This is a genomic window from Micromonospora sp. NPDC004551 (genome assembly GCF_040609975.1).
Lineage (GTDB): Bacteria > Actinomycetota > Actinomycetes > Mycobacteriales > Micromonosporaceae > Micromonospora.
On record NZ_JBEXLM010000010.1, the window covers coordinates 1 to 115,343 of the forward strand.

Below are 115,343 nucleotides of genomic sequence, written 5' to 3' on the forward strand. Positions count from 1 at the left end.
GGGCCGGGCCGCCCGCTGCCCCCGGGCCGGCGGCCGTCAGGCGGTGGCGCAGCGTTCCCGCAGGGTGACCACGCCAGGGCCGGTGAGCTCGTCGCGGTACACGGCGCGGCCGGCCATCGCCATGGTCAGCGTCAGCGTGCTGCCGCTGACCACTGTGCCGGTCCCGGCGGCAAAGGGCCCGTCCGTCACCGCCAGCCGTAGCCCCTTGATGACGTGGTACCGGGCCCAGTCGTCGGCGAGGGCGGCTCGCTCGGTGTGCGTGAGCGCCTACAGTGCTTGGCGGGGACGGAGCAGCGTCCTCGATCATTACGAGCACCCCACCCATGTCGCCCTGCCCACCGGTCAAGATGGCAGGACAGGCCCTAGCCTGCCCGCGATCGCGAGTCGGGGCTGTCAACCGGTCGTCGTCGCACCCGGCTCGCAGTTGTCCGCGCGAGATAGCCGATCGCCGTGACGGTGAGAGCCGTCAACAGGACCTGCACGGGCCACGGGATCACCCATGCGATCGCCAGGAGCGTGAGGGCGGTGTGATGACGTGAGGTTTCGGGGATGCTGACTTCCCACTCGTAGTTCTCGTCCGGATCCGTGGTGAGTACCTGCCACTGCGTGCTGACGGGCACGCCGCGGACCGGTCCTGAAGCGGGCAGACCCACCCGGTTCCAGTGCCCCACGCACCGGCTGTGCTGCCTCTCCAACCGGTCGTAGGTGACGTAGCAGTGGTCCACTACAACCCGAGTAGGCGCCGGTACGACGCCCGCTGCGTAGGCCATCGCGGCTACGGCTGCGACGAGGCCGATCCACGCGACCGCTCGCCTTACGATGGTGGGGACGAGAGTGACTGGCATGATGCCTCTCTCAGTTCTGGCAGCGATCCCTCGGGAAGATAAGCCTCCCAAGGCCCATCCACAGGTTTCAAGCCTGCTCCTCGTGGGAGCCACGATCGGGAGCCACGGGCCCGTACGCGACCGAACGAGGCCGAACGGATCGGCCGGGTAAGGCCTGGCAGCTACGGCGAGGCGGACGCCATCGAACGCCGTCACGCGGACTTGGCAATCTACGGATCTGTGAGTGTCACGTCTGGCGGTTCTGGGTGGACTGCCGCCAGGATCGGTGCCGGTGTTGTCGGGTGACTCGCTGGGTTTGGCCGCGGAGCTGCGTGCTCTTCTTCTGACTTGTCCTCGGCAGTGCCGGCACCGGCCTGGCCCACCGGGTTGGCTGATAAGAAGCCTGTCCGCGCTGCAACCCGTCACTCCGCACAGATGTGCCGTTCGATGACTCCGCCCAGGCCCGGCGCCGACCCCTGGCCCCATGCCTGGGAAGGAGACCGAGGCTCGAACGTGCCATCGAGGGCTCACCTGCGGAAACGGGTGTAGATCGACTGCCAGGAACCGGACCGGGCCGGCACATCACGCCACGCCGCCCCGGGCCGGATCTTCCACACAATCCCGTTGAGCACCCGCCGGTCATCCGCCCGCGGCCGACCACCAGTCACCGCCGACGGCAGGTACCTCGACAGCGCTTCCCACTCGACCCGCCGTCGGTCCTGCCATTCCTCTCGTAGCGTGGAGACCAGAGCTTGAGGGATGGAGGTTCATGGCTGAGACGAGACGCCAGTTTGATCCGCAGTTCCGGGCGGGTGCGGCCCAGGCCCGGCAGCAGCCGAACAACATGACCGACCTCCTCAAAGGCGTAGCAGAGGTCGACTTCGTACTCGGCCCGAACTGGACGGTCGGCTGGCCGCCGGCGCCGGACGGCACGGAGCCCGCCCCCACGGTGGGGGCGGGCTCCGTGGTGTTGCGTGGTGGTCAGTTCACGGTGCCGATCGAGACGTTGCCCCGCCCGACGACCGCGCCCTGGTCGGTGACCACGAGCAGTTCACCGAAGAGGCGGCGACCCGCGGCCGGCGCCGACTGGGCGGTCACGGAGCCGGTCAGGCTGGCCGTCGCGCCGGTGCCCAGCGTGGCGGTGGTGGCAGCCGCGTCCAGAGTGCCGAGCGCCGAGGCGTAGAACACGTCCCGGTAGTCGTACGACGTGGTGCCGGCGGGCACCGAGTACCCGTCGATGATCACGTCGTAGGTGCCGGCGGCCGGGTTCGTCACCGAGACCGATTCGTCCGAGTCGCCGTCGGCCGAGGACGCCACCCTCACGCCGTTGCGCTGGAGGGTCAGGTCCAGGTCGGCCTTCGGGTCGCTCGGGTTGTTGATGGCCACGTCGAGCCGGGTCGCGCCTGCCGGAACGGTGACCTGGTACGTCTGCCGCTCACCGTCGGCGATCGTCGGCCGGCTGACCGCAGCGCTGCCCAGCGGGCCACCCTTGCCGGTGACCGTGACCGGGCCGAACGCGTTGGTCAGGTTCCAGGTCACCGGGGTGGCCTGGCCGGGGGTGACGCTGGGCAGCTCCACCGTGGCCGGGTCAACCTTCACGCCCTGCACTGCGGCGCTGAGCGTGAACGGGTTCTCCAGCAGCGGCGAGGTGCGCCGCGACTCGACCTCGATCTCCCAGAGGCCCGGCATCGGGTTGGCGTAGTCCCGCTCGTCCGGCTTGCAGGCGGCCGGGCTCGAGAAGTTGCTGTAGCAGCCCAGGCTGGAGGTGCTCTCCACCGGCACGCCGTACGGGTTGAACGCGATGAACCGGGTCTGCGACCCGTCGGCCAGGCCGGACAGGTTGACCTGCAGCGCCGAGGCGCCCGTCGGCACGTTGACGAAGTACGAGGTGAACCCGTTGCGCTCCACCGACCCGGAGGTGGTGAAGCCGTACCCCGGCGCCTTCAGGTCCTGGCCGATGACCAGGGTGTTGAGCACCTCGAAGTCGACGCCCGCCGTGGCCGGGTCGTCCACCCGCATGACGGCGCTGTGCACGCCGTACCCGCCCTTGGTCTCCAGGTGGAGCGTGACCGGCTTGTTCAGCGGCAGCACCAGGCTGTGCTGGTAGTCGCGGAACGTGCCGTCGTTGCCCAGCAGGGTCACGTCATGCCGGACGGGCTTGCTGGAACCCGTGGTCCGGGTGAACGTGACGGCGTACTCCCGGTCCTCGTTGGCGCGCTGGCCGCCCTGGCCGACCGCGCATCGGTTGTAGACGCCGGTTCCGGTGTTCGGGGTGGCCAGGTAGCCGGAGAGGGGCGTGCAGACCGGCGCGGAGACGGTGTAACCACGCTGCTGCAGGTCACGGCCCGCCAGCAGGTCCCAGGCCCCGACGGTGTTGAACGCACCGTTGCCCTGGCCGTGCGCCGGCACGCCGTCGATCCACTTCGCCGAGGAGTAGATCGCGCGACGCAGCTGGGCGGGGGAGACGGTGAACCCGTTCGCCTTGCTGGCCGAGAGCAGCAGCGCCGCCGCGCCGGTGGCCTGCGGGGAGGCCATCGACGTGCCGTTCAGCATCGAGTAGCCCGGCGGCAGCTGGTAGCCGGCCTCGGGCACCGATCCGCCCGGCTGCCACATTGGGGTGGTGGAAATCGCCGAACCCGGGGCGGTGATGGTCGGCTTGAAACCGCCGTCCTCGCGCGGGCCGCGGGAGGAGAAGTTGAACAGCTGGTACGGCGTCCGGGTCTCGGAGCCGTAGTTGGCCCGCCAGGTCTCCTTGCTCACACCGGCGGCGACGCTGACCACGCTGCTGGCCACCGACGGGTCGCCGACGGTGTTGATGCCCGGGCCCGAGTTGCCGGCCGAGATGAACATCTGCACGCCGTAGTCGTTGATCAGCCGGTCGTAGAGCTGCGCGCGGGCGTTGTTGGCGTCGTTGAGCGCCGGCAGGCCACCGATCGACATGTTGATCACGTCGACGTGCCGGTTGACGACCAGCTCGACCATGCCGTCGGTGAGCGCCGCGTAGGTGCAGCCGCCGCCCCAGTTGCAGGCCCGGGCCGAGACCAGCTTGGCGCCGGGGGCGGCGCCGTCGAAGGCGGCGTCGCCGAACATGTCGTTGGCCGCGGTGATGCCGGCGACGTGCGAGCCGTGCTGGGCTTCGACGATGCCGATGTTGACGAAGTCGGCCTTGCCGGGCAGCCCGGCGGGGGTGGTGTCGACGTCCTCGCGGTACTCAACGACGAACGGCGTCCGCTCGGCGATCGCGGTGGCGGGGTTGTCGGTGCCGAAGTGGCCGACGTCGTAGCGCTCCTTGTAGGGGCGCATCACCGCGTCGTCGGTGAAGTCGCGGTTCTGGTTGGTGTCCACCCGGATGTCGTGGGTCTCCGGGTCGTAGAGGATGCCGAACGTGTCGGTCTTGTCGCCGTCCTTGTTGATGTCGCCGCCGGGCTCGTCGTTGGCGGTGATGCTCTCCGAGAACCGGTTGATCCGCCAGGTGCCCTCCGGCGCCGTCCAGGTTGCGCCGGCGTAACTGAAGGCCGGCCCGGTGACCTGCGTCAGCATGGCCCGCCAGGTCCCGTCGCCGTCCAGCAGCGGGTCGGTCGCGGTGAACCAGTCGACGATCTTGCGCTCGCCGGTCGACGTGGTCTGCAGCGCCGGGTTGTCCAGGTCCACACCGGAGTCCATGATGCCGATCGTCACGCCCCGGCCGTCCCACTCGGGGTGGGCCTGCTTGAACGCGACGGCGCCGGTCTCGTTGGTCGGCATGTACGGGTTGGCGGCGGGGGTGTCGGGGCCGGGTGCCGGCGCCGAGGCGGCCTGCGCCGCGCCCTCCGCCGCTCCGGTGAGCGGTTCCGGCTTCGGCAGCGGGATCGACTCGTTCAGGTCGAGCGCGGCCACGCCGGGCAGCTTCGCGGCCCGCAGGACAGCGTCGGTGGGAACGGTGGCGCGGACGTATCCGACCCCGTCCACCTGCTTGGCCACGGTGCCGCCCAGCTTGCGCAGCTCGGCGGCGACGGCGCCGGCCTTGCCCTTGTCGGTGGCGATGATCAGGACCACGGTCTTGTCGCCCTCGGCCCGGGCCTGGGCGAGCAGCTCGTGGTCGTGGGACCCGAGCTTGTCGGACCCGTGGCCCTTTGGCGTGCTGGCTTCGGTCTGCGGGGCCGCGCTGGCGGTGGTGGCGCCGCCGGTCAGCGCGATCGCGCCGACCGCGACGACGGATGCGGCGAACCCGGCCGAGACGCGCCGGGCCCACGTGGGGGGTCTTGTCACGGTGTCTTCCTCCGGCGAGAAAGGAGCCCTTGGGGGTGCAGGGCGAATGAGATGGGGCTTCGGTGCTTGGCGGGCGCCCGTCACCGGCGCGGTGCTTGTGGTGACCTGACTGTGACGCGGACCGAGCAGCCCTGTAACAATGACGCGAATAGTTGCAGGGCGACAACCAATACCTCGGGCATTGCGCTGCGTCGATCGTCCGCCTCGGCTGCCCGGTCGGATGATGTTTGTGACTGATCGGGTCAGTCGGACTTGTCCACATGAGGCTGCGAAAAAACGTCGCAACCGGTCATCGTCGGGGAGTTCCGAGGCCTGGGGCTGCCGGGGTGCCAGCTCCACCTGCGCCCGGGGTGACCAATTCCTGGTCGGAGATGCCCGGCTCGGCGGGCTTGCGCGCGCTGACCAGCACCCGTGCCTCCAGCGACCCGACCGTCGGCGATCACCATGCCCAGGCGAGGCGGCTCCGCTCCCTGATTGACCTATGCTCGCGGTCATGTCCCTGGCGAGTGCGGGCGGTGCGAGCCGCTGGTTCGGGTCGGTGGCGCAGTCGACTGGCGATGCGCAGGTCTTCGTCTTTCCGTATGCCGGTGGCATCGCCGCGTCGTTCATGGAGTGGCAGGCGAAGGCTGACCCGGAGCTGTCGTTGCAGGTCGCGCTGATGCCGGCCAGGGGAACCCGCCTGCACGAGCCGCCCGTCGACGACGTCACGGAGCTGGTGGACCAGCTGACGACGGCGGTCATCGAGCGGGCGTCGGGGCCGTTCCTGCTGTTCGGGCACAGCCTGGGTGCGCTGGTGGCGTTCGAGGTGACCCGGGAGCTGCGCCGCCGGGGCGCGCCCGATCCGCTGGCGCTGCTGGTCAGCGGCGCCGAGGCGCCGCAGACCCGGCTGGTCGGGCGGCGCTATCACGAACTCGACGACACCGGCCTGATCGAGGCGCTGCGAGACTTCGGGGCCACCCCGGCCGGACTGCTGGCGGACCGGGAGATGATGGAGCTCATCCTGCCGGGTATCCGGGCCGACTTCGCCCTGTCCGAACGGTACGCCTACCGCGCCGAGCCACCGCTGGAGTTGCCGGTGCACGTGCTGCTCGGCGACATGGACGAGCACGTGGACCCGGACCGGGCGGCCGGGTGGATCCTGGAATGCGCGGCCCCGCCACGGCGACATGTCTTCGCCGGTGGGCATTTCTTCCTGACTGACTACCAGACGGAAATCCTGGACCTTATGCGCCGCATCGTCGCCAGTCACAACGCTGCGCCGTAATTGTCGACAAAGGAGGCGTAAGGACCCCTGCCCGCTTCAGGCCTTCCATCGTGTCGGTTTTTCGACCTGGCGGGCCGGCGAGACACGGTGTTAAAGTTCGCCATCCGTTCATCAAGGGACGTCGCTGACCAGGCGGCAAACCGTTGCGTGCGCCGAGGTGCACATGAGCTCGTCGTACTTGCCGTCCTTGGTTCTGCGTGACTACCTGCACACGGTGGCGACCGTCCACCCCCAGCTGCGCGAGGTGCTGGATTTCGAGCGCCCGGGCGCGGCTGCGGCGCTGGCGGAGCTGACCGCCACGGTGAGCGAGTTCGACACCGACTCCACCGGCCGGGGCGACTCCTACCGCCGGGCCCAGCGCGACACCCTGGTGCGCTGGACCGGGATGCGGCAACTGCTGGAGCTGGCCACTCCGCCCGGATCCGAGCCGGTCACCCTCATCCTGGACGTGCTCGGCGGCGACGGCACCGTCGCGCGCGCGGCGAGCAGCCAGGCCGCCTGCTTCGAGTCCAAGCTGGCGTTCATCACCGGCGACCTGTCCGGCCACATGGTCGACAAGGCGCTCGCGCACGGCCTGCCCGCCGTACGCCAGGCCGCGCACTTTCTGTTCCTGCGCGACGCCAGCCTGGACGCGGTGCTGCTGGCCTACGGAACGCATCACATCCCGGCACACCAGCGGCCGCTGGCGGTGGCGGAGGCGGCCCGGGTGGTCCGCCCCGGTGGCCGGATCGTGCTGCACGACTTCGACGAGTCGAGCCCGATGGCCGGATTCTTCGGCGAGACGGTGCATTCGCACGCCTCCGGCGGCCACGACTACCGGCATTTCAGCCGAGCCGAACTGACCGACCTGTTCACCCGGGCCGATCTGCCGGTGCGCATCGTCGACCTTTATGACCCGCTGATCGTGCGCGCCGACACCGCAGAATCGGCGTACGCGCGGATACGCGACTATGTCGGCGACATGTACGGGATACGGGAATTTTTCGCGACGCTGAGCGATGACGAAGTGTGGCGGTTGCTGACGCACCACTTCGACCACACCGGCTACCTGGCCGCGCTCGGTGGCCGTGACGACATCCCGGCGCGGCCGGTGCTCTACCGGGCCGACGGGCAGTTCGTCGCCGAGGTGCCCCGGATGGCGATCGTCGCGGTCGCGACAAGGACGGCATGACCCCATGTCCAGCCCGCGCTACCTGATCGATCTGGTGCACCGGCCCTCGGGCGCCGACGCCGACCGGCCCGCGATCGTCGCCCCCGACGGTGAGCTGAGCTACGCACAGCTGTGGGAGCGGATCGGCGCGACGGCCGAACTGCTGCGCCGGGCCGGGATCAGCCCGGGTGACCTGGTCGGCCTCTACCTGCACCGGTCCGCCGACTACGTGACGTCGCTGCTGGCGACGCTCACGGTGGGCGCGGTCGCGGTGCCGATCGATCCCGAGCTGCCCTCCGGCCGGGCCGAGCAGATGCTCGCCTTGGCCGCGCCCCGGCTCGTCCTGTACGCGGACCGGCCCGCGACCGTCGCCGCGCCGGCGGGCACCCGCTGGCGCGATGTGCGTGCCGCCAAGGTGGTGGCGGGGACCGATCCGCTGGATCGCGCGGGCTGGCTGCCGCCGGGGGAGCAGGCCGCGCTGGTGTTGTTCACCTCGGGTTCCACCGGCCAGGCGAAGGGTGTGGTGCTGCACCACGCCGGGCTGGTCAACCGGCTGGCCTGGGGCCACGACTGGTTCGGTTTCGCCGCCGACGACCGGGTGCTGCACAAGGCGTCGATCGGGTTCGACGCGTCGGTGCACGAGATCTTCTCACCGCTCATCGCCGGTGGCACCGTGGTCATCGCGGGGTCGGGCCTGCAATTCGACAGTCTCGGCCTGGTCCGGCTGATCCAGCGGGAAGCTGTCACGACCGCGCATTTCGTGCCGACCATGCTGCGGCACCTGCTCGACGAGCCGGAGCTGCCCGGATGTGTCACCTTGCGGCGGGTGCTGTGCGGCGGTGAGGCGCTGGACATGCAGCTGGTCCGGCGGTTCCGTGCGGCGCTGCCGGCCGGGCTGTTCAACGGCTACGGCCCCAGCGAGACCTCGATCAACGTGTCCTACTGGGACTGCTCCGAGGCGTACGCGGGCAGCATCGCCCCGATCGGCCGGATCATCGACGGGGTGTCGGCGCGGGTACTGGACGAGGAGTTCCGGCCGGTCGCCGACGGCGAGACCGGTGAGCTGTGGATCGGCGGGGTCGCGGTCGGCCTGGGCTACCTGCGCGACGACGAGCGGACGGCACACCGTTTCCGGCCCGATCCGGCGCAACCGGGCGCCCGGCTCTACCGCACCGGTGACCTGGTGCGGGTCGCGCCGGAGGGTTTCCTGGAGTTCCGGGGCCGGGTCGACGACCAGGTCAAGATCCGGGGCATCCGGGTGGAGCCGGGCGAGGTCGCCGCAGTGCTGCGCAAGCATCCCGCCGTGCACGACGCGGTGGTCGTCGCCGTGCCGGACGAGGACGGGCCGCGCCTGGTCGGGTACGTGGTGCCGCAGCCACGGCGGGCCCCGACGATCGGCGGGCTGCCCCGGTTCCGGCTGCCCAACGGCATGGCGATGACGGCGGCGTCGCCGGACGAGGCCGTCTTCCTCTACCGGCAGATCTTCGACCACGCGGAGTATTCCCGGTTCGGCGTACGCCTCGGAGACGGCGCGGTCGTTGTCGACGTGGGCGCCAATATCGGCCTGTTCTCGCTGTGGGCGACCCGGCAGGCACGCGACGTGCACCTGATCGCGGTCGAGCCGAACCCGGACACGCTGCCGTACCTTCGGGCCAACCTCAGCCTCTACGCCGAGTCCGCGACCATCGTGGAGGCCGCGGTCACCGACGTGGCGGGCACGGCCGAGCTGATCTCGTTTCCCGAGCTGAGCTACCTGTCCGGCCTGGGCGCCGACCGGGCCGACTCCGCGTCGGACCTGGTCCGGTCGCATTACCGGCAGGGCGGCGGCGACGCCGACGAGGCCGAGCAGGCCGCGCTGCTGGCCGACGCGCACCGGCGCCTGACCTCGGTGGCGCACGTGGTGCCGACGGTGACCCTGTCCGCGCTGCTGGACCGGTTCGACCTGGACCGGGTCGACCTGCTGAAGGTCAACACCGAGGGCGCCGAGCTGAGTGTGCTGCGCGGCCTGCGCCCGGAGCACTGGCCCCGCATCGGCCAGGTGTGCCTCGAGGTCGAACGCAGCAGCGTGACCGCGCCGCAGGTCCGCGAGCTGCTGTCGGCGGCCGGGTTCGAGGTGCACGAGATCGGTGACTGGAACGTCGGCGCGGACGCCGATGTCAGCTACCTCTACGCGATGCGGCCGCAGGATCAGCCGCCGGCGGCCTCGCCCTGGGACGAGCCCGCCGACCAGCTGCTGACCACCGGGCTGCTCCAGGGATACCTGTCGTCGGTGCTGCCGCCCGCGATGCACCCGGACCAGCTCGTCTTCGTCGACAGCCTGCCCCGCCTGCCCAACGGCAAGGTGGCCCGGCTGGAGCTGCCGCCGCCACCCCGGCGGCACGTGGAATCGACCCCGGAGCGGGGCAGCGCCCTCGCCGACCGGCTGCGCGAGGCGTGGCGGGTCACGCTCGGCGTCGACGCCGTCCATGACGACGACAACTTCCTCGCTCTCGGCGGGCACTCGCTGACCGCGCTGCGGTTGGCGCGCCGGGTACGCGAGATGGCCGACCTGGAGGTGTCCCCGGCGAGCTGCCTGCGCGCCGGGTCCTTCGCCGACTGGTTGACCCGGGTCACGGACGCGAGACGCGATGTCAGCCCCCCTCGGTGACGCGCCGCGGCACGTCGTCGTGGTGGGCGGCGGCCAGCTCGCCCGCTCGCTGTGCGATTCCCTGGCCTCGATGCACACCCCCCGGCGGATGCGCGTGACCGTGCTGGCCCGTAACCTGACCGCCGCCCTCGGCGTGGCCCGGGGCGCGCAGGTTCGCGCCACGGTCGCCGGGACCGGGGTCGACTTCACCGGCGAGCCGTTCACCGCCGAACCGTCCACCGAACCCGGCGGCGGGTACGCCGCCGACGCCGTGTCGATGGCCCGGCTGCGCCCCGACGTGCTGGTCTGCGCCGCGTCGGCCCAGTCGCCGTACGAGCGGGTGCACGCGCCGTCGGCCTGGACGGAGCTGATCGCCGCGGCCGGCTTCGGGGTGACGCTTGCGTTGCAGGCGGAGCTGGTGTCTCGGCTCGCCGCCGCGCTGGCCGGCGGCGCACCGGACGCGGTGCTGGTCAACGGCTGCTTCCCGGACGCGGTCAACCCGCTGTTGGCTGCGCTGGATCTGCCCGTGCTGAGCGGCATCGGCAACGTGGCGACGCTGGCCGCGTGTCTGGACGCCGCGCTGGGCCGTCCCGGGCCGCGGCGGCTGGCTGTGCTCGGCCACCATGCCCACCTCGCCGCGCCCGGCCCGAACAGCACCGGGGACGACACCGCCGAGATACGCGCCTGGCTGGACGGCCTGCCCGTCCCGGACGTCACCGGGCTGTTGGCCGGCTACCGCGCCCTGCCCCGGCCGCAGCTGAACGCGCTGGCCGGACATGCCGCCGCCGCCCTGGTGGCGGGGCTCGTCGCCGACGTGGGTGAGGTCGCGGCGAGCCTGCCCGGGCCGCTGGGGCTGCCGGGCGGCTATCCGGTCCTGATCAGCGGTGGCCAGGCGCAGCTGCGGCTGCCGCCCGAGGTCAGCGCGGCGCAGGCCGTCGCCTGGAACACCGCCGCCGGGCACCGGGACGGCGTCGAGGTCAGCGACGGCCACGTGCGTTATCCGGAGCACGCCCGGGCGGCGCTGTCGGCGTACCAGCCGGAACTGGCCGAAGGCTGGCGCGTGACCGACATGCCAGAGGTCTTCGCCCGGTTCATCGCCCTGCGCGACCATCTGCGAGCGGCGCCACCGACGCCGGCGCATGCCCCTCGTGTGTTGGAGGAATCCCGATGCCTGTGACCGCCCCGACCACACGGAACCTGATCACCGACTATTACGACGTCATCGCCTCGGCCGTGGATCAGTGCGGCGCCGTCCCGGGCGGCCCTGCCGGGACGCCCGGCTTCGCGCCCGGCTTCGACCTGCCCGAGCTGACCCCGGCGATGCGCGAGTACTACGCCGCCGCCACCGCGAGCTGGTCCCCGCTGGGCGAATACGCCGGGCACCACCTCCAGCTGCTCGACCTGACCGCCAACCCGGGCACCCAGACCACCAAGACGTTCGCGTCGATGGTGATCGTCGCCCGCGCGGTGGAATACATCCGCCGCACCGGGACCCGGCTGTGCATCTTCACGCCGACCTCCGGCAACAAGGGGGTCGCCCTGCGCGACGCGGTGGCCCGCGCCTACGCGGCTGGGCTGGTGACGCCGGAGCAGCTGTCCATCGTGGTGCTGGCGCCGCAGTCGACCCGGCACAAGTTCCGCCACGACGCGCTGGCCACCGACCCGCGGTCACGCCAGGTCAACCCGCTGCTGCGCTACACCGGCAGCGACCCGGAAGGGGTGAAGGCGCTCGGCCGCGCGTTCGTCGACGAGTACGCCGCCACCATGCACGACAAGCACGGCGTCACGCTGTGGTACACCCTCGACCTGAGGAACTACCTGGTCGCGGACGCCGCCCGGGCCGCCTTCGAGGCTGACGTGGCCCCGGCCAGCGCTGCCCGCCCCCGCTGGCACGCCCACGCCGTCTCCAGCGCCTTCGGCCTGCTCGGCTACAACCTGGGCCGCGACGTGCTCGAAGCGGCGGGCCACGCCAGCACAGGCGACCGCCCGGGCTTCCTGCTCGTGCAGCACCTCGGCACGCCCGACATGGTGCTCAACCTGCGCCACGGTTCGTTCGACCGGAACAACTGCCCGGCCTACACGCTGGATGAGGGCGTGGGCGCCTGGACGCAGGACAAGGACCCCCACTTCCCGGCCGTCACCGACGACCCGGCCGAGGTGCTCGACCCCACCTTCTACACCCACCGCCCGGTGACCTCCCCGGCGATGAACGCCTTGATCGAGCGGCACGGTGGCGACGGCATCGTCGTGTCGCGGCGCGAGTGCGCCCAGCGCTACCCGGTGGCCCGGGACTGGCTGGCCAACGCCGGGCTCAACCTGCCCGCCGACCCCGAGCAGCTGCGGGAGTGGTCGATCGTGATGGCGCTGACCGGTGTCTGCAACGCCATCGACCGCGGCCTGGTGCCGGCCGGGCACGACATCGTGGTGCACGGCACCGGCAGCTACGCCAACGACTTCACCGTCGCCGCCGCGGACGCCGAGGTGTCCACGGTCGCCGACATCGTGGCCGCCGTCCTGAGTAAATGGTGAGCCCGGCGTACTCCGACCGCCCGCTCGGCCTGTCACCCGAGCGGGCCGCCTGGCTTGCCGCGCAGGCCCACGCCGCCGGGGTCACCCCGGCCGCGGTGGTCCTCACCGCGACCGCCCTGCTGGTACGCCGGTACACCGGCGCCCAGGTCGTGACGCTGCGGCACGGCGACGACCTGGTGGCGCTGGATCTGGCCGCCGACGCCCCGATCCGCGAGCTGTGGCGGTCGGTGCACCCGGCACCGCCGGGTTCCACCGCCGACGCCAGCGTCCGGTTGGGCCCCGCCCTCGGCGACGGCGCCGTGTCGGGACTGCCCGGCGACTACGCCGACGACCTCTGCGCCGACCTGAGCGAGTTTCTGTCCGCCCTGGACCCGGCCGCGTCGTCGGCCGACGTGCTGCCCTCGGCCCGCTACGAGCAACGCCCGGCACCACAACTGGCCCGGCTGCACGGGGGCGACGGCACCGAAGCCGACGGCGTACGCGGTGACACGATCCCGGCCGCGTTCGCATCGGTCGTCGCCGCGCACCCGCAGCGGATGGCGGTGCTGGCCGACGACGCGGCCGCGACCTATCGCGAACTCGGCGCCGCCGTGGCCGCGACCGCCGTTGCCCTGGCCGACCCGGGCACCGGCCCGGCGCCGCCCGCCCCGGTCGGGGTGCTGTGCCGCCACGGCGTCGCCACCATCACCGGCATCCTGGCGGTGCTGGCCTCGGGGTCCGCGTACGTGCCGCTGGACACCGTGTTCCCGGCGGTCCGGCTGGCCGGGATGCTGCGCGACGCCGGGGTGCGGGCCATCGTCACGGACCCCGAGCACGCGCGGCTCGCCGCCACGCTGGCCGCCGAAGCGGGGCTGCCGCAGCTGCCGATCGTGCACCTGCAGCCGGGCGCCGCCCCGGCCGACCTGTCGGTGCTGCGGGGGCACGCGCGGCCGGACGACCCGGCGTACGTGCTCTACACCTCCGGGTCGACCGGAATGCCGAAGGGTGTGGTGCAGAGCCACCGCAACGTGCTGTTCGGCGTACGCAACCACGTGTGCAACTTCGCCATCCGGCCGGACGACCGCACCAGCGTGCTCACCTCGTTCGGCTACGACATGGCGGTCACCGACACGTTCAGCGCCCTGCTGTCCGGCGCCGCCGCCGTCCCCGTCGACGTTCGCGCGCACGGCCTCGGCCACCTGACCGGCGCCCTCGCCGACCGGGGCGTCACGATCTACCACTCCACCCCGACCGTCTACCGATACCTGGTGGCGAGCCTGGGCGAGGGACGGCGGCTGCCGTCCATCCGCGCCGTCGTGCTCGGCGGCGAGGAGGTGACCCGGCACGACGTGACGCTGGCCCGGCGCTCGTTCGCGCCCGGTGTCGTGTTCGTCAACGGGTACGGCACCACCGAGATCAGCTTCGCCGCGCAGCACCACCTGCCGGCGGACGCGCCGCTGGAGCAGGCCGTCGTGCCGATCGGGTATCCGCTGCCGGGCATCGAGGTGGTGCTGGCCGACCCGGCCGGGCGTCCGACCTGCCTGACCGGCGAGGTGATCGTGGGTACCCCGCACGTCGCACTGGGGTACCTGGGCCGGCCGGAGCTCACCGCGGCCCGGTTCATCGAGCACGGCGGGGTGCGGGCGTACCGGACCGGGGACATCGCGCGGCGGCTGCCCGACGGGATGCTGGTCTACCTGAGTCGCAGCGACCGGATGGTGAAGATCCGCGGCTACCGGGTGGAGCTGGGCGAGGTTGAGGCCCACCTGGCCGGGTTGCCCGGGGTGGGCCAGGCGGCCGTGGTGGCCCGGCGCGGCGCGGCCGGCACCGGCGAGCACGAGATCATCGCGTACGCGGTCCCGGCCCTGGGGGCGAGCGTCGAGCCGGGGCGGCTGCGGGAGCAGTTGGTGGCGGTGCTGCCGGACTTCATGGTGCCCCGGGCCGTGGTGACGGTCACGCAGCTGCCGATGGGCCCGACCGGCAAGCTCGACCAGGCCGCCCTGCCCGATCCGGTCGCCGAGGCCGGGCGAACCGTCGTGGGGGTCGGCGGGCCACCGTGCGGGCCGGTCGAGGAGACGATCGCGGCGGGCTGGTGCGCGGCGCTGGGACTGCCCGCCGTGGACCGCCACGTGAGCTTCTTCGAGTTGGGCGGGCATTCGCTCCAGCTCGCCCTGCTGCAGCGGCACCTCGAGGAACGCCTCGACCGGCGGGTGCCGCTGGCCCGGCTGATGGAGTTCCCGACGGTGGCGCAGCTGGCGGCGCACCTGGGGGCGGCGGCGGACGCCGATGGCGTACCGGTGGACGGTCGCCTGGCGGCGGTCAGGCAGCGGATGGCGCGACGCAGGGCCGCGCGCGGCGGTGGCGGCGGGCAGGGGGAGACGTGAGCGAGGACGACCAGATCGCGGTGGTGGGCCTGTCCTGCCGAGTGCCCGGCGCGGACGACGCACCCGCCATGTGGCAGAACCTGCTGGCCGGGGTGGACTCGGTGCGTCGGCTGACCGCCGCCGAGGGCGCGCTCACCGACCCCGACTGGGTGCCGGTGTTCGGGCGGCTCGACGACCTGGACGGTTTCGACGCCGACCTGTTCGGCTATCCCGCCGAGCTGGCGGCGCTGCTCGATCCGCAGCACCGGCTGTTCCTCGAGGTCGCCTGGCGCGCCCTGGAGGACGCCGGAATCGATCCCGACCGTGACCCGGCCCAGGTCGGCGTGTTCGCCGGCTGCGGCCCCAACCGGTACCTGCACCATCACCTGCTGGGCAATCCCGCCCTGAAGCCCGGCTTCGGTGGCCTGGCCGAGGACTGGGACGACGCGCTGACCGGTTCGGGCTGCGACTACCTGCCGACGCGCACCGCGTACGCGTTGGGGCTGGCGGGACCGGCCGTGGCCATCCAGACCGCCTGCTCGACATCGCTGGTCGCGGTGTGCCAGGCGGCGCAGAGCCTGCTCGACTACCGCTGCGACGTGGCGATCGCCGGTGGCGCGGCGGTGGTCTCGACCCGGCAGGCCGGTTACCGCCTGCGGCCGGGCGGCCTGCTGGCCACGGACGGGGTGTGCCGCCCCTACGACGCGGCCGCGACCGGGCAGGTGTTCGGCAACGGCGCCGGTGCGGTGGTGCTCAAGCGCCTCGCCGAGGCGCGAGCCGACGGCGACAACGTCTACGCCGTCCTGCCGGGCTGGGCGGTGAACAACGACGGCGCCGACCGGCCCGGCTTCACCATACCGGGCGTGGCCGGGCAGGCGTCGGTGCTGGCGGAGGCGCTGGCGTCGGTGGGCTGGGACCCGGCCGATGTGGGCTACCTGGAGGGTCACGGCACCGGCACCTCGGTGGGCGACGCGATCGAGGTCGACGCCCTGACTCGGGTACGCCGGCGCAGCCGCGGCCCGCTGCTGCTCGGCTCGGTCAAGGGCAACCTCGGCAACCTGGACGCCGCCGCCGGGGTGATCTCCCTGATCAAGACCGTGTACGCCGTCCATACCGGACAGGTGCCGGGGACGGCACACTTCACCCGCCCGCATGACGATGTCGACCTGGCCGCGGCGGGCGCCGAGGTCAGCGCGCAGGCCCGGCCGTGGACCGGGCACCGCCGGGCCGGGGTGAGCTCGTTCGGCCTCGGCGGCACCAACGCGCACGTGCTGGTGCAGCACGTGCCCGGTGCGGACGACCATGACGAGTCGAACAGCGAGCTCGGACAGGAACGTCACGACCGGATGGTGCTGGGGCTGTCGGCGGGCAGCCCGACGGCGCTGCGGGAGTCGGCCCGACGGCTGGCCGAGCGGCTCGCCGTGGGTGACCTCGCCGTGGCGGACGTGGCGCACACCCTGGCGGTGGGACGGCGGCGGCTGGCCTGCCGGGCCGCCGTCGGATGCGCCGACGCCCAGGAGGCGGTCGGGCGGTTGACCGCGCTCGCGCAGGGCGAACCGGCGGCCCACGACGCCGCCGCGCGCTCCTGGCTGGACGGTGGCGACCTGCCTGCGGTGCGGGGGCGGCGGGTTCGGCTGCCCGGCTATCCGTTCCAGCGGACCCGACACTGGATCGAGGCGACCCGATGAACGGCCCCCACCTGCCCTATCCCGAGCTGTGCCTGCCCGACCTGGTCGCCGGGCACGCCCAGCGGCGCCCCCACGCGCCCGCCGTCGTGCAGGGCGACCTGACCCTGAGCTACCGCGACCTCGTCGGCCGGGCCAGCGCCCTCGCCGCGTCGCTGCGCGCCCACGGCATCGCCCCGGACGACCTCGTCGGTGTCTGCGTGGACCGCCGCCCGGACCTGGTGGTCGCCCTGCTCGGCGTGCAGGCGGCCGGCGCGGGGTATGTCCCGCTCGACCCCGCGCTGCCGCCGCAGCGGTTGCGCGAACTGTCCGCCGAGGCCCGCCTCGAGGTCATCGTCGGTGCGCCCACCGCCGCGCCCGAAGCCTTCGGCGAGGTGACCGTGCTGGGCGTACCAGCCGAAACGGCGCCCTGGCAGCCGACGCCCGCGACGCTGTCCACCACGGCGTACGCGATGTTCACGTCCGGGTCGACCGGGCAGCCCAAGGGCGCGGTGATCGAGCACCGGGCGCTGACCGAGAAGGTCACCAACATCGCGGACTTCTCCAACTACGGCGAGGCGACCCGGTGCCTGGCCTTCGCCTCCATCGGGTTCGACGCGTCCGTGGCCGACCTGCTCGCTCCGCTGGCCGCCGGCGGCACGGTCGTGCTGGCCGGCGACGCCGAGCGGGCCGACCCGACCCGGCTCTACCGGGTGTGCGCCGAACAGGGCGTCGACGTGGTGGTGCTGCCGCCGCCGATCCTGCCGCTGCTGGACCCGACCCGGCTGCCCGGCGTTCGGCTGGTCATGACCGGTGGGGAAGCGACCGGCCCGGAGCAGGTCGGCCGGTGGACCGCGGGAGGCCGCCGGTTCATCAGCGTCTACGGCCCGACCGAGGCGACGGTGTTGGTGTCCTGGTTCGAGGGCAACGGCACCTGGACCCGGCCCATCCCGATCGGCAGGCCCGCCGCCAACCACCGCATCCACCTCGTCGACGACAGCCTGCGCGAGGTCGGCCCCGGTGAGATCGGCGAGGTGCTCGCCGGCGGGCCGGGGCTGGGCCGCGGCTACCTGTTCGACGCCGCGCGCACGGCCGAGCGGTTCATCCCGGATCCGTTCACGGCGCAGCCCGGGCAGCGGCTCTACCGCACCGGTGATCTCGCCCGATGGTTGCCCGACGGGAGCCTGGAATTCCTCGGCCGCGCCGACCGGCAGGTCAAGATCCGGGGACAGCGCGTCGAGCTCGGCGAGGTGGAGGCGGTGCTGCGCCGCCACCCCGAGGTGGGCAACGCCAGCGTCCAGGCGCGCGGCGGCCCCGGCGGCCAGGAACTCGTCGCGTACGTGGCGACCGGCCTGGACGTGGCGGACCTGCGCGCCCACTGCGCGCGGCTGCTGCCGCCCGCGGCCGTCCCGGCGCGGATGTTCACCATGGCCGAGCTGCCGATCACCATCAACGGCAAGATCGACACCGAGCGGCTGGCCGCCCTCGCCGAACCCGCCCCGGCACCGCAGGGCGAGGCACCGGCCACCGACACCGAACGCCTCATCGCGCAGGCCTGGGCGGTGCTGCTGGACGAGCCGGCCCTCGACCGCGACGCCGACTTCTACGACCACGGCGGACACTCCATCACCGCGATGCGGCTGGTCGCCGACCTGCGCAAGCGGCTCGGCCGGAACATCGCGATCGAGGACGTGCTGATCGGGCGTACGCTGCGCGGCATCGCCGCCCGCGCCGACGCCGCCGCCGAAGCCGGCCCGGCCACCGCCTCCCGGGGCCGTCCACCGGCCCTGTCCCCGGCGCAGCAGCGGCTGTGGTTCCTCGACCGCTACTTCCACGCCGCCCCATCGGCCTACAACGTCGCCTTCGCCGAGCGGCTCACCGGCCCCCTCGACATCGCGGCCCTGGCCACGGCCCTCACCGCCGTCGCGGACCGCCAGCAGATCCTGCGCTGGCGCATCCCGGACACCGACGGCGTCCCGTACGCCGTGGCCGACCCGCCCGCGCCGGTGCCGCTGCCCGTGCGGGAACTGGCCCCGGGCACAGACCTCGCCACCCACCTCGCGGCGGGTGCGGCGGCACCGTTCACGCTGGCCACCGACACGCTGTGGCGGGCCGAACTGATCCGCACCGGCGCCGACGAGCACGTGCTGGCCGTCTACGCCCACCACGCCGTGTTCGACGGCTGGTCCCAGTCGCTGTTCTACGCCGACCTCGCCACCGCCTACCGCGCCGCGCTCGGCGACGGGCCGCCGCTGCCGCCACTGCCCGCCACCTACGGCGACTATGTCGCGTGGCGCGCCGACCGCTCCCGGCGACGCGCCCAGCAGGACCTGGACTGGTGGCTGGAGCACCTGACCGGCGTACCCGTCGTGCTGGAGCTGCCCGGAGGACGAGACCGGCCCGCCGAACAGACCTTCACCAGCGCGACCGTGACCACCCGGCTGGACCGGGCCGCGACCGCCGCCCTCACCGACCTCGCCGCCGGGCTCGGCGCGACCCCGGCCGCCGCCGTGCTGGCCGCGTTCGCGCTGGTGCTGACCCGGCGCACCGGCCACCCGGACCTGGTCATCGGCACGCCCACCGTGGACCGGCGAACCGTCGACTTCGAGCAGATGGTCGGGTTCTTCATCGAGATCGCACCGCTGCGGCTGCGTCAGGCCCCCGAGGCGGGCTTCGCCGAGCATGTGCGCGCCGCGCGGGAGGAACTCCTCGCCGCGCTCGCGCACCCGGAAGCGCCGGTGGAACGCCTCGTCGGCGGGTTCGGCCTCGGGGGCCTGCTCGACCGCAGCCCACTGGTGCAGGTGCTGTTCAACATGTACACGTTCGACGAACCGAAGCTGGACCTGGCCGGGCTCGACAGCGAGCCGGTGCCGGTGGCCGCGCCCGGGTCGCCGTTCGATCTCACCCTCTACGGCGTGACCCGGGACGGGCACCTGCGCGTGGAGATCGTCTTCAACCCGGAGGTCTACGGCACCGACCTGATGACGGCCCTGCTCGGCGAGGTCGAGCAACTGCTGCGGGCCGGGACCGCCGATCCGCGGCAACCCGTGTCACAACTGCCCGGCTGGACGGCCATCCCGGCCGGGACGCCGGGCCACGTGACCCGGGCCGCCCGGGTCAAACGGGCCGTGGGCCGGTCGGGCGCGATCACCCAACGCCCCGCCACCGCCACCGAACGCCAGATCGCGTCGGTCTGGTGCAACGTGCTCGGCATACCGGAGGTGGCGGCCACGGACAGCTTCTTCGACATCGGCGGTGGCTCACTGGCCGTCGCCGTCGTGCAGCGGCAACTCAACCGGCTGCTCGGCACGAACCTGCGGCTGGTGGACCTGTTCCGCCATCCGACCGTGCGCACCCTCGCCACGCACCTGGACAGCACCCGCGCGTCGGAGGAATCACCTGCGGAAAGCGCCGAGGACGCGGCCGTGGAACGGGCCGCCCGCCGCGGCGCCGTCCGACTTCAGCGCGCCCGGCGCCGCTGGACCGACGAGCCCGCGGTCGAAGGTGATCCGGCGTGACGCATCTGGTCCCCCTCGGTGACACCGGCTGGTCGGTCTGGCGTGACGTGCTGCTGCGCAGCGCCGGGTTCCCCGCCGACGGCCTGGACCGCTTCGCCGCACCGGACTGCGCCGACGCCGCCGACCGTCACCTCGCCGGTGACCTCGACGCGGCGGCGTTCACGGCCGTGTACGCCGACGCCACCCGGGCGTCGGCGGCGGCGGTGTGCCAGATCGCCGCCGACCCGCTGTTCCGTGAGGCCGTGACCTGGCAGAACCCGGACGTCCTGGTGGCGCTCGACGGGCTGGTCACCGACGGCCCGGACGGGCCACGCAACGTCCGCCGCCGGGGCCGGGAAAACGTCGTCGCCGGGTACTGGCAACGCTATGTCGCCAAGTGCGAAACCATCGGCTTCTTCGGGCCGGTGTGCTGGGGCACCGTCGAACCCGGCCCGGCCACCATCACCACCATGCCCGGCCCCGGCCTGCTCCGCCAACGCGCCGTCCACCTCGAATACTGGGCCCTTTGCGCGTACGCGGACAGGCTGGCGGCGGACCCGCCGGTGCGGGCGTGGCTGGCCCCGACCCTGGCGCCGCACGCCCACCTGGACGGGCGGGTCGTGCACCGGCCCGCCCAACGCCCGACGCCGGTGTCGCTGACCGAGTCGATCGCGCTGGCTTGCTGCGACGGCCGCCGCCCCGCGCGGGAGATCGTCGACGACCTGGTCCGCGACGAGCAGGCCGGCGTACGCCGGGCCGAGGAGGGGTTCCTGCTCCTGGCGCACCTGGCCGAACGGGGCCTGCTGCGCTGGGACTTCGACCTGCCGCAGGGCTTCGCCGCCCAGGCGTGCCTGCGCGAACGGATCGGCGCCATCGGCGACCCGGCGCTGCGGGACAACGCCCTGGCCGGGCTGAACCGGCTGACCGATGCCCGGACCCGGGTCGCTGTCGCCGCCGGTGACCCCACCGCGCTGGCCGACGCGCTGTCGGCACTGGACGCCGAGTTCACCGAGCTGACCGGGTTGCCGCCGCGCCGCCGGGCCGGGCAGAACTACGCCGGGCGGGCGCTGTGCCACGAGGAGACCGCCCGCGACGTGGAGTTCACCGTCGGCACCGGCCTGCTCGACTCCCTGGCCCCGGCACTGGCGTGTGCGTTGCAGGCGGCGCGCTGGCTCACCGCCGAACTGGCCACGGCCTACGCCGACGCGCTGCGCGACCTGTACGCCGAGTTGAGCGGCGACGGACCGGTCCGCCTCGGCGACCTGTGGTTCCTCGCCCAGGGCCCGCTGTTCGGGCCCAGCGAGCGGCCCGTCGACCGGGTCGCGCACGAATTCGCCACCCGCTGGGAACGGGTGCTCGGGCTCGCCGACCTGCCCGCCGACGCCGCGCGGCTGCAGGTCAGCTCGGCCGACCTGGCGCCCCGGGTGGCCGAGCAGTTCCCGGCCACCCGGCCCGGCTGGAGTGCCGGCCGGGTGCACAGCCCGGACCTGCAGATCTTCGCCGAGTCGCCGCAGGCGCTGGCCGACGGCGAGTTCGGGGCGGTGCTCGGTGAGCTGCACGCGGCGTACGCGACGTTCAACGCCGAACTGTTCACGCACTGCCATCCCGACCTGGACCGACTACGGCGCGCGTACGCGGCGGACCTGGGCTCGGGACGGCTGCGCCCGCTCTACCCGGTCGACTTCCCCCGGGTCGGCGGCCGGTTGTCGGCGTCTCTGTTCGGGCCCGGCGACCACCAGCTCGCGTTCGCCGACGCGCCGGGCGCCCGACGGGGTCGGCTCGTGCCGGCCAACGCCGCCCTGGTGTCAGAAGTGGACGGCACCATGGTGGCGACCGGGCCCGACGGCACCCGCTGGCCGCTGGTCGAGGTGTTCTCCGACCTGATCGCGGTGCACGCCGCCGACGCGTTCAAGCTGATGACCGAACGCCCACACAGCCCCCGGATCACCGTGGACAACCTGGTGCTGGCCCGGGAGACCTGGCGCACCACGGTCGGGCAGACCGGCCTGACCAGCACCATCGACCAGGCACAGCGCTACCTCGCGGTACGCCGGTGGCGGGCCGCGCTGGGCCTGCCCGAGCGGGTCTTCATCCGGGTGGCCACCGAGCTCAAACCCACGTACGCCGACCTGAGCAGCCCGCTGTACGCCAACCGGCTCTGCCTGCTGCTGCGGGCGGCACACCGGGCGGGCGGCGACGACGTGCCGGTGACGGTGTCGGAGCTGCTGCCGCAACTGTCACAGGCGTGGCTGCCCGACGGACAGGGCCGCCACTACGTCAGCGAGCTGCGCCTGCACATCCGCGACTCGGCCGAGCCAGAGGAGGCGCCGTGACCGACGAGACAGTGGAGCCGATCGCGATCGTCGGGCTCAGCCTGCGCGTACCAGGGGCGTCGTCGGCGGAGCAGTTCTGGCGCAACCTGGTCGACGGCACCGAGTCGTTCACCCGGTTCAGCCGGGCCGAGCTGCTGGCGCGCGGGGTCAGCGAGGACGAACTCGACGACCCGGCGTACGTGCCGGTGGCGGCCGTGCTCGACCAGTTCGACCATTTCGACGCGGGCCTGTTCGGCATGAGCCCACGCGACGCGGAGCTGGCAGACCCGCAGCAGCGGCTGTTCCTGGAGCACGCGCACGCCGCCCTGATCGACGCGGGCTGCGACCCGACCCGCTACGACGGCGAGATCGGCGTCTACGCGGGCAGCAACGCCGACCTGTACCAGTGGCTCAACGTCCGGCGCAATCCGCAGGCGCTGGCGGACGCGGGGGAGCTGCGGGTGTCGCTGGGCAACAAGCCCGACTACCTGGCCAGCACCGTGTCGTTCCGGCTCAACCTGCGCGGCCCGGCGATGACCGTGCAGACCGCCTGCTCGTCGTCGCTGGTGGCGGTGCACCTGGCCAGCGAGGCGCTGCGCAACGGCGAGTGCGACACGGCGCTCGCGGGCGGGGTGTGCGTGGAGCTGCCACATGCCGTCGGGTATCTCGCCGACGATGGGTACACGTCCGCCGACGGGCACTGCCGCCCGTTCGACGCGCAGGCCAACGGCACCGTCTACGGCAGCGGGGTCGGGGTCGTCGTGCTCAAGCGGCTGTCCGACGCGCTGGCCGAAGGAGACGACATCCGCGCGCTGATCATCGGCAACGCGGTCAACAACGACGGCACCACCAAGGCGAGCTTCACCGCGCCCAGCGTCAGCGGGCAGTTGGAGGTCGTCGTGCAGGCCCTCGCGGTCGCCGGCGTCACCCCACGCTCGGTCAGCTACGTGGAGGCGCACGGCACCGGCACGGTCCTCGGCGACTCGATCGAGATCGCGGCGTTGACGGCGGCCTACGGGCGGCGCACCACCGAGCGGGGCTGGTGTGGGGTCGGCTCGACCAAGGCCAACATCGGCCACCTCAGCGCGGCCGGTGGGGTGATCGGCCTGATCAAGACGGTGCTGTCGATGCAGCACCGGCTCATCCCGCCCAGCATCAACCACGACCGGCCGCACCCGGAGATCGACTTCGAGGCGAGCCCGTTCTACGTGGTGTCGACGCTGACCAAGTGGGAGCCCGAGGAGCAGCGGCCGCTGCGGGCCGGGGTGAGCTCCCTCGGCCTCGGCGGCACCAACGCGCACCTGCTGCTCCAGGAAGCGCCCCCTCCCGCACCCGCCACGGCGCCGCGCCACGGTGAGGGCGAGCTGATCCAGGTGTCCGCCGCGACCCCGGCCGCGCTGGCGGCGGCGTGCGCCCAGGTGGCCACCCGGCTCACCGACCGGCCGGAGTTGGAGCTGCGCGATGTGGCGTACACCTTGCGGGAGGGACGGCCGGTCCATCAGCACCGCGCCGCCGTCGTCGCGGTGGACCGGGCGCAGGCGGCCGCAGCGCTGACCGACCCGAGGCGTCGGGCCGGCGGCGACGCCGCGAGCGTGCCCCGGGTGGGCCTGCTCTTCCCCGGCCAGGGCTCGCAGCACCCCGGCATGGGTGCGCGCCTCGCCGAGACCGAGCCGGAGTTCGCGGCCACCGTGGCCGAATGTGCCGGCATCCTCGGCTGGGACCCGCACGAGCTGATCTTCAGCACGCAGGCCGGCGCCGACCAGCGGCTGACCGAACCCGCGGTGCTGCAACCCGCCCTGTTCACCATCGAATACGCCACCGCGATGCTGTGGCGGCGCTGGGGTGTCACACCCGCCGCCATGATCGGCCACTCCATCGGCGAGCTGGTGGCGGCGACCGTGGCCGGGGTCTTCGACCTGCCCGACGCGCTGCGGCTCGCCGCTGCCCGGGGCCGACTGGTCCAGGCCGCGCCGCAGGGCCGCATGCTCGCCGTGCAGCGCGGCGCCGACGAGATCTCCCCCCTGCTGCCCGCCGGCGTCGCCGTGGCGATCAGCAACGGCCCCAACACCTGCGTGCTGGCCGGCGCATCGGACCCGGTGACCGCATTCGCCGACACGCTGCGCGAACGCGGCGTCAGCTGCACCCTGCTGCGGTCGCCGTACGCGATGCACGTGCCGCTGCTGGACCCGGTGCGCGAGGAGTTCGCGGCGCTGGTGGCGGCGGTGCCGCGCCGGGCGCCGAGCCTGCCGGTGTGGTCGGCCGCGACCGCCGCACCGTTCAGCGACGCGCAGATCACCGATCCGGCGTACTGGGGGGAGCAGCTGTGCCGTCCGGTGCGGTTCGGGGCCACGGTGGCAGCGCTCGCCGCGACGGGCACCGCCGACGAGTGGCTGCTGCTGGAGTGCGGTCCCGGCCGCCAGCTCGCCGGCCTCGCCCGGCTCAACCTGCCGCCGGGGGCCAGGGCACCGCTGCGTACGCTGCCCGCGCCGGGGGAGAAGCTGACCGACCGGCAGACCGCCTACGAGGCGGCGGGCCGGTTGTGGACGGCCGGTGTCCCGGTACGGCTGCCCGCGCCGGACAAACCACGCCGGGTGCCCCTGCCCGGGTACCCGTACCAGCGGACCCGGCACTGGATCGACCCGGCGCCGGTGGCCGCACCAGCCGAACCGGCCCCCGACCGCCGCCACGACGACGGGGTAGTCGAGGTGCCGGTCTGGCACCAACTGCCCGCCACGGCACCCGCCGAGGCGCCCGGTCAGCTGCTGCTCTTCGCCGCCGGTGAGCGGGGCACAGCCCTCGCGGCCCGGCTGCGTGAGCGCGGCACCGACGTCACCGTGGTCCGCCCCGGCGCCGCCTTCGCCGTCCGCCCAGGCGGCTACCAGCTGCGCACGACCAACGCCGCCGACTATCAGCGGCTGCTCGACGAGTGCGCCGACGACGGCCGGGCCGCCCGGATCGTGCACGCCTGGGCGCTGGACGGCGACCCGGCCGGCTCCGATGCGGACGCCGTGTCGGCGGCCCAGGAGCACGGGTACTACGCGCTGCTGACGCTGCTGGACGCGCTGCCGGCCGCCGACGTGGAGCTGGATGTGGTCACCGCCGGCGTGGCCGACGTGACCGGGGCCGACCTGGTGCGCCCGGAACACGCCACGGCGGCCGGGGTGGTGCGCTCGGTCCCGCTGGAACGCCCGCAGCTGCACTGCCACTGGGTCGACGCCGACCCCGGCGACCTCGACGTGGACGCGCTGGTGGACGAACTGCTCGGCGCCGAGCGGGCCGAGACGGTCGCGCTGCGGCTGGGCGGGCGCCGCTGGACCCGCGAGTTCGTTCCGGTCCGGCCGGGTGGGCGTGCCGCCTCCGGGTCGGGCATCCGCGACGGCGGGCGTTACCTGATCACCGGCGGGCTGGGCCGCGTCGGCGGCGCGTTCGCCGCCGAGCTGGCCCGCCGTGGCGCGCAACTGGTGCTGGTGAGCCGCACCGCGCAGCCGCCGCCGGCCGCGATCGAGGCCCTGGCGCGGGCGGGCGCCCGGGTGCGTCACCTCACCGCCGACGTGGCCGACGTGGACGCCATGCGGGCGGTACGCGCCGAAGTCCTGCGTGACCTCGGCGGCCTCGACGGCATCATCCACGCCGCGAAGCTGCCCGACACCGGCCTGTCCGCCGGGTCGCGGCTGGCCGAGGCGGCGGCGGAACTGCGGCCGAAGGTCACCGGCACGCTGGTGCTGCGCGAGGTCTTCGGTGACCTGCCGCTCGACTTCGTGGCGCTGACCTCGTCGGTGACCGCGCTCGCCGGTGGCCTGGGCCGGGCCGACGACACCGCCGCCAACGCGTTCCTCGACGCGTACGCGCGCAGCCCGCACGGCTGGCCGACCCGCCTCGTGTCGCTGGCCTGGGGCGCGTGGCGGGAGGAGGGCGTGCCCGAACACGACGGGTTGCCCCCCGCGGCGGCGGTCGCCGCGGGGCAGCGGGTCCTCGCCGAGGGCCGCACCGGCTCGGTGGCGATCGGCGCCTACACGGTGGCCGCGGTCGCCGGCCACGAACGGCGACTCGCCTCGGCCGCCGCCACGGTGACCTCCACCGTGGCCGCCGCGGACGGCGACCTGACCGCCACCATCGCCCGGATCTGGGGCGACGTCCTCGGCGTCGCCGAGGTCGACCCGCACGACAACTTCTTCCGACTGGGCGGCACCTCGCTGGTGGCGGCGCAGCTGGTGCTGCGCATCCGCCAGGCCGTCGGCGCCCGGCTGTCCATGCGGGTGCTGTTCGATGCGCCGACCGTCGCCGCGATGGCCGCCCGGATCGAGTCGCTGCGCGGCGCACCACCGGCCGCCGACGCGGAGGCACCCATCCCGCGCCTCCGCAGACCGGGGCAGCCGGCATGACCGACTGCACCGCAGCGAAGCAAGGGCCAGGAGGGCATGCCAAGGAGGGCCCGGCATGACCGACTGCACCGCAGCGAAGCAAGGGCCAGGAGGGCATGCGGAGGAGAACCCAGCATGACCGAGTTGCGGCACGACCTCACGGCGGTGGGCGACGTCTACACCGTCCCCGCCTCCTACGCCCAGGAGCGGGTCTGGTTCACCGCCCAGCTCAGCCCCGGGCAGCCGCTGTTCACGATGACCGACGCGGTCACCCTGCCACCCGGCGCGGGGCCGGAGCAGGCGCTCGCCGCGCTGCGGGCGGTCACCGAACGGCACGAGGCCCTGCGCACCACCCTGCGCCTGAGCGACGGCGAGCTCTACCAGGACATCCACCCCGCGGTGCCGATCGAGCTGCCGGTGACCGACCTGTCCGGGCTAACCCAGCCGGACCGGGAACGCGCCCGCGCCGAGATCGTCGCCGAGTACGCCCGCCTCGACCTGTCGATGGACCGCGCGCCGCTGTGGCGGGCGCGGCTGCTGCGGCTCGGCGCGGACACCTGGTGGCTGCTGTTCGCCGGGCACCACGTCATCCTCGACGGCACCTCACTGCTCAACCTGCGTGCCGAGCTGACCGAGCTGTGCGCCGCCGCCGTCGCGGGCCGCACGCCGGACCTGCCCGACCTGCCCATCCAGTACGCCGACTACGCCGCCTGGGAACGCGATCGCCTCGACGGCCCTCGGTGGGGCCAGCTGCGCGACTACTGGCGGGAGACGCTGACCGGCCTGCCCGTCGTGCACACGCTGACCACCGACCGTCCGCGCCCGCCGGCCCGTACGTTCAACGGCGGCGACGTCCGTCGCACCCTGCCCGAAGGCGTGGCGCAGGCGCTACCCGAGCTGTCCCAGCAGGCCGCCGCGACCCCGTTCATGGTGCAGCTGGCGGCCTATGTCGCGCTGCTGCACCGGCTGTCGGGCAGCGACGACATCGTGGTCGGCATGCCGGTGGTGGGCCGCGACCGTGCCGAGTTGGAGCCGCTGCTGGGCATGTTCATGAACATGCTGACGCTGCGGGTCGACGTCTCCGGTGATCCGCCGTTCCTGACCCTGGTCCGCCGGGTGCGCCACGTCGTACTCGATGCGTGGGACCACCAGGACATGCCGTTCCAAAAGCTCGTCGAGGAACTGGCGGTGCGGCGCGACCCCGGCGTGCCGCCGCTGTATCAGGTCACCTTCCACCATCTGCCGACCGGCCGCGGTGAGGCGTTCGGCGGCGCCATGGACGACCTGTCGCTGGAGATCGCCGGCAACGAGCTGCGGCTGGAGTACAACAACGCACTGTTCGAGGCCGCCACCATGGAGGCGTTCGCGGACCGCTACCTGCTGCTGCTCGCGGCCGCCGCCGCGGCGCCGCGGACCAGGGTGGGCGCGCTGCCGATCATGTCGGACGCCGAGCGCGCCCAGGTCGTGACCGGCTGGAACGCCACCGACGCCCCGGTGCGCCAGACCACCCTGGCGGAGCTGTTCGACGACCAGGCCCGGCGTACCCCGGACGCGATCGCGCTGGTCGACGGCGAAACCCGGCTGACCTACGCCGAGTTGTCCGCCGCCGCCGAGCAGGTGGCACGGCGGCTGATCGCGCACGGCGTAGGCCCTGAGTCGATCGTCGCCATCCACGAGCCCCGCTCCCGCCGCCTGGTCGCCGGGCTGCTCGGCATCCACCGGGCCGGTGCGGCCTACCTGCCGTTGGATCCGGACTATCCGGCCCAGCGGCTGGCCTACATGCTCGCCGATGCCGGTGCCGAGGTGCTGCTGGCCGACGAGGCGCCGCAAGGGCTGGCCGTACCGGGCGTCGTGCTGCCGCTGACCGGCCCGGACGAGCCCGACACCGCTGCGGGCACCACCGCCGGGCCGGGCAACGTCGCGTACCTGATCTACACGTCAGGGTCCACCGGGCGACCGAAGGGCGTGATCAACGAGCACGCCGGCATCGTCAACCGGCTCGACTGGATGCAGGACACCTTCGGACTCGGACCCGACGACGCCGTCCTGCACAAGACGCCGATCGGTTTCGACGTGTCGGTCTGGGAGGTGTTCTGGCCGCTCACCGTGGGTGCGCGGCTGGTGCTGGCCCAGCCGGGCGGACACCGCGACCCGGCGTACCTGCGGGATCTAATCGAACGGGAGCGCATCACCACCGTCCACTTCGTCCCGTCGATGCTGGACGCCTTCCTGGCCACGGCCGGTACCGCCGACCTCGCCAGGTGCGGGTCGCTGCGACGGATCGTGTGCAGCGGCGAAGAGCTGCCGCTCGACCTCGCCCGCCGGGCCGTGGCCGCCCTCCCGGCCGCCGCGCTGCACAACCTCTACGGGCCCACCGAGGCCGCGATCGACGTCACCGCCTGGGCGGCTACGCCCACCGCGTTGGCCGGGGTCACCCGGGTGCCGATCGGCAGGCCCATCCGCAACGTCCGCACCTACGTGCTCGACCAGGCTCTGCAGCCGGTGCCGGTCGGCGTCGCCGGGCAGCTCCACCTCGGCGGGGTGCAGGTGGCCCGCGGCTACCTGCACCGCCCCGAACTCACCGCCCGCACGTTCGTCGCCGACCCGTTCCACGGCGCCGGCGGTCGGCTCTACGCCACGGGCGACCTGGCCCGCTGGCGGACCGACGGCACCCTGGAGTTCCTCGGCCGCATCGACGACCAGGTCAAACTGCGGGGCCTGCGGATCGAGCTGGGGGAGATCGCCGCCGTGCTGCGCGAGCAGCCGGGCATCGGCTCCGCCGCCGTCGTCGTACGCGGCGCCACGCCCGCCGAACAGCGCCTGGTGGCGTACGTGACGCTGACAGCAGGCACCGAAAGCCTGGACCAGGCGGCGCTACGGGATGCGCTGAAGCGGCAGCTGCCGGAATACATGGTGCCGTCGGCGTTCGTGCCGCTGGCCGCACTGCCCCTGTCTGCCAACGGAAAGCTCGACACCGCCGCGCTACCCGCGCCCGGGCACGACGACAGCCGCACCGCCGAGCGCCGGCCACCGGTCACCCCGGTCGAGCAGGCCATCGCCGCCGCCTGGCAGGACGTGCTGGGGGTCAGCGACGTCGGGCTCGACGACGACTTCTTCGAACTGGGCGGGCATTCGCTGTTGGCGATACGGATGCTGGCCAGGCTGCGCGACGCGTACGGCGACATCGACGTCGGCGTGATGGACGTGTTCCAGCACCCGACCGTTCAGGGGCTGGCCGCGCTGATCGACGGCCCGGCCGACCGGGAGCGCCGGCGACCGCTGCTCTACGAACTGACCAAGCCGGTCCCGGCGGGGCAGCGGGTGCGCTCCTACGTGTGCGTACCCTACGGTGGCGGGCTGGCCAGCATCTACCAGCCGCTCGCGGACGAACTGCCGCCCGGGCACACGCTGTTCTCGGTGGCAGTCCCCGGCCATGACGTCGGGGTCAGCGACGCGGAGCTGCCCTTCGACGAGCTGGTCGACCGGTGCGTCGCCGAAATCCAGGACCGGGTGGACGGCCCGCTGGTCCTGTACGGCCACTGCGTCGGCGGCGCCCTGCTGACCGGCATCGCCCGGCGGCTGCACGAGCAGGGCCGCCCGATCGACGCGATCTACGCCGGCGGCGTGTTCCCGACGGCCCGGCCGGACAACATGCTCGGCCGCCTGGTCGACTGGGTCGACTCCCGTGGCGCCGACCGGCGTTACGAGACGTTCCTGCGCTCGATCGGCGCCGAGCTGGCAGACCTGGACCAGGCGCAGGTCGACCGGTTCGTCCACCACGTGCGGCGGGAGGCCGCCGAGGCGCAGGAGAAGTTCACCGAGTGGCTGGAGGCCGAGCCCGTCCAGGTGCCCGCGCCGGTGATCTCCGTCGTCGGCACCCACGACATGCTCACCGAGTACTACGAGGAGCGCTACCGCGAGTGGAGCCTGCTCGGCGAATCCACCGCGCTGGTGGTCCTCGACCAGGCCGGGCACTACTTCATCAAGCAGCGGGCCAAGGCGCTCGCCGAGGTGGTCACCCAGACCCATCTGCGCCTGGCCGAGCCCCCCGCCGCGCAGGCCACCGCGGAGCGGCTCGCCGGTGACGGCTGGGAACTGGCCGCCACCAGCGCCGACCCCGTCACCGCCGGCACCGACGTGCAGCCCGGCGTACGCCGGTTCCTGGCGCTCACCGCCAGCCAGCTGATCTCGGCCACCGGCTCGGCGCTGACCCAGTGGGCCGTACCCGTCTGGGTCTACCTGACCACCGGGTCGATGCTGTCGTTCGGCCTGTCCGGGGTGATCGCCTACCTCCCGGCGCTGCTGACGCTGCCGGTCGCCGGCGCCGTCGCGGACCGGTTCGACCGGCGCAAGGTGCTGCTCGCCGCGTGCGCGGCCGCGGTGACCACGGAGGCGCTGCTGGCAACCCTGCTGTGGACCGATCAGCTGGGGTTGGCCGCCGTCTACACCCTGGTCTGTGTGCTCGGCGCGGCGTCGGTGTTCCAACGCATCACCTACCTGGCCGCGATCCCGCAGGTCATGCCGAAGCGCTACCTGGGGCACGCCAACGGCATCGCCCAGCTGGCCGTGGGGCTCAGCTCGCTGGCGGTGCCGCTGCTGGCGGCGGGCCTGCTCGCGGCCATCGACCTGACCGGCATCCTCCTGATCGACATCGTGAGCTACGCGGTCGCGATGAGCGTGCTCGCGGTGGTGAGGTTCCCGAAGCTGCTCGGCCGCCGCCGCAAGGAGCCGTTCCTGGCCGAGCTGACCGGCGGCGCGCGGATGGCGTGGGCGCAGCCGGGGTTCCGGAGCATGCTGGGCTTCTTCTCCCTCTACAACCTCTGCCTGGCCAGCCTGCTGCTGGTGCCGCCGATGGTGCTCGCGTTCGGCACGATGGGCCAGGTCGGCACGGTCGCGTTCGCCGAGGCGCTGGGCGCGGTGCTGGGTGGACTCGTGATCGCGGCCTGGGGTGGGCCGACCAGACGCCGGATGGCCGCCCTGATCGCGATCGCGTTCGGGGTCGCGATCAGCCTGGTGCTCAGCGGCGTACGCCCGAACCTCGTGCTGGTCGCGATCGGCAGCTTCGGCGTGGGACTGGGACTGGGCCTGCACAACGGCATCTACCTGGCGATCATCCAGGTGAAGGTGCCGCAGCGGTTCCACGGCCGGGTGTTGGCGATCATCCAGACGCTGACCTGGGCGACGCTGCCGCTGGGCTTCGCCGTGCTGGTGCCGCTGAGCGGGTCGGTGCTGGAGCCGATGTTCGCCCCGGGCGGCGCACTGGCCGACAGCGTCGGCGCCCTGATCGGGACCGGTCCCGGCCGAGGGCTCGGGTTCGCCTTCGTCGTGTCCGGGCTGGCCTTGGCCGTGGTGTCGCTGGGCGCCTACGGCCGGCGCCGGCTGCGCCTGTTCGACACCGAGACCCCCGACGCTCCGGCGGATGCGACCGAGTGGCTACCGGAATGCGGGCCAGTGCTCCGGCCTTCAGGCCGGGGGTGAAGGCCCGCGCTGGGAGGGCCGCTAGGCCGGAGCAGTGCCTTGACCGGGACGGTTCTGCTGCTCGATGTACTGCTTCACGACGCTCAGCGGTGCCCCGCCGACCGACCCGGCGAAGTACGAGCCCGACCACAGCTTGTTGGCCCGGTAGTAATGATGCACGAGGTCGGGGAACTCCTGCCGCAGCCGCCGTGAGGAGACGCCCTTGAGGCTGTTGACCAGCCGGGCCACCGCGACTTTGGGTGGGAAGTTGACCAGCAGGTGCACGTGGTTGTTCTCGCCGTTGAACTCGACCAGCTCTGCCTCGAAGTCGGTGCACACGTCCCGCATGATCGCCTCCATCCGGGTCAGATGCCGGTCGGCGAACACCTTGTGCCGGAACTTCGTCACGAAAACCAAGTGGACGTGCATTGCGAAAACGCAGTGCCTGCCAGTGCGAATGCCTTGAGATTCGGCCATAGACCAACATGGTACCGTGCGCTGTGTGCAGCTCCGTTACCAGTTCCGCGTGTATCCGACGCCCGGCCAGCAGATCGAGCTGGCTCGGGCGTTCGGGTGCGCGCGGGTGGTGTTCAACGACGGGCTGCGTGCACGGCAGGAAGCCCGCGAGCAAGGCCTGCCGTACGTCTCGGACGCCGAGCTGTCCAAGCGGGTCATCACCCAGGCCAAGGCGAGTCCGGAACGGGCGTGGCTGGGCGAGGTGTCGGCCGTGGTGTTGCAGCAGGCTCTCGCGGACCTGAACACCGCGTACCGCAACTTCTTCGCCTCGATCAATGGCAAGCGCAAGGGCCGCAAGGTGGCCCCGCCCCGGTTCCGGTCCCGCAAGGACAACCGGCAGGCCATCCGGTTCACGAAAAACTCCCGGTTCAAGGTGCTTGACAACGGCCGCCTGCGGCTGCCGAAGATCGGCGACGTGACGGTGCGCTGGTCCCGGTCGCTGCCCTCGGACCCGTCCAGCGTGACGATCATCCGGGACGCGGCCGGGCGACACTTCGCCTCGTTCGTCGTCCAGACCGGGGACGAGCTGCTGCCAGAGCTGGACTCGGAGGTCGGAATCGACCTGGGCCTGACGCACTTCGCGGTCCTCTCGGATGGCACGAAGGTGGCCGCGCCGAAGTTCCTGCGCCGGGCGGCCCGCAAACTCAAGCGGCTGCAACAGGACTTGTCCCGCAAGCAGCGGGGCAGCAGCAACCGCAAGAAGGCCGTCGTGAAGGTCGCCAGGGCACACGTCCGCGTGGCCGACACCCGGCGCGACTGGCAACACAAACTGTCCACGGCGATCATCCGCGAGAACCAAGCGGTGTACGTCGAGGATCTGTGCGTCGCCGGTATCGGCCGGACCCGGCTTGCCAAAAGCGTCCACGACGCCGGGTGGGCCAGCTTCACCGCCTTGCTGGAGTACAAAGCGGCCCGGCACGGACGCACCTTCGGGCGGGTGAACCGATTTTTCCCGTCGACCCGCATGTGCTCCCAGTGTGGCCGAATCAACGACAAGATGGCACTCAACGTCCGAGCGTGGAACTGCCCCTGCGGAGCAGCCCACGACCGAGACGCCAACGCCGCAATCAACGTGCTCGCCGCCGGACAGGCGGAGAGTCGAAACGACCGTGGAGCGCAGGTAAGACCGGGTCCCATCCCGGCACCGCGCCGCGAAGCGGTAACCCACCCGGATGCCGCGCGGTCCACGCGCAGCATGGAGGGAATCTCCGCCCTTTAGGGCGGAGAGGATGTCAACGCACCTGCGCCGGCACCGGGTCGACGATCTGTAGCCGCAGTTCCGAGGCGTACGCCTGGCCGGCCGCGTCGGTCAGCCAGGCGTCGCCCGGGCCGGGCAGCAGCTCGGTGATGGTCAGCCCGACCCCGTCGCCGCCCTTGGCGTGTGCGCCGCGCAGCAGGGTGCACAGCAGCCGGGTGTAGACGCCGCTGGTCAGGTCGATGAAGCTGGGTTTCAGCTCGGTGTCGACCCGGACGAAGATCTGCTCGGGCAGGCCGAGGGCGAGCCTCCAGCGCCGCACCGCGAGGTAGCGTTCCCGCTCGCCCTTCACCGTGTGCAGCCCGGTGTCGCCGACCGTGGTGCGCCAGGTCTCACGGACCAGCACGAGGTCGTCGACGGTGATCCGTGGGGTGTGCCCAGCGTTCCCGGCTAGCTTCCACGTGTCGAACACCTGATGGTCGAACAGCGGCGCGAACACCTCCAGCAGCGGCCACTGCCGCCCGTCGACCGCGTGCACCCGCAGGCTGCCGTCGGCCTCGGGCCGCACGGTGAGGTCGGTGATCGGTACGAGGCGGTCCGGGTCGGCGCCGGGGGCGCTGACGAAGCCGAGCTGCGCGTCGGCCGGTCCGTGCAGCCATTCCGCGATGCGGGCCGTGTGCCGGGGCCAGTCCACCGGAGCCAGCAGCCGCACCCGGCCCTCGGGCAGGTCGGCCCGCATGGCGTCGCGCAACCGGTGCGGTTCCGGGTGCCCGTAGGCGAAGAAGTGCGTGTCGAACGCGGCCAGAGCAATGTGCAGCTCGCCGAGCACGACGGTGAAGTCTCCGCGCAGCAGCGCCGCCTCGTCCGGGGCGCATAGGTGCACGTCGGGGCTGTGAATCCGGGCGGCGGCCCAGCCGGGCGCGGTGGCCGGGAACGCCGCGGCGACCCGCTCGGTCAGCTCGGCGGCGCCGAGCCGCAGCTCCCGGGCGTCGGCGTCGACGTCGGCCAGGCCAAGCACCTTCGCCCAGCGGGCCAGGAAATCCGCGGTGACGGCGGCGCCGGGCGGGTCGGCCCCGAACACGACCGCGTGAGCCAGGAACCACAGGTCGGCCAGGGCAACGTCCGCGGTGGCCGAATCGGCCGACAGGTCGCGGTAGAGGGCCGCCAACGCTTCGGCGTACGCGTCGCCGATCGCCGCCGTCAGCCACCGGGCCGACAGCAGCAGCGGTTCCAGCGGAGCAAGCCGTTCCAGCAGCGGTTCACCGAAGCTGATGTCCAGGTCGCGTACGGTTTCCAGGTGGCACAGTGTGCGCCCGGCGTACACCTCGCCGGGGTGTTGCCGCGCGGCCTGACCGGTCAGCTCGACGAACTTGCGCTCCAGTGCGGACATGGCCGCGGCCAGGGCCTCCGGGCCGTCGGCGGCGGCCACCGCGTCGCGCAACGCGCTGATGGCGGCCAGCTCACCGAGCACCCGTTCGCGGACCAGGTCGTCGCCGATCGCGGCGAGCTGTTCGCGCAGCACCTGCTCGGCGGTGAGGTCGATCGGCAGGTCGAACCCGATGCGCAGCACGCCGCGCTCGGCGAGGTCGTCGAGCTGCGCGTACACGTCGGCGGCGCGGCGGAACCCGCTCGCCGGGTCCGCGACCAGCGCGGAGGCGAGGTCCGCGACGCACGATCGCCGCTGCGCCAGGGTGAGCAGCGCGGCCGCCGCCGCCGGCAGCGCCTGCGGCGCGCGGTGCGGATGCAGCAGCACCCCGTCCCGCAGCGTCAGCTGGGGCGCCAGCCGCACCGGCAGCCAGTCCCGCACGCCCTCCGCGCGGGCGAAGGCCTCGCCGAGCGCGTCCAGCGCCCACCGCTCCAGGAAAACGCGGCGGGTACGCGTCAGAGCCGCACCCGGGCGCACCGTGGCGACGGCACCGGGGCCGCCAAGCTCCGTCCAGCAGATGGGACCGAAGAAACCGATGGTGTCGTTCTTGAGGCAGTACCGCTGCCAGTATTTCGCGATGGCCTCCTCGCGGTGCCGTCGGCGCAGATTACGCGGGGCGTGCGGGCCGTCGCGCCGGATCGCGTCGACCGCGACCAGGACGGCCGGATTCTGCCAGGCCAGCGCCGTGCGGAACGTGTCGTCGCAGGCGATGTCGTAGACGGCCTGGCCGAGGTCCGCCGCGGCGGCGTCGAACGCGGCCGCGAAGGCGTCCGCGCCACAGGCACCGCTGAGATAGCTGTCGGCGGCTGCCGCGAGCGCGGGCGCGGCGAACCGCAGCATCCCGGCCACCGGAAATCCGGCCGACCGTAGCAGCGCTGAGCGCCATACGTGCCACGGGGTTCCGGCCAGCGGCGTGAGATGCTCTCGGGGCATCCGGCAATGGTATGCATCAAGGACCTGCGGTGGGACGGGCGAAAATGAGCTTCGGGCTGGTGTCCTTCGGCGAGGCGCTCGGCGATCCGGTACCGGTGGCGGACGTGGTGGGGCAGTACACCGACGACGTGCACCGGGTCCTCGGGTACGGCTACCGCCAGGTGCACCGCAGCGCGCCGGAGGTCGGCCTGACCGACCTCGCCGAGCGGGCCGCCCGCCAGGCCCTCGACGCCGCCGCGCTCGCCGCCGCGGAGGTGGACCTGCTGGTGCTGGCCGTCACCGACCTCACCGAGTACCTCTACTGGGACGCCGCCGCCGACCTGGCGCACCGGCTCGGGGCGGTCAACGCCGAAGCGGTGCTGCTCACTCAGGCGTGCACGACGGGTGTGCTCAGCTTCGACACGGTCGCGGGCAAGTTCGCCACCCACCCGCGGTACGCCAGCGCCGTGGTGGTGGCCGCGAACCGGACCTGTGAGGCGTACTGGAACCGGATGGACACGCAGCCGATGGTCTTCTCCGACGGCGCGGTCGCCACGGTGGCCCGGCGCGGGCATTCCCGGCTGCGCTGGCTCGCCACGGAGGCCGCCACCGACGGCCGCTACGCCGCCTTCTACCGGCTCGACGTGGGCGGCGCGGCGGAGCCCTTCGGCCTTGGTGCCGAGCCGCCTGCCGCCCGCGACGTGTGGCACGTGATGGAGTTCTTCGACTACGACGCCGAGCAGTTCGAGCAGTTCGCCCGGGACCTCGACGAGCGGGCCGTGCGGGTCACCGAGCGGGCCTGCGAGCGGGCGGAGGTAAAGGTCGCCGACCTGGCGCGCCTGATCCTGGTCAGCGACAACGAGCGGGCCATGGCGTCCCTGGCCGAGGCGCACGGGGTGCCGCTGGCGCGTACCAACCGGGAGTTGGCGGCCGAGCACGGGCATCTCGGTGCGGCGGACCAGCTCTTCGGACTGAGCCGCCTGCTCGCCGCCGGTGAACTGCGCGAGGGCGACCGGGTCGCGCTGATCTCGTTGGGCCGGGGCATGCACTGGGCCTGTACCATCGTCGAGGTGTGAGCGTCGATCGGTTTTGACGGCGCGCCGCCGCTGCCGCCGGATATCCGTTGTGGAGAGGGACACTGGATGGCCAGTCGCCTGGTGCGGCTCGTCGCCGACGTGCTCGCGTTGCCGGTCGATGAGGTCGACGCGCAGACCGGTCCCGCGACCACAGCGGCCTGGGTGAGCTTGCGTCACCTCCAAATCGTCGCGGCGGTCGAGGACACGTACGGGATCGCCATCACGCCACGGGAGATCCGGGCCGTTCGGTCGGTGGCGGACCTGCGCGAGCTTCTCGCGCGGCGAGGCGTCGAGGAATGACCTCCGCCGCGCCGTCTCCGCTCAGCGACGCCGACCTCGACACCGGGCTGTTCATCCGCCGCTTCGAGGAGGAACTGCTGCGCCTGTACGCCGACGGCCACCTCAGCGGCACCACGCACACCTGCCTCGGCCAGGAATACATCCCGGTCGCTCTGGCCCCGCTGCTGGCCGGGGACTTCGTGTTCAGCAACCACCGGGGGCACGGGCACTACCTGGCCCACTGCGCTGACCCGGACGGCCTGCTGGCGGAACTGCTCGGCCGGGAGGGCGGGGTGTGCCGTGGGCACGGTGGCAGCCAGCACCTGCGCCGGGATCGGTTCCTGTCCACCGGCGTGCAGGGGGAGAGCCTGCCCGCCGCGGTCGGCGTGGGGCTGCACCTCAACCGCACCGGGCAGGACGCGATCGTGGTGACCTACATCGGTGACGGCACCTGGGGCGAAGGCGCGGTCTACGAGGCGCTCAACATGGCGCAGTTGTGGCGGGTGCCGCTGCTGGTCGTGGTCGAGCACAACCGGATCGCCCAGTCCACCCCGACCACACAGCAGCTGGCGGGGAGCATCGGTGGCCGGGTCGCCGGGTTCGGGATCACCTTCAGCGAGTCGGATTCGCTGGACCTCAACGAGGTGCGGGCCGCCGCCGCGCCGCACATCGAGCGGGTCCGCGCCACCCGGCAGCCGCACGTGCTGGTGCAGCACACGGTCCGGCTCGGCCCGCACAGCAAGGGCGACGACTCCCGCCCGGCCGACGAGGTTCGCCGGCTGCGCCACCTCGACTGGCTGCAGCGGTACGCGGCCGCGTACCCGCCGCAGTTCGCGGCCGCCGACGCGCGGGCCCGGCAGCGGGTCGCGGAGATCTCGGCCGCGGTGCTGGCCCGGCCCCTGGTGAGCGGAGGCGTGGCGTGACGCGCGCCGAACGCATGAGCCAGAACCTCAACCGCGCCCTGCACGAGTTGTTCGCCGCCAACGAGCGGGCCTGGCTGTTGGGCGAGGATGTCGTCGACCCTTACGGCGGCGCTTTCAAGGTCACCCAGGGTCTGTCGACGGCCTACCCGGAGCGGGTGCTGTCGACGCCGCTGAGCGAGAACGGCATCACCGGCGTCGCGGGTGGCCTGGCGCTCTGCGGTGACACGGTCATCGTCGAGATCATGTTCGGCGACTTCGTCGGCCTCGCCTTCGACCAGATCATCAACTTCCTCACCAAGTCCGTCGCGATGTATGGCGAGCACACCCCGATGCGGGTCCTGATCCGCTGCCCCGTCGGCGGTGGGCGGGGCTACGGCCCGACGCACAGCCAGAGTGTGCAGAAGCACTTCATCGGCATCCCGCACCTCGCGCTCTTCGAGCTGTCGCCACTGCACGACGCGGCCGACGTGCTCGCCGCCGCGCTGCGCCGCGGCGAGCCGTCCATGCTGTTCGAAGACAAGATCCTTTACACCCAGCGCCGGTACGTGGACAACCGCGTCGACGACCGCCTCGCCTTCGAGCTGCTGGGCGCGGACCGCAACTGGGCCCGTGTCCACGATCCGGCTGCCGCCGCCGCACCGACGCTGGTCATCGCACCTGGCGGGGTCGCCAACCGGGCGATCGCCGCCGCCAGGAGTGCCTGGGAGCAGGGACGCAACGTCGAGGTGCTGGTCCCGGCCCGGCTCTACCCCTTCGATGTCGACAGTGTGCTCGGCCTGCTCGACGGCGCGGACGGCGTGATCGTCGCCGAGGAGAGCACGACCGGCGGCACCTGGGGGAGCGAGGTCGCCACCCGGCTCTACGCCGCCGCGTGGCCGCTGCTGCGTCGGCCGATCGAGCTCGTCAACTCGGCCGCCGGCATCATTCCGGCGGCACCGCACCTGGAACGGCCGGTCCTGCTCGGCGCGGACACGATCCTGGAACGCATCATGCACCCCTCCGTCGGCGAACGCCCTGGTACGGCTCCGGCGCCCCGTTCGCCGCTGACCAGGTTGCGCCAGGCGCGGGCGGCGGAGCACGGCGTCGCGGTGAGCCTCCCCAAGCTCAACAACAACGACGACAGCTACGTGCTGCTGGAGTGGCTGGTGCCGGCCGGCGCCACCGTCGAGATCGGACAGGTGATCGCGGAGGTCGAGACCTCCAAGGCGATCGAGGAGCTGACGGCGACGCACGCGGGCGTCCTGCGTCAGGACCTCGCCGCCGGGGTCGACTGCGCACCGGGCTCGACCATCGGTCACATCCTGCCCGCCGGCGCTCACCCTGCTGCGGCGCCCCCGGCCGCTGAACCGTCCGGGGTGACGCAACCGGCGCTGCCGGGGCGGCCGCTGCCACCGTCGCAACGCCGCATCGCCGACGTGGTGGCGGCCTCGCACCGGGAGATCCCGGCCGCCTTCACCGCCGTGCGGGCCGACGTGACCGCCGCCCTCGCGTACGCGCGCCGGGCCGCCGACGAGACCGGCGCCGAGGTCAGCCTGACCGAGGTCGTCATCGCTGCCGTGGCCACGTTGCACGAGCGGTTCCCCGCCCTCTACGCCCAGCTCACCGGGGACGGCCGGGTCATCGACGCGGCACACCCGTCGGTCGGGCTCACCGTGGACGTGGGCACCGGACTGTTCCTGCCGGTGATCCGCGACGCGGCGAAGCTGGACCTGGGCGACCTCGCCGACGCCGTGGTCGAACTGCGGATGAAGGCGCTGCGCAACCGGCTGCGCGAGGACGACATGGCCGGGATGAACTTCCTGGTCGCGCTCAACAACACTCCCGGCGTGAGCTACGCCCAGCCGATCATCCCGCCCGGCGTCACCTGTGCCCTGTCGGTGCCCGACGTGCACCGCGAGGTCATGCTGGGCGCCGGCGGTGAGGTCCGCGAGCGGATGGTGGCGGACCTCGGGCTGGCCTACGACCACCGGCTGGTCAACGGGGCGCAGGCCGGGGCGTACCTGGCCGCGCTCAGCGCCGCCCTGCAACTGTGACCGGGTGGCGCCCCGCACGAGCGTCATCACCGCGCACGCCCGGGCACTCGGGGCCTGTGTCAAAGGACACCGCCGCCGACCTGCCCCCAGCTCACTGATCAGGTCCGCTCACCACCGGTGACGTCGGCCCGTCGCTGCGAGCCGACCGCCTGCAGCGCACGTCGGACGGTGCGACGCGGCAGAAGGATGGCGCCGACCGCGTTAAGGGCCACCCCCCACAGCAGCGCCACGATCACCCACCTCACCCACCCCGCAGCCCCCGCTGATCCGGGGAGCACCTCCTGCAGGACGGCGTACGGGGTGAGCCAGTCGAGGGCAGCGCCCAGCGGCGTAAGCAGTGCGTATGCGCCGAGCGGCAACACGATCGTCGCCAGGCAGGCCCAGACCGGCCGCCCGATCAGCAGCCCCAGCCCAGTGCCGACGAACTGCGCGAGCACCTGCACCAGCACACCCGCCACGGCGATCACGCCGGCGTGCGCCCACGGGTCCCGCGCGGTGGACTCCGATGCGGCCAGGGCGGCAAAGGAGAACGCGTCGCCGGCAAGCCCAGCGGCCACAGCGATCAGCGCCGCGGTGGCGAGGGTCGGCAGTACCCGTGTGGCGGCGGCCCTGCGGAGATCGTTTGCCAGCAGGACACCGATGAATGGCAGCGGGACGGAAATCATCGTGTGCACCTGCTCGGCGACGTTGGCGACAGTGCGCTCGGCGGGTGGAAGTCCGGCCGTGAGCGCCGCAGCGGCAAGAGCCCCGACCCCCGCCGTCGTCCCAAGTAGGACCCGGCGGCCCCGTGTCCCGGCCGCACGCCGGAGCGTGCAGGCGATCGTCTCGGTCACATCTACCTCCCGCGGATCATTCACATCGCTGCCTTGGCATTGATGACAATCGCCGATGAGGATGGGACTCCGCACGAGCCGGAGGATCCGGTCGTTGCCCTACTTTGGTCGGTGTCGCCTTCCAGCCGCGCCGCTTAGGCTGCCGACATGGCCGCCGCGCTGTTCGTGCTGCTCGTGCCGGACCCGGCAAGCGGCCGGGCCGCGGCGCGTAATCGTCTGGCCGACATCGTGGCGGTCGTCATGGCGCTCGGTTACGGCCTGGTGATGATGCCGATCGGTGACGCGACCGCGGCCGGCGCGGCGATTCCGTGGCCGGTCGACGTGCTGCTCGGCGTGGTCTGCGCCAGCGCGTTGATGTTCCGGCGGCGGTGGCCCTTGGCCGTCCTGCTCGCGGTGCTGCCGTTCGGTGCGATCGCGGTGACGGCGACCGGACCGATCCTGGTCGCGCTGTTCACCGCGGCGATCCGCTACCGGGCCCGGCTGCTGTTCGCGCTGGGCGCGGCGCACGTGAACACCGGTGTGATCTACTTTCTGCTTCAGAACGATGCGCCGTTCTCGGTCTGGGTGGACGTCGTGTTCCGCTCGGTGACCGCTGCCGCGGCGATCGGCTGGGGCCAGTTCGTGCGGGCCTACCGGCGGCTCACCGCCGCGCTGCGCTCGCATGCCGCGCGGTTGCAGGCCGAGCAGCAACTGCGCGTCGATCAGGCGCGACTCACCGAACGGGCCCGGATCGCGCGGGAGATGCACGATGTGCTGGCGCACCGGATGTCGCTGATCACTCTGCACGCGGGCGCACTCGAGGTGCGTGCCGACGCGCGACCCGACGAGATCGCGATCGCGGCCGGGGCGATCCGGTCCAGCGCGCACGAGGCATTGGAGGAACTGCGGGCCGTAGTCGGCGTCGCGGATCGGCCGGAGCCGCCGCAGCCCGGCCTCGCCGACGTGCCCGACCTGGTGGCGAGCGCCTGCGAAGCGGGGATGCGGGTCGAGTTCGCCGACGAGGTGGCCGGGGATGAACCGCCGGTGGTGTTGGGGCGGACCGTCTACCGGATCGCGCAGGAGGCGCTGACCAACGCCCGCAAACACGGCAGCGGCGCGAGCGCCGCGATCCGGCTGACCGGCCGGGCCGGTGCGGGATTGCGCATCGTCGTGGTCAACCCACACGGGGATACGAGCGGGCGCGCCGGCCGGCTCGGTGGAATGGGACTGCTCGGCATCCGCGAGCGAGTGGCTCTGGCCGGTGGCCGGGTGAAATGCGGCCCGGAGGGCGGGGAGTACCGGCTCGAGGTCTGGCTGCCGTGGCCGAAATGAGCGGAGGCCGTCCTCCCGCCGGCGCGCCACCCGCTGCCCACAGCCCGCTGTCCGTGCCGTGCTGGCACACTGCGCCGGACGCGGCCGGCGGACTGCCGTCCGCCGGGTCGGACTCCCGCCAGCGCCCGATCCGGCTGGCCATCGTGGACGACGATCCGCTGGTGCGGGCCGGACTCCGGATCCTCGTCGGTGGGTCACCCGACATCGAGGTGGTCGCCGAAGCGGGCGACGGCGCGCAGGCTGTGTCAATGGCTCACGCGCACTGGCCCGACGTGATCCTCATGGACGTCCGGATGCCCCGCGTCGACGGGCTGGCCGCCACCCGCCGCATTCGTTCACGACCGCACGCACCGGAGATCATCGTGCTGACCACATTCAACGCCGACGAGTATGTCCTGGATGCGCTCCGCGGCGGTGCGTGTGGTTTCCTGCTCAAGGACACACCGCCCCGGGAGATCCTCGCCGCGATCCGCACCGTCGCCGACGGGGCGGCGATCCTTTCCCCCGCGGTCGTCCGTCGGCTGATCGATCACATCGCGGACCCGGCTGCGGGGAGCCGCCGGGAACGTGCGCGGGATCGGTTGGCGGCCCTCACCGGACGGGAACGGGACGTGGTGATGCTCGTCGGCGAGGGTCGCTCAAATGCCGAGATCGCCGCCGGGTTGGGCATGAGCGTGCCGACGGTGAAGGGGCACATCTCGCGGCTGCTGACCAAGCTGGAGCTTAACAACCGGGTGCAGATCGCTCTTCTGGTGCACGACGCCGAATTACTGTGAGCGTCAGCCGGCGCTTCCCCCGCTTTCCCGAAACCCGAGCTGACGCACACTGTCGCCCGGGGGAGGAGTGGGGTGTCCAGCCCGCGCCAGGTCCCTGAGCGGACGATATCCGGGCCGTCGGCTGGAAGGGCGCGGCGCGAGCCTGGTTCGTGGCCGCCACGGGCACGGTCGACGTGGCCGCGCTCGCCGGGGCCGGACCGCGATGGCCGGCCCCCGCCGATCAGGTCGTCACCAGGCCGAGCCGACCCCGCCATGCTCACAGTCGGTCGACGGCGTCGGTGAGTCGGGTGGCGAGGTCTCGGATGTGCGTGATGAGTTCGGGTGGTTCGTGGATCTGAAAGCGGAAGCCGAACGACGCGACGTAGATGGCGAGTTCGTCGAGGGAGTTGGATCCGGTGTGCAGGAGGCAGGTGTGCGGGTCCACTGCTTCAAGGACGCCGACGGTCGGCGGGATCCGTTCGGCGGCGGTCGCGGCGGGCACGTGCAGCGTGATCTGAGCCTGGTAGCGGTAGGGGGCGGTGGAGACGCCGTGGGTGAGGTAGCTGGCGAGGTCGACGTCGGGGGCCTGTCGGGGCGCGAAGCGAGGGCCAGTCGGGATGCGGGGGCGGATCCGGTCGACCCGGTAGGTGCGCCAGTCGCGCCGGTCGGTGTCCCAGCCGATCAGATACCAGCGCCGGCCGGTGTGGATCAGCCGGTGAGGTTCGGTTTCGCGGAGCGAGTTGGTGCCGTCGTGGCTGCGGTAGTCGAAGCGGAGCCGGTGATGGTCGCGGCAGACGGCGGCGAGGACGGTCAGCACCTCCGGGTCCACGGTGGGGCCGGCGGCGGGGACCGTGACGGTGACCGAGTGCAGCAGGTTGACCCGGTGGCGTACGCGCGACGGCAGTACCTGTTCGAGCTTGGCCAGCGCACGTAGCGAGGTTTCCTCGATGCCGGTGATCGCACCGCTGGCGGCGCTACGCAGCCCGATGGCGACGGCGACGGCCTCGTCGTCGTCGAGCAGCAGCGGCGGGAGCTTCGTGCCGGCGCCGAGCCGGTAGCCGGCGGCGCCGGGGGTGGCGTGCACCGGGTAGCCGAGGTCGCGCAGTTTCTGGATGTCACGCCGCACGGTCCGCACGTCGACCTCGAGGCGTTGGGCGAGGTCGGCGCCGGTCCAATCGCGGGGAGTCTGCAGCAGCGAGAGCAGACGCAGCAGTCGGGCGGAGGTCTCCAACATCCTGCAAGTCTGTCAGCATGCTAGGGCAGAACCTGTCCTAACCGGCCCATAGCGTGGTGTCCATGAGCGAACAGATCACCCCGTACCGGATCGACATCCCCCAGGACCGCCTCGACGACCTGCGCCAACGACTGGCCAACACGCGTTGGCCGGACCAGGTGCCCGGGGGCGGCTGGGAGGCCGGGGTGCCGCTGGACTACCTGAAAGAGCTGGCCGACTACTGGCAGACCACGTACGACTGGCGCGCCCACGAGGCACGGCTGAACCAGTTTCCCCAGTTCACCACCGTGATCGACGAGCAGATCGTGCATTTCCTGCACGTGCGCTCGCCGGAGCCGGACGCGCTGCCACTCGTGCTCACCCACGGCTGGCCCGGCTCGATCGTGGAGTTCCTGCAGATCATCGGTCCGCTGACCGATCCCGCGCGGCACGGCGGCGACCCCGCCGACGCCTTCCACGTCGTGGCCCCGTCACTGCCCGGCTTCGGCTTCTCCAACCCGCTGGCCTCCCCGGGCTGGAACACCAACCGGGTGGCCCGCGCCTGGGCCGAGCTGATGAACCGCCTCGGCTACCAGCGGTACGGGGCGCAGGGCGGCGACACCGGAGCGATCGTCTCCCCCGAGCTCGGCCGCGTCGATCCTGCTCATGTGCTCGGGGTGCACGTCAACAACCTGGGCACCTTCCCCTCCGGTGATCCGGCCGAACTGGTCGGCCTCACCGAGGCCGACCAGGCACGCCTCGCGCTGATGACGACCTGGGGTCAGGACATGGCCGGATACGCCGTCGTCCAGTCGACCCGGCCGCAGACGATCTCCTACGCCCTCACCGATTCACCCGTCGGCCAGCTGGCGTGGATCGTCGAGAAGTTCAAGGAATGGACCGACCCGAGCGCCGCCCTGCCCGAGGACGCCGTCGACCGCGACCTGATCCTCACCGACGTCTCGGTGTACTGGCTGACCGGCACCGCCGGATCCGCCGCCCGCCTCTACTACGAAGACGCCCGCACCTGGGGCCAGGCCCGGCCACGCTCGGCCGTACCGACCGGGGTGGCGGTTTTCCCCAACGACATCACCATCCGGCCTCTCGCCGAACGCGACCACAACGTAGTGCAGTGGACCGAGTTCGACCGCGGCGGCCACTTCGCCGCCCTGGAAGCACCCGACCTCCTCGTGGCCGACGTGCGCGAGTTCTTCCGCAAGCACCGCTGACGGCAGCCGAGCCGGCCGTCTCGTCGCCCGGACCACCCCTCCGGGCTACGGGACGGCACCTTCCGCGGCCCTCCGAAGCCTGCAACGCCCAACCGAATCCACAACGCCCGGGAGACGTACCCGATGACCCACCTTCCGACGATGGTGCCGCGGCTGTCCTGGCCCGAGGTATGGAGTCGGCGGCTCGACCGGCACGGACTGTCCGCCCCGGCGGCCGGCCAGCCGGCCGACGCCGTTGCCGCCATGTGCGGAGCGCACGCTCAAGTGCTCTCCGCGGCTGAGGTGTCCATCGCGATACGCGTGCCCGGCACCACCCGCAACGACGTTCGAGGCGCGCTGTGGACCGAACGCAGCCTCGTCAAGACGTTCGGGCCGCGCGGCACCGTGCACCTGCTGCCGACATCTGACCTACCGATGTGGACCGGCGCGCTTGGCGCGTTGCCACCGTCCTCGAACGGCCTTCCGGCCGGCGCGCGGCTTAGCGAAGATCAGACCGACCAGGTCGTCTCGGCGATCGCGGAGGCACTGGCCGACGCCGAACTGACCATCGACGAGCTCACCGCTGCGGTGCTCGCCCGCACCGGCTCATGGGCCGCCGACCCGGTCGTGCCCGGGTTCGGCGGTATGTGGCCGCGCTGGCGACAGGCGATGCACCTTGCCGCACACCGTGGGGCACTGTGTTTCGGCCCGAACCATGGACGGAAGGTCACCTACACCAGCCCGCAGCGGTGGCTGCCCGGATTCCGGCCCGCACCGGCATCCGGCGCCCTCGCGAGTCTGGTCCGGTGCTACCTGCACGCGTACGGACCGGCGACACCGCAGCAGTTCGCGCAGTGGCTGTCCGCGCCTCGCCGCTGGGCGACCCAGTTGTTCGACTCCCTCGCCGGCGAACTACACCAGGTCGACGTCGCCGGCACGCTGGCCTGGGACGTGGCCGGCGACACCGCGCCAGCATCCGTGCCACCCCATGGGGTACGGCTACTGCCCTACTTCGACGCCTACACCGTCGGCTGCCACCCGCGTGAGCAACTCTTTCCTGGACCGGCCGCGCAACGCGCGCTGTCCGGTGGGCAGGCCGGCAACTTCCCGGTACTGCTCGTCGACGGCACGGTCGCCGGGATCTGGCACCTGCGCCGCTCCGGGCGCACGCTGCACATCACGGTGGAACCGATGACCAGGCTCACCGTTGGCCATCGCCGGGACCTCGACGTCCAAGCGGACCGTATCGGGGCGATCCTGGAAGGCAGACAACAGCTGACCATCGGCTCGGTGACCGTCGGCGGCCATGCGTGACCACGCCAACGCGCAGCGCGGTGGGTGTCGCCTCGTGGACGCGAGCGCCTGTTGGACCTACTCGTGAAAGGCATTGGCGGATGCCATGTCGAGTTCTTCGCTCAGTGCCGGCCGCGCAACGCCCGGCGGTCGAGGCATTGAGTGATCTTCACCCAGATGACTCCCTTGCGCTGCCCATCTGCGTCGCGGGGGCGCCCGGGTGGGTGGTCAGCTCGACCCAAACCCGCTTCCCTCCCTCATGATCGTGGACGCCCCACCTGGTGGAGAAAGCTTCGATGACGGCGATGCCGCGGCCGCCGATGCCATCGGGATCACGGCGGCGTGGCACCACCGAGGAGCCGTCGGCCACCGACACCACAACCCGGCCGTCATGGGACTCGACGCTGAAGTCGACGCAGCCTCCGCCGTGCTGCACGGCGTTGGTGATCAACTCGCTGGTGACCAGCGCTGCCGCCTCGAGCCATTCCTCGTCGTGGTAGCCCCAGCCTTGTAGTACGGCAATGAGAGCGCGGCGGGCCGTGCTGGGCGCGTACACGCCTAGTGGCACATCGAGACGGGCGGTCAGTTCACTCACGGCCGGTGGGTCCTGTCCTGCGGGCTCAGCCAGCGATTGCAGCGCAGACGGTACCCGCCGTCGGGTAGCGGCAAACAGCTTCGACGCACGACGACACCGGCCGGCTCAACGCCTCGTTGCGTCGTCGTGGCCCGTGAGGAGGGCCGGCAGCCGTAGGGAACCGGCCCCCAGCCCCGGGTGGCTCCTCGGCCTTTCCGCCCTCTCGCACCGAATGTGCCAAGATCCGGGTATTAGGGTGCGGTGACCTCAGGCCGAGGGCCGGCCAGCGAGGGGTGGCCAGAGCCGGGCTCGCCCTGAACCGGGGCAGCAGAGCGGCGGGCGGTCCGCAAGATTTGTCAGTTCCTCCGCCGGGGTAGGGATCGGGAGCTGGCCATAGCAGATTTTCACTGGCCGCCGTTGGTGACATGGCCGCAGAACCGGTCGACATGGGCGGACGTCCGGCGGGTGGGCTGCTGCCCGTCGGACGGCTGCAGGCAGCGATTCCTGGACGGCTTGGCCGCTGTCGCGGTGGCCCGCCTGCCCGGTCGCGGGTCGGTCTCTCGTGGTCGATCCGGCCCGGACCGTGTCATGCTGCACGGAGCCGACGGGAGGACGACGATGGCTGCTGGCGATGCCGTGCAGGTGCGGCCGGCGCGAGGGTCGCTGCGACCGCTGGTCTCGGGGGCGACGCTGGTTGCGCTCCTGGCGTTGCTGTTCGGGCTGCCGTGGTGGACGTTGACGGTGGCGGCGCGGTGGCCGGCGCCGGTGACGGCCGCCGGCACGAGCGTGTTCGTCGTCGCGCTGGCCGCGTTCCCCGTTCTGATGTATCTCGGGCACGGCCGCCGGCGGCTGGACGCGGCGGCCCGCGCCGGCGACACCCTCCTTGGCCTGATCTGGATCCTGTTCATCTGGACGCTTATCGCAAACGTGGTCCGGCTCCCGCTCGCCGCCGCGGGGGTCGCCGATCCGGTCCGGTCCCGATCCGTGGCGGTCGGCGCGGCGGTCGTCTCGATCGTCCTGGCGGTTTGGGGGTACGCCGAGGCGATGCGGGTGCCCAGGGTCCGGCGGGTGGAGGTCACCATCGACCGGCTGGGTGCCGGTCTCGACGGGGTCCGGGTGGTGCTGCTGACGGATACCCACTACGGCCCGATCGACCGGGCCCGCTGGTCCGCCCGCACCATCGAGGTGGTCAACGGCCTGGCCCCCGACATCGTCTGCCACACCGGCGACATCGCCGACGGCACGGTCGACCAGCGCCGGGCGCAGGCAGCGCCGCTGGGCACCGTCCAGGCCCGGCTGGCCCGGGTGTACGTGACGGGCAACCACGAGTACTACGGCCAGGCGCAGGGCTGGGTCGACCACATGCGGGACCTCGGCTGGGAGCCCCTGCACAACCGGCACCTCGTGGTGGAGCGGGACGGTGCCCGGCTCGTCATCGCCGGTGTGGACGACGTGACGGCAGCCGCGTCCGGCGTCGCCGGTCACCGGGCCGACCACGCCGCGGCGCTCGCCGGCACCGACCCGCGGCTGCCCGTGCTGCTGCTGGCTCACCAGCCGAAGCAGATCGGCGACGCGGTCGCGGCCGGCGTAGATCTGCAACTGTCCGGGCACACCCACGGCGGCCAGATGTGGCCGTTCCACTACCTGGTCCGGATCGACCAGCCGGTCGTGCAGGGCCTGAGCCGGCACGGCCGGGCCCAGCTCTACACGAGCCGGGGGACCGGTTTCTGGGGTCCGCCATTCCGGATCTTCGCGCCGAGCGAGATCACCCTGCTCACCCTCCGGGCGAGTTAGCCCGACCGGGCCGGCAAACACCGCCGCCACCTGACCGTGACCGGGATGCCCCGGGGGCACCCCGTTGACTATTCCCGGTCCGGTGCCAGAACTGAGAGGCCTGATCCTCCGAGTTGCGCGCGTGCCGGATGAAGCCCCAGCCGGCTCCACGGCGAACGCCGAGCTGTTCGTCTATCCCGGCGACCGGCACCTCTTCGTCGACTCCTCGCTCGATGCGTACGACCCGGAGGCATCCGCGTTGCTCATGAAGCGGGTGCGGGCGTTCCTCGCCTCCCTCTGATCGGCGTGGGCTGAACGTCGGCGCGGACCAGAGGATGGCTCGGTTCTCGGCGGAGATTGTGTGCGGGGCGCGTGGACTCGGCTCTGCATAGGGAATCACCCGATTCGGTAACCGCCCCAGCCACCTAGCGTCGAGCCGTGACCCCCCATGCGCCCCGGGCAGAGCGCGGCGTCGGCCGCGACGGCACGCCCAGCCGCACCCTGGTTCGCCGCCGACTCGGCGGCACCGCAGCACTGGTGTGCCTTGTCGTGGTGACGGGCGGGTGCGGCATGAGCAGCTCCGCCGGCTCGGACCCAACCGGCCGGCAGTACGGGTACGCGCCGAAGCCGGACCGGTCGGTGGCATATCAGCCGGACGTTGTGCTCGTCTCCGGCGGTGGCAGCGCCATCCGTTCGGTGAGCCGGGACGGTTTCACGTATGTGATCGACGGTGACGCCAAGGGCGCCGACGACCTCGCGCCCGGGAGAATCATGTTCGCCACGAGCGAGGCACTGGGCCGGGTGGTGAGGGTGGAGCCGACGGGCGGCGACGTGGCCGTCACCCTGGCCCCCGTGGAGTTGACCGATGTGGTGCGCGACGGTCACTTCGAGATCGACCAGGCGCTCGATCTCGAGTCGCAGACGTTCAGCCAACTGCCCGACCTGCTGGGGGAGGTCGTCGACGGGGCCGAGGCCACGCCGGTCCTGCCGGATGCCCAGAAGGCCACTGGGATGGGCACGAATGCCATCGGGGTAGGCGACTTCCGGCTCGCCGTACCCCCGATCGCCCTTCGGCCAGCGCGCGGGCCTGACCCGGAGGCGGCCAAGAGCGCCCAGCGCAAGATCGGGGACTGGGACGTGACGGCGTACAAGGACAGCGCGAAGCTGGGGCTGACCGCCGAGCACTCGACTGCCGCACAGGCGGGCCCGGGAGGCCTCAAAGTCGACTTCGACATCCAGCTGCGGGTCCGGAACCTGCGCGTCCACGGCGACATCAGGGTGACGAACGGCATCATCCCGAACCCCTCGTTCCGCATCGACGGGGTCGAGGGACTCGCCGTGACGATCGCCGCCGGCGCCCAGGGCGGGCTCAGCGACAACAAGAAGGCGAAGATCGAGTTCCCGATCGAGGTGAAGCAGCCCATCATCATCGGGGGCTTTCCCGCGACCCTCAAACAGACGTTCAAGTTCCTCGTCGAAACAGCGTTCACGGCGAAGAACGGCAACCTGTCGGCGACCGGCCAATGGGGGCTCGCCGGACCGATCGGGTACGCCGGCTCGTCCGTGCTGACGCCCACCTTCTCCGTACAGAAGAGCATCATGCAGTCCCTGCGCGGCGTGTCCATCGGTGTCGAGGCGATCGTCCTGGCGGTGGAGTTCCGATTCGGCTTAATGATCGGCCTGCCGGTGGCGGGCGCCGGGCCGTTCGTCGGGATCGTGGCCTCGGTCGGCCTGACCAACGGTTCGGCAGCCGGCCGGGTGGGGCTGCCGCTGGCCGGACCAGCCGTGAAGTGCCGCGGCTCCACGCTCGTGGCGACCGTCCGCGCCGGCGAAGGCATCAACATGTCCGAACCTTTGGCGAAGGCGATCAAGGAGGTGCTGAAGGTCGACATCCCGAATGAGGCGGACTTCCTCAAGAAGGACATCGTCAACCGCACCGTCGTCGAGCCGGACGTCCCCCTGTGCCGCGGCTGACAGCCCTCCTGGCCCGGTCTTTGGCCGCGACGAGCCGGCCGCCGAAGACCACCGAAAGCACTCTTGACGAGAGGAACCCATGCCCGACGTGGGGCCGTGGGCGACAAGCGAACCCGTTGGGAAGGGATGATTGATGAAGACTCTCAGGAAGCTGGCACCCGTTGCGATCGTCGCAGGCGCGCTCGCCCTGGTCGTGGCCTGTGGCAGCGACGGCGGTTCCACGTCGTCCGGCCCGGCGGACAGTTCAGGTACGGCGGACGACGCCGTCAGTGCCGTAACCGAGGCGAAGGGCGGCGAATGCGAGCGCCTCACCGCGAGCGAGGTCACCGAGGTGATCGGCCCGAACGATGGCGGACAGCATGACTACGCGCTCGGCGGATGCGTCTGGACGGCAACCTCCGGCGCCAAGGACGGACTGGTCGAGGCGATCTCCGCGACAGTGCTGTCCAAGAACGAGTACGAAGCCGTGGCCGAGGTCGGGGAGCCGGTGACCGGATCCGCCGACGGGGCCACCTACGACACGATCCACGGTGAGTTGTGGTTCCCCTGCCGCAGCGGCGACTTCTGTGGGATCAAGGTGAACATCAGTGACCCGGACAAGCGCAAGGACGTCGCGACCCGACTGGGCAAGGTTTTGCAGGGGCGGGTGTAGGCCGCGGGCGGCCGGGCTCGCGTGTTGTCACCAGCGAGCCGACATCGGCTGAATGACCCAACCGCCTGTGCCGACGGGCGCGCATTCTGCCGGCAGCGGATCAGCCTGGTGGCGACCGACCGGAGCAGTGAGACTCACGGCATGGGATCCGCAGCGCCAGCGGCTCGGCAGGAACACCTCAGGTCGCTCTACGCGGCGTTCAATCGCCGGGACATCTCTGCCGTGCTGGCGGCGCTCGCGCCTGACGTGTCGTGGCCGAACGGGTGGGAGGGTGGCACCCTACGAGGCCACGATCAGGTCCGCGTCTACTGGATGCGCCAGTGGGCCGAGATCGACCCCGTCGTGGTGCCCACGGAGTTCCACACTGAGGACGACGACCGGGTCACCGTCACCGTCCACCAGGTCGTGCGTAACCTGCACGGCTCTGTTGTCACCGATCAGCTCGTGAGGCACGTCTACCGCTTCAACGACGGCCTCATCGTGGACATGGAGATCCAGAACTGACGCCACGCGATGACGCGACGTCATGCGCGCCGGGTGCTTCACCACCAGCGGCTGCGCGGTCACCGTCGGCGGGACGGCTCTCTGGCTTCTTCCCGCGGTACCCGCCTCCACCGGAGAAAGCGGCGGCTTGTCTGCCGGTGGGTTCGAGTCCGAGGCGGGCGCGGGCGAGGACGAGTGGGGTCCGCTGGCCCATGCCTGCGGGCTGCAGGCCCTCGGATATGGCACGGCGAAGGTCGTCTGGTTGTGGGGGTAGCCGCCTGAAGCGCGTCCTGGCAGTAGCAGGCGATCTCGATGCGTCTGACCGGGGCGGAAGACCTCCACTACTCCGCCCAGGCCAAGCGCTGCGCCCGGTGTCAGCGTTACGGCGCTGTAACGCCGGCCCGCGACAGGCTTCGCTACTGCGCCGGCACACGCTGCCCGGCGAGGTCACTCGGCGCCGTGCACGACCTGACGGCGGATCGCGTCCACGACGCGCTGAACGGTCTTCGTCCGCAGCTTGCCCCATCGAAAGCGCTCCAGGTATGGCTGGTCACCAGGCTCCGGCCTGCTGGCGGGTCGGGACGTTGAGCCGGTTGAAGGCGTTGGTCATCGCGATGCTCAACAGCAGCGCGGCCAGTTCCTTCTGGTCGAAGTGCGTGGCGGCCTGGTCCCACACCTGGTCCGACACCGGATCCGGCCGGTCGGCGAGCCGAGTCACGGCCTCGGTCAGGGCCAGCGCGGCGCGTTCCTCGTCGCTGAAGTAGGGCGTCTCGCGCCACGCGGCGACGGTGTGCGTCTGGTCTGGCGTGACACCGTGCTGGCGGGCCTGGTGGGTGCCGCCGGCCACACACGGAGCGCAGCCGTTGATCTGGCTGGCCCGCAGATGGCTCAGCGCCAGCAGCTTGCCGTCCAATCCGGCACCGGCGATGGCCTTGTTGAGGGCCATCAGGGCCTCCATGGCCTCGGGGATCAGGACCGCCGGGTTCGGCATGCGCTCGGTCGACATCGCGTCTCCTTGGTCGTTCATGGTTCCGACAGGAGTCATCCGAGCACCCGAGGTCCGACGCCCGCACCGACGGTGGGACACCGTGGGACACCCACAATCGGGTTGAGCTGCCGCGACACCCAGCTGATGCGATCCGGTGGGGCGGGACAGGTACGGTGTTGCGCGTGTCGGGGCCGCAAGAGCGACTGGTGGCTCAGCTCGCCGGAGTCAAGGAGCTGAGCGGCCTCAGCCTGCGCGCACTTGCGAGACAGGCGGGCTTGAGCAGCTCCTCGCTGTCCCGATACTTGACCGGTCGGCTCGTGCCGCCGTGGGAGGCCGTCGTGGCGCTGTGCCGGGTCGTGGGGCGCGATCCCCGGCCACTGCGCGCGGCCTGGGCCGAGGCGGCCAAGGCCGGCGCGGCGCCCGCCCCACGCCGCAACGACCTGCCGGCCGACCTGTTCGACTTCACCGGACGGGAGACCGAGTCCGCGCTGGTCGAGGAGCTGCTGCGGACCGTCGGCGCGGTCGCGATCGACGGCATGGCGGGCGTCGGCAAGACCAGCCTCGCCGTACGCGTGGCCCATCGGCTCGCCCCGGCGTTTCCGGACGGCGGCCTCTACCTCGACCTCCACGGTTTCACCCCGGGCCAGGAGCCGGTGGAACCGCAGGTCGCGCTGGGCCGGCTGCTGGGCGCACTGGAGATCACGCACCTGCCCGCCGGTGCCGCCGAACGCGCGGCGCTCTGGCGCTCGGAGCTGTCCCGTCGGCGGGCGCTCGTCGTGCTCGACAACGCGGTCGACGCGGACCAGGTGCGCCCGCTGCTGCCCGGCACGGGTAAGTCCGCGGTTCTGATCACCAGCCGCCACCGGCTGGTCAGCCTGGACGGGGCACCGCCGGTGTCCCTGGAGCCCCTGGCCGACGCCGACGCGGCGCACCTGTTCGGCAGAGCCGCCGGCCTGACACACACCGACGAGGAGGCGGTCGGTCAGGTGCTGCGCCAGTGCGGCGGCCTTCCGCTGGCGCTGCGGATGGCGGGCGCTCGCCTGCGTCACCGCCCGGGCTGGACGGTGGCGGTGCTAGCCGAGCGGCTGAACGACACACCCGGCCGCTTCGACTCTGTCTTCGGCATGTCACTTCAGCAGCTCGGCGCGGTGCAGCGCCGCGTGTTCCGGCTGCTGGGCGTGCTGCCGGGCGTCGACTTCGACGCGGCGGCGGCGGGCGCGCTCACCGAGATGCCGGCGGGCCGTATCGGTGCGGTGCTGGAGGAACTGGTCGACGCCCACCTGGTCCAGGAGCTGTCGCCCGGTCGGTATCGGATGCACGATCTCATCCGGCGGTACGCGGCGGAGCTCGCCGCAGCGGAGGAGCCGCAGGCCAACGCCGCACTGCGTCGGGTACTGAATCACTATCTGGCGCAGGCCCTCGCCCACGACCGCACGCTGCCCTCGCCGTACCGCAGGCAACCCTCGCCGGGTGATCCGGCGCAGGCCATGGCCTGGTTCGACCTTGAGTACGTCAACCTGGTCGCCTGTTTCGATGCCGCCGCGCGGCTCGGCGCGGACGAGGTGGTGGCCGACCTGCCGCAGGCCATGCGGGTCTGGTTCTTCCGACACCGCGGCACCGACGACCAGGCACGCCTGCTGGAAACCGCGGCGGACACCGCGGCACGTCTCGGCCGGCACCAACAGCGGGCTGCGCTGCTCGCGGACCTCGGCTACGCCCGAGCCGTGGCCGGGCGCCTCACCGAGGCTCTGCTGGCCTATGAGTCGGCCGAGCAGTCCGGGCCGGACGACGACCTCGCGGCCGGTCTGGCTCTGCGGATCGGTCTGGTACGCCGGGATCTCGGCGACCTGGAGGCGGCACAGGCGCACCTGCGGCGGGCACGGCACCTGTTCGAGAAGATCGGGCACCCTGCTGGCCAGTCCCAGGCGTTGGCCTTCGACGGCTGGGTGACGCTTCTCCTCGGGTGCCACCGCGAAGCGGCCGAACTCGCCCGGGCCTCGGTCGCGGTGGCCGACGGGCCTGCTCGCATCACCGGGCTGGTGACTCTCGGTGTCGCGCTAGCGTCGCAGGACCCGGCAACGTCGCTGCGGGCGCTGCAGGACGCGCTGCAGTTGTCGGAACAGCACAATCTGCAGCACAACCAGGCGTGGTGCCATAACTATCTGGGTGTCGCGCTGCGCATCATGGGTTCGCCCGACAAGGCGCTCGAACACCACCGACGCGCCTTCGAGCTGCTGGAACCCCTGGCCGAGATTCAGATGGAGATCGACTTCCTGCACACCTTCGCCGAGACGTGCCGGGCGGCAGGTCGCTACGACGAGGCGCTGACGCTGCTGGAGCGCACCATCACGATCGCGACTGAGCTGGGCCGGCCGTACGACGAGAGGCTCGCGCGGGCGGCGCGGGAGGTCGTGGTGGCGAACGCGGCCGGCGGCAGCGAGGCGTAGCACGGGAACCTCAGCGGCCGAGGGCGCGAGCTGAGCGACCCAACGGCGCGAGCCGGGCGAGCTGAGCTACCCGGACAGCATCACCGCGCAGACCTGGCTCCGATGGGCCGTCCCAGCCCACGGCCACGGTACGAAACCTCGTTTGCGCAGCTCATCCGCGTCCCGCGTGTCCCACGGTGTCCCGCAGACGGCGCGCACCCCGACACCGCGGTGGTCGGATATCCCCTGTCAGCGGCACGCAACACAGCCCACGCACAGCAAGGGGAACAGTCATGGACTCGCACACCGGTGTGAACCTGCCCAACGCCAAGAACATTCAGCCGGCCGGAAGGCGGGAATCGTGGTGGCGCAGCAACGGCGCCCTCTGGGCTCTTCAAATACTGTGGGGATTCTTCTTCGCCGGCAGCGGCTTCGGCAAGGTGCTGCTGCTCGACGGCGACCTGTACGCGGCGGCACCCCGGGCCGTGGCGTGGTACGCCGCGGTGCCGCAGTCGCTGATCGTCTTCGCCGGCATCTGTGAGGTGCTCGGAGGCATCGGCCTGACCCTGCCGGCCCTGACCAGGGTGAAGCCGGGGCTGACCCCGCTCGCGGCAGCGGGCCTGGCGCTGACCATGTTGCTGGCGACCGCCTTCCACATCATCCGCGGCGAGTACGCGCTGACGCTCGTCACCATCGCGCTCGGGGGAGTCGCGGCGTTCATCGCGGTCGGACGGTCAGCGTTGCGGCCGATCGCGCCCGCGCCCCTCACCACCTCGCGCGCGACCATGTCGCTCGTGGTCCTCGGTGTGCTGGCCGCAGCGGTGTTCGCTCCGACGTGGTACTCCATGACCCACGCCAATTTCTGAGTGGGTATGCCCGCCACACCGCGGACGTGGGTCCGCCCTGGGTCTCCGCCGGGATGTGCGCCATGATCTTGTCCAGCAGGTGCCCGCCGAATGCATTGTCGGTGACGACGCCGCGGTGACCACCGCCGCGATGATCAATCCAGTGCTCCCACGGCCAGGCCCCGCATCTGGTCAGCAGAAGCCCCACACGGACAGCACCGTCCCACAGCTCAGCAGCAGTCAAGGCCGCAACCGGCGTCTACGCTGGTTGCGGCCTTGATCGTCAAGTGCGCCGGAAGCAGTCTAGGCAAGCGTCAATAGGCGAGGATTCTGCCGATTTCGACAACGACGGCCGCACTGGCTTCCCGCACCCGCCGGACCGCATCGTAATTGTGGTGCGGCTTGGCCGGCCTCGTCGATCAACAGCCAGCCGAATGCCTCGCGGCCGAGCCGGCCAAGTAGCCGCTCGACGGAGGCGACGGTGGTGGATACGGCTGGGACGACGAGGAACCGCGACTACCACGCCGCGCGTAGTGAAGGTTCGGGCACGTCGTTGGGTGAGGCTCGCGGCTGGTCCGTGCGGGGCTGTTTCAGGCGATGCCGGCTGTGATCAGTTGTTGCCAGATCTCGCCCTGGTCGATGACCTGGACGCCGTTTCTCTCAGCTTTGGTGAGTTTGCTGGCGCCGACGTCGGCGCCCGTGATGAGAAGGTCGGTGTTCGCCGAGACTGAGGATGCGGTGGTGGCGCCGGCTTTCTCGCAGAGTCGTTGGAAGGTGGGCCGGGGGACCTTCTCGCCGGAGCGGGGGTCGCTGATCGTGCCGGTGATCACCACGGTTTTGCCGGTCAGCGGGGCGTTGGAGGCGATGACGGGTGGGAGGTCCTCGATGCGCACGTCCAGGGAGACCCCATGCTGCCGCAGCCGCATCAGCTCGGGCCGCAGTCGGGTGAGGTGTTCGATCAGGGACGCGGCGACCTTCGGGCCGATGTCGTCAACGGCCACGAGTCGTTCCTCGCCTGCGTCGGCGACATCTTCGAGTGAACCGAACCCGGCGCGGCAGAGCCGTGTGGCGGTGCCTTCAGAGGCCATGGGGATCGCGAGCCCGATCAGTGCCCTGCGCAATCCCACCTGGCGGCTGGCGTTGATCGAATCGATCATGCGGGTGGCGGAGACCTCACCGATGCGGTCGAACGCCAGCAGCGTGTCCTTGGTCAGGCGGTAGAAGTCCGACGGATGTTCGAGGATGCCGGCCTCGGCGAGACGTTCGATCCACACCGGGCCGACGGCCTCGATGTCCGCCGCCGCCCGTGACGCCCAGTGGACCAACCGCCGCACGGTCTGTGCGGGGCAGCCGACGTTGGTGCAGTACAGCTCGCGGCTGCTGCCCTGCTCGATCAGCGGTTGTCGACAGGACGGGCACACGGTTGGGGGCACGATCTCCCGTTCCGCGCCCGTGCGTCTCGACTCGTCGAGCACGCCTGCGACGAACGGGATCACGTCGCCGGCGCGGCGTACCAGCACCGTGTCCCCGATCTTGATGCCGCGCGCGCGGATCACCTCCTGGTTGGCCAGTGTCGCGCGGGTGACCGTCGTCCCGCCGACGAACACCGGCTTCAGATGGGCGACCGGGGCGATCTTGCCGGTTTTGCCGACGTCCCAGACGACATCGGACAGCACGGTGGTCTTCTCCTCGGCGGCGAACTTGAACGCCAACGCGCCGCGGGGCGAGCTCGACCGAGTCCCGGCGGCCGCGTAGGCGTCGCGGTTGGCCAGCCTCAGCACTGCGCCGTCCAGGTCGTAGTCGAGGTCGTTGCGTTGCTCCTCGATCGCTGCGATCACCGCCTGCGCTTCCTCGGCGGTGGCGCAGTGCGTCATGTCGGCGACGGTGAACCCCAGCGTCCGCAGCCCGTCCTCTAGATCGGCCCCGGCGCCACCGGGATCGGAGGTGTCCAGGTCGAAGGCGAAGAACCGCAACCGCCGTTCGGCCACCACGACCGGGTCCTTCGCCCGCAGGGTGCCCGCGGCGGCGTTGCGCGGGTTGATCAGCGGCCGATCCGGGTGTGCGGTGTTGTAGGCGGCGAACGTGGAGCGCAGCATGACCGCCTCGCCGCGCACCTCAACCCGGCCCGGCGCGTCGAGGTACTCCGGCACCCCGTCGGCCAGTGCCCGTACAAGGACGGTCACGTCGTCGCCCGTCGTCCCGTCCCCTCGGGTGATCGCCCGAGCCAGCTGCCCGTTCTCGTAAACCAGAGCCAGCGACAGCCCGTCCAGCTTCGGCATGACCACTACCGGCTGGCCCGGGAAGCGGGCGAAGAACGCCTCGACCTGCTCGGGCCGGGTCGCCTTCTCCAGCGACAGCATCGGTCGCGAGTGCCGGATCGGCGCGTGCAGGACCGCGGGCGAGCCCACCTGATCCAGCGGGTTCGGGTCGGGCGCCCACTCCGGGTGCGCGTCGACCAGCCCCCGAAACTCGTCCTCGATCGCGTCGTACTCGACATCCGCCACCAGCGGCGAACCCCGGTAGTACGCATCACGCAGCACCGTGATCTGGTCGGCGAGTTCCTGGATCCGTTCTCGAGCGTTCACGGCACACAAGCTACCCATGCCCACCGACACTCCACCGCCCGCAAACCGGGACGCATGTACCAGGACCACCGCGGTCGGCCCGACCGCCGGCTCGCCGAGGTGGCCTGTCCGATCACGTGCTGGACATGCCCGATGTTGGTTCGGCAATCACTTCTCGCTCATCGCGCCGCGGCGTACGGGTGGACCTGTGGGCGCCGCAGTTGGGCGGGAGGTTCGAGGCACGGGAACCCATCGCTGTCCAGTCCGTTTTCCAGGCCCGCCCTCCGGACCGCGACGCGATCGACAACGACATCGAGATCGTGGGCAACGCCGAACACGTGCTCGTTTACGCCCCGCCGATCGGCGCCGAAGGGATCCGCTGGCGCGACTTCCAAGACTGGTGGAACGCCATCCGCCGGTTGGACAGCGATGAGCAAGCCAAGACCCAGCCGTATCGGCGACTGCGGCAGAGCCTGCCCGCCAACTCCCCGCCTCAGCAGCGGTCAGCCGGAGTAGCAGCAACACAGGCCCCGGCGCGTCGGTGGCGAACTCCCTGAAGGTGCTCCTGGCCCGCGCGGCTTCATGGCGGCACAGGTACTTGGTCGTTCAGCTCGGTGAAGGGCACGTCCCGGCGGCGGCCTGCTCTGCGCTCGGCAACTCCCCGACACTGACCCCGACCGGCGGGGCGCTATCGCAGTGCAGTAAGGATGTTGACAGTCGCGGGTAATTCCTGATCGACGTATTCACATGCCTCAGGCGGGCTGGCAGGGTCGGGTCACGGCGCACTGTCCGTGCGTTCAGCTCGACATGGGGGAGTTCATGTGAGAACAGGTCGATCCATCGGCGCGGTCCTCCTCGCTGCCGCAAGCACCATCGTTGTCGCCCTCACCTCCACCGCCCAGGCTGTCGCCGCCCCGCCGGCACCTGGTCGGGACGGGGTGGTGGTCTCGGTGCAGAAGAACCGCGACGGCACGATGACCGAAACCGCCTACACGCCCGCGCCGGGCGTTACCGCCAAGGATCTCGCTGCGCGGCTGACGGCACGGGGGGTGCCGAACGTCAGAGTCGCCGACGAACCGGCGATGACCACGCTCGCCGCGGCCTGCTCGTCCGGGACCGCCCGGAGCTGGCCGTCGTCGGCGACGTGCTTCGTCCGCTGGGCGTACAACGGCTACGCGCGGCCGCAGATCTACTTCATCGACCACTCCGGATCGGCGTGGCCCGTCGGCCGCGCAGTGACCAAGTGGAACGAGACCTCCGGCATCGACTCGGTGTACCGCATCCCGAGCTCCGGCTGCCCGGGCGGCGGAATCCACTGCGTTCACGTCTACAGCGGGAACTACGGTTCCGGCTGGACGGGGCAGACGAGCCGTACCCTCAATGCCGCGGAAACCTACTACGCAGGTGCGACGGTCAAGCTGAACACCTACTACAGCGGCACCGAGGCCGAGCACTGGAATACCGCCTGCCACGAACTCGGGCACGTGCTCGGCCTGGACCACAACACGTCGACCGGTAGCTGCGTGTACGCCTACCGCAGCTCGCAGCGGTATCCGAACGCCGACGACTTCAACCTGTTGGAACGCTACTACTGAGCTGTCGCGTAGGGGCCCGGCCAGATTCGGCCGGGCCCCTCGCCGTCTGCAGGGCGAGCATTGCCGTGCACTTGAAGATCGATCCTTGGTGCTCCTGCGTCATGGCAGAGGCAGTGCAGGCATTGTCAGGGATCAGCACGGTGCGACGCTGACTCGTCGAGCGACTGCAGGCGTACCCGTAACCAGCGGCGGAACCAGTCGATGACCCACTGAGGGGTTCGTGTTGGCGGAGAGCAGTATCGCCTCCAGCGCGAGGAGAGCCGGCACCAGGGGGGTTGGTGCCGGCTTTCCCTCTACGACGGATCGGCTACCAGGCGTCGGCGCCCCGACGCCGGCCCACGCGGCGGCGACCCACCGGCTACATCGCTGGCCGAGGCCTGCCCAGGGCGGGGGCGCCGGCGATTCGAGGCCCACACGAGCCTTGCCGATCTGCCGTGTCAGGCGGCTGAGCTGCGGAAACGCCACCGGAGAGAACTCCGTCGGTAAGATCAACCTATCCCGACTCCCAACGCTTCTTAGGGACCCTCAGGGGTTCTTGCGCAGGGCTGAAGCGGCAGCCTCCCGCAGGCGACGGCAGGCAGGAGAAGGCGGCCGGCTTGTTCGCTCCGGGCCGCGGACCGCCCAAGGGACCGGACACTTTCCCATTTCCCCAGCGGCCCCGGTCACGGAGCATGTCCTGGCGCTACCCTGACCCCGACCGGTGGTGCGTCCTCACCGCTGAACCAGGGAGTTGCCGATGACGGGCGCTGCGGGCTCGGAGGTGGAGGTGCTGGTGGTCGGGGCTGGGCCGACCGGCCTCACCATGGCCGGGCAACTCGCCCGGCACATGGCCTGGCGGGCCGCCGAGGACCGGATGGGTGGTTGAAGATGCGCGTGGCGCTGTTCGTCACCTGCCTCGCCGACACGCTGTTCCCCGAGGCGGCGAAGGCGACCGTACGGCTGTTGGAGCGCCTCGGCCACGAGGTGGTGTTTCCCGCCGACCAGACCTGTTGCGGGCAGATGCACGTGAACACCGGCTACCCGGATGAGGCGGTGCGGCTGGTCCGCCGGCACGTGCGCGTCTTCGCCCCGTACGACGTGGTGGTGGCCCCGTCCGGCTCGTGCGTCGGGTCGGTGCGGCACCAGCACGCGATGGTGGCCCGCCGGGCCGGGGACGAACGGCTGGCCGGCCGGGCCGAGGAGGTGGGCCGGCGCACGTTCGAGCTGTCCGAGTTGCTGGTGGACGTGCTCGGTGTGACCGATGTGCGCGCCTACTTCCCGCACCGGGTGACGTACCACCCGACGTGCCACTCGCTGCGCATGCTCCGGGTCGGGGACAAGCCGCTGCGGCTGCTGCGCGCGGTGCGCGGGCTGGATCTGGTGGAGCTGCCGGAGGCGGAGCAGTGCTGCGGCTTCGGCGGCACGTTCGCGGTGAAGAACGCGGACACGTCGACCGCGATGCTGGCCGACAAGATGCGCAACGTGCTGGCCACCCGCGCCGACGTGTGCACGGCCGGAGACGCGTCGTGCCTGATGCACATCGGTGGTGGCCTGTCGCGGCTGAGGGCGGGGGTGCGGACGGTGCATCTGGCGGAGATCCTGGCCAGTACCGAGGGCGGCGAGACGGTGGGGGAGCGCGAGCGGCTGGGGGTGCGACCGTGACGCGGACCTTTCTGGGCATGCCGGCGACCGCGCCGCGCGGCGTCGGGAACCTGCGCGGTGAGGAGTCGTTCCCGGCGGCGGCCCGGCGGGCCCTGGGGGATGCGCAGCTGCGCCGCAACCTGCGGCACGCCACGACGACGATCCGGGCCAAGTCCGGTGCGGTCATCGCCGAGGTGCCGGACTGGCAACAGTTGCGGGCCGCCGGCTCGGCGATCAAGGCCGACACGATGGCCCGGCTTCCGGAGCTGCTGGAGCAGCTGGAGGCGGCGGTCACCGCGGCGGGCGGCACGGTCCACTGGGCGGCCGACGCGGTGGAGGCGAACCGGATCGTCACCGACCTGGTCCGGGCCGCCGGCGTCGATCGGGTGATGAAGGTCAAGTCGATGGCCACCCAGGAGATCGGTCTCAATGAGGCCCTCGAGGCGGCCGGGATCGCGCCGGTCGAGACGGACCTCGCGGAGCTGATCGTGCAGCTCGGCCGGGACCGGCCCAGCCACATCCTGGTGCCGGCGATCCACCGCAACCGAGCCGAGATCCGGGAGATCTTCCGGCGGGAGATGCCCGGCGTCGACCCCGACCTCACCGACGAACCGGCGGTCCTGGCCGCCGCGGCGCGCCGGCACCTGCGTCAGACCTTCCTCGACACGAAGGTGGCCGTGTCCGGGGCGAACTTCGCCGTCGCGGAGACCGGCACCCTCGCGGTGGTCGAGTCGGAGGGCAACGGGCGGATGTGCCTGACCCTGCCGGACACGCTGATCACCGTGATGGGCATCGAGAAGGTCGTGCCCACCTGGGCCGACCTCGGGGTCTTCCTGCAACTGCTGCCCCGGGCCTCGACCGGGGAGCGGATGAACCCGTACACGTCGATGTGGACCGGGGTCACCCCGGGCGACGGGCCACAGCAGGTGCACCTGGTGCTGCTGGACAACGGCCGCAGTGCCGTGCTCGCCGACGAGGTGGGCCGGCAGGCGCTGCACTGCATCCGCTGCTCCGCCTGCCTCAACGTCTGCCCGGTCTACGAACGCACCGGCGGGCACGCCTACGGCTCGGTGTACCCGGGACCGATCGGGGCGGTACTGTCCCCGCAACTGACCGGGGTCGCCGACAATCCGTCCCTGCCGTACGCGTCGTCGCTCTGCGGCGCCTGCTACGACGCCTGCCCCGTCATGATCAACATTCCGGAGCTGCTGGTCCACCTGCGCGCCCAAGCCCCACACCCGCGCAGCGAAGCGATCGCGATGGCCGCCGCCGCGTACACCATGGACCGCCCCGCGCTGTACGCGGCCGCGCAGCGCGCCGCGGGCCTGGGCCGGATCGCCGGCCCCGCCCTGCCACCACCGCTCAACGGCTGGACCGCCAGCCGGGACCTGCCCGCCGCGCCCCCGCAGACCTTCCGCCGATGGTGGGCCGAGCGGTGAACGGCCGCGAGATCGTCCTCGGCCGGATCCGCGCCGCCCTCGGCGACACCCCGGGGGTGCCGGTCGACGTCCCCCGCGAGTACCGGCCCGCCGGCTCCGCCCCCGCCGACCTCGACCTGCTGGCCCACCGGCTCACCGACTACCGGGCCACCGTGCACCGGTGCGCCGACCGGCAGGTCGCGCAGGTCGTCGACGGGATCCTCGGCGGCCGGCGCGTCGTGATCCCGCCCGGGCTGCCCCGGCACTGGCTGCCCGACACCGTCGACGCGGTGGTCGACGAGAGCCTCACCGCTGCGCAGATCGCCGCCGTCGACGGGGTGGTCACGGCGGCGGCCGTGGCGGTCGCCGAGACCGGCACCATCGTGCTCGACGCCCACCCGGACCAGGGCCGCCGGATCATCACCCTGCTGCCCGACGTGCACGTCTGCGTGCTGCGCACCGACCAGGTCGTGGCCGACGTGCCCAGTGCTCTGGCCCGGTTGGTTCCGCACCGGCCGTTGACCTGGATCAGCGGGCCCTCCGCCACCAGCGACATCGAACTCAACCGGGTAGAGGGTGTCCACGGCCCCCGCAACCTGCACGTGGTGATCACATAGGCAGCGCCCTCGTGTGAGCGGTGGATCGGCCCATCCGGTGCCGTGCCCCCGGTTCACCGCCCTATGGCGACCGCCGCGTTGACCAGGTCGCGGTCCGCGGCGCAGCGCAGGATGCAGTCGGCCAGGTCGGCGCGGGAGATGCTGAGACCGCCGCGGACGTTGCGGTTGACGGCCCGGCGGTACGTGCCCGTGTACGGCCCGTCCGTGAGTCTCGGCGGACGCACGATCGTCCACGCCAGGCCGCTGTCGCGCACGATCGTCTCCGTGCGGCGCATGTCGGCGTAGGAGTGCCGGAGCACCCGGCCCAGGATGGGCTTGAGGAGCAGGCGGGTCAGTGGGCCGTCCCCGTCGGTGACGATGCCACCGGCGGTCACCACGATCAGCCTGCGGGCGCTGCCGCTGTGCATGGCGCGGATGATGCCGGTGACCGCGTCGGCGCGTACGGTCGTCGGCGCACGGACGGCGCCGGGGCCCACCGTGGACACCACCGCGTCGGCATCCTCGACGGCGGGGCCGATCTGAGCCGGGTCGGTGACGTCGGCGCACAGCACGGTCAACAACGGGTGGGACCGGCGCAGCCGGTCCGGATCCCGCACCACGGCGGTCACCTGATGACCCGCCGCGCACGCCTGCTCGACCAGCAGCCGGCCGGTCGCGCCGCTGGCGCCGAACACCGCGAGCTTCATGGGTCAACCCCCTCCGTCGGGCATTGGTCAGGGCGCGTTCCGCGGTCGCGGGGCGGTCAGCCGGCCGGCCTGATCGACGGCCGCGATGACGAGCAGGAACGCGACGACACCGGCGGCCGTCCGGACATAGTTGAAGATGTCCCAACGGTGCAGGATCGCGGCGTGATCGGCGGGAGCCGACGTGACCGCCCACACCTTGATCTGCTGGTTGATGGGCACGTTGCCGAACCGGGTGACCAGGAACGAGGTCAGCGCCATCAGACCCGCCCCGGCCGCGAGCAGCCGTGGCACCCCGCGCGACAGGACGACGAGCAGAACCGAGCTGAGGACCGCCAGCGCCATCATCGTCTGCACCACCGGGCCGTTCATCCTCATCAGGGCGCTGTGGAAGGTCAGCCGTACGTCGAGAGGTACGGCGTGGAACGTCTGTGCGACGTTGACGGCGCCGTAGACGAACGTGCCCGAGAGTGTGCCGGTGGACAACAGGGCGAGCCCTCTGATGATCCGGAGCGGCACGGGAACCTCCGATGGGGACGGCGAGCCATTTACTGAGCGATTACTCGATAAAGATAGCCGACCATGTCCCGACCGGTGGACCAGGAGTGACCGCGGTCACGCCCCGCCCGAGGGTCGGCTCCGCCTAACGGCGGCCGAGGCTCGGCAGGAGCACGTCCACCACCTGCGCGACGCCGGTCAACCGGATGTCCTCGGTGCCGGCGAGACTGCGCAGCATGGCGCGGTGATAGGCGACGCCCGCGAGGATCTGCGCGGTGGACTCCAGGTCGAGACCCTCGGCCAGCCGACCCAGGTCGCGTTCCCTGGCCAGGTACTCCACCACGGGAATGAGCGCGCGGCGCGGGCCGATGTCGTCCGCGGCGCTCCGGTCGGCGAACCTCGCCCGCAACTCGCCGTCGGACTGCACCGCCGCGATGATCGGCGCGATACGCAGATAGAACGCCTCGAGGCTGCCCAGCAGAGCGATCAGGTTGTCCCGCAGGCTGCCACGTCCGGCGCGCTCGTGCAGCTCGGCGACGGCCTCCCCGTACCCCGGGAGGTGACCGCGCACCACCGCCTGAAGCAGGCCGAGCCGGTCGCGAAAGTGGTAGAAGATGCTGGACTCCGCCACCGAAGCGCGGCGTGCGATCTCCTTCGTCGACAGCCGCGCTACCCCGGCCTCGGCGAGAATCGCCTCGGTCGCCTCCAGCACCGCCTCGCGAACTCCCGTGCGCGGGCGACCACGCCCGCGGCCGCGTTCGGTCATCCTGCCATCCTGCCCGCACCCGAACCGGGCACGGCCACCGGGCGCCGGCCCGCCACCAGCGGCTCGTTCGGCGGCTCCGCCCCTCGTGGCGCCGTGCGCAGACGGGAGGCCGTCGGCGGCCGGTCAGGTCGGTGTGGATCGGAGGGTGTCGGCGACCGGGCGGCGGGTGGTGGCCAGGGCGGGGACGGCGGTGAGCGCGGCGACGGTGAGCAGAATCGTGAGCGCCAGGGCGAGCATCCAGGAGCCGGGTGCGTACCGCTGGTCGCCCGGACTGACGACCAGGTACAGCCCGATGCCGGCCGGGACCCCGAGGGCGACGCCGAGTGTCGCGGGAAGGGCCTGCGCCACCGCCATGCCCACGGTCACCTGCGCGGGGGTGGCGCCGAGCGTGCGGGCGACGGCCAGGGGGTGGCGGGCGTCGAGGACCGCGGTCCAGGTGCTCACGATGGCGTTGACGAGCGCGAGGACGCACAGCACGGCGACGACGAGGAGCATGGCCTGAACGGTCCGGGTGCTCTGGGGATTGGCCAGCTCCGACTCGCCGAGCTTGACCTGCCGGTTTTGCGTCAGGCCCATGAGCAGGGCGGCGAGCGCGGTCGTGGTGATCAGGGTGTTCACCATGACGAGGCGGGCCCGGCGGGGGCGACGGGCATTGATGCGTATCCCGATCAGGAGAGCCGTGGGCATTCGGCGGGACAGCCAGACGCGCCACCCGCGGCGCCGGGGTGGCGTGGCGGCGTCGGCCAGCGCGTGGACGGTGTCGGTGGTGGCGGCTCGTAGCACCGGTGCCACCGTCGCCGCGGCGGCGATGGCGAGGGCGAGGGTGGTGCCGGCGACCACGGTACGCAGCGCGGGCGGGTGGGTGCCGGTGGAGCCGAGGAGCCCGGCGCCGGGGTTGGTCAGCGCCGGTGCGGCGAGCCAGCCGGCGGCCAGGCCGGCGCCGGCGGCGGCGAGCCCGATGACGAGGTATTCGGCGAGGTGGACGGCGGCGATCATGGCCGGTCCGGCGCCGACGGCCTTGAGCAGTCCTACCCCGCGGCGTTGGTCGACGACGCGGCCGGCGACGATGTTGGCGACGCCGACCACGGCGAGGGCGGTGAGCAACCAGCTGCCGACCAGCAGGGCCAGGCGCGCCTGCCTGACGAGCTTGCCGTCCGCATCGGCGATCTCCACCCAGCTGGTGTACTCGATCCCGTCGATGCTCTTGTGGACAAACGAGGTGCTGGCCCGCGGGTCCGCGTACTTCAGGTTCAACGTGTACGACAGTGGCCGCGTGCCGGCCAGCGCGCCGATCTGGCTACGGTTGACCCACACCAGGCCGGCGAACTGGGTCAGAGGGCTGCCCGAATCGTAGCGCCAGTCGGCGTGTGGGTAGACGGCCCTTGCGGCGGTGACCGCGGTGCCGACCACCCGCAGCGGGTGACCGCCGATGTCCACGGTCTCGCCGATGCGCACGCCGAGGGCGTCGGCGAAGGCGGGCTCGACGACCACACCGCCCGGGCGTACCCAGGTGCCGGCGGTCACCGCAGGCCGGTCGAGCGCCGCGGGAGCGTTGTCCCGGCCCTGGATGACCGCCGGGACGGTCCTGCCGTGGGCGGTCAGCGTAAGGAAGGCCAACGGGTACGGCCCGCTGTGCGCGGTGACACCGGGCGCGGTGGCCAGCGGCGCGAGGGCGGCCAGAGCCTCGGGACCCGTCGCTCCCGGCATCGCCACCACGTCGGGGCCCGCGGTGGCGGCCCGGGTTCGCTCGTACGGCTGGGCGATGGCATTGTTCAGGGCGAGGCCGAGCGTCAGCATCGCGGTCGCGGCGCCGATCGCGAGCAGCAGCAGTACCGTCTCGGTGCGCCGCCGGCGCAGGTCCCGCACCATCAGCCGGCACACGAGCAGCAGGCGCCCGGCCATCTCAGCGCCACCCGCCGTAGACCGTGCCCGTGCCGCCGGTGGCACCGGTGGTACCGGCGAACCGGCTGTCGTCGGCGAACGCCCCGTCCCGCATGGAGACGACCCGGTCGGCGACCGCGGCGATGCGCGCGTCGTGGGTGACCACCACCAGCGTCTGCCCCGCCGTACGCAGCTCCTCGAACAGCCGCAGCACCTCCAGGGTGGCGGCGCTGTCCAGATTCCCGGTGGGCTCGTCGGCCAGCACGACCAGCGGTTCGTTGCTCAACGCACGGGCGATCGCGACCCGCTGGCGCTGGCCGCCCGACAACGCCGACGGCAGGTGCCTGGCGCGGTCGGCGAGCCCCACCCGGTCCAACAGGCTCATGGCGCGCTGCCGAGCCCGCCGCGGCGACCGTCCGGCCAGCAACGCGGCCAGCTCGACGTTCTCCACGGCGGTCAACTCGTCCATGAGGTGGAACGACTGGAAGACGAAGCCGATGTGCTGCCGCCGCAGCCGGGCCAGGCCACGCTCGCTCATCCCGTCGATCCGGTGCTCGGCCAGCCAGATCTCGCCGTCGGTGGGGCGTTGCAGCCCGCCCAGCAGGTGCAGCAGGGTGGACTTGCCGCAGCCGCTCGGACCCATGATCGCGAGCGTCTGCCCGGCGGGCACCTCCAGGTCGATCTCGTCGACCGCGCGCACGAGGGCGCTTCCCCGGCCGTACCATCTGCTCACCCCGCGTGCCCGTAGCAGCGACGATCCGGTCATGCGGCACCACCGGGCAGGTCCTCGCGGCCCTCGCTCCGCTCGGTCATCGCTGTCCCTTCCAGTCGGTCCGGTCGCGTTCGGTCCACATCCGTTCGCACGCTTCCAGCCACTCCAGGTCGGCCCGTAGCCGCAGCACGACCCCTTCCAGCAACAACCCGACGACCGGATCCACCGACCGCTCCAAGGCAGCCCGCTGGGATTCCCGCAGCCGGCGCAGCACCTCGCGCCGCTGCGCGTCGACCAGGGCCACCGGATCGGCCAGCCGGGCGGCAGCGGCGGCCACCAGCTTGAGGTGGAACTCGCCGAGGTCCGGCTTCGGCCAGCTCACCTCGGCCAGCCACGCGGCGACCCGCTGCTGCCCGGCCGGGCTCAACGCGTAGACCCGGCGGTCGGGCCGGTCCGGCAGTCCCTCGGCCCGCTCCGAGGTCACCAGCCCCGCCTTGGCCAGCCGGCCCAGCGTCACGTAGATCTGCCCGGCGTTCATCGTCTCGCCGAGCGGGCCGAGCGCGGCGCGCAACCGGCTACGCAGCTCATACCCGTATGCCGGCTCCTTCGCCAGCATGGCCAGCACCACGTCCTGCACCCGATACGCCCTCCGTAGATCGACAATAGATAACCGTTATCTACGGCGCTGTCAAACCTTCGGCCCGGCGCAGCGGGCAGGACCGGTCGCCACCAATTGGTGGTTCGGGATCGCCCTCGCGTCGTGCGGCGACCGGCATCAGGCCCGAATGCCGGACGCCTGGATGCCGATCACCACCGATCTGCGGTCAGCACGCGGCGCGGTAGTCCGCCGCCGTGGCCCGCCGCAGCTCCAGCCGCAACGGCGGCTCCGACGGCCGGTCACTGCTGGTGGTCGACCGGGCCACCCCGTCGGCATCGACGACCGTGACGCCGGTCTCGACCGTCAACACGTCGCCGTCCCGCTCCCCGTCGAGCCGGTTCAGGTAACGGCCCGGCCCGTCCCGCACCGGACGGATCTTCAGAGCGAAGCGCGTGCCCCGGAAGTTCAGCGGATCGCCCCACACGTCGTACTCCGTGTGCTGGCCGGCACCGCACACCTCGGCGGTGCCGTCGATGTCCGGGCAGTTGCTGCAGCGACTCGGTGGATCGCCCTTGAGGTGGAGCACGAGGTGCCGTTTGTCGCCGGGCGCCACGGTCACGTCGCCCTGCCAGTAACCGGTCAGCCCGGGCCGCCCCGGCAGCGACACCCAGGGATTGAGCAGCCAGTGCGATCCGTAGATGAGACCGAACCCGATGGCGAGCACACCGATCATCCCGACGATGAGGCGCAGCTTTCCGCCGCGCCGCCGTGACGGTCGCCCGATCGCCATGTCAGCCTCCTCCAGGCCGCCGCACTTGACCCAGGCTGATTGTCAGCCGATCGCGATCACGCGCACTGCCGGGAATGCGGTGGGTCGTCGTTCAGCCGTTCGGGCGTGACGCGATCGCCTGCAGCGACCACCTGTTGCCGTCGGGGTCGCCGAAGTAGACGAAGTTGCCCCATGGCTGCACGTCGACCTCGCTGGCCTCGACGCCGGCGTCGAGCAGTTGCCGGCGCGCCGCCTCGGCGTCGGCGACCACCACCTGGATCTCCTGCGTGCCGGGAGTCTTGTCGGTGATGCCGTCGCCGAGCACGATAGAGCAGGCCGAGCCGGGTGGTGTCAGCTGCACGAACCGCAGGCCCTCGTGCACCCGGTGATCGTGGTCGGCGTTGAAGCCCACCTTCTCGTAGAAGGCCTTGGCGCGGTCGACGTCGGTCACCGGAACGGGGATGAGTTCAATCTTCCAGTCCATGGCCCCACCGTAGGACGTGGCTACGACCTTCCGGGGCCGCCGCACCACCCGAAGGCCCCGAAGTCGGGTCGGCACCCGTACGGCTGGGATGATCGTGGTCATGCGGTTGGAGTCGCGGTGGACGGCAACGTCGGATGACGGGATGGCGCCGGTGAACGGTTCGTTGGCGGTCTATCCCGGTACGTTCGATCCGTTCACCCCGGGGCACCGTGACCTGGTGGCCCGCGCGCGGGTGATGTTCGACCGGATCATCGTGTTGCTGGCGGTGAACCCTGACAAGCGACCGACCGCCGAGGCCGCGGCCAGGGCCGCGCTCGTACGCGACGCCATGCCGGCGGCCTGGGGCAACGTCGAGGTGGACACCTGGACCGGCCTGACCACCGCCTACTGCCTGCGCCGCGGCGCCACGGTCATCGTCCGCGGCCTGCGTACGGCCGCGGACTTCGGCCACGAGTACCAGCTCGCTGCGATGAACGAGCAGCTCGGCGTGCAGACCGTCTGGTTGCCGTCCCGCCCGCAGCTGGCTGCCACGTCGTCCACGGCCGCACGCGCGTACCGCTCGGCGCAGTCGGCCCGTCCGTCGCCGAACGCTGACGAGTAACGCCCGGGGGGGGCACCGGACGGTGGGATGCAGGCTCCTCGGCTACGAGCGGACGCCGGCCGGTTCGCGGTCAGCGGCAGATCCCCGCGTTCCCGTGTGTCGAGATCTCGGCGGGCCGGGAGTCAGAATGGTGTGTGATCAGTCGGGTGGCAGCGGCCGACGTTCGGCTCTTCGATCGCGCCATGGGCCGGTTCGGGGTGGCGGGCGGTGGCCAGGCGTTCCTCGGCAGTCCGGGCGCTCTTGCCTTCGTGGCCTCCGAGGGTGACGAGATCCTCGGATGGTGCTGGGGCTACCACCTGATCCGGCCGGACACCTCCTCGATGCTCTACCTCCATCGACTGGAGGTGGCGCAGGAGCACCGTCGGCGGGGAATCGGTGGGGCACTGCTCCGCGCGTTCCTGTCGGCCGGCGCGGAGGCCGGTGCCAGCAGGATGTTCTTGACGACGGGCGAGGCCAACGCCCCGGCCCGGGCGCTGTACGAGTCGTTCGGCGGTGGTCCGGCCGCACAAGGTCCCACGGTCAGCTACTGGTTCCCCGTGGAGCCGCACGCCACGGCCTCTCCCGTACCGGGCGCCGGAGCCGTCGAGAGATCTGACTGTCGAGCCCTGCTGCTCACCGGCGTCGCCGGGGTGGGAAAGTCGACCGTGGCCGACGCGGTCGGGCGGGTGCTGACCGATGCCGGCCACATCACGGCCGTCGTCGACACCGATCTGTTGGCTCAGTTCGGGCCACCCCCATCGGTGGGCCCTGCCGGCGGACGGGTGTACGACGAGCTCAAGTGCGCCAACCTGGCCTCGGTGTGGGCGAACTTCAGGGCCGCCGGCGCGCGGTTCGTCGTCGTTGCCGCCGGTGTCGAGAGCGTGGCCCAGCGGGAACGGTATTCACAGAGTCTCGCCGACTGTCACCTCAGTGTGGTCAGGTTGACCGCTGATGTCGACACCGTTCGTGACCGGCTGCGCCGGCGGGACGCCGGACCGAAGCTCGAGCGGCACCTGAGGGCGCTGGCCCGGCCCCGGCCCGCACCGGCCGGACCCGCCGTCGAGGACTTCACGATCACGAACGATCGCACCCCCGCTGAGACCGCCGCGGACATTCTCGCCCGAGTGGGGTGGGCGGATCAGATCGACCGTGGCGTCGCCGATCGCGCGTCGACGTATCCGTGATGGCGCCACCGGCTCGAACCTGATGTCCTAGGACGCTATAGAGGGTGTGCGTCCCCGCTCTTGGCGCGCCAGCCCGGCGCTGGACGAGGACCCCGGCGGCGGATGGCAGGATCGGCGCGGTGACGGTCGATGTGGTGCAGCGGGCCTTCGGGTGGATCGAGTCGGTGGCGGTGCCCGCCGACGGTGGTCTGGCGTGGCTGGAGGCGGGCGAACGCTTCGACGACCTGTACGCCGGGACCGCCGGGATCCTGCTCGGCTGCGCCGAGGCCGGGGCTGCCGGTCTGCTGTCCACGTCCGACGGTCCCGTCGAGGCGACGACGGGTGGTGCGGCCACTGCGTCGGGGTCGGCTCTCGACCGGGTCGCGGCCGGAGCCCGGGACCGGCTGGTGCACCTCGCCCGGCATGAGCCGGACGCCGCGACGATGCCGGACGACGGGTTGTTCGGCGGCTGGGCCGGCGTCGCGGTTGCGTTGCGCGCCTGGGCTGCGGTCTCTGCCGACCGGGTCGCCCTCGACGCCGCCGCTGTGGTGACGGCGCGGATCGCCGAACGGCTCCTGCGTCGACCCGTGGACCCGGCCCGGTACTCCGACGTCATCTCCGGCGACGCGGGCATCCTGCTGGCCCTCCTCGACGCCTGCGACGATGGTGCCGACGGTGTCGTGGTGCAGGCCGCCCACCTCCTCGCCGACGGGTTGGTGGGGCTCGCCGAGGACCGACCGGACGGGCTGCACTGGCGCATGCTGGCCGGGCACGAGCGCCTCATGCCCGGCTTCTCCCACGGCACGGCCGGCGTCGCGTACGCCCTCGCCGCCGCCGGCAACACGCTGCACCGCGACGACCTGCTCGACACCGCCGTCCGCGCCGCCGACGGCCTCCTGGCTCTGGGCAGCCACCCCGACGGCTGGGCGTTGCCACTGCTTATCCCGCCCCGCCCGGACCGCCCGCCGGTCAACTTCGGCTGGTGCCACGGCCCCACGGGCACCGTGCGGCTCTTCACCCTCCTCGACACCGTCGACCCGCAGCCCCGCTGGCGGCAGGCCGTCGACGCGTGCCTGGGGGCGCTGCGCGACAGCCGCATCCCACAGCGGCTGTACCCGGGCTACTGGGACAACCTCGCCCGCTGCTGCGGTACCGCCGGCGTCGGGCAGCTGCTGCTCGATCGCTTCCGGGCCACCGCCGACCCCGCCCTGCTCACCTGGGCCAATGTGCTCGCCGCGGACGTCCTCGCCCGCACCGTCCCCACCTCAACCGGCGTCACCTGGTCCAACACCGAGCACACCAGGACCCCGCCGGACCTGCCGCCGGAACCCGGCTTCATGCAGGGCACCGCCGGGATCGTCGGCTGGCTCGCGCGGCTTGCCGCCCCCGCCACGCCGCCCGTCCTGCCCTGGCTCTGACCCGCCATCGGCGGTTCCAATCGATTCCCAACCGTCGCGCCAGGGTGAAGCGGCACAACGACGGAAGGAACGGCATGCGCAACATTCTTGTCACCGGCTCGGTGGACGGCATCGGCCGGCGAGCCGCGGCCCAACTCATCGCCGCGGGGCATCAGGTGGTCCTGCACGCCCGCAACGAGGAGCGGGCGGCGGTCGCCAAGACGGCGCTCCCGGCGGCGGCCGGGATCGCGGTCGGCGATCTGCGCTCGATCGAGGAGACCGGCGCGCTCGCCCGGTCGCTGGCCGCGTTTGGACGCTTCGACACCATCGTGCACAACGCGGGGATCGCCCGGCTGGACGCCCCGGAGCGGGAGCTGACCGGGGACGGGCTGGAGTCGACCTTCCAGGTCAACGTCCTCGCGCCGTACCTGCTGACGGCGCTGCTTGCCCAGCCGGAGCGGCTGGTGTTCGTGTCGTCGGCGATGGCCGCGGACGGCGTGGTCGACCTCGCCGACCTGCAGTACGACACCCGCCCGTGGAACGGGGTCGAGGTGTACTCCACCTCGAAGCTGCTGGACCTGATGCTCGCGGTCGCCGTCGCCCGTCGGTGGCCCGGAACCCTGAGCAACGCGGTCGACCCCGGCTGGGTACGCACCAGGATGGGCGGGGACGCTGCGCCGACGAGCCCCGACGACGCCGCGCGGGCCCAGGTGCGCCTCGCCGTGGGCACCGACGCCGACGTCCTGGTCAGTGGGCACTATTTCAGTCAGCGCGAGTGGCGGCCGTCCCTCTCCAGCATGGACCCGGCACTTTTGGACGAGCTGCTCGCGCGCTGCGGGGAGCTCACCGGCGTGCAACTGCCTGAGGATGCCTCCCGCCAGCACCTTGACGGTTGATCTTCAATGCCGACGGTGGGCGGAGGGACTGGTCCAGGATGTCGCGGTGCAGTTCGGCGAGTTCCGGTCCGGGCTCGACGCCGAGTTCGCCGATGAGGCGGTTCCGCGCCTCGCGCAGCACTGCTAGGGCGTCCCCGCGGCGGCCCGCCCGGTACAACGCCTGCGCCAGCAGCGCCCAAGCCCGCTCCCGCAGCGGGTGTTCGGTGAGGAACGCCCGGAGCTGCGCGACGGCCGTGTCGTCGGCGCCCAGCTCGACCAGGGCGGCCAGACGGTGTTCCCGCGCACCGGTCCGCAGCTCCTGGAGCCGATGCGACTCCGCGAGCACGAAGTCGTGGTCCGCGCAGTCGGCGTACGCCCGTCCCCGCCAGAGTGCGAGCGCCGCGTCGAACCGGGCCAGCGCCGCTTCGGCTTCACCGTCGGCCAGCAGGTCGCGTCCCTGGGCCGCCGCCGTGCTGAACCGGTCGACGTCGAGCGCGCTCGACCCCAACCGCAACGCGTACCCGGCGCCGTCCCGGACGAGCACCCGCCCGGGCTGCCGTGGCGCCCGGTCGGGCTCCAGCGTCCGGCGCAGGACCGACAGGTAGCCCTGCGCGGTGATCCGGGCACTCGGTGGCGGGTCGTGCGGCCACAGGCAATCGACCAGGGCGTCGATCGGCACGTACCGGCCGTCGGCGATGACCAGCCGGCACAGCACCGTACGTGGCGCCGGACCGCCGACGGCCACGGCCCGGCCGTCGTGCCGCACGACGGTCGGGCCGAGCACCCCGACCGTCAGGCCCGCCCGTGCGGCGGAGTCACCGGCAACGCTCACGACAGCCGCCCGTCGTGCCTGGTCGTCATGGCTGATCCTTCCTCCGCTGTCTGAGACGCAGTGCGCCGTTCATGAGGCCGGGCCGGAGTTGGCGGGCCCTTAACGCCGGCTTGGCGGGCCGCCGGCCGGTGGGGGCGGTCCGACCAGTCGTCGTCGGGTCCCGCAGGCGTGTCCGCCAAGTCGGCGCCAAGTGTTCGCCAGGTGTCGTCCCCGAGAGTTGCCAAACACGAGAGCGAGCCGGCCGTCCGTCGCCGGCACCGGGGGCGGCCCACCAATGGGGCGGCCCCATCCCGAACAGGCCGCCAGCCGCGCGGCCGGAGGAGATCATGGCCACCACGACCCGTCCCGAACCGAACCTCATCGGCTTCCGGATCAACCACCGCACCATGCGATCTGACACGCGCCGGCTGGCCGAGCTGCTCAGCCGCGTCGCTGCCGGACAGATCGCGTACGACCGCCGCCGCGCGGCGGCCCTGCGGACGTATCTGCGGCTGCTCTGTGACGGCATCCATCACCACCACAAGATGGAGGACGAGGTCCTCTGGCCGGTGCTGCGACGTTCGGCGGGCGCGGAGATCGATCTGCGGGAGCTCAGTGACGACCACGCCGCACTCGATCCGGTCCTGGACGAGGTACGACTGGGGGCGGACGAGCTGATCGAAGCGTTCGCCGAGGGCTCGTCAGAGGCGGGCCGGGTACGCACCGTCGCGGGGCGACTCGCCGCGGCCCTGGCTCAGCTGCGCGATGTCCTCGACGAGCACATCGAGGAGGAGGAGCGGCTGATCTTCCCGGTGATCCGGCGCTACGTCAGCGTGGCCGACTGGAACACCGTGGAGCGCGCGGTCCGCAGGGGCGGTGCGCTGCGCTTCGAACTGCCCAGGATCGAGCGGTACGCCCGCCCGGAGGAACTGGACGAGCTGAGGAAGATCGCCGGACCCGTGCTGCGGCTGATGCTCACCGCGCTGCGACCGGGCTTCCGCCGCCGGGAGGCGACGGTCTTCGGCGGGTGACACGTCCGAGCGGCGGTGACCCGGTTCAACACACCGCCGCCGGCACGTACGCCGACTCGTCGCTCCACGGCACGGCGCCGACCCTGCGGGCCAGCCGGAGCCCGGCGTCGCGGTGCGCGGCGGCGGCCGGTTCGCCGAGCGCGGCGGCGAGCTCGGCGAGGGTCTGGTCCACCGGGCCGAGCGAGATCGACCCGCACTCCAGGCCGGCGAACCGCCCGGCCCACGGCAGCAGCTCGCGGTAGCAGCGCCGCGCGGCCGGGCGGTCGCCGAGCCGCGCCGCGACCTGCCCGCGCAGCGTCATCCAGTACAGCCACAGGTAGTCGGGGCGGATCGGGGTCTCCGGCCGCCAGACGGCCCGGGCCGCCTCCCGGTCGCCGCAGGAGAGCAGCGCGTGGGCCAGCACGTCGTGCGTGTCATCCGGCACGCGTGCATGCACCTGCCGGATCTCCTCGACCACCTCGTGCCCGCGCCCGACGGCGCTCAGCACGGTGAACCGGCCCATCAGCCCCATCGCCGCCGCGTTGGGACCACCGATACGGCTCATCCGATCGCTGATCTCCGCGTACCGGCGGGCCGCCTCATCGAGATCACCGGCGAAGAGAGCGCGCAGGCCCGTGAACCACCCCATGACGGCGAGGATCAGGCCCAGCTGACCGGTCGTGGCCTGCTCGATCGCCCGGTCGACGTGGTGACGTGCCCGGTCGAAGTCGGCCTCGGCGAGCGCGGCCTGGTAGAGGATGTGGTGGGCCTCGCACTGGTACGCGGTGAGCCCGGCGGCCTCGGCGACCGCCAGCAGCTCCCGCCCGACATCGGGCAGTTCGGCGCGGTGCGCGGGGGCGACGGTGACGAAGTAGCGGGCGTTGAGCGCGCGGCAGAGCACCGTCGGATCGTCCTGCCGCCGGGCCAGCGCGAGGGCTTCCCGGGTGACCTCGTCGGCGCGCCGCAGGTCGGCGCCCTCGATCTCGAAGGCGAGCGTGCTCAGCAGCCGGGACCGCAGCGCCGCGCGGTCGTCGCCCACCCGGGACAGCTCCTGCTGGAGCAGCCGGACCAACGGCTCGTCGACGGCGCGGTCGGGCCGGATGGTCCAGGTCACCGGGGCGTCGAAGCAGGTCAGTGCGGAGTGGACGGCCCGCGGGTCGTCGATCCCGGTGGACAGCCGCACCGCCTCGGCGCGTGCGGCGCGGGCGCCCAGCACGTCACCGGCGAGTGCGCTCGCGGTGGCCAGATCGCAGAGCACGTCGAGACGTACGCGGGCGGGAACCGCCGGGGCGAGGTCGGCCGCGCGCAGCGCGCCGGTCCAGTACGCGGCAGCCTCCCGAGGCGCGCCGAGGTCACCGGCGCGGCGGGCGGCGGCGGCCAGGTGCCCGATCGCGTCCTGGGCGGTGGCCGGGGTGAGGGCGGCGAGGGCGTGCCGCCCCAGCACCGCCACGTCATCGACGCGCTGCTCCCGCAGCACGGTGAGGATCCGGCTGTGCATCCGGGTACGTCGCAGCAGCGGGACGCTGTAATAGAGCGCGTCCCGCATCAGGGCGTGCGCGAACCGGATCCGTCCCGGCTCGGGTTCGACGAGCAGGCCCGCGGTCACCCCGGCCTCCAGGGCGTCGAGGACCGGCTCCTCGGGGCCGCCGTCGACGGCGATCAGGATGTCGACCTCGGCGTCGGAGCCCAGGACGGCGGCGTGCCGCAGCACCGTCCGGGTGGTGGCCGGCAGCCGTGCCAGCCGCCGGGTCAGCACGTGACCCAGCGCGGCGGGAATGCCGTCGAGCGCTGACCCGGGGCCTTCGGCCGCGATCAGCTTGGCCAGCTCGATGGTGAAAAGCGGATTGCCCGCCGAGCGTTCCCGCACGGTGCGCAGCAGTTCGGTGTCGGTGGTGTCGACGTCATGGCGACGCAGCAGCTCGGTGACGGCCGCGTCGTCGAGGCCGCCGAGGTGCAGTTCCACCGCCGGTACGCCGGTGAGCGCGGCCCGGGCCACCACGACGTCGTCGGTCACCTCGTCGGGGCGGAAGGTCGCCACCACCAGGACGGGCGCCTCAGCCAGGGCGGCCGTGAGGTGGCGCAGGATGCGCAGGGTCTCACCGTCGGCCCGGTGGATGTCCTCGATCACGACGAGCAGCGGGCCGTGGCCGGCCAGCCGGGACAGGTAGGCGCCCAGCGCCTGGCGCAGGTGGAACTCGTCGTACTGCCCGCGGGAGTCGGCGGGCGTTGCGGTGCCGGTGCCCAGGAGGAGATGCAGGCCGCGGGACTCCGGCTCGTCGAGCGGGAGCCGCCCGCGGGCGGCGGTGACCACCTCGTGCCATGCCCACGCCGGCGGTGCGCCATCCACCGGCGGGCAGGTGCCGATCGCCGTGGTCCACCCGTCCCGGGCGAGGGAGCCAGCGAGGTGCCGGGCCAGCGTCGACTTCCCGCCCCCCGCTTCGGCCCCGACCCAGCAGATGCCGAGGCCGGCTGCGGTGGCGCGGTCGGCCGCCGAGCGCATCCGGGCCAACTCGGTCGCGCGGCCGAGCATCGACGGCGCCGCGGCCGGTCGATCGGGTACGACGGCCGGCGGATCGGCCCGCCCGGCCACGGCCGAGGGCCGGGCGACCCGGGAGGCGGGCGGCCCCAGGCGAGGGTTCTGCCGAAGCAGATCGGTCTCCAGGCTCCGCAGCTCGGGGCCGGGTTCGATGCCCAACTGTTCACGCAGCGCGGCGCGCACCGATCGCAGCACGGCGAGGGCATCGGCCTGCCGTCCGAGGCGGTACAGCGCGACCGCGAGCAGCATCGCGGCCTGCTCCCGCAGCGGGTGGTCCCGGACGTGCGGATCGAGGTCGAGGATCACCTCGTCCGCACGGTCCAGGTCGAGCAGCAGCTTGGCGCGCTGTTCGACGGCGGTCAGCCGGAGCCGGACCAGCCGTTCGCGGTCCCGGTCCGCCCACGGTTCCCCGGCGAACTCGGCGTACGGGGTGGCCGCGCCCCAGCGGGTGAGGACCTCGTCCAGCCCGGCCAGCGCCGCCCGCGGCTGCGTCTCGGTGCCCCGCGTCGCCGTCCGCAGCGCCGCTTCGAACCGCCAGGCGTCCACGTCCGTCGCCGACAGCCGCAGGGCGTAGCCCGGGGCCGCCGTGACGAGGATCCGGGCGGGACGGCGGGGCGGACGATCCGGCTCCAGCGCCCGGCGCAGGTTCGACACGTACACCTGGAGGGCGGCCTGGGCGCGCGGCGGCGGGTCGCCCGACCAGAGGTCCTCGATGAGCCGGTCGACCGACACCACATGGCCGCCGCCGGCGACGAGCCTCGCCAGCACCGCACGCTGCCGCGGCGCCCCGAGGTCGATCGGGGTGCCGTTCCGCATCGCCCACACGGGGCCGAGCACACCGACCGTCGTCACGCTGCCACCGTAGTGAGCCGAAGCCGCCGTGGAGATCCGTAATCCGACAGTTCCTTGATCACGCTTTGGCCGCACCCTCCCTCGGACGGGGGAGGCGCTCCCTCTCTCGGGAGAGGTCGGCGTGGTCGGATCGGCGGCACGCTGGACGCCATGACAGTAACCCGGAACCACGAGAAGACCGCTGCGCCGAAGGCCCCCTTCGCCTGGGCGGCGCCAGCGGTCCTGGTGTGGGCGGTCGGCTACGGCGCGGTACGCGTCTACTGGGCGGTCGCGGGTGCTCCCTCCTTCCCGCCGATCGGTTCGGACCTCATCGGCTTCACGGGCTGGGCTGCCGTGCTCCTCTGTGCCGCCGGCGCCGTGGCGGCGCTCCTGTTGAGGGCGGCGGACGGCTGGCGCTGGCCGCTGGCGATCGCCGCCTGGGCGGTCAGTGCCGCGCTGGTGGCGGCCTGCCCGATCCTGCTCCTGGACGCGGTCGGACTGCTGATCCCCGGCCTGGGGCTGCCGTTCCACCTCGGTGCGTTCCTGAGCCGGGCCGGCTGCTTCGCCGGGGCGGCGCTGCTGGCCGCCGCCGCGCTGTCGTACCAGCGCCGGTGGCGCGGGGACTGCCCGCCGTGCAGCCGTACGGGTGCCACCGGCCGGACCGATGACGGGAGCCGAGCGGCGGGGACCCCCTGGTGGGCCTGGTGGGGCGCATACCTGGCGGTGGCCGGATGCCTGGTCCGGCTGCTCGCACAGGTCGCGGTCGGCTGGACCGACAACCCGTTGAACGGGGGCCCCTCCATGCTGGTCTTCGAGGTCGGATTCCTGCTGGCCGGGGTGGTGCTGCCGCTGGCCCTCGTGCACTCCTGGGGGCGAAGCTTCCCCCGCTGGGTGCCGCTGCTCGCCGGGCACCGGGTGCCGCGCTGGCTGCCGTTGGGGCCCGGGTACGCGATCGCCGGGGGGCTGATCGTGTACTTCGGCGTCGGCATGGTGCAACTCGCCATCGAGACGGCGACGGGCACCTGGGATCCCGGCGACGGCTCGCTGCCGCTGGCGTTCTTCTGGGTCGCGATGCCCGCGTACTGGGTGTGGGGCGGCGGGCTCGGGGCCGCCGCCCTCGCCTACCACCGCGCCACCCGCCCGCCGTGCCGGGCCTGCGGTCGCTGACCGCACAGGGCATCACCCGAAACGGACGTGTGCGTATGGATACAGTGACGCGGTGCGGAGGGACCTCGCCCGGCACCGGTTGTCACGCCTGGTGGTGTGGACCGGCGACGATGGTCCCGTCCCGGCTCCCGCCGGCGTTGTCGGTGTGGAGTACCGGGGCCGGCTGGGCCACGCATCCTCGTACGGCCTGCTCATGGCCCGCGCCTCGGACTCGCCCGGCGTCCGGCTCGACCTCGGGCCGGCATCCGTCGCCCTTCGGTGCCGTGCGATGAGGTCACGCTCGGGCTGGCCGATCCCGAGTACCGAACGGCGTTGCACGCCGCTGGTCATGATCTCCCCGTCGGGCTGGTCGTCACGGGCGCAGGCGAGGGAAAGCTCGGCTCGTCAATCGTGGTGTTCACCCGCCTTGTCGCGATCCTCTCCGTACTGGTGGCCGTCGGTCCCGAGTCGGTTGATGCCGCGCGGGTCTGGACGATCTGGGACGAGGCCTGGCCGGGCCGACCCTGATTGTTCGCGACCATCAGGACCGGCGCCTCAAGCCGATAAAGGGGGCGGCGGCGCGGTGGTTAGGCTGTACGGATGCAGGAGGCGGTGTCCCGGAGCGACCTCGATGGCTGACGCGGACGACATCCGTCGCCTGGCGCGGGCGCTGCCTCACGTGGTCGAGATCGACAGTGACGGCTTCGACTTCCGGGTCGCCGACAAGGGGTTCGTCTGGTCCTACCCCGAGCGCAGGCCCGGCGCGCCGCGCCGCATCCGGACCGACATCGCCGTCCTGTACGTGGGCGACGAAGCGGAGAAGCAGGCGCTGCTCCTGGGCGAGCCGGAGGTCTTCTTCACCACGCCCGCATATGACGGGTTGCCCCTGGTCATGCTGCGGATGGAGCAGGTGAGCGTCGATCGGCTGAAGGAGCTCGTCACCGACGCGTGGCGCATGCGCGCCCCGGACTCGCTCGCCGGTGATTTCGAGGACGGCGGCGGTGACCCGTCAGCCTGAGCGTCGGCCGGGCCGTGTCGGACTCGGTACCGCCGCCACCTGGCCCGCTGACCGAGCAGCGATCCGTGCTGCTAACCGCCCGGGGTAGGGGGCACCGCAAAGGGATCCGCCGGAAGGAAGCAGCCATAGTCCTGCAGCGGCTGCGGATCGTCGACCACCACCTGTTGCAGCCAGCCGGCGGGTGACAGGCCGTCCGGCCGGTCGCTGACCCGGGTGCCGGGCAGGAGTCCACGAGCAGTGTCTCCATTCACGGCGTCGGCGGCAAGCGCTCCGTCCCGATCGAGTATGGCGTGTACGGCGTCGTGGACGTCGGCCACCGCCTCGGCTGCCTCGGCGTCGGTCAGACCCGGGTGGCGGTCGCGCAGCGCCTGCCGTGCCGCGGCCAGGAATCGGTCCGGATCCATCACGACGACATCGCGCCGGGTCCGGATGCTGATCGTCATGCCCGCCCGCGGTGCCACGGCGCCCGTCATAGCGGGAGGGTAAACCCAAGGGGTTGCGCCGGTGAGCCGAGGAAGCGACGGCGCATCCACCTGGCCCGTCAGGCCACCGTCAGGTCAGCCGCAGATCGTGCTGTTCGAGGGCGGCCTCGATGATGTTCAGTGCCTTCGGGCCCATGCCGTGCAACCGGGCAAGCTCTGCGCGCGGCACACCCGCGAGCTGGCGCAGCGCCGTGTAGCCGGCGGCGTTCAGCGCCCGCGTCGCTGGTGCGCCGATCTTCGGCAAGGTGTCGAGGGGCGAATCCACCGCTCGATGCTAGACCGCCGATCGCATGCCGGATGCGCTTGGCGCGGCGGGGATCCGCCTGGCGAAGACCGGCACGCCGTCGACGTCGAGATGACGGTTCCGCACCCGCGGCCGACGCGCCGCCGGTGACCTCCGATTGAGGGTTCCCGGCGCCGACGAGCAGGGGACTCGCCGCAGAGCCTCAACCGACAGTTCAAGGATACGATTCATGGACATGGCATCGAGCACGCACACCCTGTCCGGAGACTTCGACCTGACGATGGATGAGCTGCGCGTCGTGGCGCGTTACGTGGTCCGGCACGCCGAGGACGTCCTGTCGGTCTTCGAGGAGGCTGTTCCCGATGATCCGCGCCCCCGGGCGGCGATCGAGGCCGCCTGGGCTTTCGTCAACGGCGCCAGGAGAACCAACGTGCAGCGCCTCACGTCCCTCGATGCTCATCGAGCCGCCCGGTCCGCACCCTCCGAAGCCGCGCGACTGGCCGCGAGATCTGCCGGTGACGCCGCCTCAGCCGCATACCTGCACCCCATCGCCCGGGCCAGCCAGGTCGGCCACATCCTGCGAGCCCCCGCCAGCGTCGCGCGCATCGGCGAGATGAGGGCGGGCGATGACCGCAGGACCGGGGATGCACTGCTGGAACGGTCGCGGCAGCGCGCCACACCGTTGCTCGTCGACGTGCTCCGCCGCTACCCGCCGGCGCCAGGCGGCAGTAGCCGCGTCGCCCAGCTGATGAGCGCACTGGACCGCTCGCTGCGTCAGGCGCCTGACACGTCGCCGGAGAACCCCGGACCGGGCCACGGCGACCCGCGTAGGGGAGAGCGCCGGTCATGATCCTCCCGAAGGTCCGGGACCCCCGCTTCGTGACGATCCGCCGTGGGGGGACTCTCACCGATGCCGATCACCATCGCCTCGCTCTCTGGGCCGCCTCGTGTGCGGAACACGTCCTCGGCCTCTTCGAATCGGCCCGGCCCGGCGACCCGCGACCCCGGCATGCGATCGAGCATGCCCGGGCCTGGGTCCGGGGCGAGGTCAAGATGATGCAGGCTCGCGCGGCGGGCGGCCACGCGATGGGTGCGGCCAGGAACCTGCGCGGGGCGGCACGGTACGCCGCGTACGCCGCCGGCCAGGCCGCGGTCGTCGCCCACGTGGCCGCGCACGAGCTCGGCGCGGCCGCCTACGCGATCAAAGCGGTACGTGCCGCGGCACCGGACGGCCAGAGCGAGGCCGCAGGGCGACTCGAATGCCAGTGGCAGCGCGATCAGCTCCCGGAGGCGATCCGCGAGCTCGTACTCGATGACCAGAGGTTGCGCAACGACATCTGCTGGTCGGTGTTCGACTGCTGAAGCCGACCCTGCCCGGCCACCTGTGGAGACGCGGCCGTGGAGTGCCCTCCGATCGGCATGATCGAGGGCACTCTCTTCGGCTACGTCAGGGTTTCCGCACCGGGGTGTTCACCGTCGTCGCCGGTATCCGGCCGGTCCTGACGTTCGTTCCCGCCCGGTCATGAGCGACCGTGCGCGGACCGCCGCGTGACGCAGCCCGGGGCAGGGCCACCTCGCCTCTCGGCCCGGCTCGGGTCCACGGCGGCGGCTCGCCCCAGGACGCACGGCGAGTCCCGGTGCGTGCGGTTCACCGGAATATCGCACCTGGGTGAGCAGCCGTTCGGGACGCAGGACCACCGGGTCGACGAGGAGGGGAGAGGAGTTGCCGGAGTAGCTCGCACGGATCGGGCCCAGGCACCGGACCGGGCCGCGATCGTGAACGGTGATGGTGCCGGTGCGGTCGCAGGAAACGCAGGCGACCGGGTGTACGCAGCGGACTGCGGGCAGGGGAAGGCGCGTGCGCCGAAGACTCCAGGACAGGGCGATATGAGGACGCGTAGACATGACCGATCTCTCTGAAGACCTGACGAAAGGCATGGGAAACGAGCCGACGGCGACGTCGGCGACCGATGCACGGCGAAGGTGTCAGGTCTAGAGAGCAGGCGGGGTCACGCGGGGTGAAGTCCTCTCGTGAATGGGGCGGACCGGAAGATCCCGTTACACGGTAGGGCGGGACGGGCCGGCGAGGCCACGCCTTTTCGCACTCGCCCCAGACGCCACCGCGGCAGGGCGCCGGGCCCGTCGACGGGGACCAGGGTCTGGCCGTACGGCGGTCGTGCGTGCGGGCGCGCGCAGGTCAGATCCCGGGCCGGCTTCGCGAGGGGTCGGCGGGTCCACCACCCCCGAAGCCGAAGTGAGTTAACGATTTCCCGCCGGTGTCGACTTCGGCCGGCCGCGCCGACACCCGCGCTCATCAGGCGATACACCAGCACGCCGGCGCGCGGGGTCGCGCCCGGCAGGGAAAGGCATCGACGGATCGGTCTTGATTCGGAAATCGATTGCTGGAACAGTGGCGCCATGAAGGTTGCGGCCGTCCTCGGCGTCGACATCGGCACATCGAGCAGCAAGGGTGTCCTCGTCGACGCCGACGGCCGGGTCCTCCGCTCGGCGACCCGCACGCACGAGGTGAGCCGCCCCCGACCGGGCTGGGTGGAGATGGACGCGGACGTCTGGTGGCAGGAGTTCGTCGCGCTCAGCCGTGAACTCCTCGCACCGGGCGACGCCGACGTCGTCGCCGTCGGGGTGAGCGGCATGGGCCCGTGTGTGCTGCTCACGGACGCCGCGAACGCTCCGCTGCGCCCGGCCGTCCTCTACGGCGTCGACACCCGCTCGACCCAGCAGATCGCCCGTCTCACCGAGCGGTTCGGCGCGGAGGAGATCCTCCGGCGGTGCGGCTCGGCCCTGTCCAGCCAGGCGGCGGGCGCCAAGGTGGCCTGGGTGGCCGACAACGAACCGGAGCTCTTCGCCCGGGCCCGGCACCTGTTCATGCCCAGTTCGTGGCTCGCCTGGAAGCTCACCGACCGCTACGTCCTCGACCACCACTCGGCGAGCCAGTGCACACCTCTGTACGACACCGAGGGCCAGGACTGGTACGCGCCGTGGGCCACGCAGATCGCACCCGATCTGGTCCTGCCGCCGCTGCGCTGGCCCGGCGAGGTGGCCGGGACGCTGACCTCGCGAGCGGCGGCGGAGGCCGGCCTGGCGGCGGGCGTACCGGTCGTCACGGGCACCATCGACGCCTGGTCGGAGGCGATCAGCGTGGGCGCCCACGGCGTCGGCGACCTAATGCTGATGTACGGCACCACGATGTTCCTCGTCCACACGGTTACCGCCCGCCTCACGAACCCGTCGCTGTGGGGCACCGTCGGCGCACTGCCCGGGACGCGGAACCTCGCCGGCGGCCTGGCCACCTCGGGCGCGATCACGGCGTGGCTGCGCGAGCTGTTCGGCTCACCGGACTATCCCGAGCTGCTCCGGCTGGCCGAGGCCTCCGGTCCGGGGGCGAAGGGGCTGCTCGTGCTCCCGTACTTCGCGGGCGAGCGCACCCCCATCCTGGATCCGCGGGCGCGTGGGGTCGTCGCCGGCCTCACCGTCTCGCACAGCCGCGGTGACCTGTACCGCGCCGCGCTCGAGGCGACCGCTCTCGGCGTGCGACACAACATCGAGACGATCGAGGCGAGCGGCGGTGACATCCAGCGGATCGTGGCGGTTGGCGGCGGCACCCAGGGCGGGCTGTGGACCCAGATCGTCTCGGACGTCACCGGGCGTGCCCAGGTCATCCCGTCGCAGACCATCGGCGCGAGCTACGGGGCGGCGTTCCTCGCCGCGCGGACCGGGTGGCCCGTCTCGATCGAGGCGTGGAACCCCGTCAAGGAGATCCGGCAGCCCCGGGCCGAGCTGGCCGCCGACTACGACGAGCTCTACGGGCTGTACCGGGAGCTGTACACGAGTTCCAAGCGGGTCGCGCACGCGCTCGCCGCACGTCAGGACCGTCTTTTGGCCGCCGGCCCGCCGGCGGTCAGCGACACCCCACGCACCGAAGGAGTCGCCCCATGACCAGTTACCCGCTGCCCGTGCTGGCCGAGCCGCCCGCCGCGGCGCCCGGCACCGTCTACACAGTGGCCAGTGGCGATCTCCGGCCCAGCGCGAACGTCACGTGCTGGCCCACCCAGCAGCAGCTGGAGGCCGACCTCGCGGCCGCGGTCAACGCGCTCGGCTGGAAGGTCGAGCGTGGCCACGGGTTCGACCCGGACAAGGGCCATGGTTTCATCGACAGCCAGCGGGCCGGCATCGAGGTCTTCAAGCGCATCCCGGCCGACGCGCCGCTCATCGTGGTCGAGGCGGTCTGGCAGTACAGCCACCATGTCCTGGCCGGGCTGCGCAGCCACCAGGGACCGATCCTGATCGTCGCCAACTGGAGCGGCGAGTTCCCGGGCCTGGTCGGCCTGCTCAACCTCACCGCGAGCCTCACCAAGGCGGACGTGCGGCACTCCGCGCTGTGGAGCCGGGACTTCACCGACGACTGGGCGGTCGACGGGCTGCGCACCTGGCTGGAGACCGGCGAGCTGCGCCACGACACCGGTCACGTCCGCGATCTGCCCGCCCTGCCGGACGACGCGGAGGTCGAACTCGGTCGCGCCCTGGCCGCGCAACTGTCCCGGGAGAAGGCCATCATCGGCGTCTTCGACGAGGGCTGCATGGGGATGTACAACGCGATCTTCGACGACGAGCTGATCAACCCGCTGGGCATCTACAAGGAACGGCTGTCGCAGAGCGCGCTGGTCGCCGAGATGGCACGGGTCCCCGACGAGGAGGCCCACGCGGTCCGCCGCTGGCTGGACGAGGCCGGGATGACCTTCCACACCGGCACCGATGAGGCGACCGAGCTCACCGACGCTCAGCTGACCAGCCAGTTCAAGATGTACATCGCCGCCCTGCGCATCGCCGACGACTTCGGCCTGGACGCGGTCGGCATCCAGTACCAGCAGGGGCTGAAGGACACCGTCCCGGCCAGCGACCTGGCCGAGGGGCTGCTCAACAACGTCCAGCGGCCACCGGTGCGCAGCCGCGACGGCAGCCGCGAACTCTACGCGGGCGCACCGCTGCCGCACTTCAACGAGGTCGACGAGGGGGTGGCCGTCGACTCGCTGGTCACCAACCGCATCTGGACCGCCATGGGCCTCGACCCGGCCACGACCCTGCACGACATCCGGTGGGGGGAGACCTACGGCGACGACTTCGTCTGGGTGTTCGAGATCTCCGGCTCGGTGCCGGCGTCCCACAACGGCGGGTACGACAAGTCGTACAGCATGCGGCAGCCGCCGATGTTCTTCCCGCTCGGCGGCGGCACGCTGAGCGGGGTCTCCAAGCCCGGCGAGATCGTGTGGTCCCGGGTGTTCATCATGGACGGCGGGCTGCACGTCGACCTCGGTCGCGCGACCGTCGTCGAGCTTCCGGCGGAGGAGACCCGGCGCCGGCTGCAGGCCACGAATCCGCAGTGGCCGATCATGCATGCCGTGCTGCACGGGGTCGGCCGCGACCAGCTGATGGCCCGCCACAAGGCCAACCATCTGAACGTCGCCTACGCGCCGGACGCGGAGGTCGCCGACCGGGCATTGCGGGTGAAGGCCGCCCTGTTCGCCGAACTCGGCGTCCAGGTGCACCTCTGCGGCGACGTCAACCTCTGAGTACGCGCCCCGGAGGCCCGGCCAGTCGGGTCTCCGGGCCGGAGTGCGGCCACCCCTCCGGCCGAGGCGCCGGGGTGATGACGAGGGGCCGGGAAGCCTGCGACAGGCTCCCCGGCCCCTCGTACCGGCGAACGGTCAGCTCGGGCGCGTGGAGCTGTCGCGCACCTGGAGCCCGGTGCTGAGCGTGACGGTCGACGGCAGCCGCGACGGGTTGGCGATCCGCTCGGTGAGCAGCCCGGCGGCGGCGCGTCCGAGGTCGTACGTCGGCTGGGAGACGGTGCTCAGCGACGGCCGGACCAGGTGTGCCCACGGAATGTCGTCGAATCCGACGACCCCGACCTCGTCCGGCACCCGGATGCCACGGTCGACGAGGCACTCGACGGCGCCCACGGTCATCAGGTTGTTCGTGGCGAAGACGCTGTCGGGCGGGTTGTCGCTGTCGAGCAGCGAGGCCATGGCCCGGTAGCCGCCCTCCTCGCGGAAGTCCGCATACCGCACGAGGGCGTCGGTCGCCTCCCGTCCGCGCGCCCGCAGCGCGCGCTGGTAGCCCCGGAGCCGCTGGGCGGCCGTGGAGATCCGGCGGGGGCCGGTGATGCAGGCGACACGCTGGTAGCCGTTGTCGAGCAGGTGTGTGGTCGCCAGCCCCGCCCCGTGCACGTTGTCGACGAGCACCGTGTCGATGGTGACGCCGCGCAGCTGACGGTCGATCGCTACGACCGGGATGCGGGCATCGAGAAGCCGGTTGATCACCGTTGAGCGGCCCGACGTGGAGATGATGACGCCGGCCATCCGTTCGGCGAGGACCGCCGCGATGTACCGGGACTCCTTCTCCGGGTCCTCGTCGGTGTTGCACAGGACCACGGAGTAGCCGGCGCTCTGCGCGACGTCCTCGACCCCACGCACCATCGAGGTGAAGAAGGGGTTGCCGATGTCGGAGATGATGACCGCCCAGAGGCTGGTCTGGCTCAGGCGCAGGTTGCGGGCGACCGCGTTGGGACGGTAGTCGAGGTCCTGCATGGCCTGGTGCACGCGCGCGGCCATGACCGGATCGACGGTGGTGCGGCCGTTCAGCACCCGCGAAACCGTCGCGGGCGAGACCTGAGCCTGCCGTGCCACGTCGTAGATCGTCGCCATTCGCCTCCATCCGGTGGATTCCTACGATGACAAGCCCGACAACGAGTGCCCGCATTCCGCACCCTCGCCGGTGCGGGGACTGGGCATCTTACGGGCGGAAAATGACGGAATAGTCACGGACCTCCCGGGCCGCCGCTCGTCACGAGCCGTGACGAGCGCCGACACGTTCAGCCGTCGAGCATCACCTGGAGGGCGTCCCCCCGACCGACCACGACCTCGGCGTCCAAGGTAACGAGCAGGCGCCCGTCCCGGCACGACCAGTCACGCACCGGCAGCGTGCGATTGCGCAGACGTACGGTCAACCGTGCCGGGGACCGCGTCACCGCCAGGGCGACGCTGGACACCCGGAGGCGGCCGTGCCGGACCTCGACCGTAGCGGTGACGTGCCGGCCGTGGCGCTCCTGCCGGAAGAGGCCCCACCCCTCGGCCGCGGTGAACGCGGCGGCGAATCTGTCGGGGCTGATCCGGGGCGCGAACCCGATGTGGCCGCGGGGGCCGTGGTACTCGAATCCGCAGGCCGCGAGGTAGACACCGTGGCTGGCCATGGCCCGGGCGTAGTGATCGCCGCACTCGATCTCGTTGTACGGGTTGCGCTTGCCGGCGGCGTACCGCTCGTGCACCGCCCGGGTGAGGGTGAGCCCCTCCTCGACCAGGCCCTCCTGGAGCATGTGCGCCGCGACCTGGTACTCCTGGCCCGTCCACACCTCGTTGAAGTACATGGCGGCCCAGCTCGCCGGATTCCCGGCTGCGGTGTCGGCGCCACCGTGCGGCCAACTGGTCATCAGCATGCCGTACTCGTGGTCCATCGCGAACCAGCGGCCGCCGGAGATGACGTTGCCCTCCCGGTAGGCGGCGTGGTCGGGCGTGAAGTTGTACCGGTAGAGGCTATCCAGGGCGCTGACGGCCTGCTCCGCCGGCACGACACGGGGGAGCCCGAGCTGACCGGCGAGGCTCTGCCCGAAGAGCTGGTCGATGTGACACCCCCGATTGCTGTTGATCACATCGGCGTGGGCCGGGTCGACCTGCTGGATGAAGTACTCGCCGTTGAAGAGTTCCGTGGACAGGTGGCGGCTGCCGGAATCGGCGAGGGCCCGGCACCGGTCGGCGAACTCGGCCTGGCCCACCTCGTCGGCCATCGCCGCGCCCGCTCGCAGCGCCGCGACGTACATTCCGGTGATCCAGGCGATCTGGCCGTACCAGGTGGTGTCGAGCGTGTTCGGCTGTGCGCCGTCGAGTGTGCCGTCCGGGCCCGCGTCGTGCTCCATGATCCATTCCAGCGCGCGCCGTAGCCGGGACCAGTTCACCCGCAGGTAGGTGTCGTCGGGCGCGGTCAGGTGTTCCCGGTAGCAGCGCAGGATCGTGCCGCACTGACCGTCGGTGGCCCAGCCCATGTCGGCCTCGGCGCGGTTGCCGATCTCGCCGGTCTCCGGGTGGAATCCGATGCCGAGGTCCACCCTGCTGCGGGTGTCGCGTTCCAGCTGCGGGAAGAGCCGGGCGATCGACTGGGCGTAGTTCCACACGTGCTCGCAGGTGCCCGCGCAGCAGTACACCCCCTCCCACCCGTAGAAGCGTCCGTCGTCGAACAGGTAGCAGGTGTTGGTGGCGAGCGTCGACGCGGGAGCCAGGGTGCGCTCCAGGAACCAGTGCGGCAGGGTGGCGTCCGCGTACCAGGTCTTCACCCAGGCGCGGGTGTCGGCCTCCAGCCGGTCGAGGTCGTGGGCGACGTGTTCCACCACCGCGCGGGCGTCGGCGAACCGGGTCGCGTAGTGCCGGCGCAGGCTGTCCGAGCCGCGCAGGAAGCCGAGCGACACGCGGTCCGGCACGGGGAAGTGCCAGCCCAGCACGAATCGCACGGTGCGGCTCTGCCCGGGCGCGAGGCGGACCCCGACGCTCACCGATCCGGCCTGCGCGGCCGGCGAGCCGTCGACCTCCGTGGGACCGGCATCGGCCGCGAACACCTCGTCGAGGCTGTCCCATCCGGCCAGCGACGGACGCGCCACCGCCCGGCCGTCGAGCGCGGCGAGGACGAGCGTGCCGTTGTCGGGCACCTGGTCCAGCGGCCGGGTGTCCGTCGGCACGTCGCTGAACACGATGCGGTCGACGTTGACGTGCCCCCATCCGCCGGTGTCCGCGTCCACGATCTCGATGACCGCCGTGCGGCCCTGGTACGCCGACGCGTTCATCGTCGCCACGCTGACCGGCTCCGCGTCGCGGCCGGCCACGCTGGCCACCACGGCGCCGTCCACCAGGAGGTTCACGCACGTGCTGCCGCGGTGGCTCCCGCCGCCCACGGCGACATTGACGTAGCGGCGCGCGACGGTGAACGGCCGGCTGGTCAACCTGCCGGTGGCGGCGTCGGCCCGTCCCGAGTCACCGCCGGAGCCGCGGAAGTCGTGCGACGTCACGAACCGCTGCCCCGATGCGCCGAGGTCGCCGAAGCGCTTCATGTAGTCCGGCACCTCGGAGGCCAGCACCGGGCCGGCGCCGAAGGCCGTGCCCTCGACGGTCCAGCCGTCGTAGGTGTCCCGCTCCCAGTCCTCGAACACGATCTCGGGTCGGGGTGCGACGTCGGTGAACACGATGCGGTCGCAGTTGACGTGGCCCCAGGCCCCGGTGTGGGCGTCGACGATCTCGATGACCGCGGACTTACCCTCGTATGCGGAGACGTCCAGGTAGACGGTGTGCATCGCCTCGGCGTTGCGGCCGGTCGCCGTGGCGACCACCGCGCCGTCGACGAGCAGGTTGACGCAGGTCTGGCCGGGATGGTTGCCGCCGCCGACCGACAGCCGGACCGACTTGCGCTGGACCGTGAACGGGGCGCTGGTGAGCTTGCCGGTCGGCGCGTCGGCCCGGCCGATGTCGCCGTTGGCCCCGCGGAAGTCGTGCGAGGTGACGAGACGCTGTCCGGTCGCGTTGAGCGGCCCGCCGCCCTTCATGTACCCCGGTATGTCGGAGACCAGCACGGGGCCGGCGCCGAAGGCGGTGCCCTCGACGGTCCAGCCGTCGTAGGTGTCCCGCTCCCAGTCCTCGAAGACGACGTCGGGGCGGTCGGCCGGCTCGGTCTGCTCGGCGGCCGAGAACCGGACTCCGCGCAGCGACCGGTCGCCGAACGCCGCCGACCGCAGCGTGATCCCGCGCTGCGTCCTGGTGTCCAGGCAGACGGGGTTCTCGACGTAGCCGAGCAGGGTGGCGTCCACCGTGCGGTCCGACGTGTTGCGCAGCGTGTACACCAGCACGGTCGCCGGCAGCGTCGAGTCCGCGACCGACAGCGGTACGAACGGCGAGAACCCCTCCAGGGTCACCTCGACCGGAGCGTCGGTGGCCCGGTACCGGACCGTGCCGATGGGGTACTGCCCGGTGAACCGCACCTGATCGAAGCCGTCGGCGTCGAGGGCGCGGGTCTGGACCCGCCCGTCCGACCGGGTCCGCAGCGCGAAACCGTGCCGGACGGGCGAGGCGGGCCGGCGAGGGTTCGCGTACCCGACGTCGGTGGTGCCGGCCGCCGGCCGGTTGAAAATGTCCCAGTTCCACAGCCGCCCGTCACCGCCGAGGTACAGCTGGCCGGTGGCGCCGCCGCCGACCGGCATGCCGAGCCAGCGGAGGTCGGCGCCCTCGTAGCTGGTCGGCTCGCCCCGGCGGTACAGCGCCGTGGACCAGTCGGGTGGCAGCGCCTTGTCGACCGGTACGCCGATCAGCCGATCCTCGGGTACGCCGAGGGCGGCGGCGGCTTCGGCCCGGGAACCGGCGAGCACGGTGCCGGCGGCGACCCCGAGGGAGAGGGTGAGGAACTGGCGGCGGTTCGGGCCGCAGGCGTTGCCGCCGCAGCACTGGTCGTACGACTGGTCTGCCATGGGTGCTCCTGACGGTCAGGCCGGTGCGGCCGGGAGACGGTGCACAGGGCGGGGGTACGACGGCGCGAACGCGTCCGCCGGGCCGGGCCGGGCGGCGGCGCCGGCCGCGACGTCGGCGCCGTAGGCGGCGGCCCGTACCAGTGACTCGAGGTCCTCGGGTGGACAGGTGGCGCGGACGTTGAGCAGCACGGTGGCGTGGGCCACCGGCGGCCCGTCGGGCCCGGTGGGCTCGTGCCGCGGCGGATCACCGGCGGCCACGACGCTCATGCGGATCAGCCCGGCGGGGGACCGGACGGCGGCCTTGGCGTGACCGATGACGTCTCCCCGCCGGGCGCAGGCGGCGGAGAGCGATTCGAGGGCGACGTGCGCCCAGCGTCGCGCGGAGAACCCGCCGTCGGCCGAGACCTGCCAGACCTGGTTGAGCCAGCTCAGCCGCGCCTCCGCCGCGGCGTACCGGTCGTAGTCGACGTCCAGGTCCACGTCGCGGCCGCGCGGTGGCCCGCCGGTCCACCGCGCGACGAGCTCGTCGAGGTGCTCGCCGCGGCTCGCGCTGTAGCCGAGGACGTCCGCGCCGGGGTGGCCGCGCCGGAGCCGGTCGAGGAACACGCCGAACGCGGCGCCGGGCAGGGTGTCGGACTTGTTGACCGCGATGAGATCCGCCTCGGCGAGCTGACGGTCGAAGAGGTAGCCGAGGTCGCCGTCGAGCACGCCGACCCGCGCCGGATCGACGACCGTGGTGAGGGGAGCCAGCGTGAGGCGGTCGCCGTAGCGGGCCCGCAGGGGGCGGATGACCGTCGCCTGCAGGTCCGTGCAGCTGCCGACGGCCTCGGCCAGGATGGTGTCCGCACGTCCGGTGTCGAGCAGGTCCGTCACCAGGCCGGCGAGATCCTCGAAGCGGCAGCAGAAGCAGCCGTCGGTCACCTCGCCGACATCGGGCACCGCGTCCCGGGCCAGCTGGGTGTCGACCAGGTCGCTGCCCTGGTCGTTGGTGATGACCGCGACCCGGCCGCCGCGTGCGGTGAGCAGCCGTCCGGCGGCCAGCATGGTGGTGGTCTTGCCCGCGCCGAGGAATCCGGTGAGGACGACGAGTCGGGGCACGGCTGCCCCCTCCCAGCGCGCCGCACGAGCGCGGTGCGCTCTCGTGAACGAGAAATCGTTTGCTCAGTTCTGTTCGTGGACCATAGGAGTGGCGGGTGGGGCTGTCAACGCCGAAGTGCCGCCGACCTCGTGGTGAACATTCAAGGATTGACCGTCGTGCCACGGCTGCCTAACCTGATCGCAACTGCAGCGAGAAATCGATTCCTTGTCGCCGTACCTCACGATCCGCCCCACCCACCGATGTGGAAAGGCGATTCATGACACCCACCACCCGTGTACGACGTACCTTGCCCCGGCGGCTGCTCGGTGCCGCCGCCGCGGCGACGCTCATCGCCGGCTCGGCCGTCGTCGGTCTCACCGCACCGGCCTCGGCCTCCACCGGATCGACCACCAACGGCCCCGTCGGCTGGGACGTCTACCGCCGACTGGACCGGCTCCCGGAACTCACCGACGGATCCCGGGCCTACCAGTTCTCCAGCTTCGACCGCAGCGGCGGCAACGACGACGGCTTCTCCGGCCGCTACTCGTGCCTGCGCACCAGCGCCGAGGGCTGCGTCATCGCCGAGGCGACCGGCGCCGGCGAGATCGACTCCATCTGGTTCACCCGCGACGAGGGCAACGTCTCCGCCACGGGCACCATCAAGGTCGTCCTCGACGGGAAGACCGTGCTCGACGCCAAGCTCCAGGACGTCGTGGACGGCAGGCTCGGTGCTCCCTTCGTCTACCCGGTGGTCGCCAACGCGGCGCAGAGCTCCGGGGGCGTCTACATCAAGGCGCCCATGACGTACCGCAGCTCGATGCGCGTCACCACCGAGAAGAACCCGATCTTCTACCACGTCACCTACCGCAAGTTCACCACTCCGGACGGCGTCTCCACGTTCGACCCCACCGACCGGGCCGAGGACGTCATCGCGCAGCTCAAGGCCGCCGGCACACGCGACCCCAAGCCCGCCCAGCCGGGCGCCGCGACGGCCACGCGCACCTTCGCCGTCCCCGCGGGCGGCCGGACGACCCTCGCCAGTGGCGTGGGCCCCGGCACGATGACCGCGCTCCAGTTCAAGATCCCGCAGCTCGTCGGCGCGCCCGAACCGATCGCCGACGACGGCCGCGCCTTCGGCGCCGGTGGCGGCAGCGAGTTCAGCGTCGCCGTCGACCCGGCCAACACCGGCGTGCGGCTCACCCGCCGGCTCGACCCGCACATCGGGCACCAGCGGGCGCGGATCCTGGTCGACGGCGCACCGGTCGCCGAGTGGCCGGCCAACGACCCGGTGCCGTTCGGCACCTGGCTCGACCAGACCGTCGAGCTGCCGGCGAGCGCCACCTCCGGCAAGACGAAGCTGACCATCCGCAACGAGTTCGTCTCATCCGACCTCGACGTCAACGAGTTCACGTACTGGGTCGACAGCCTCGTCTCCGGCACGGCGAAGCGCACCGACACGGTCGACCTCGGCCCGGCGCACACCGACGCCGAGGCAGCGCACGGCTACCGGATCACCGCGCAGACCTGGCAGGGCAGCAACACCCTCTCCTACCCGGCCGACGACGAGCGCAAGGCGGCCGTCGCCGCGTCCGACGCGGTGCTGCGTGGCACCCGGCTGCGCATCTCGTTCGACGGGAGGACCACGGTGGACGCCCCGCTCGGCGAGTTCTTCGGCACCGGCCTGGGGCTGCACTCCGTCCGGTCCCTGATGTTCGGCGTCGACCCGGCGACCGCGACGCTGTCGGCCTGGTGGCCGATGCCCTACCGGTCGCGCTGGTCGATCGAGCTGCGCAACGGGTCCGACGTGGCGATCAAGCCCTCGGTGGCCACGGTGACCACGGCGGGGTCCGCCCGCTGGGCGGCGGCCCTGCGGCCGACCGGCGACAACGGCTACTTCCGGGCGACCGCGACCAGCGCCGACACCACGCCGGGAGCGGACCACCTCTTCCTCGATGTCGCGGGACGGGGGAAGTTCGTGGGCGTCACGCACACCATGGAGGGGCACATTCCCGCCGGCAACCAGCGCAACTACCTGGAGGGTGACGAGCGCGTCTACGTGGACGGTGCGCAGAGCCCGAGCATCCACGGCACCGGCACCGAGGACTTCTACGAGAGCGGCTGGTACTTCAACCACGGCACGTTCTCCGCGCCGATGAACGGCAACCCGGCCCACGAGGTCGCCGACTACGGCTGCCAGTACGACTGCACCGGGGCGTACCGGCTCACGCTCGCGGAGTCGGTGGCGTTCTCGACCGGACTGCGGTTCGGCATCGAGCACGGTCCGGGCGACCAGGACCCGGCCCGGTACGGCTCCACCGCGTACTGGTACGGCCAGGACACCCTCGGGCAGCGCTGGACGGACACCGTCGACGTGGGCGACACCGCCAGCGAGGCGGCCCACCAGTACGCCTCCGGCGGTGACCGGACCGAGCTCACGGCGACCTTCGAGGGCGACGACGGCGCACCCCGGCCGGTGACCGACGACGCCCGCGCCTCCAACGACCCGATCCGGTTCCGGGTGGCCCTCGACGAGGACAACGCGGGCGCGGTCCTGCGCCGGGTCGGCGACCAGTCGGCCGCGTACCAGTCGGTGGCCGTCCAGGTCGACGGGCGCGACGCCGGCACCTGGTCGCAGCCGCTGGCCAACACGTCGCACCGGTGGCTGGAGGACGAGTACCGCCTCCCGGCCGCGCTCACCCGGGACCGGGACGCGGTGACCGTCACCCTGACGCCGACCGCCGGCGCTCCGGCCTGGTCCGCGGCCCGGTACGCGGTGCTCAGCCTGGTCACCCCGTTCACCGACGACACGCCGCCGGGCGCCGTCAGCGGGCTCACCGCCACCAGCGGCACGACCAACGCCGTGACCCTGACCTGGCAGCCGGCCCGGGACGACGTCTACGCCCCCGGCTACGAGGTGTTCGCCTCCCGCCAGGCGGACTTCACGCCGGGGCCGGGCAACCGGGTCGGCACCACGACCCGCCCGAGCTTCGAGCACACGGGTCTGGGGCTGCGCGAGACCTGGTACTACCGGGTGCGCGCGGTGGACGCGGCCGGCAACGCGGGGCCGTACTCGCCGACCGCCTCGGCCAGCACCGGCGACACACTGCGGATCGAGGGCGAATCGCTCCTGCCCGCGGTCAGCGCCGACGCTCCGGCCGACCCGCAGGGCGACTGCTGCGGCATCCACTGGTCGCAGAGCGCGCAGCTGTGGTTCCACGCCAACGGGCCGAACCAGAGCGTCACCGTCAACTTCACCGTGCCCACCACCGGGACCTACGACCTGCGCCTCGTGCAGACGCTGGCCCGGGACTACGGCACCAACACGGTGGCGATCGACGGTGCCCGGATCGGGCCGGCCTTCGACGCGTACCACTCGCCGGAGGTGGTCGTGAGCGACCCGCTCGACTACGGCCGGCGAGAGCTGACGGCGGGCCGGCACACGCTCACCCTCACCGTGACCGGCAAGGCCGCCGCGTCGGTCGGCTACCTGGCCGGGCTCGACTACGTCGAGGCGCGGCTCGTCTCGTGACCGATCGGAGCCGCCGGGTCCTCGCCGGGCCCGGCGGCTCCGGCCCGACCCACAGCAGACCCGCAGACGACTGACGAGGTGCCGCATGACAGAACGCCCGCTGGTCCGGATGACCGGCATCGGCAAGCGGTTCGGCGGTGCGCACGCCTGCCGCGACATCGACCTCACCGTCCGGGCGGGGGAGGTGCACGCGCTGCTCGGCGAGAACGGGGCCGGCAAGTCGACCCTGATCAACATCCTCTCCGGCGTGATCACCGAGTACGACGGCGCCATCGAGCTCGACGGACGCCCGGTGAGCTTCGCCGGCCCGTCCGACGCCCAACGCGCCGGCATCGCCACGATCCACCAGGAGCTGGACCTGGTGGCGGGCCTCTCCATCGCGGAGAACATGTTCCTCGGGCGCGAGCCCCGCACCCGGTTGGGCACCGTCGACATCCGGCGGATGCGCCGGCAGGCCACGGACCACCTGCGTGCGCTCGGCGCCGACCTCGATCCGCGGCGGCTCGTCGGGTCGTTGCGCGTCGGCGAGCAGCAACTGGTCGAGATCGGCCGGGCGCTGTCGCTGGACGCCCGGGTGCTGATCATGGATGAGCCGACCGCCGCGCTGGCGGACGCCGAGGTCGAACGCCTCTTCGCGACCATCGCGGAGCTGCGCCGGGCCGGCGTCGGCATCGTCTACATCTCGCACCGGATGGCGGAGATCGAGGTCGTCGCGGACCGGGTCACCGTGCTGCGCAACGGCAGCGTCGCGGGCAGCGTCGACCCGAAGACGGCCTCCCGCGACGACATCATCCAGCTGATGGTCGGCCGGTCGGTCGACGCGCTCTTCGGAGAGGGGCGCAACGAGCCCGGGGACGTGCTGCTCGACGTCCACGGACTCGCCGTGACGCCACGCCGGCCGACACCCGGGCGGACCGAGCCGGCCGGTGTCGACCTCTCGGTGCGAGCCGGCGAGATCGTCGGCCTCGCCGGGCTGATGGGCGCGGGCCGCACCGAACTGCTCGAAACCCTCTTCGGTGCCGGGGGCTCCGGCCGCCGCGCCGGCCAGGTGACGGTCGACGGCCGCCCGTACCGCCCGCACGGCCCACGGTCCGCCCTCGCGCGGGGGGTGGCGTTCGTCCCCGAGGACCGGCGTGGCGCCGGACTGATGCTCGAACACTCGGTGAGCGACAACGTCGTGCTCTCCGCGCTGTCGACACTGACGACGCTCGGCCTCGTACGCCGGCAGGCGGTGAGGCGGACGGTGGCCGGGCAGCTCAGCGCCCTGGCGGTGAAGGCCGCCTCCCCAGCGGTCGCCACCGCCACGCTCTCCGGCGGCAACCAGCAGAAGGTCGTGTTCGCCAAGCAACTGCTGACGCGACCGCGGCTGCTGCTGCTCGATGAGCCGACCAGAGGCGTCGACATCGGGGCCAAGGCCGAGATCTACCGGCTGCTGCACCAACTCGCCGACGCCGGTATGGCGATCCTGCTCGCCTCGTCCGAACTACCGGAGCTGCTCAGCCTCTGTGACCGGGTGGTCGTCCTGCACCGCGGTCGCACCGTGGCCGCGCTGCCCCGCGCGTCCGCCACCCAACAAGCGATCCTCGCCGCGGCCAACGGGGACGACGCCAAGGAGGCCCGATGAACTCGCCCAACCCCACCGCCGTCGCCGAAGCGCCACCCGAGACACCGCCCCGCCGCCGGCCGATCAGCCTGCCGCGGGACCGGCACGCGATCGTCGACAGCTTCTTCCGGTTCCAGAGCCTGTTCGGCCTGGTCGCCGTCTTCGTCATCGCCATCGCCGTGTCGCCCGTCCGCAACGGCGAGAGCGTCTTCCTCAGTTCCGGGAACCTGGCCAACATCGTCCGGGCGGTCTCGGAGATCGGCATCATCGCGGTCGGGATGACGTTCGTGATCCTGATCGGCGGAATCGACCTCTCCGTCGGGGCGGTGCTCGGGCTCGCCGCGGTCGGGTCGGCCACCCTCATGGTCGACAGCGGCATGGGCATCCTGCCGACGGTCGTGATCGTGCTGTTGATCGGCACCGCGTTCGGCGCCACCCAGGGCGCGATCGTCGCCCGGCTCGGCATCCAGTCGTTCATCGTCACCCTCGCCGGCCTGCAGGCGGCCCGGGGCATCGCCCGGATGTGGTCCGGCGGGCTGGGCATCCCCATCGCCTACGGTGACGGGCCGCAGGAGGCGCCGCAGGCGTTCTCGATGCTGAGCGGGTCGATCAACGGGATCCTCCCGGTGCCGGCGCTGCTGTTCCTCGCCATCGGCGTCGGCGCGCTGCTGCTGCTGCGCAGCACGGCCTTCGCCCGGCACGTGTACGCCATCGGCGGCAACGAGAAGGCCGCCCGGCTGTCCGGGGTGCCGGTACGCCGCGTCCGCGTCACCGTGTTCGCGATCTCCGGCCTGCTCGCCGCGTTGGCCGGGATCATCCACGCCGGGCAGCTCAACCAGGGCAGCCCGAACGACGGCGCCGGCTACGAGCTGGACGCGATCGCGGCGGTGGTCATCGGCGGGACGAGCCTCGCCGGTGGCAGTGGATCCATGGGCGGCACCATCGCCGGTGCCCTGCTGCTCGGGATCCTCAACAACATCCTCGCTCTCAACAACATCGACGCGAACGTGCAGCTGGTCGTCAAGGGCCTGGTCATCGTGGCTGCCGCCGCCTTGCAGAAGCTACGTCCCCGCATCGCCTGACCCACCACCACAATGGAGGAAACCATGCGTTATGCCCGAAGAGCCGCCACGATCCTGGCGCTGGCCGCGCTCGTCGCCACCTCGGCGTGCAGTGTCGAGGACGATCCCGGCAGCAGCTCCGACGCCTCGGCGAAGTGCGGCAGCGGCAAGGATTTCCTGATCGGCATGTCCCAGGCCAACAACGCCGAGCCGTACCGGCAGGTCATGAACGACGACGTGACCAACGCCGCGAAGTCCGTGCCCGGCTTCAAGGTGGTCGTCTCGGACGCGGCTCAGGACAACAGCAAGCAGGTGGCCGACGTGGAGAACTTCCTCTCCCAGGGCATCAACCTGCTGATCATCTCGCCGAACGAGGCCAAGCCGCTGACCGCGGTGGTCAAGAAGGCGTACGACCAGGGGATCCCGGTCATCGTGCTGGACCGCAAGGTCGAGGGCGACGCTTACACGGCCTTCATCGGTGGCGACAACGTCGCGATCGGAAAGGCGGCGGGCGAGTACTACGCGAAGACGCTGCTGCCGCAGGGTGGCAAGGTCGTGGAGATCTCCGGCCTGCCCGGCTCCACCCCGGCCGCCGAGCGCGCCCAGGGTTTCCGCGAGGGCATCGCGAGCAACCCGAAGATCGAGATCGTGGCGAGCCAGACCGCCGAGTGGCTGCGGGAGAAGGGGCAGAGCGTCATGGACGCGATGCTCAAGGCCAACCCGGACATCGACGCGGTGTACGCGCACAACGACCCGATGGCGGAGGGCGCCTACCTGGCGGCGAAGGCGGCCGGCAAGGAGACCGCGATCAAGTTCACCGGGATCGACGCGCTGCCCGTCCCCTCGGGCGGCATCAAGGCCGTCGAGCAGGGTCGCCTCCAGGCGACGTTCCAGTACCCGACCGGCGGGCGTGAGGCCATCGACCTGGCCAAGAAGCTCCTCGTCGACTGCGCCAAGGACGTTCCGAAGACGACCACCCTCGGCACCCAGCAGATCACCAAGGAGAACGCCGCGGAGGTCTACACCACGCTCGGCGGCAAGCAGTAGGGCCCCAGCGCTGGTCCGCCGCCGGAGGCAGGCGGCGGACCAGCACCGGTCGCACCCCGCCACCCGTAGAGCTCTGGAGGTACGCATGCCCCGCCCACCGTCCCGCGTCGGTCGGCTGTCCGCGCTGCTCGCCCTCGCCCTGGGGCTGATCGTGGCCCCGGCGCCGGCCCGGGCCGCCGACACCGCCGAGGTGAGCAACCAGCCGTACGAGAACCGGTCCGTCCAGGTCACCGCCGGCGAGTTCGTGAACGTGTACGACCCCAGCGTCGGCGAGAACGAGCGCTGGTACTACAACGACCACACCATGGTGCGCGACCGTGCGACGGGCCTGTGGCACGTCTTCGCGATCACCCACGCCGAGCCCGCCAACCCGTTGGACGAGAAGTTCTTCGGCCATGCCACGGCGCCCTCACCTCGTGGCCCCTGGACGAAGCAGCCGTTCGCCCTGCAGGCCGACCCGACCGCGGGGGAGACGCACATCTGGGCGCCGTACGTGCTGTTCCACGGCGGCACCTACTACCTGTTCTACGCGGGCGGCACCGCCGACCACGAGGCGTACCGGATGCACCTCGCCACGTCGAAGGACCTGACGACCTGGACTCGGCATCCGGGCAACCCGCTCTTCACCGACGGCTTCGACGGTCGGGACCCGATGGTGACCCGGGTCGGCGACCAGTGGGTCATGTACTACACCGCCAACAGCACCCCGGCCGGTGGCCACCACATCGTCGCCTACCGCACGAGCCCTGACCTCGTGCACTGGAGCGACCGGCGGACGGCCTTCGAACACCCGGCCATCGGCACCTTCGGCGGGCCGACCGAGTCGCCGTTCGTGGTGCAGCGCGGCAACTCCTGGTACCTCTTCGTCTGCTGTGAGAGCGGCTACCAGGACACCCGCGTGTACCGCAGCGAGGACCCGTTCCACTTCACCGTCGACCAGCTCGCCGGCCGGATCGAGGCGCACGCCGCCGAGGTGGTCAAGGACGACTCCGGTACCGGCCAGTGGTATGTCACGGGCGCCGGCTGGGGGCAGGGCGGGCTCTGGCTGGCGCCGCTGAACTGGCGTACGCCGGTGGTGACGAAGGGGCGGCTGGTCAGCACGCCCTACTACCGGGCCGTCGTGCAGACCGCGCCCGAGTCCCGGCTGGTCTCCTATGAGGCCGACCCGACCGGGCGCGGCGCGTACCGGCCCGTGACGGACTCGTCATTCCGCTCCACGGCGCCCTACCTCGCGGTCGGTACCTTCGGTCCCACCGACACGGCGGGCGCCGCCCGGAACGTGACGGTGTCGCCCGACGGCACGGACGTGCGTCTGGCCGGCATCCCGCTCGGCGACGAGCCGGTGACCGTCGACTGGCGCTTCCGGTTCGCACCCACCACGGTGGATGTCGACCTCACCTGGCACGTGACCGGCCCGACCAGCGCGCCGGTCTGGGAGGCCGCCTGGAACGTCGACTCGGCCCTGCCCCGGCTCGAGGACCCGGCCGGCGCCGACCGCGACGGGGACGCGGCGGGCTTCACCCGGTGGACGCTCGCCACGGACGAGACGACCACGCTGGCGGTCGCGTACCGGGACGGGTCGGCCTGGAGTGAGGACAACCGGTGGTTCAACCGGCCGAGCGGCTCGATCGCCTGGCAGCCCCTGTGGCAGCCGGGCGGGCGGTCACTGCCGGTGGGCGACCTCGCCGGAGGGACCTGGCGCATCGGCGTGAGCGGCGCGCCCGCCGACACCGGGTTCGCGGAGGCCTTGGCCGCCTCTCTCAACGGCACGGCGTAGCCTCCGACCCTGCGGCCGGCCACCGGAACGGGTGGCCGGCCGCGGGAGCCGGCGCTGTCCGGGTCGCGGTTCCCGATGTGCTGCCCGCGCGGCCCTATTGTGTGGCTCGCCGCTTCGCGGCGCGTTCGTGCAGGAGCCGCATCTCCTCGTCCAGCGGAGCGACCGGGCCGACGACCGTGACAGCCGGCGCGACGGCGGTGACGGGAAGCACGGCCACCGGACCGGCCGGCAGGCCCCACCCGGCTCGCCAGGTGGCGAGTTGGGAACTCGATGCGGCATATACGATGCGGCCGAGTCCCACCCACGCATGGGCGGCCGCGCACATGGGGCAGTGCTCGCCTGAGGTGTAGACGGTCGCGGTGGCGCGCACCGCCGGCGGCAGATTCCCGGCCGCCCATTGCGCCAGGGCGAGTTCGGGATGCGCCGTCGGGTCCGCCGAGGACGTCTCCCGGTTCCGGGCCTCCGCCAGCACGTCTCCGCCCGCGCCCACCAGGACGGAGCCGAACGGGTCGTCGCCTGCCGCCAGAGCCTCCGCGGCGAGCGCTACGCAACGCTGCAGATGAGTGATGTCCTGTGGGTCGGTGGTCATAACCGGGCTCTCCGTTCGACGGTGCGATCATCACCAGCTTCCCAGACTCGCGGGATCCTGAGTACGAGCCGGGGCTGGAGTCAGGTCACGGGCGGCGCCCAGGTGGGGCGTCTGATCAGGCAGAACGGGTGGCCGGCCGGATCGGCGTACACGTGCTCGCCGGGCAACGGCCGCGCGCCCAGCGCGAGCACCGCCTTTCCGGCCGTAGCCTGGTCGTCGACCATCACGTCGAGGTGCATCTGCTGCGGCACTGCCGGCTCCGGCCAGGTGGGCGGCCTCAGGTCGGCGGCGCGCTGAAACGCCAGCCCGGACGCCGACGTGCTGGCCGACACGACGACGAAGTCCTCGTCCGCGTAGGTGATCGGGTCGCCGAGGACCGCGCTCCAGAAACGCGCCTCGGCCATCGGATCCGGGCAGTCGACGATCAGATGGTGGAGCCGACCGATCGGCACGCGGGCACCTCCTCCGTGGTCGGGCCTCTGGGGCGCAGCACGGTCAGTATGGCCGCTTCCGGCGCACGGGAGACGTCATGTCGCGCCAGGGAGGACGTGCTCAGCGGGCGGGCGCCGGCTCGGACGATGGCCGCCACTCCCGCCTGAGCAGCCCGTAGACCCACGAGTCGGAGACCTCGCCGTTCACGACGCAGTCCTCCCGCAACGTCCCTTCACGCACGAACCCGAGCTTCTCCAGCACGCGGGCAGACGCCACGTTGCGGGTGTCCGCCTCAGCCTGGACGCGATTCAGGTCCAGCGTGTCGAACGCCCAGCGCAGCAGGGCGTGCGCGGCCTCCGTCGCGTAGCCGTGGCCCCACGCGGCAGCGTCGAAGCAGTAGCCCAGCGATGCGCTGCGAAAGTCCGGATTCCACCGGTTCAGGCTGCACCAGCCGATGAACGCCCCGTCGGAGACACGATCCACGGCCAGCCGCGCCCCGGTGCCCTCCTCGGCCATCTGCCGGCAGGCCGTGATGAACCGCTCGGCGCGCTCGCGGTCGCTCCACGGCGGCGAGTCCCAGTAGCGCAGCACGTGGGCGTTGCTGTGCAGCGCGAAGAGGTCGTTCGCGTCCGCCGCGTCGAAGGGACGCAGCCTGAGGCGGGTGGTGTGCAGCGTGGGAGCGGGCAGTAGTGACACGAGGTCATCTTCCCTCCTCCCTCCGAGGTCTAGCGATTCGACCTCGACAAGCTCTCGTCACTGGTGGCGGCCCAGGAGGCGAGCAGCGTGAGCGCATGCGCGGTCGGCGAATCGGGTTCCGCGGCGTAGATGGTCATGGTGAGGTCCGGCTCGGCGCGCAGTTCCATGCTCTCGTAGGCGAGGGCGAGGTCGCCCACGACGTGGTGGTGAAAGTGTTTGACGCCGGTGCCGTGGATGCGGACGTTGTGCGCGCTCCAGCGGCGGCGGAACTCGTCGCTGCGGGTGGACAGCTCGCCGACGAGGTCGTGCAGTCCCTTGTCGTGCGGGTCCACGCCTGCCGCGGTCCGCAGGTTGGCCACGGTCATGTCGGCGAACAGCTTCCAGTCCGGGTAGAAGCGGCGGGCCGCGCTGTCGAGGAACGTGAACCGGGCGAAGTTCGGCACGCCGGTGGGGTCGGTGAAGACGTCGGCGTGCATGGCCCGGCCCAGCAGGTTCGCGGCGAGCAGGTCCTGCCTGTTGTTGACCACGATCGCCGGACTGGTGATGGCGTCCAGGGTCCATTGCAGGCTCGGCCGCAGGGTCCGCTGCTTGGCCCGCCGGCTCGGCCGCAGTAGCGCGCTGCTGCCGTTGGCCTCCTGCGCGAGGCGCATCAGGTGGGCGCGTTCGGCGTCGTCGAGCTGCAGGGCCCGGGCGATCGCGTCGAGCACGCCGGCGGAGACGCCGGCCAGCGAGCCGCGCTCGAGCTTGGAGTAGTACTCGACGCTCATCCGGGCCAGCGCGGCGACCTCGCTGCGGCGCAGCCCGGGAACGCGTCGCTGCCCGGCGACGGGGAGCCCGGCCTGCTCCGGTGTGATCTTGGCGCGCCGTGACGTGAGGAAATCGCGCACTTCGGCTCGGTTGTTCACGCCCTCGACGGTACGACGCGCCGCGCTGAACTGGGATGTACTGCTGGTACACCCATCACGGGTGGGCGGTCGGCTCCGCCCGGCCGCGGGGGACGGCCGGGCGGAGCCGGTCAGGAGACCTCGGGTCAGCCGAGGGTGGCGGTGTCGATCACGAACCGGTAGCGGACGTCGGAGGCGAGGACGCGTTCGTACGCGTCATTGATCTTGTCGGCGGAGATGAGTTCGATGTCGGCGCCGATCTGGTGTTCGGCGCAGAAGTCGAGCATCTCCTGGGTCTCGCGGATCCCTCCGATCATCGAGCCGGCGTAGGAGCGCCGAGCGCCGATGAGGGAGAACACGTTGAGGGACAGCGGTTCGCCGGGGGCGCCGACGTTGACCAGCGTGCCGTCGACGGCGAGCAGCCCGAGGTAGGCGTCGACGTCGATCTGCGCGCTGACCGTGTTGATGATCAGGTCGAACCGGCCGGCGAGCTGCGTGAAGGTGTCCGGGTCGCCGGTGGCGTGGTAGTGATCGGCCCCCAGGCGCAGCCCGTCCTCCTGCTTCTTCAGCGACTGGGACAGCACGGTCACCTCGGCGCCCAGGGCGTGCGCGATCTTGACCGCCAGGTGCCCCAGCCCGCCGAGGCCCACGATGGCGACCTTCCTGCCCGGACCCGCGCCCCAGCGGCGCAGCGGCGAGTAGGTGGTGATGCCCGCGCACAGCAGCGGCGCGGCGGCCGCGAAGTCGATTCCCGCCGGCACCGACAGGACGAAGTCGGCATCGACCACGACGTGGGTGGCGTAGCCGCCCTGGGTGATGGTGCCGTCCCGGTCGGTTCCGCCGTAGGTGGCCACCATGCCCGCCAGGCAGTACTGCTCGTCGCCGTTGCGGCAGTTGGTGCACTCCCGGCACGAGTTGACCATGCAGCCGACCCCGACCCGGTCCCCGACCTGGTGCCGGGTGACCTCGGAACCCACCTCGGTGACGATGCCGACGATCTCGTGGCCCGGCACCAGCGGGTAGGGCTGCGGTCCCCAGTCACCGCGGACGGTGTGGATGTCCGAGTGGCAGATGCCCGCATACGTGATCTCGATGAGCACGTCGTTGGGGCCGACGGCCCGCCGCTCGATGATCACGGGGGCCAGCGGCTCGGACGGGCTGGGCGCTGCGTAGGCGTTGACACGCACGATGCTTGCTCCTGTTTCTTCGTGACGAGTTTCTTCGTGACGAGGTACGGCCGCGGCGCGGCCGGTGGTGACTGCGATACCCACCCCGAGCAGAACGTAGGGTGCCGGGCCGCGTGGGTGGCGCGACGCCGCCCGACGAACGGGTTCGGGCGACCGGCTCGTTGGGCGAGGTCGCCGATGGTCGGCAGGGAACGGGTCGCGGTCGTCGGCACACATGGCGGGGACGACGGCTTGCGTCCCGCCGCGGGCTCAGTGGTCGGCCGTCGCGTTCATCGTCATCCAGGAAACCTCGCCCGCGCCCCGGCAGGGAGTCACTGATGAGAGGTGTACCCACAGGGCACCCCTCGGTGCGCCGTGCTACCTCCTCGGCCCCCGCACCTGAGCCGTCACCGCGCCGGCTGCGTCCCGCCGCGTGTCAGCGGCGGTGTCAGGGCGGGGTCAGGCCCGTGTCAGCGCCGTTGGCGATGGTGGCTGTCATGAACGGCGGGACGGATCCCGGACGTTCGAACACCGTAGGTAAGGAGATTCATGATGGGAACCGGCAACGGCGGCTTCTCCGCGACCGGGCTGCGCAGACTGCGTGAGGTGCTGGCAGGGCATGTCGAGTCCGGACGGATTCCCGGGCTCGTCGCCCTGATCAGCCGGGGCGGTGAGACGCACGTCGAAGCGATCGGCACGATGCGCCACGAGGGTGGCCCACCCATGCGCCGCGACACGATCTTCCGGATGGCGTCGACGTCCAAGCCGGTCTCGATCGCGGCGGCGATGGTCCTGCTCGACGAGTGCCGGCTGCGGCTGGATGACCCGGTGGAGCCGTGGCTGCCGGAGCTCGCCGACCGGCGGGTGCTGAAGCGGATCGACGGCCCGCTGGACGACACCGTGCCGGCGCGGCGGCCGATCACCGTGCGGGACGTGCTGACCTCCACGTTCGGGCTCGGCATGGACATGACCGTGCTCGGCACTCCGATCATGGGCGCGATCTTCGAGCAGGGGCTGACCCCCAATCTGCCGGAGCCGATGCCCGAGCCGGACGAGTGGATGCGCCGCCTCGGAACGCTTCCGTTGATGCACCAGCCCGGGGAGCGCTGGCAGTACCAGATCAGCAGCGATCTGGTCGGCGTGCTGGTCGCCCGGGTCACGGGCCAGTCGTTCGAGACGTTCCTGCGGGAACGCATCTTCGATCCGCTGGGAATGAAGGACACCGGCTTCCACGTGCCCGCCGACAAGGTCGACCGGCTGCCGACCCTCTACGCCCCCGACCCGCAGACCGGCGAGTTCCACGTGTGGGACGAGGCCGAGGGTGGCCGGTGGAGCCAGCCCCCGGCGTTCCAGGGCGGTGGCGGTGGGCTGGTCTCCACTGCCGACGACTACCACGCCTACTTCCGGATGCTGCTGAACGGGGGGATGCACGGCAGCGAGCGGATCCTGTCCCGGCCCGCCGTCGAGCTGATGACCACCAACCGCCTCACGCCCGAGCAGCAGGTCGCCCGGACCGCCATGGCCCGCGACAACGTGCACATCTCGTTCGGCCAGGGGCAGCACGGCGGCTGGGGCTTCGGGATGGCGGTGCGCACCTACCGCGGCGACTACGCCTACGAAGGCCAGTTCGGCTGGGACGGCGGCAGCGGCACCTCGACCTACGCCGACCCGGACAAGCAGCTCACCGGAATCCTGCTCACCCAGGTCGGTGCGTCCGTCCCGAGTTCGACCTGGGCCTTCCACGACTTCTGGACCACCGTCTACCAGGCCATCGACGACTGACACCGAGCCGCCGACCCTCGACGCACCATCCGTCCGTTCAATCGAAGGAGCACACCATCATGTCCGTCACCCTCACCGACCAGGACAAGCAGACCCTGCGGACCGCCGCGTACGGCGCCGTCTCGTTGTTGTCCGCCGCGGATGCCGCCGGCTCGCCTCACAAGGTCGCCACCGACGGCTCCATCGCCCTGTCCTCCGCGACCGGCCTGGTCGGGCACGTGCTAGCCGAGAAGTCGAAGCTGAAGCACCTGAACGGCAGGTCCGTGGCCGAGATCGCCGACCACGTGCTGCCGGCCCTGACGGCGGCCACGAGCCTGCTCAGAGAGCAGGACCCGGCAGAGGCCGACAACTTCCGCCGCACCGTCATCGTGGCCGTCGAAGCGGCCACCCGGGCCCACAAGGGCGAGCCCAGCCCCACCATGGCGGAGATGACCCGCAAGATCACCGAAGCCCTCGACGCCGCCTGACGGGACGGAGGGCCGGCACCACCCGGCCGGCCCTCCACCGGCGGAAGCAGCGGATGAAGGGGATAAATGGCTTGCGCAGGCGCCGGGCTGGGAGTTGGACTGCTAGCCATGTCTTCCCCTTCACCGATCTTCGTCGCGGGTACGGGTCGTTCGGGAACGTCACGGATCGCCGACATCATCGGCGAACATCCGCTGATCCACCGGATTCCCATGGAGACCAGGTTTCTCGTCGACCCGGGTGGCCTGCGGGACCTGGCCGACGCGCTCACCGATCGGTACGACCCCACCGTCGGTGAGGACGCCCTGCACCGGCTCAGCGACTTCCTCACCGTACGGGTGCCCGGGCGGCGCGACGATCGCGGGAAGACCGTTCCCGAGCTGGTCGGCGAGCGGCGTTACCGGGACGCGGTGCACCAGCTCTGGCCGCAGTTGATCGCGTACACGTTCGACGAACCCGCGCCAGCGGAAGGCTTCGGGAACGCCGACCGGCCCGCCGGGCCGTTCGCGCCGGCCAGTCGCCGGCGGGTGGTCCCCAGGTATTTCAGCGACCGGGCCGAACTGCTCGGAATTTTGCGGGGCCTGGTCGAGACCCTGTTCGGCGGAGCGGCCGCCGACGCGGGCAAGCCGACCTGGTGCGAGAAGACACCGTTCAACCTGCTGTGCATGGATTTCCTCTGGGAACTGGTCCCCGACGCGACCATCGTGCACATCAAGCGGCACCCGGTATCGGTGCTCGCGTCCCACCTGGCCCAACCGTGGGCACCGCCCACCGTCGACGGCGCGCTCGCCTACCTCACCCCGATCTACGACCGTTGGCTCAGCTGGAAGAACACGGCCGACCTGACGGGCCGGCGATACATCGAGGTGAAAGCGGAGGACCTCGCGGCCGACTGGCCCGGGCAGCGCCGCGCCTTGTTCGAAGGGCTGGGCATCGACGACGTCGCCACGTCCTCGATGTTTCAGTCGCACAGGTTGACGAACCGCAACAACCAGTTCGACCACGAAACCCGCGAGTTCATCGAAGAAGCACTCGGCAAGGTCATCCCGGCCATGGGCTACGAGTGACGGCTCTGGCTCTCCACCTTGACCACGCCGTGTCGCGCCCCTCGACGTCCGTTGAACGCTGCTCCAGCCGAACCGCATCGCGCGGGCGAGCGCTGGCGGTAGTGGGTCGTGGCGGTCCCTGCCGATCAGCCGGCCAGCTTCTCAAAGAGTTCGTTCGGCGCGTCGTAGTACCTCGTCGTCCGGCCGACGTGCGTCATGCCGAGCCGCCGGCAGACGGCCTGGGAGGCACGGTTGTCCGGATCCGTGACCGCGACGACCCTCGTCAGACCCCGGCGGAACGCGTCGTCCAGGACCGCCGCCGAGGCGAGGGCATCCTCGCGATTGTTCATGATCGTGGGCTGCGTGCCCAGGAATCGCACGACCTCCCAGCGTGACTCGAGATCCAGGAGGAAGTCGGCGTCCTCGTCGCGCCAGGGGCGCAGCAGGAGGCGGTCGCTGGCGATGGTGCGCATGCGACCCGACCCTAGCCCGCCGGCACCGACCGGCGCGTCTCGTGGACCAGCCACCGGTCGTGCCGGGTCGGGCGCCTATCGTTCTGGGGTGCACATCCGTTTTGACGTCCCGGCCGATCCCGCCTACCCAGGGCAGGTGGCCGCGGTGCTCAGCAGTGTCCGGTTGCGCAGGTACGGTCAGATCGGCGCGGTGCTGACGGCGGTCGGGGCGATCGGTTACGTCGTCTCGCGGGGGTTCGCGTGGGGCGATCGGGTCGCGCCGCTGTGCCTGGCGATGGTCGTGGCCGGCCTGCTGTCGATGCTGTACGCGCCGTGGGTGCGGTGGCGCGCCCGGCGCCGCTCCGGTCGCTACGCGGTCGAGGGCGCCTACGACATCACCGACGACAACATCATGATGCGCAGCGGCTCGGAGTCCGGCGGCATCGCCTGGGACGGGGTCACCCAGGTGAGGGACACCCCCGAGTTCTGGATCGTGTACGTCGGCCGGATGCCGGCGACCGTGATCCCACGCCGCCTGATGTCCGCCGAGGACGCCGAGACGTTGCGGGCCTTCATGGCCGGACGCGGGCTGCTGCCGCCTCGGTGAACCCGTTCCGCCCGGCACACCCGGTGAGTCCGCCCGCGTGCGAGGGCCGGCCGCTGCCGGTCACCAGGTGGCGACGACCTGACATGTCTGGTGTCCGCCAAGCGCAGCCGTAGCGCCTCGACCTCGTGCCCCACGAAGCTGTGCCCACCGGTGCGAACCCTGGTACCGGCAGAAGGAGGGCCAGCTCAATGCAATCCAAGAGATCGATGGTCGCGGGCGCCGCGCTTGCCGCCACGCTCGTCGCGACCGGCGGTACAAGCGCGTACGGCACACCACCGGCGCCCGTGGCCGGGGTCACCGCGATACCGGCGTCGTCCGCGACCGTCACGCGGGTCACCCTCGTCACCGGCGACGTGGTCACGCTGACCAACCTGAGCGGGAAGCCGGCGGTCACGGTGAGCCCGCACAGCCCGGACAGCGTCTTCCGCACCTACTCGGTCGGCAACGACGTGTACGTCGTGCCCTTGGCGGTCGCACCGTTCATCGCGTCCGGCCAGGTGGACCAGCGGCTGTTCAACATCACCGGCCTGGTCGCACAGGGCTACGACGACGCGCACAGCGCCACGATCCCCCTGATCGTGCGCTACCCCAAGCAGGCGGCCGCCAGGGCCGCGGCGCCCACCACTCCGGCCGGCAGCCGCGTGACGCGGAACCTGAACAGTGTGCGGGGCGCCGCCGTCGCCGCCGACAAGAAGCAGGCCGCCACGTTCTGGGAGGCCGTCGACGACGACACGGCCAAGGGCCACGGCCCCCAGGCGAAGCTCTCGGGCGGCGTCGAGCACATCTGGCTGGACGGCAAGGTGCACGCCGCGCTCGACGCGAGCGTGCCGCAGATCGGCGCCCCGGACGCCTGGGCTGCCGGATACGACGGCACGGGCGTGAAGGTCGCCGTACTGGACACGGGAGTGGACCCGAAGCACCCGGACCTGGTCGGGCAGATCGCCGACGCGCAGAGCTTCATCGCGGGCCAGACCGTGCAGGACGGGCACGGGCACGGCACCCACGTCGCCGCCACGATCGCCGGCACGGGAGCGGGGTCCGGCGGCAAGTACCGGGGCGTCGCGCCCGGTGCCAAGCTCCTGGTGGGCAAGGTGCTGTCCAACGAGGGCAGCGGCGGTGAGTCGGAGATCATCGCCGGGATGGAGTGGGCGGCCCACTCGGGCGCGAAGGTCGTGTCGATGAGCCTCGGCGGCACGGCGCAGGGCGACACCGACCCGATGGCCGAGGCCGTGAACCGGCTGACGGCCGAGACCGGCGCCCTGTTCACCATCGCCGCCGGCAACTCCGGGCCGGGTGCGACGACGGTCGGCTCACCCGGCATCGCCGCGGCGGCCCTGACCGTCGGCGCGGTGGACGGCGCCGACGCGGTCACCTACTTCTCCAGCCGTGGCCCGTTGACGGACGGGCGCCTCAAGCCGGAGATCACCGCGCCGGGCTGGCAGATCGTCGCCGCCCGGGCCTCGGGCACCACCATGGGCACGCCGGTGGACGACTACTACACCTCCGCGAGCGGCACCTCCATGGCGACGCCGCACGTGGCCGGCGCCGCCGCGATCCTGGCCCAGGAGCACCCGGACTGGACCCCGCAGCGGCTGAAGAGCCAGCTCGTCAGCACGGCGAAGACCACGCCCGGTACGTCCGTGTACGACCAGGGCGCCGGCCGGACCGACGTGAGCCGCGCGGTGCGGCAGCCGGTGTCCGGGTCCGGCGTGGTCGACTTCGGCCAGCAGGAGTGGGACTCGACCGGTCCGGTGGTCAAGCCGATCACCTACGTCAACGACGGGGACCAGGCGGTCACCCTGGCGCTGACGGTGAAGGCCGCCGGCGGCGACCTGCCGGCCCGGACGCTGGCGCTGGGCGCCGACACGGTGACCGTGCCCGCCCATGGTTCCGCCGACGTGACCGTGACGCTCGACCCCGGCGCCGTGACCTCCGGCGCGTACGGCGCCCACGTCAGTGCCGCCTCCGCCGACGGCGGGACGGTCGTGAGCACGGCGGTCGCCTTCGTGAAGGACGTCGAGCGCTTCAATGCCAGCATCAAGCTGACGGACCTGGACGGCAAGGCGCCGGCCTCGACCTACAGCATCGTGTGGGTCTTCGACCTCAACACCGCCCGGCCGGCCGACATGCACTACATCCTCGGCGCCGAGGGCACCGTGGACCTGCGGCTGCCCCGCGGTGAGTACGCCTTCGCGACGGGGACGTACCGCTTCACCCCCGACTACACGCAGGTCCGGGACTACGTCTACGGCGCGGCGTCGGGCATCCACCTCGACGCCGACCAGACCCTCACCTTCGACGGACGCAAGGCCGGCCTGGTCACCGTCGGAACGCCCAAGCCGAATCAGACCAAGCGGGTGACCATGGGGCTGACGCTGCTGAAGGACGACCGGTCCCTTGCCTACGGGCTGCAGGACGGCCTGTTCGGCTACACGCGGATGCACGCCATCCCGTCCCAGGTCAAGAACGAGAACCTGGCGCACCGGCTGAACTGGTCCCTCGCCGCGCCGGAGCTGGCTGCGCAGATCGTCAGCGCCGGCGGCTTCCCGATCGCGCCGGAGTACGTCAACGGCTGGGTCGGCTCGGCGCGTCTGGACGGCACGCACGTGCTGGGCGTGGTGAACGCCGGCATCGGGCGGCCGCAGGACTACGCGGGGGCGGCGGCCAAGGGCAAGCTGGCTCTGGTGCGGCGCAGCGACGACCTCACCACGGGGGCGCAGATCACCAACGCGGCGGCGGCCGGCGCCAGCGCGATCATCATCTACAACGACGGGCCCGCCAGCTGGGGCGTCAGCAGCTACGCGGCGGCACCGACCGCGATCCCGGCCATGACCCTCGGCGGCGAGCAGGGCGCCCGGCTGGCCGGCCTGGCAGCGCGCGGCACCGCCGTGGTCCAGCTCAAGGGAACCGCGGTCAGCCCGTACACCTACGAGGTGCTCAAGCACCAGCAGGGCATCCTGCCCGACCAGAGCTACCGGGTCGACGCCGGGGAACTGGCCACCGTGGCGGCCGCCTTCCACGCCTCGACGCCCGACAGCGAAGGCGGGTACGGCCGGTTCATCATCGGGCCGCAGCAGACGTTCCTGGTCTCGACCTTCGCCCGGCTGACCATGCCCCGGTCCGTCACGGAGTACGTCACCGCCGGCCTGCCGACGCTCGAGATCGTGTCGACGAGCCCGGTGTGGGAATCGCTGCCCGCTTTCCAGCAGACGAGCCTCTCGGTGCTGGAGCCCGGCCAGCGGGTGAGCCGGAGCTGGAACAAGGCCGTGGTCCGCTCCGCGATCACGGCCAACCAT

At 72.0% G+C, this 115,343-nt stretch carries 87 protein-coding genes and 1 pseudogene (1 of these 88 running past the window's edge); 55 read left to right on the forward strand and 33 right to left on the reverse strand.

Annotation, left to right across the window (positions count from 1 at the left end; translation table 11 throughout):
* Window positions 1–36 precede the first annotated feature (36 nt).
* From ABZW14_RS14215 to ABZW14_RS14235, 5 genes and pseudogenes are all read right to left on the reverse strand, one after another.
* Entirely contained in the window at window positions 37–189 is a 153-nt protein-coding gene (locus ABZW14_RS14215; RefSeq protein ID WP_355345159.1) for a hypothetical protein, read from the reverse strand.
* A 173-nt stretch (window positions 190–362) separates the two neighbouring features.
* Complete coding sequence (locus tag ABZW14_RS14220; RefSeq protein ID WP_355345162.1) at window positions 363–620, reverse strand: hypothetical protein; 258 nt, start codon at window positions 618–620, stop codon at window positions 363–365.
* Window positions 621–1,351: 731 nt separating this feature from the next.
* Entirely contained in the window at window positions 1,352–1,516 is a 165-nt protein-coding gene (locus ABZW14_RS14225) for a transposase (protein WP_355345713.1), read from the reverse strand.
* Between the two features lie 289 nt (window positions 1,517–1,805).
* Window positions 1,806–5,072, reverse strand: coding sequence for a S8 family serine peptidase (locus ABZW14_RS14230; protein ID WP_355345164.1), 3,267 nt, complete (start codon window positions 5,070–5,072; stop codon window positions 1,806–1,808).
* 294 nt (window positions 5,073–5,366) lie between these two features.
* A pseudogene (locus tag ABZW14_RS14235) lies at window positions 5,367–5,502 on the reverse strand (DNA recombination protein RmuC); the annotation flags it as partial.
* A gap of 63 nt (window positions 5,503–5,565) precedes the next feature.
* On the opposite strand from ABZW14_RS14235, the gene ABZW14_RS14240 reads away from it, so the two are divergent.
* The 11 genes from ABZW14_RS14240 to ABZW14_RS14290 all read left to right on the forward strand — a co-directional run bounded on the left by ABZW14_RS14240 (window position 5,566) and on the right by ABZW14_RS14290 (window position 32,295).
* Window positions 5,566–6,336 (forward strand): alpha/beta fold hydrolase, encoded by a 771-nt coding sequence (locus tag ABZW14_RS14240; RefSeq protein ID WP_355345167.1) that lies wholly within the window; start codon window positions 5,566–5,568, stop codon window positions 6,334–6,336.
* A 163-nt stretch (window positions 6,337–6,499) separates the two neighbouring features.
* Complete coding sequence (locus ABZW14_RS14245; protein WP_355345170.1) at window positions 6,500–7,507, forward strand: class I SAM-dependent methyltransferase; 1,008 nt, start codon at window positions 6,500–6,502, stop codon at window positions 7,505–7,507.
* Window positions 7,508–7,511: 4 nt separating this feature from the next.
* Window positions 7,512–10,133, forward strand: coding sequence for an amino acid adenylation domain-containing protein (locus ABZW14_RS14250; RefSeq protein ID WP_355345173.1), 2,622 nt, complete (start codon window positions 7,512–7,514; stop codon window positions 10,131–10,133).
* The gene (locus tag ABZW14_RS14255; protein WP_355345176.1) at window positions 10,114–11,289 is read left to right on the forward strand and encodes a potassium transporter TrkA; all 1,176 of its coding nucleotides are present in this window, start codon (window positions 10,114–10,116) and stop codon (window positions 11,287–11,289) included. Before ABZW14_RS14250 ends, ABZW14_RS14255 begins: the two co-directional genes overlap by 20 nt.
* Window positions 11,280–12,641, forward strand: a complete 1,362-nt coding sequence (locus tag ABZW14_RS14260; protein ID WP_355345179.1) for a DUF6002 family protein — start codon at window positions 11,280–11,282, stop codon at window positions 12,639–12,641. The genes ABZW14_RS14255 and ABZW14_RS14260 overlap by 10 nt, the downstream gene beginning before the upstream one ends.
* Window positions 12,635–15,004 (forward strand): amino acid adenylation domain-containing protein, encoded by a 2,370-nt coding sequence (locus ABZW14_RS14265; RefSeq protein ID WP_355345182.1) that lies wholly within the window; start codon window positions 12,635–12,637, stop codon window positions 15,002–15,004. The genes ABZW14_RS14260 and ABZW14_RS14265 overlap by 7 nt, the downstream gene beginning before the upstream one ends.
* Complete coding sequence (locus ABZW14_RS14270; protein WP_355345185.1) at window positions 15,001–16,671, forward strand: beta-ketoacyl synthase N-terminal-like domain-containing protein; 1,671 nt, start codon at window positions 15,001–15,003, stop codon at window positions 16,669–16,671. Before ABZW14_RS14265 ends, ABZW14_RS14270 begins: the two co-directional genes overlap by 4 nt.
* The gene (locus tag ABZW14_RS14275; RefSeq protein WP_355345188.1) at window positions 16,668–20,165 is read left to right on the forward strand and encodes an amino acid adenylation domain-containing protein; all 3,498 of its coding nucleotides are present in this window, start codon (window positions 16,668–16,670) and stop codon (window positions 20,163–20,165) included. The genes ABZW14_RS14270 and ABZW14_RS14275 overlap by 4 nt, the downstream gene beginning before the upstream one ends.
* Window positions 20,162–22,477 carry a lantibiotic dehydratase gene (locus tag ABZW14_RS14280; protein ID WP_355345191.1) on the forward strand — a complete coding sequence of 772 codons (2,316 nt, stop codon included), beginning with the start codon at window positions 20,162–20,164 and terminating at the stop codon, window positions 22,475–22,477. The genes ABZW14_RS14275 and ABZW14_RS14280 overlap by 4 nt, the downstream gene beginning before the upstream one ends.
* Window positions 22,474–26,838: an SDR family NAD(P)-dependent oxidoreductase gene (locus tag ABZW14_RS14285; RefSeq protein ID WP_355345194.1), complete on the forward strand. Its 4,365-nt coding sequence runs from the start codon at window positions 22,474–22,476 to the stop codon at window positions 26,836–26,838. Before ABZW14_RS14280 ends, ABZW14_RS14285 begins: the two co-directional genes overlap by 4 nt.
* A gap of 114 nt (window positions 26,839–26,952) precedes the next feature.
* Window positions 26,953–32,295, forward strand: coding sequence for an amino acid adenylation domain-containing protein (locus tag ABZW14_RS14290; protein ID WP_355345197.1), 5,343 nt, complete (start codon window positions 26,953–26,955; stop codon window positions 32,293–32,295).
* 21 nt (window positions 32,296–32,316) lie between these two features.
* Here ABZW14_RS14290 and tnpA read toward each other — a convergent pair whose 3' ends face one another.
* On the reverse strand, window positions 32,317–32,751 hold the full coding sequence (tnpA, locus tag ABZW14_RS14295; RefSeq protein WP_355345200.1) for an IS200/IS605 family transposase: 435 nt from the start codon (window positions 32,749–32,751) through the stop codon (window positions 32,317–32,319).
* A gap of 25 nt (window positions 32,752–32,776) precedes the next feature.
* Here tnpA and ABZW14_RS14300 point away from each other — a divergent pair, with 25 nt between their 5' ends.
* Complete coding sequence (locus tag ABZW14_RS14300) at window positions 32,777–34,009, forward strand: transposase (protein ID WP_355345203.1); 1,233 nt, start codon at window positions 32,777–32,779, stop codon at window positions 34,007–34,009.
* Between the two features lie 13 nt (window positions 34,010–34,022).
* Here the strand turns inward: ABZW14_RS14300 and ABZW14_RS14305 are convergent, their stop codons facing one another.
* Window positions 34,023–36,344: a lantibiotic dehydratase gene (locus ABZW14_RS14305; protein ID WP_355345206.1), complete on the reverse strand. Its 2,322-nt coding sequence runs from the start codon at window positions 36,342–36,344 to the stop codon at window positions 34,023–34,025.
* A 29-nt stretch (window positions 36,345–36,373) separates the two neighbouring features.
* On the opposite strand from ABZW14_RS14305, the gene ABZW14_RS14310 reads away from it, so the two are divergent.
* The 4 genes from ABZW14_RS14310 (at window position 36,374) to ABZW14_RS14325 (ending at window position 40,634) form a co-directional block, all read left to right on the forward strand.
* Window positions 36,374–37,399 carry a 3-oxoacyl-[acyl-carrier-protein] synthase III C-terminal domain-containing protein gene (locus tag ABZW14_RS14310; RefSeq protein ID WP_355345209.1) on the forward strand — a complete coding sequence of 342 codons (1,026 nt, stop codon included), beginning with the start codon at window positions 36,374–36,376 and terminating at the stop codon, window positions 37,397–37,399.
* 66 nt (window positions 37,400–37,465) lie between these two features.
* Entirely contained in the window at window positions 37,466–37,699 is a 234-nt protein-coding gene (locus tag ABZW14_RS14315; RefSeq protein ID WP_355345212.1) for an acyl carrier protein, read from the forward strand.
* Window positions 37,696–38,601, forward strand: coding sequence for a thiamine pyrophosphate-dependent dehydrogenase E1 component subunit alpha (locus ABZW14_RS14320; RefSeq protein ID WP_355345215.1), 906 nt, complete (start codon window positions 37,696–37,698; stop codon window positions 38,599–38,601). Before ABZW14_RS14315 ends, ABZW14_RS14320 begins: the two co-directional genes overlap by 4 nt.
* Window positions 38,598–40,634, forward strand: a complete 2,037-nt coding sequence (locus ABZW14_RS14325) for a 2-oxo acid dehydrogenase subunit E2 (protein ID WP_355345218.1) — start codon at window positions 38,598–38,600, stop codon at window positions 40,632–40,634. Before ABZW14_RS14320 ends, ABZW14_RS14325 begins: the two co-directional genes overlap by 4 nt.
* Before the next feature lie 98 nt (window positions 40,635–40,732).
* Here ABZW14_RS14325 and ABZW14_RS14330 read toward each other — a convergent pair whose 3' ends face one another.
* Window positions 40,733–41,467 (reverse strand): hypothetical protein, encoded by a 735-nt coding sequence (locus ABZW14_RS14330; RefSeq protein WP_355345221.1) that lies wholly within the window; start codon window positions 41,465–41,467, stop codon window positions 40,733–40,735.
* Between the two features lie 147 nt (window positions 41,468–41,614).
* Between ABZW14_RS14330 and ABZW14_RS14335 the strand changes: the two genes are divergently transcribed.
* Both ABZW14_RS14335 and ABZW14_RS14340 read left to right on the forward strand, forming a co-directional pair.
* The gene (locus tag ABZW14_RS14335) at window positions 41,615–42,778 is read left to right on the forward strand and encodes a histidine kinase (protein ID WP_355345224.1); all 1,164 of its coding nucleotides are present in this window, start codon (window positions 41,615–41,617) and stop codon (window positions 42,776–42,778) included.
* Window positions 42,757–43,554: a response regulator transcription factor gene (locus ABZW14_RS14340; RefSeq protein WP_355345716.1), complete on the forward strand. Its 798-nt coding sequence runs from the start codon at window positions 42,757–42,759 to the stop codon at window positions 43,552–43,554. The genes ABZW14_RS14335 and ABZW14_RS14340 overlap by 22 nt, the downstream gene beginning before the upstream one ends.
* 256 nt (window positions 43,555–43,810) lie before the next feature.
* Here ABZW14_RS14340 and ABZW14_RS14345 read toward each other — a convergent pair whose 3' ends face one another.
* Complete coding sequence (locus ABZW14_RS14345; RefSeq protein ID WP_355345227.1) at window positions 43,811–44,767, reverse strand: YafY family protein; 957 nt, start codon at window positions 44,765–44,767, stop codon at window positions 43,811–43,813.
* Between the two features lie 74 nt (window positions 44,768–44,841).
* Here ABZW14_RS14345 and ABZW14_RS14350 point away from each other — a divergent pair, with 74 nt between their 5' ends.
* Together ABZW14_RS14350 and ABZW14_RS14355 are read left to right on the forward strand one after the other, a co-directional pair.
* Window positions 44,842–45,975 (forward strand): epoxide hydrolase family protein, encoded by a 1,134-nt coding sequence (locus ABZW14_RS14350; RefSeq protein ID WP_355345719.1) that lies wholly within the window; start codon window positions 44,842–44,844, stop codon window positions 45,973–45,975.
* Window positions 45,976–46,098: 123 nt separating this feature from the next.
* A complete protein-coding gene (locus tag ABZW14_RS14355; protein WP_355345230.1) occupies window positions 46,099–47,268 on the forward strand; it encodes a winged helix DNA-binding domain-containing protein in 1,170 nt (389 codons plus the stop codon).
* 148 nt (window positions 47,269–47,416) lie between these two features.
* On the opposite strand, the gene ABZW14_RS14360 is transcribed toward ABZW14_RS14355, so the two are convergent.
* Window positions 47,417–47,842 carry an ATP-binding protein gene (locus tag ABZW14_RS14360; RefSeq protein WP_355345233.1) on the reverse strand — a complete coding sequence of 142 codons (426 nt, stop codon included), beginning with the start codon at window positions 47,840–47,842 and terminating at the stop codon, window positions 47,417–47,419.
* A gap of 597 nt (window positions 47,843–48,439) precedes the next feature.
* Between ABZW14_RS14360 and ABZW14_RS14365 the strand changes: the two genes are divergently transcribed.
* The 5 genes from ABZW14_RS14365 to ABZW14_RS14385 all read left to right on the forward strand — a co-directional run bounded on the left by ABZW14_RS14365 (window position 48,440) and on the right by ABZW14_RS14385 (window position 52,724).
* Entirely contained in the window at window positions 48,440–49,615 is a 1,176-nt protein-coding gene (locus ABZW14_RS14365) for a metallophosphoesterase (protein ID WP_355345236.1), read from the forward strand.
* A 121-nt stretch (window positions 49,616–49,736) separates the two neighbouring features.
* On the forward strand, window positions 49,737–49,895 hold the full coding sequence (locus ABZW14_RS14370) for a hypothetical protein (RefSeq protein WP_355345239.1): 159 nt from the start codon (window positions 49,737–49,739) through the stop codon (window positions 49,893–49,895).
* Between the two features lie 137 nt (window positions 49,896–50,032).
* Window positions 50,033–51,568 (forward strand): hypothetical protein, encoded by a 1,536-nt coding sequence (locus ABZW14_RS14375; RefSeq protein ID WP_355345242.1) that lies wholly within the window; start codon window positions 50,033–50,035, stop codon window positions 51,566–51,568.
* A 133-nt stretch (window positions 51,569–51,701) separates the two neighbouring features.
* Window positions 51,702–52,220 carry a hypothetical protein gene (locus ABZW14_RS14380; protein WP_355345245.1) on the forward strand — a complete coding sequence of 173 codons (519 nt, stop codon included), beginning with the start codon at window positions 51,702–51,704 and terminating at the stop codon, window positions 52,218–52,220.
* A 108-nt stretch (window positions 52,221–52,328) separates the two neighbouring features.
* Window positions 52,329–52,724 carry a nuclear transport factor 2 family protein gene (locus tag ABZW14_RS14385; protein WP_355345248.1) on the forward strand — a complete coding sequence of 132 codons (396 nt, stop codon included), beginning with the start codon at window positions 52,329–52,331 and terminating at the stop codon, window positions 52,722–52,724.
* 529 nt (window positions 52,725–53,253) lie between these two features.
* Here ABZW14_RS14385 and ABZW14_RS14390 read toward each other — a convergent pair.
* Window positions 53,254–53,709, reverse strand: a complete 456-nt coding sequence (locus ABZW14_RS14390) for a carboxymuconolactone decarboxylase family protein (protein WP_355345251.1) — start codon at window positions 53,707–53,709, stop codon at window positions 53,254–53,256.
* Window positions 53,710–53,897: 188 nt separating this feature from the next.
* Between ABZW14_RS14390 and ABZW14_RS14395 the strand changes: the two genes are divergently transcribed.
* Window positions 53,898–56,138: a tetratricopeptide repeat protein gene (locus tag ABZW14_RS14395; RefSeq protein ID WP_355345722.1), complete on the forward strand. Its 2,241-nt coding sequence runs from the start codon at window positions 53,898–53,900 to the stop codon at window positions 56,136–56,138.
* Between the two features lie 290 nt (window positions 56,139–56,428).
* On the forward strand, window positions 56,429–56,983 hold the full coding sequence (locus ABZW14_RS14400) for a DoxX family protein (RefSeq protein WP_355345254.1): 555 nt from the start codon (window positions 56,429–56,431) through the stop codon (window positions 56,981–56,983).
* Between the two features lie 569 nt (window positions 56,984–57,552).
* Here ABZW14_RS14400 and ligA read toward each other — a convergent pair.
* A complete protein-coding gene (gene ligA, locus ABZW14_RS14405; protein WP_355345257.1) occupies window positions 57,553–59,547 on the reverse strand; it encodes an NAD-dependent DNA ligase LigA in 1,995 nt (664 codons plus the stop codon).
* Between the two features lie 116 nt (window positions 59,548–59,663).
* Here ligA and ABZW14_RS14410 point away from each other — a divergent pair, with 116 nt between their 5' ends.
* The 6 genes from ABZW14_RS14410 to ABZW14_RS14435 all read left to right on the forward strand — a co-directional run bounded on the left by ABZW14_RS14410 (window position 59,664) and on the right by ABZW14_RS14435 (window position 64,776).
* The gene (locus ABZW14_RS14410; protein WP_355345260.1) at window positions 59,664–60,083 is read left to right on the forward strand and encodes a hypothetical protein; all 420 of its coding nucleotides are present in this window, start codon (window positions 59,664–59,666) and stop codon (window positions 60,081–60,083) included.
* A gap of 393 nt (window positions 60,084–60,476) precedes the next feature.
* Complete coding sequence (locus ABZW14_RS14415; protein WP_355345263.1) at window positions 60,477–61,121, forward strand: matrixin family metalloprotease; 645 nt, start codon at window positions 60,477–60,479, stop codon at window positions 61,119–61,121.
* A 736-nt stretch (window positions 61,122–61,857) separates the two neighbouring features.
* On the forward strand, window positions 61,858–61,986 hold the full coding sequence (locus tag ABZW14_RS14420) for a hypothetical protein (protein WP_355345266.1): 129 nt from the start codon (window positions 61,858–61,860) through the stop codon (window positions 61,984–61,986).
* Window positions 61,987–61,988: 2 nt separating this feature from the next.
* Window positions 61,989–62,762, forward strand: a complete 774-nt coding sequence (locus ABZW14_RS14425; RefSeq protein ID WP_355345269.1) for a (Fe-S)-binding protein — start codon at window positions 61,989–61,991, stop codon at window positions 62,760–62,762.
* A 17-nt stretch (window positions 62,763–62,779) separates the two neighbouring features.
* A complete protein-coding gene (locus ABZW14_RS14430; protein WP_355345725.1) occupies window positions 62,780–64,180 on the forward strand; it encodes a lactate utilization protein B in 1,401 nt (466 codons plus the stop codon).
* Window positions 64,162–64,776 carry an LUD domain-containing protein gene (locus ABZW14_RS14435; RefSeq protein ID WP_355345272.1) on the forward strand — a complete coding sequence of 205 codons (615 nt, stop codon included), beginning with the start codon at window positions 64,162–64,164 and terminating at the stop codon, window positions 64,774–64,776. Before ABZW14_RS14430 ends, ABZW14_RS14435 begins: the two co-directional genes overlap by 19 nt.
* 53 nt (window positions 64,777–64,829) lie before the next feature.
* On the opposite strand, the gene ABZW14_RS14440 is transcribed toward ABZW14_RS14435, so the two are convergent.
* The 8 genes from ABZW14_RS14440 to ABZW14_RS14475 all read right to left on the reverse strand — a co-directional run bounded on the left by ABZW14_RS14440 (window position 64,830) and on the right by ABZW14_RS14475 (window position 71,167).
* On the reverse strand, window positions 64,830–65,462 hold the full coding sequence (locus tag ABZW14_RS14440; protein ID WP_355345275.1) for an NAD(P)H-binding protein: 633 nt from the start codon (window positions 65,460–65,462) through the stop codon (window positions 64,830–64,832).
* A 27-nt stretch (window positions 65,463–65,489) separates the two neighbouring features.
* A complete protein-coding gene (locus ABZW14_RS14445) occupies window positions 65,490–65,978 on the reverse strand; it encodes a DUF1772 domain-containing protein (RefSeq protein ID WP_355345278.1) in 489 nt (162 codons plus the stop codon).
* Window positions 65,979–66,102: 124 nt separating this feature from the next.
* Entirely contained in the window at window positions 66,103–66,669 is a 567-nt protein-coding gene (locus tag ABZW14_RS14450; RefSeq protein WP_355345282.1) for a TetR/AcrR family transcriptional regulator, read from the reverse strand.
* 177 nt (window positions 66,670–66,846) lie between these two features.
* The gene (locus ABZW14_RS14455; protein ID WP_355345285.1) at window positions 66,847–68,625 is read right to left on the reverse strand and encodes an FtsX-like permease family protein; all 1,779 of its coding nucleotides are present in this window, start codon (window positions 68,623–68,625) and stop codon (window positions 66,847–66,849) included.
* A gap of 1 nt (window position 68,626) precedes the next feature.
* Window positions 68,627–69,337, reverse strand: a complete 711-nt coding sequence (locus tag ABZW14_RS14460) for an ABC transporter ATP-binding protein (protein ID WP_355345288.1) — start codon at window positions 69,335–69,337, stop codon at window positions 68,627–68,629.
* A gap of 76 nt (window positions 69,338–69,413) precedes the next feature.
* Window positions 69,414–69,953 carry a PadR family transcriptional regulator gene (locus ABZW14_RS14465; RefSeq protein ID WP_355345291.1) on the reverse strand — a complete coding sequence of 180 codons (540 nt, stop codon included), beginning with the start codon at window positions 69,951–69,953 and terminating at the stop codon, window positions 69,414–69,416.
* Between the two features lie 187 nt (window positions 69,954–70,140).
* Window positions 70,141–70,704 (reverse strand): hypothetical protein, encoded by a 564-nt coding sequence (locus ABZW14_RS14470; RefSeq protein WP_355345294.1) that lies wholly within the window; start codon window positions 70,702–70,704, stop codon window positions 70,141–70,143.
* Window positions 70,705–70,795: 91 nt separating this feature from the next.
* Window positions 70,796–71,167 (reverse strand): VOC family protein, encoded by a 372-nt coding sequence (locus tag ABZW14_RS14475; RefSeq protein ID WP_355345297.1) that lies wholly within the window; start codon window positions 71,165–71,167, stop codon window positions 70,796–70,798.
* A gap of 142 nt (window positions 71,168–71,309) precedes the next feature.
* Between ABZW14_RS14475 and coaD the strand changes: the two genes are divergently transcribed.
* From coaD to ABZW14_RS14495, 4 genes are all read left to right on the forward strand, one after another.
* Window positions 71,310–71,768, forward strand: coding sequence for a pantetheine-phosphate adenylyltransferase (gene coaD, locus ABZW14_RS14480; RefSeq protein ID WP_355345300.1), 459 nt, complete (start codon window positions 71,310–71,312; stop codon window positions 71,766–71,768).
* Window positions 71,769–71,914: 146 nt separating this feature from the next.
* On the forward strand, window positions 71,915–72,931 hold the full coding sequence (locus ABZW14_RS14485; protein ID WP_355345303.1) for a GNAT family N-acetyltransferase: 1,017 nt from the start codon (window positions 71,915–71,917) through the stop codon (window positions 72,929–72,931).
* A 119-nt stretch (window positions 72,932–73,050) separates the two neighbouring features.
* Window positions 73,051–74,328, forward strand: a complete 1,278-nt coding sequence (locus ABZW14_RS14490; protein ID WP_355345306.1) for a lanthionine synthetase LanC family protein — start codon at window positions 73,051–73,053, stop codon at window positions 74,326–74,328.
* A 74-nt stretch (window positions 74,329–74,402) separates the two neighbouring features.
* A complete protein-coding gene (locus ABZW14_RS14495) occupies window positions 74,403–75,203 on the forward strand; it encodes an SDR family NAD(P)-dependent oxidoreductase (RefSeq protein WP_355345309.1) in 801 nt (266 codons plus the stop codon).
* On the opposite strand, the gene ABZW14_RS14500 is transcribed toward ABZW14_RS14495, so the two are convergent.
* On the reverse strand, window positions 75,151–76,014 hold the full coding sequence (locus ABZW14_RS14500) for an AfsR/SARP family transcriptional regulator (protein ID WP_355345312.1): 864 nt from the start codon (window positions 76,012–76,014) through the stop codon (window positions 75,151–75,153). The genes ABZW14_RS14495 and ABZW14_RS14500 overlap by 53 nt on opposite strands.
* Window positions 76,015–76,340: 326 nt before the next feature.
* Here ABZW14_RS14500 and ABZW14_RS14505 point away from each other — a divergent pair, with 326 nt between their 5' ends.
* Entirely contained in the window at window positions 76,341–77,024 is a 684-nt protein-coding gene (locus ABZW14_RS14505; RefSeq protein ID WP_355345315.1) for a hemerythrin domain-containing protein, read from the forward strand.
* A 25-nt stretch (window positions 77,025–77,049) separates the two neighbouring features.
* Here the strand turns inward: ABZW14_RS14505 and ABZW14_RS14510 are convergent, their stop codons facing one another.
* Window positions 77,050–80,391, reverse strand: a complete 3,342-nt coding sequence (locus tag ABZW14_RS14510; RefSeq protein WP_355345318.1) for a BTAD domain-containing putative transcriptional regulator — start codon at window positions 80,389–80,391, stop codon at window positions 77,050–77,052.
* A gap of 150 nt (window positions 80,392–80,541) precedes the next feature.
* On the opposite strand from ABZW14_RS14510, the gene ABZW14_RS14515 reads away from it, so the two are divergent.
* From ABZW14_RS14515 to ABZW14_RS14525, 3 genes are all read left to right on the forward strand, one after another.
* Window positions 80,542–81,537 (forward strand): hypothetical protein, encoded by a 996-nt coding sequence (locus ABZW14_RS14515; protein WP_355345321.1) that lies wholly within the window; start codon window positions 80,542–80,544, stop codon window positions 81,535–81,537.
* Window positions 81,538–81,795: 258 nt separating this feature from the next.
* Window positions 81,796–82,044, forward strand: a complete 249-nt coding sequence (locus tag ABZW14_RS14520) for a hypothetical protein (RefSeq protein WP_355345324.1) — start codon at window positions 81,796–81,798, stop codon at window positions 82,042–82,044.
* A gap of 103 nt (window positions 82,045–82,147) precedes the next feature.
* Window positions 82,148–82,534, forward strand: a complete 387-nt coding sequence (locus ABZW14_RS14525) for a hypothetical protein (protein ID WP_355345327.1) — start codon at window positions 82,148–82,150, stop codon at window positions 82,532–82,534.
* A 71-nt stretch (window positions 82,535–82,605) separates the two neighbouring features.
* Here ABZW14_RS14525 and ABZW14_RS14530 read toward each other — a convergent pair whose 3' ends face one another.
* Window positions 82,606–83,007, reverse strand: coding sequence for a hypothetical protein (locus ABZW14_RS14530; RefSeq protein WP_355345330.1), 402 nt, complete (start codon window positions 83,005–83,007; stop codon window positions 82,606–82,608).
* A gap of 79 nt (window positions 83,008–83,086) precedes the next feature.
* Window positions 83,087–83,281, reverse strand: coding sequence for a DNA-binding protein (locus ABZW14_RS14535; RefSeq protein WP_355345333.1), 195 nt, complete (start codon window positions 83,279–83,281; stop codon window positions 83,087–83,089).
* Between the two features lie 208 nt (window positions 83,282–83,489).
* On the opposite strand from ABZW14_RS14535, the gene ABZW14_RS14540 reads away from it, so the two are divergent.
* The 4 genes from ABZW14_RS14540 to ABZW14_RS14555 all read left to right on the forward strand — a co-directional run bounded on the left by ABZW14_RS14540 (window position 83,490) and on the right by ABZW14_RS14555 (window position 88,848).
* Entirely contained in the window at window positions 83,490–84,110 is a 621-nt protein-coding gene (locus ABZW14_RS14540) for a putative immunity protein (RefSeq protein ID WP_355345336.1), read from the forward strand.
* Window positions 84,107–84,622, forward strand: a complete 516-nt coding sequence (locus tag ABZW14_RS14545; protein ID WP_355345339.1) for a putative immunity protein — start codon at window positions 84,107–84,109, stop codon at window positions 84,620–84,622. Before ABZW14_RS14540 ends, ABZW14_RS14545 begins: the two co-directional genes overlap by 4 nt.
* A 1,056-nt stretch (window positions 84,623–85,678) precedes the next feature.
* Window positions 85,679–87,217, forward strand: a complete 1,539-nt coding sequence (locus ABZW14_RS14550) for an FGGY family carbohydrate kinase (RefSeq protein ID WP_355345342.1) — start codon at window positions 85,679–85,681, stop codon at window positions 87,215–87,217.
* Window positions 87,214–88,848, forward strand: coding sequence for a fucose isomerase (locus ABZW14_RS14555; protein WP_355345345.1), 1,635 nt, complete (start codon window positions 87,214–87,216; stop codon window positions 88,846–88,848). Before ABZW14_RS14550 ends, ABZW14_RS14555 begins: the two co-directional genes overlap by 4 nt.
* Before the next feature lie 135 nt (window positions 88,849–88,983).
* Here ABZW14_RS14555 and ABZW14_RS14560 read toward each other — a convergent pair whose 3' ends face one another.
* The 3 genes from ABZW14_RS14560 to ABZW14_RS14570 form a co-directional block, all read right to left on the reverse strand.
* The gene (locus ABZW14_RS14560; RefSeq protein ID WP_355345348.1) at window positions 88,984–89,982 is read right to left on the reverse strand and encodes a LacI family DNA-binding transcriptional regulator; all 999 of its coding nucleotides are present in this window, start codon (window positions 89,980–89,982) and stop codon (window positions 88,984–88,986) included.
* 167 nt (window positions 89,983–90,149) lie between these two features.
* Window positions 90,150–93,833 carry a GH116 family glycosyl hydrolase gene (locus ABZW14_RS14565; protein WP_355345351.1) on the reverse strand — a complete coding sequence of 1,228 codons (3,684 nt, stop codon included), beginning with the start codon at window positions 93,831–93,833 and terminating at the stop codon, window positions 90,150–90,152.
* Between the two features lie 15 nt (window positions 93,834–93,848).
* Window positions 93,849–94,931, reverse strand: coding sequence for a GTP-binding protein (locus ABZW14_RS14570; RefSeq protein WP_355345354.1), 1,083 nt, complete (start codon window positions 94,929–94,931; stop codon window positions 93,849–93,851).
* Between the two features lie 257 nt (window positions 94,932–95,188).
* Between ABZW14_RS14570 and ABZW14_RS14575 the strand changes: the two genes are divergently transcribed.
* From ABZW14_RS14575 to ABZW14_RS14595, 5 genes are all read left to right on the forward strand, one after another.
* The gene (locus ABZW14_RS14575) at window positions 95,189–98,440 is read left to right on the forward strand and encodes a DUF2961 domain-containing protein (RefSeq protein WP_355345357.1); all 3,252 of its coding nucleotides are present in this window, start codon (window positions 95,189–95,191) and stop codon (window positions 98,438–98,440) included.
* Between the two features lie 85 nt (window positions 98,441–98,525).
* Window positions 98,526–100,064: a sugar ABC transporter ATP-binding protein gene (locus tag ABZW14_RS14580; RefSeq protein WP_355345360.1), complete on the forward strand. Its 1,539-nt coding sequence runs from the start codon at window positions 98,526–98,528 to the stop codon at window positions 100,062–100,064.
* Entirely contained in the window at window positions 100,061–101,125 is a 1,065-nt protein-coding gene (locus tag ABZW14_RS14585) for an ABC transporter permease (protein WP_355345363.1), read from the forward strand. The genes ABZW14_RS14580 and ABZW14_RS14585 overlap by 4 nt, the downstream gene beginning before the upstream one ends.
* Window positions 101,126–101,149: 24 nt before the next feature.
* Window positions 101,150–102,151: a substrate-binding domain-containing protein gene (locus tag ABZW14_RS14590; protein WP_355345366.1), complete on the forward strand. Its 1,002-nt coding sequence runs from the start codon at window positions 101,150–101,152 to the stop codon at window positions 102,149–102,151.
* An 85-nt stretch (window positions 102,152–102,236) separates the two neighbouring features.
* Window positions 102,237–103,928, forward strand: a complete 1,692-nt coding sequence (locus tag ABZW14_RS14595; protein ID WP_355345369.1) for a glycoside hydrolase — start codon at window positions 102,237–102,239, stop codon at window positions 103,926–103,928.
* A 94-nt stretch (window positions 103,929–104,022) separates the two neighbouring features.
* Here ABZW14_RS14595 and ABZW14_RS14600 read toward each other — a convergent pair whose 3' ends face one another.
* The 5 genes from ABZW14_RS14600 to ABZW14_RS14620 form a co-directional block, all read right to left on the reverse strand.
* Entirely contained in the window at window positions 104,023–104,517 is a 495-nt protein-coding gene (locus ABZW14_RS14600; protein WP_355345372.1) for a nucleoside deaminase, read from the reverse strand.
* Between the two features lie 80 nt (window positions 104,518–104,597).
* Window positions 104,598–104,969: a VOC family protein gene (locus tag ABZW14_RS14605; protein ID WP_355345375.1), complete on the reverse strand. Its 372-nt coding sequence runs from the start codon at window positions 104,967–104,969 to the stop codon at window positions 104,598–104,600.
* A 100-nt stretch (window positions 104,970–105,069) separates the two neighbouring features.
* Window positions 105,070–105,645: a GNAT family protein gene (locus ABZW14_RS14610; protein WP_355345378.1), complete on the reverse strand. Its 576-nt coding sequence runs from the start codon at window positions 105,643–105,645 to the stop codon at window positions 105,070–105,072.
* Between the two features lie 29 nt (window positions 105,646–105,674).
* Window positions 105,675–106,550: a helix-turn-helix transcriptional regulator gene (locus tag ABZW14_RS14615; RefSeq protein ID WP_355345381.1), complete on the reverse strand. Its 876-nt coding sequence runs from the start codon at window positions 106,548–106,550 to the stop codon at window positions 105,675–105,677.
* A gap of 125 nt (window positions 106,551–106,675) precedes the next feature.
* Complete coding sequence (locus tag ABZW14_RS14620) at window positions 106,676–107,719, reverse strand: NAD(P)-dependent alcohol dehydrogenase (protein WP_355345729.1); 1,044 nt, start codon at window positions 107,717–107,719, stop codon at window positions 106,676–106,678.
* 525 nt (window positions 107,720–108,244) lie between these two features.
* On the opposite strand from ABZW14_RS14620, the gene ABZW14_RS14625 reads away from it, so the two are divergent.
* The 3 genes from ABZW14_RS14625 to ABZW14_RS14635 all read left to right on the forward strand — a co-directional run bounded on the left by ABZW14_RS14625 (window position 108,245) and on the right by ABZW14_RS14635 (window position 111,009).
* Window positions 108,245–109,477: a serine hydrolase domain-containing protein gene (locus ABZW14_RS14625; RefSeq protein WP_355345384.1), complete on the forward strand. Its 1,233-nt coding sequence runs from the start codon at window positions 108,245–108,247 to the stop codon at window positions 109,475–109,477.
* A 59-nt stretch (window positions 109,478–109,536) separates the two neighbouring features.
* A complete protein-coding gene (locus ABZW14_RS14630) occupies window positions 109,537–109,944 on the forward strand; it encodes a hypothetical protein (RefSeq protein WP_355345387.1) in 408 nt (135 codons plus the stop codon).
* Window positions 109,945–110,154: 210 nt separating this feature from the next.
* Window positions 110,155–111,009, forward strand: coding sequence for a sulfotransferase (locus ABZW14_RS14635; RefSeq protein ID WP_355345390.1), 855 nt, complete (start codon window positions 110,155–110,157; stop codon window positions 111,007–111,009).
* A gap of 125 nt (window positions 111,010–111,134) precedes the next feature.
* On the opposite strand, the gene ABZW14_RS14640 is transcribed toward ABZW14_RS14635, so the two are convergent.
* Entirely contained in the window at window positions 111,135–111,461 is a 327-nt protein-coding gene (locus tag ABZW14_RS14640; RefSeq protein ID WP_355345393.1) for a GNAT family N-acetyltransferase, read from the reverse strand.
* Window positions 111,462–111,549: 88 nt separating this feature from the next.
* Here ABZW14_RS14640 and ABZW14_RS14645 point away from each other — a divergent pair, with 88 nt between their 5' ends.
* The gene (locus tag ABZW14_RS14645) at window positions 111,550–112,047 is read left to right on the forward strand and encodes a YcxB family protein (RefSeq protein WP_355345396.1); all 498 of its coding nucleotides are present in this window, start codon (window positions 111,550–111,552) and stop codon (window positions 112,045–112,047) included.
* Window positions 112,048–112,235: 188 nt separating this feature from the next.
* Window positions 112,236–115,343, forward strand: partial view of a S8 family serine peptidase gene (locus ABZW14_RS14650; RefSeq protein ID WP_355345399.1) — the 5' portion only. Its footprint extends 645 nt past the window's final position; 3,108 of the gene's 3,753 nt are visible here — the first part of the coding sequence; it begins with the start codon at window positions 112,236–112,238; its stop codon lies beyond the right edge, outside the window.

Bases quoted from the DNA above. Each gene is read 5' to 3' on its own strand.
- ABZW14_RS14240 (WP_355345167.1), top strand. From the start codon at position 5,566: ATGTCCCTGGCGAGTGCGGGCGGTGCGAGCCGCTGGTTCGGGTCGGTG.
- ABZW14_RS14245 (WP_355345170.1), top strand. From the start codon at position 6,500: ATGAGCTCGTCGTACTTGCCGTCCTTGGTTCTGCGTGACTACCTGCAC.
- ABZW14_RS14250 (WP_355345173.1), top strand. From the start codon at position 7,512: ATGTCCAGCCCGCGCTACCTGATCGATCTGGTGCACCGGCCCTCGGGC.
- ABZW14_RS14255 (WP_355345176.1), top strand. From the start codon at position 10,114: ATGTCAGCCCCCCTCGGTGACGCGCCGCGGCACGTCGTCGTGGTGGGC.
- ABZW14_RS14260 (WP_355345179.1), top strand. From the start codon at position 11,280: ATGCCTGTGACCGCCCCGACCACACGGAACCTGATCACCGACTATTAC.
- ABZW14_RS14265 (WP_355345182.1), top strand. From the start codon at position 12,635: ATGGTGAGCCCGGCGTACTCCGACCGCCCGCTCGGCCTGTCACCCGAG.
- ABZW14_RS14275 (WP_355345188.1), top strand. From the start codon at position 16,668: ATGAACGGCCCCCACCTGCCCTATCCCGAGCTGTGCCTGCCCGACCTG.
- ABZW14_RS14290 (WP_355345197.1), top strand. From the start codon at position 26,953: ATGACCGAGTTGCGGCACGACCTCACGGCGGTGGGCGACGTCTACACC.
- tnpA (WP_355345200.1), bottom strand. From the start codon at position 32,751: ATGGCCGAATCTCAAGGCATTCGCACTGGCAGGCACTGCGTTTTCGCA.
- ABZW14_RS14305 (WP_355345206.1), bottom strand. From the start codon at position 36,344: ATGCCCCGAGAGCATCTCACGCCGCTGGCCGGAACCCCGTGGCACGTA.
- ABZW14_RS14315 (WP_355345212.1), top strand. From the start codon at position 37,466: ATGGCCAGTCGCCTGGTGCGGCTCGTCGCCGACGTGCTCGCGTTGCCG.
- ABZW14_RS14320 (WP_355345215.1), top strand. From the start codon at position 37,696: ATGACCTCCGCCGCGCCGTCTCCGCTCAGCGACGCCGACCTCGACACC.
- ABZW14_RS14335 (WP_355345224.1), top strand. From the start codon at position 41,615: ATGGCCGCCGCGCTGTTCGTGCTGCTCGTGCCGGACCCGGCAAGCGGC.
- ABZW14_RS14345 (WP_355345227.1), bottom strand. From the start codon at position 44,767: ATGTTGGAGACCTCCGCCCGACTGCTGCGTCTGCTCTCGCTGCTGCAG.
- ABZW14_RS14355 (WP_355345230.1), top strand. From the start codon at position 46,099: ATGACCCACCTTCCGACGATGGTGCCGCGGCTGTCCTGGCCCGAGGTA.
- ABZW14_RS14365 (WP_355345236.1), top strand. From the start codon at position 48,440: ATGGCTGCTGGCGATGCCGTGCAGGTGCGGCCGGCGCGAGGGTCGCTG.
- ABZW14_RS14380 (WP_355345245.1), top strand. From the start codon at position 51,702: ATGAAGACTCTCAGGAAGCTGGCACCCGTTGCGATCGTCGCAGGCGCG.
- ABZW14_RS14390 (WP_355345251.1), bottom strand. From the start codon at position 53,709: ATGTCGACCGAGCGCATGCCGAACCCGGCGGTCCTGATCCCCGAGGCC.
- ABZW14_RS14420 (WP_355345266.1), top strand. From the start codon at position 61,858: ATGACGGGCGCTGCGGGCTCGGAGGTGGAGGTGCTGGTGGTCGGGGCT.
- ABZW14_RS14425 (WP_355345269.1), top strand. From the start codon at position 61,989: ATGCGCGTGGCGCTGTTCGTCACCTGCCTCGCCGACACGCTGTTCCCC.
- ABZW14_RS14430 (WP_355345725.1), top strand. From the start codon at position 62,780: ATGCCGGCGACCGCGCCGCGCGGCGTCGGGAACCTGCGCGGTGAGGAG.
- ABZW14_RS14435 (WP_355345272.1), top strand. From the start codon at position 64,162: ATGGTGGGCCGAGCGGTGAACGGCCGCGAGATCGTCCTCGGCCGGATC.
- ABZW14_RS14440 (WP_355345275.1), bottom strand. From the start codon at position 65,462: ATGAAGCTCGCGGTGTTCGGCGCCAGCGGCGCGACCGGCCGGCTGCTG.
- ABZW14_RS14455 (WP_355345285.1), bottom strand. From the start codon at position 68,625: ATGGCCGGGCGCCTGCTGCTCGTGTGCCGGCTGATGGTGCGGGACCTG.
- ABZW14_RS14470 (WP_355345294.1), bottom strand. From the start codon at position 70,704: ATGGCGATCGGGCGACCGTCACGGCGGCGCGGCGGAAAGCTGCGCCTC.
- ABZW14_RS14475 (WP_355345297.1), bottom strand. From the start codon at position 71,167: ATGGACTGGAAGATTGAACTCATCCCCGTTCCGGTGACCGACGTCGAC.
- coaD (WP_355345300.1), top strand. From the start codon at position 71,310: ATGGCGCCGGTGAACGGTTCGTTGGCGGTCTATCCCGGTACGTTCGAT.
- ABZW14_RS14495 (WP_355345309.1), top strand. From the start codon at position 74,403: ATGCGCAACATTCTTGTCACCGGCTCGGTGGACGGCATCGGCCGGCGA.
- ABZW14_RS14505 (WP_355345315.1), top strand. From the start codon at position 76,341: ATGGCCACCACGACCCGTCCCGAACCGAACCTCATCGGCTTCCGGATC.
- ABZW14_RS14515 (WP_355345321.1), top strand. From the start codon at position 80,542: ATGACAGTAACCCGGAACCACGAGAAGACCGCTGCGCCGAAGGCCCCC.
- ABZW14_RS14525 (WP_355345327.1), top strand. From the start codon at position 82,148: ATGGCTGACGCGGACGACATCCGTCGCCTGGCGCGGGCGCTGCCTCAC.
- ABZW14_RS14530 (WP_355345330.1), bottom strand. From the start codon at position 83,007: ATGACGGGCGCCGTGGCACCGCGGGCGGGCATGACGATCAGCATCCGG.
- ABZW14_RS14540 (WP_355345336.1), top strand. From the start codon at position 83,490: ATGGACATGGCATCGAGCACGCACACCCTGTCCGGAGACTTCGACCTG.
- ABZW14_RS14545 (WP_355345339.1), top strand. From the start codon at position 84,107: ATGATCCTCCCGAAGGTCCGGGACCCCCGCTTCGTGACGATCCGCCGT.
- ABZW14_RS14550 (WP_355345342.1), top strand. From the start codon at position 85,679: ATGAAGGTTGCGGCCGTCCTCGGCGTCGACATCGGCACATCGAGCAGC.
- ABZW14_RS14555 (WP_355345345.1), top strand. From the start codon at position 87,214: ATGACCAGTTACCCGCTGCCCGTGCTGGCCGAGCCGCCCGCCGCGGCG.
- ABZW14_RS14560 (WP_355345348.1), bottom strand. From the start codon at position 89,982: ATGGCGACGATCTACGACGTGGCACGGCAGGCTCAGGTCTCGCCCGCG.
- ABZW14_RS14565 (WP_355345351.1), bottom strand. From the start codon at position 93,833: ATGGCAGACCAGTCGTACGACCAGTGCTGCGGCGGCAACGCCTGCGGC.
- ABZW14_RS14575 (WP_355345357.1), top strand. From the start codon at position 95,189: ATGACACCCACCACCCGTGTACGACGTACCTTGCCCCGGCGGCTGCTC.
- ABZW14_RS14580 (WP_355345360.1), top strand. From the start codon at position 98,526: ATGACAGAACGCCCGCTGGTCCGGATGACCGGCATCGGCAAGCGGTTC.
- ABZW14_RS14585 (WP_355345363.1), top strand. From the start codon at position 100,061: ATGAACTCGCCCAACCCCACCGCCGTCGCCGAAGCGCCACCCGAGACA.
- ABZW14_RS14590 (WP_355345366.1), top strand. From the start codon at position 101,150: ATGCGTTATGCCCGAAGAGCCGCCACGATCCTGGCGCTGGCCGCGCTC.
- ABZW14_RS14595 (WP_355345369.1), top strand. From the start codon at position 102,237: ATGCCCCGCCCACCGTCCCGCGTCGGTCGGCTGTCCGCGCTGCTCGCC.
- ABZW14_RS14600 (WP_355345372.1), bottom strand. From the start codon at position 104,517: ATGACCACCGACCCACAGGACATCACTCATCTGCAGCGTTGCGTAGCG.
- ABZW14_RS14625 (WP_355345384.1), top strand. From the start codon at position 108,245: ATGATGGGAACCGGCAACGGCGGCTTCTCCGCGACCGGGCTGCGCAGA.
- ABZW14_RS14630 (WP_355345387.1), top strand. From the start codon at position 109,537: ATGTCCGTCACCCTCACCGACCAGGACAAGCAGACCCTGCGGACCGCC.
- ABZW14_RS14635 (WP_355345390.1), top strand. From the start codon at position 110,155: ATGGAGACCAGGTTTCTCGTCGACCCGGGTGGCCTGCGGGACCTGGCC.
- ABZW14_RS14640 (WP_355345393.1), bottom strand. From the start codon at position 111,461: ATGCGCACCATCGCCAGCGACCGCCTCCTGCTGCGCCCCTGGCGCGAC.